99 protein-coding genes, 2 tRNA genes and 1 pseudogene (1 of these 102 only partly in view) are annotated in these 115,343 nt (G+C 45.3%); 48 read left to right on the top strand and 54 right to left on the bottom strand.

Translation table 11 applies throughout. The annotated features are described in order from the left end of the window. A protein-coding gene (locus B0I27_RS10720) for a bifunctional GNAT family N-acetyltransferase/carbon-nitrogen hydrolase family protein (protein ID WP_106293227.1) crosses the window boundary here: on the top strand, positions 1-1,304 show its 3' portion. The gene continues 235 nt to the left of window position 1, outside the view; the window shows 1,304 of its 1,539 coding nt (coding positions 236-1,539); the start codon falls outside the window, past its left edge; its stop codon occupies positions 1,302-1,304. 3 nt (positions 1,305-1,307) lie between these two features. Here the strand turns inward: B0I27_RS10720 and B0I27_RS10715 are convergent, their stop codons facing one another. Together B0I27_RS10715 and arr are read right to left on the bottom strand one after the other, a co-directional pair. Next, positions 1,308-2,108: an alpha/beta fold hydrolase gene (locus B0I27_RS10715; RefSeq protein ID WP_106293226.1), complete on the bottom strand. Its 801-nt coding sequence runs from the start codon at positions 2,106-2,108 to the stop codon at positions 1,308-1,310. A gap of 372 nt (positions 2,109-2,480) precedes the next feature. Next, positions 2,481-2,918 carry an NAD(+)--rifampin ADP-ribosyltransferase gene (arr, locus tag B0I27_RS10710; RefSeq protein WP_219905009.1) on the bottom strand — a complete coding sequence of 146 codons (438 nt, stop codon included), beginning with the start codon at positions 2,916-2,918 and terminating at the stop codon, positions 2,481-2,483. Positions 2,919-3,165: 247 nt separating this feature from the next. On the opposite strand from arr, the gene B0I27_RS10705 reads away from it, so the two are divergent. Then, on the top strand, positions 3,166-4,893 hold the full coding sequence (locus B0I27_RS10705; protein WP_106293225.1) for an acetylxylan esterase: 1,728 nt from the start codon (positions 3,166-3,168) through the stop codon (positions 4,891-4,893). 55 nt (positions 4,894-4,948) lie between these two features. On the opposite strand, the gene B0I27_RS10700 is transcribed toward B0I27_RS10705, so the two are convergent. The 6 genes from B0I27_RS10700 to B0I27_RS10675 form a co-directional block, all read right to left on the bottom strand. Next, positions 4,949-5,021, bottom strand: a tRNA-Lys gene (locus B0I27_RS10700). 106 nt (positions 5,022-5,127) lie between these two features. After that, positions 5,128-6,123, bottom strand: coding sequence for a YhdH/YhfP family quinone oxidoreductase (locus B0I27_RS10695; protein WP_106293224.1), 996 nt, complete (start codon positions 6,121-6,123; stop codon positions 5,128-5,130). A 100-nt stretch (positions 6,124-6,223) separates the two neighbouring features. Then, positions 6,224-7,702 (bottom strand): MDR family MFS transporter, encoded by a 1,479-nt coding sequence (locus B0I27_RS10690; RefSeq protein WP_106293223.1) that lies wholly within the window; start codon positions 7,700-7,702, stop codon positions 6,224-6,226. 353 nt (positions 7,703-8,055) lie between these two features. Beyond that, on the bottom strand, positions 8,056-12,612 hold the full coding sequence (locus B0I27_RS10685; protein ID WP_106293222.1) for an efflux RND transporter permease subunit: 4,557 nt from the start codon (positions 12,610-12,612) through the stop codon (positions 8,056-8,058). Positions 12,613-12,676: 64 nt separating this feature from the next. Continuing rightward, entirely contained in the window at positions 12,677-13,813 is a 1,137-nt protein-coding gene (locus B0I27_RS10680) for an efflux RND transporter periplasmic adaptor subunit (RefSeq protein ID WP_106293221.1), read from the bottom strand. A gap of 182 nt (positions 13,814-13,995) precedes the next feature. Continuing rightward, positions 13,996-14,364, bottom strand: coding sequence for a hypothetical protein (locus B0I27_RS10675; RefSeq protein WP_106293220.1), 369 nt, complete (start codon positions 14,362-14,364; stop codon positions 13,996-13,998). Positions 14,365-14,527: 163 nt separating this feature from the next. Between B0I27_RS10675 and dinB the strand changes: the two genes are divergently transcribed. Further along, a complete protein-coding gene (gene dinB, locus B0I27_RS10670; protein WP_106293219.1) occupies positions 14,528-15,640 on the top strand; it encodes a DNA polymerase IV in 1,113 nt (370 codons plus the stop codon). On the opposite strand, the gene B0I27_RS10665 is transcribed toward dinB, so the two are convergent. From B0I27_RS10665 to galB, 15 genes are all read right to left on the bottom strand, one after another. After that, a complete protein-coding gene (locus B0I27_RS10665; RefSeq protein ID WP_106293284.1) occupies positions 15,637-16,563 on the bottom strand; it encodes a serine hydrolase in 927 nt (308 codons plus the stop codon). The two genes, dinB and B0I27_RS10665, sit on opposite strands and share 4 nt — an antisense overlap. Positions 16,564-16,598: 35 nt before the next feature. Continuing rightward, on the bottom strand, positions 16,599-17,246 hold the full coding sequence (locus B0I27_RS10660) for a hypothetical protein (RefSeq protein WP_106293218.1): 648 nt from the start codon (positions 17,244-17,246) through the stop codon (positions 16,599-16,601). Further along, entirely contained in the window at positions 17,236-17,733 is a 498-nt protein-coding gene (locus B0I27_RS10655) for an RNA polymerase sigma factor (RefSeq protein WP_106293217.1), read from the bottom strand. Before B0I27_RS10655 ends, B0I27_RS10660 begins: the two co-directional genes overlap by 11 nt. A gap of 182 nt (positions 17,734-17,915) precedes the next feature. After that, the gene (gene efp / locus B0I27_RS10650; RefSeq protein WP_106293216.1) at positions 17,916-18,476 is read right to left on the bottom strand and encodes an elongation factor P; all 561 of its coding nucleotides are present in this window, start codon (positions 18,474-18,476) and stop codon (positions 17,916-17,918) included. Between the two features lie 71 nt (positions 18,477-18,547). Beyond that, the gene (gene mobA / locus B0I27_RS10645) at positions 18,548-19,120 is read right to left on the bottom strand and encodes a molybdenum cofactor guanylyltransferase (RefSeq protein WP_181276749.1); all 573 of its coding nucleotides are present in this window, start codon (positions 19,118-19,120) and stop codon (positions 18,548-18,550) included. Continuing rightward, positions 19,117-19,584 carry a molybdenum cofactor biosynthesis protein MoaE gene (locus B0I27_RS10640; protein ID WP_106293215.1) on the bottom strand — a complete coding sequence of 156 codons (468 nt, stop codon included), beginning with the start codon at positions 19,582-19,584 and terminating at the stop codon, positions 19,117-19,119. Before B0I27_RS10640 ends, mobA begins: the two co-directional genes overlap by 4 nt. Before the next feature lies 1 nt (position 19,585). Continuing rightward, positions 19,586-19,819 (bottom strand): MoaD/ThiS family protein, encoded by a 234-nt coding sequence (locus B0I27_RS10635; RefSeq protein ID WP_106293214.1) that lies wholly within the window; start codon positions 19,817-19,819, stop codon positions 19,586-19,588. Between the two features lie 6 nt (positions 19,820-19,825). After that, complete coding sequence (locus B0I27_RS10630) at positions 19,826-20,785, bottom strand: GTP 3',8-cyclase MoaA (protein ID WP_106293213.1); 960 nt, start codon at positions 20,783-20,785, stop codon at positions 19,826-19,828. Positions 20,786-20,843: 58 nt separating this feature from the next. Further along, entirely contained in the window at positions 20,844-22,310 is a 1,467-nt protein-coding gene (locus tag B0I27_RS10625) for a rubredoxin (RefSeq protein ID WP_106293212.1), read from the bottom strand. A gap of 10 nt (positions 22,311-22,320) precedes the next feature. Next, on the bottom strand, positions 22,321-25,833 hold the full coding sequence (locus B0I27_RS10620) for a nitrate reductase (RefSeq protein WP_245925485.1): 3,513 nt from the start codon (positions 25,831-25,833) through the stop codon (positions 22,321-22,323). 14 nt (positions 25,834-25,847) lie between these two features. Beyond that, positions 25,848-27,155, bottom strand: coding sequence for a NarK family nitrate/nitrite MFS transporter (locus tag B0I27_RS10615; protein WP_106293210.1), 1,308 nt, complete (start codon positions 27,153-27,155; stop codon positions 25,848-25,850). A gap of 660 nt (positions 27,156-27,815) precedes the next feature. Then, positions 27,816-29,009 carry a molybdopterin molybdotransferase MoeA gene (locus tag B0I27_RS10610; RefSeq protein WP_106293209.1) on the bottom strand — a complete coding sequence of 398 codons (1,194 nt, stop codon included), beginning with the start codon at positions 29,007-29,009 and terminating at the stop codon, positions 27,816-27,818. 2 nt (positions 29,010-29,011) lie between these two features. Further along, complete coding sequence (gene moaCB / locus B0I27_RS10605) at positions 29,012-29,962, bottom strand: bifunctional molybdenum cofactor biosynthesis protein MoaC/MoaB (RefSeq protein WP_106293208.1); 951 nt, start codon at positions 29,960-29,962, stop codon at positions 29,012-29,014. A 107-nt stretch (positions 29,963-30,069) separates the two neighbouring features. Then, positions 30,070-30,822: a TlpA disulfide reductase family protein gene (locus B0I27_RS10600; protein ID WP_181276748.1), complete on the bottom strand. Its 753-nt coding sequence runs from the start codon at positions 30,820-30,822 to the stop codon at positions 30,070-30,072. Between the two features lie 65 nt (positions 30,823-30,887). Continuing rightward, a complete protein-coding gene (galB, locus tag B0I27_RS10595; protein ID WP_106293206.1) occupies positions 30,888-33,623 on the bottom strand; it encodes a beta-galactosidase GalB in 2,736 nt (911 codons plus the stop codon). A 261-nt stretch (positions 33,624-33,884) separates the two neighbouring features. Between galB and B0I27_RS10590 the strand changes: the two genes are divergently transcribed. Beyond that, the gene (locus B0I27_RS10590) at positions 33,885-34,268 is read left to right on the top strand and encodes a hypothetical protein (protein WP_106293205.1); all 384 of its coding nucleotides are present in this window, start codon (positions 33,885-33,887) and stop codon (positions 34,266-34,268) included. Positions 34,269-34,353: 85 nt separating this feature from the next. Next, entirely contained in the window at positions 34,354-35,328 is a 975-nt protein-coding gene (locus B0I27_RS10585; RefSeq protein WP_106293204.1) for a helix-turn-helix transcriptional regulator, read from the top strand. A gap of 21 nt (positions 35,329-35,349) precedes the next feature. Here the strand turns inward: B0I27_RS10585 and B0I27_RS10580 are convergent, their stop codons facing one another. Continuing rightward, positions 35,350-35,850 carry a DinB family protein gene (locus tag B0I27_RS10580; RefSeq protein ID WP_106293203.1) on the bottom strand — a complete coding sequence of 167 codons (501 nt, stop codon included), beginning with the start codon at positions 35,848-35,850 and terminating at the stop codon, positions 35,350-35,352. A 150-nt stretch (positions 35,851-36,000) separates the two neighbouring features. On the opposite strand from B0I27_RS10580, the gene B0I27_RS10575 reads away from it, so the two are divergent. From B0I27_RS10575 to B0I27_RS10545, 7 genes are all read left to right on the top strand, one after another. After that, on the top strand, positions 36,001-36,678 hold the full coding sequence (locus B0I27_RS10575) for a response regulator transcription factor (RefSeq protein ID WP_106293202.1): 678 nt from the start codon (positions 36,001-36,003) through the stop codon (positions 36,676-36,678). Between the two features lie 4 nt (positions 36,679-36,682). After that, positions 36,683-38,038 carry a sensor histidine kinase gene (locus B0I27_RS10570; protein WP_106293201.1) on the top strand — a complete coding sequence of 452 codons (1,356 nt, stop codon included), beginning with the start codon at positions 36,683-36,685 and terminating at the stop codon, positions 38,036-38,038. 58 nt (positions 38,039-38,096) lie between these two features. Then, entirely contained in the window at positions 38,097-39,365 is a 1,269-nt protein-coding gene (locus B0I27_RS10565) for a TolC family protein (protein ID WP_181276747.1), read from the top strand. Positions 39,366-39,369: 4 nt separating this feature from the next. Beyond that, positions 39,370-40,458, top strand: a complete 1,089-nt coding sequence (locus tag B0I27_RS10560; RefSeq protein WP_106293200.1) for an efflux RND transporter periplasmic adaptor subunit — start codon at positions 39,370-39,372, stop codon at positions 40,456-40,458. A gap of 23 nt (positions 40,459-40,481) precedes the next feature. Beyond that, on the top strand, positions 40,482-43,601 hold the full coding sequence (locus tag B0I27_RS10555; protein ID WP_106293199.1) for an efflux RND transporter permease subunit: 3,120 nt from the start codon (positions 40,482-40,484) through the stop codon (positions 43,599-43,601). Between the two features lie 96 nt (positions 43,602-43,697). Beyond that, the gene (locus B0I27_RS10550; protein ID WP_146133119.1) at positions 43,698-44,453 is read left to right on the top strand and encodes a hypothetical protein; all 756 of its coding nucleotides are present in this window, start codon (positions 43,698-43,700) and stop codon (positions 44,451-44,453) included. Positions 44,454-44,543: 90 nt separating this feature from the next. After that, entirely contained in the window at positions 44,544-45,077 is a 534-nt protein-coding gene (locus B0I27_RS10545; protein WP_106293197.1) for a pyridoxamine 5'-phosphate oxidase family protein, read from the top strand. Between the two features lie 25 nt (positions 45,078-45,102). Here the strand turns inward: B0I27_RS10545 and B0I27_RS10540 are convergent, their stop codons facing one another. The 7 genes from B0I27_RS10540 to B0I27_RS10510 all read right to left on the bottom strand — a co-directional run bounded on the left by B0I27_RS10540 (position 45,103) and on the right by B0I27_RS10510 (position 52,102). After that, on the bottom strand, positions 45,103-45,789 hold the full coding sequence (locus tag B0I27_RS10540) for a PAS domain-containing protein (RefSeq protein ID WP_106293196.1): 687 nt from the start codon (positions 45,787-45,789) through the stop codon (positions 45,103-45,105). Continuing rightward, a complete protein-coding gene (locus B0I27_RS10535) occupies positions 45,755-47,842 on the bottom strand; it encodes an FUSC family membrane protein (RefSeq protein WP_106293195.1) in 2,088 nt (695 codons plus the stop codon). The genes B0I27_RS10540 and B0I27_RS10535 overlap by 35 nt, the downstream gene beginning before the upstream one ends. Positions 47,843-47,916: 74 nt before the next feature. Continuing rightward, on the bottom strand, positions 47,917-48,954 hold the full coding sequence (gene pelA / locus B0I27_RS10530) for a pectate lyase (protein ID WP_181276746.1): 1,038 nt from the start codon (positions 48,952-48,954) through the stop codon (positions 47,917-47,919). A gap of 22 nt (positions 48,955-48,976) precedes the next feature. Then, entirely contained in the window at positions 48,977-50,218 is a 1,242-nt protein-coding gene (locus tag B0I27_RS10525; RefSeq protein ID WP_245925484.1) for a nucleoside hydrolase-like domain-containing protein, read from the bottom strand. A 179-nt stretch (positions 50,219-50,397) separates the two neighbouring features. Continuing rightward, a complete protein-coding gene (locus B0I27_RS10520) occupies positions 50,398-50,853 on the bottom strand; it encodes a cold-shock protein (RefSeq protein ID WP_106293192.1) in 456 nt (151 codons plus the stop codon). 355 nt (positions 50,854-51,208) lie between these two features. Further along, complete coding sequence (locus B0I27_RS10515; protein ID WP_106293191.1) at positions 51,209-51,562, bottom strand: glycoside hydrolase; 354 nt, start codon at positions 51,560-51,562, stop codon at positions 51,209-51,211. Between the two features lie 84 nt (positions 51,563-51,646). After that, complete coding sequence (locus B0I27_RS10510) at positions 51,647-52,102, bottom strand: SRPBCC family protein (RefSeq protein ID WP_106293190.1); 456 nt, start codon at positions 52,100-52,102, stop codon at positions 51,647-51,649. A 51-nt stretch (positions 52,103-52,153) separates the two neighbouring features. On the opposite strand from B0I27_RS10510, the gene B0I27_RS17480 reads away from it, so the two are divergent. Continuing rightward, a complete protein-coding gene (locus B0I27_RS17480) occupies positions 52,154-52,312 on the top strand; it encodes a hypothetical protein (protein ID WP_181276745.1) in 159 nt (52 codons plus the stop codon). Positions 52,313-52,342: 30 nt separating this feature from the next. On the opposite strand, the gene B0I27_RS10505 is transcribed toward B0I27_RS17480, so the two are convergent. Both B0I27_RS10505 and B0I27_RS10500 read right to left on the bottom strand, forming a co-directional pair. Next, on the bottom strand, positions 52,343-52,567 hold the full coding sequence (locus B0I27_RS10505) for a CDGSH iron-sulfur domain-containing protein (RefSeq protein WP_106293189.1): 225 nt from the start codon (positions 52,565-52,567) through the stop codon (positions 52,343-52,345). Between the two features lie 119 nt (positions 52,568-52,686). Next, complete coding sequence (locus tag B0I27_RS10500; protein ID WP_106293188.1) at positions 52,687-53,808, bottom strand: TlpA family protein disulfide reductase; 1,122 nt, start codon at positions 53,806-53,808, stop codon at positions 52,687-52,689. A gap of 142 nt (positions 53,809-53,950) precedes the next feature. Between B0I27_RS10500 and B0I27_RS10495 the strand changes: the two genes are divergently transcribed. The 3 genes from B0I27_RS10495 to B0I27_RS10485 all read left to right on the top strand — a co-directional run bounded on the left by B0I27_RS10495 (position 53,951) and on the right by B0I27_RS10485 (position 56,162). Continuing rightward, positions 53,951-54,376 carry an SRPBCC family protein gene (locus B0I27_RS10495; protein WP_106293187.1) on the top strand — a complete coding sequence of 142 codons (426 nt, stop codon included), beginning with the start codon at positions 53,951-53,953 and terminating at the stop codon, positions 54,374-54,376. A 43-nt stretch (positions 54,377-54,419) separates the two neighbouring features. After that, positions 54,420-55,226 (top strand): 3-keto-disaccharide hydrolase, encoded by an 807-nt coding sequence (locus tag B0I27_RS10490; RefSeq protein ID WP_106293186.1) that lies wholly within the window; start codon positions 54,420-54,422, stop codon positions 55,224-55,226. A gap of 135 nt (positions 55,227-55,361) precedes the next feature. After that, positions 55,362-56,162: an aspartate dehydrogenase domain-containing protein gene (locus B0I27_RS10485; protein ID WP_245925483.1), complete on the top strand. Its 801-nt coding sequence runs from the start codon at positions 55,362-55,364 to the stop codon at positions 56,160-56,162. Here the strand turns inward: B0I27_RS10485 and B0I27_RS10480 are convergent. The 3 genes from B0I27_RS10480 to B0I27_RS10470 all read right to left on the bottom strand — a co-directional run bounded on the left by B0I27_RS10480 (position 56,149) and on the right by B0I27_RS10470 (position 58,684). Next, complete coding sequence (locus B0I27_RS10480) at positions 56,149-57,060, bottom strand: NAD(P)-dependent oxidoreductase (RefSeq protein WP_106293185.1); 912 nt, start codon at positions 57,058-57,060, stop codon at positions 56,149-56,151. The two genes, B0I27_RS10485 and B0I27_RS10480, sit on opposite strands and share 14 nt — an antisense overlap. Positions 57,061-57,312: 252 nt before the next feature. Continuing rightward, a complete protein-coding gene (locus tag B0I27_RS10475; protein WP_146133118.1) occupies positions 57,313-57,996 on the bottom strand; it encodes a hypothetical protein in 684 nt (227 codons plus the stop codon). Between the two features lie 4 nt (positions 57,997-58,000). Then, complete coding sequence (locus tag B0I27_RS10470) at positions 58,001-58,684, bottom strand: prealbumin-like fold domain-containing protein (protein WP_106293183.1); 684 nt, start codon at positions 58,682-58,684, stop codon at positions 58,001-58,003. A 258-nt stretch (positions 58,685-58,942) separates the two neighbouring features. Between B0I27_RS10470 and B0I27_RS10465 the strand changes: the two genes are divergently transcribed. Further along, entirely contained in the window at positions 58,943-59,506 is a 564-nt protein-coding gene (locus B0I27_RS10465) for a dihydrofolate reductase family protein (protein WP_106293182.1), read from the top strand. A 244-nt stretch (positions 59,507-59,750) separates the two neighbouring features. Then, entirely contained in the window at positions 59,751-62,630 is a 2,880-nt protein-coding gene (locus B0I27_RS10460) for a glycosyl hydrolase 115 family protein (protein ID WP_106293181.1), read from the top strand. 66 nt (positions 62,631-62,696) lie between these two features. Here the strand turns inward: B0I27_RS10460 and B0I27_RS10455 are convergent, their stop codons facing one another. After that, the gene (locus B0I27_RS10455; protein WP_106293180.1) at positions 62,697-63,827 is read right to left on the bottom strand and encodes a DEAD/DEAH box helicase; all 1,131 of its coding nucleotides are present in this window, start codon (positions 63,825-63,827) and stop codon (positions 62,697-62,699) included. A gap of 187 nt (positions 63,828-64,014) precedes the next feature. Between B0I27_RS10455 and B0I27_RS10450 the strand changes: the two genes are divergently transcribed. Together B0I27_RS10450 and B0I27_RS10445 are read left to right on the top strand one after the other, a co-directional pair. Then, complete coding sequence (locus B0I27_RS10450; protein ID WP_106293179.1) at positions 64,015-67,779, top strand: beta-galactosidase small subunit-related protein; 3,765 nt, start codon at positions 64,015-64,017, stop codon at positions 67,777-67,779. A gap of 270 nt (positions 67,780-68,049) precedes the next feature. Beyond that, complete coding sequence (locus B0I27_RS10445; protein WP_106293178.1) at positions 68,050-69,018, top strand: TolB-like translocation protein; 969 nt, start codon at positions 68,050-68,052, stop codon at positions 69,016-69,018. A 33-nt stretch (positions 69,019-69,051) separates the two neighbouring features. Here B0I27_RS10445 and B0I27_RS10440 read toward each other — a convergent pair whose 3' ends face one another. The 3 genes from B0I27_RS10440 to B0I27_RS10430 form a co-directional block, all read right to left on the bottom strand. Beyond that, positions 69,052-70,182, bottom strand: coding sequence for a glycoside hydrolase family 43 protein (locus tag B0I27_RS10440; protein ID WP_219905008.1), 1,131 nt, complete (start codon positions 70,180-70,182; stop codon positions 69,052-69,054). Between the two features lie 76 nt (positions 70,183-70,258). After that, positions 70,259-71,035, bottom strand: coding sequence for an alpha/beta fold hydrolase (locus B0I27_RS10435; RefSeq protein ID WP_106293177.1), 777 nt, complete (start codon positions 71,033-71,035; stop codon positions 70,259-70,261). 85 nt (positions 71,036-71,120) lie between these two features. Next, entirely contained in the window at positions 71,121-71,801 is a 681-nt protein-coding gene (locus B0I27_RS10430) for an NADPH-dependent F420 reductase (protein ID WP_106293176.1), read from the bottom strand. A gap of 149 nt (positions 71,802-71,950) precedes the next feature. On the opposite strand from B0I27_RS10430, the gene B0I27_RS10425 reads away from it, so the two are divergent. From B0I27_RS10425 to B0I27_RS10410, 5 genes are all read left to right on the top strand, one after another. Continuing rightward, positions 71,951-72,325, top strand: coding sequence for a TetR/AcrR family transcriptional regulator (locus tag B0I27_RS10425; protein WP_106293175.1), 375 nt, complete (start codon positions 71,951-71,953; stop codon positions 72,323-72,325). Positions 72,326-72,329: 4 nt separating this feature from the next. Then, positions 72,330-72,485 (top strand): hypothetical protein, encoded by a 156-nt coding sequence (locus tag B0I27_RS17395; protein WP_181276744.1) that lies wholly within the window; start codon positions 72,330-72,332, stop codon positions 72,483-72,485. Positions 72,486-72,585: 100 nt separating this feature from the next. After that, a complete protein-coding gene (locus tag B0I27_RS10420; protein ID WP_106293174.1) occupies positions 72,586-73,047 on the top strand; it encodes a hypothetical protein in 462 nt (153 codons plus the stop codon). Positions 73,048-73,083: 36 nt separating this feature from the next. Next, on the top strand, positions 73,084-73,422 hold the full coding sequence (locus B0I27_RS10415; protein WP_106293279.1) for a DUF3817 domain-containing protein: 339 nt from the start codon (positions 73,084-73,086) through the stop codon (positions 73,420-73,422). An 85-nt stretch (positions 73,423-73,507) separates the two neighbouring features. Next, positions 73,508-73,834, top strand: a complete 327-nt coding sequence (locus tag B0I27_RS10410; protein WP_106293173.1) for an MmcQ/YjbR family DNA-binding protein — start codon at positions 73,508-73,510, stop codon at positions 73,832-73,834. Positions 73,835-73,875: 41 nt separating this feature from the next. Here the strand turns inward: B0I27_RS10410 and B0I27_RS10405 are convergent, their stop codons facing one another. Then, positions 73,876-74,199, bottom strand: a complete 324-nt coding sequence (locus B0I27_RS10405) for a hypothetical protein (protein ID WP_106293172.1) — start codon at positions 74,197-74,199, stop codon at positions 73,876-73,878. A gap of 238 nt (positions 74,200-74,437) precedes the next feature. Beyond that, complete coding sequence (locus B0I27_RS10400; RefSeq protein WP_106293171.1) at positions 74,438-74,938, bottom strand: GNAT family N-acetyltransferase; 501 nt, start codon at positions 74,936-74,938, stop codon at positions 74,438-74,440. 345 nt (positions 74,939-75,283) lie between these two features. Between B0I27_RS10400 and B0I27_RS17390 the strand changes: the two genes are divergently transcribed. The 6 genes and pseudogenes from B0I27_RS17390 (at position 75,284) to B0I27_RS17905 (ending at position 77,766) form a co-directional block, all read left to right on the top strand. Continuing rightward, positions 75,284-75,721, top strand: a complete 438-nt coding sequence (locus B0I27_RS17390) for a nuclear transport factor 2 family protein (RefSeq protein WP_146133116.1) — start codon at positions 75,284-75,286, stop codon at positions 75,719-75,721. Between the two features lie 16 nt (positions 75,722-75,737). After that, positions 75,738-75,911 (top strand): annotated as a pseudogene (locus B0I27_RS17910) (nuclear transport factor 2 family protein); the annotation flags it as partial. A 93-nt stretch (positions 75,912-76,004) separates the two neighbouring features. Next, positions 76,005-76,235, top strand: coding sequence for a helix-turn-helix transcriptional regulator (locus B0I27_RS10390; RefSeq protein ID WP_219905007.1), 231 nt, complete (start codon positions 76,005-76,007; stop codon positions 76,233-76,235). Then, positions 76,219-76,554 carry a HipA N-terminal domain-containing protein gene (locus tag B0I27_RS10385; RefSeq protein WP_106293169.1) on the top strand — a complete coding sequence of 112 codons (336 nt, stop codon included), beginning with the start codon at positions 76,219-76,221 and terminating at the stop codon, positions 76,552-76,554. The genes B0I27_RS10390 and B0I27_RS10385 overlap by 17 nt, the downstream gene beginning before the upstream one ends. Before the next feature lie 162 nt (positions 76,555-76,716). Continuing rightward, the gene (locus B0I27_RS10380; RefSeq protein ID WP_245925482.1) at positions 76,717-77,475 is read left to right on the top strand and encodes a HipA domain-containing protein; all 759 of its coding nucleotides are present in this window, start codon (positions 76,717-76,719) and stop codon (positions 77,473-77,475) included. A 198-nt stretch (positions 77,476-77,673) separates the two neighbouring features. After that, entirely contained in the window at positions 77,674-77,766 is a 93-nt protein-coding gene (locus B0I27_RS17905; protein ID WP_219905011.1) for a transposase, read from the top strand. A gap of 159 nt (positions 77,767-77,925) precedes the next feature. Here B0I27_RS17905 and B0I27_RS10370 read toward each other — a convergent pair. Next, positions 77,926-77,998, bottom strand: a tRNA-Lys gene (locus tag B0I27_RS10370). A 237-nt stretch (positions 77,999-78,235) separates the two neighbouring features. On the opposite strand from B0I27_RS10370, the gene surE reads away from it, so the two are divergent. From surE to B0I27_RS10350, 4 genes are read left to right on the top strand one after another with little or no spacing between them, the layout of a single operon-like run. Continuing rightward, positions 78,236-79,012 (top strand): 5'/3'-nucleotidase SurE, encoded by a 777-nt coding sequence (gene surE / locus B0I27_RS10365; protein ID WP_106293168.1) that lies wholly within the window; start codon positions 78,236-78,238, stop codon positions 79,010-79,012. Beyond that, positions 79,005-79,265, top strand: coding sequence for a stationary phase survival protein SurE (locus B0I27_RS10360; protein ID WP_106293167.1), 261 nt, complete (start codon positions 79,005-79,007; stop codon positions 79,263-79,265). The genes surE and B0I27_RS10360 overlap by 8 nt, the downstream gene beginning before the upstream one ends. A gap of 10 nt (positions 79,266-79,275) precedes the next feature. Next, entirely contained in the window at positions 79,276-80,382 is a 1,107-nt protein-coding gene (gene lpxB / locus B0I27_RS10355; protein WP_106293166.1) for a lipid-A-disaccharide synthase, read from the top strand. Between the two features lie 26 nt (positions 80,383-80,408). Next, the gene (locus B0I27_RS10350; protein WP_106293165.1) at positions 80,409-81,059 is read left to right on the top strand and encodes an HAD family hydrolase; all 651 of its coding nucleotides are present in this window, start codon (positions 80,409-80,411) and stop codon (positions 81,057-81,059) included. Positions 81,060-81,148: 89 nt separating this feature from the next. Here B0I27_RS10350 and B0I27_RS10345 read toward each other — a convergent pair whose 3' ends face one another. From B0I27_RS10345 to B0I27_RS10320, 6 genes are all read right to left on the bottom strand, one after another. After that, positions 81,149-82,036 (bottom strand): helix-turn-helix domain-containing protein, encoded by an 888-nt coding sequence (locus tag B0I27_RS10345; RefSeq protein ID WP_106293164.1) that lies wholly within the window; start codon positions 82,034-82,036, stop codon positions 81,149-81,151. Positions 82,037-82,045: 9 nt separating this feature from the next. After that, on the bottom strand, positions 82,046-83,083 hold the full coding sequence (locus B0I27_RS10340; protein ID WP_245925481.1) for an aldo/keto reductase: 1,038 nt from the start codon (positions 83,081-83,083) through the stop codon (positions 82,046-82,048). Positions 83,084-83,203: 120 nt separating this feature from the next. Next, positions 83,204-84,694 carry an L-arabinose isomerase gene (araA, locus tag B0I27_RS10335; protein WP_106293163.1) on the bottom strand — a complete coding sequence of 497 codons (1,491 nt, stop codon included), beginning with the start codon at positions 84,692-84,694 and terminating at the stop codon, positions 83,204-83,206. Between the two features lie 20 nt (positions 84,695-84,714). Further along, entirely contained in the window at positions 84,715-85,413 is a 699-nt protein-coding gene (locus tag B0I27_RS10330; protein WP_106293276.1) for an L-ribulose-5-phosphate 4-epimerase, read from the bottom strand. A gap of 25 nt (positions 85,414-85,438) precedes the next feature. Continuing rightward, positions 85,439-87,127, bottom strand: coding sequence for a ribulokinase (locus B0I27_RS10325; protein ID WP_106293162.1), 1,689 nt, complete (start codon positions 87,125-87,127; stop codon positions 85,439-85,441). Between the two features lie 71 nt (positions 87,128-87,198). Continuing rightward, entirely contained in the window at positions 87,199-87,906 is a 708-nt protein-coding gene (locus B0I27_RS10320; RefSeq protein WP_106293161.1) for an NUDIX hydrolase, read from the bottom strand. Between the two features lie 430 nt (positions 87,907-88,336). Between B0I27_RS10320 and B0I27_RS10315 the strand changes: the two genes are divergently transcribed. From B0I27_RS10315 to B0I27_RS10285, 7 genes are read left to right on the top strand one after another with little or no spacing between them, the layout of a single operon-like run. Beyond that, positions 88,337-91,384 (top strand): SusC/RagA family TonB-linked outer membrane protein, encoded by a 3,048-nt coding sequence (locus B0I27_RS10315; RefSeq protein ID WP_106293160.1) that lies wholly within the window; start codon positions 88,337-88,339, stop codon positions 91,382-91,384. Positions 91,385-91,397: 13 nt separating this feature from the next. Next, positions 91,398-92,741 carry a RagB/SusD family nutrient uptake outer membrane protein gene (locus tag B0I27_RS10310; RefSeq protein ID WP_106293159.1) on the top strand — a complete coding sequence of 448 codons (1,344 nt, stop codon included), beginning with the start codon at positions 91,398-91,400 and terminating at the stop codon, positions 92,739-92,741. 15 nt (positions 92,742-92,756) lie between these two features. Then, on the top strand, positions 92,757-93,623 hold the full coding sequence (locus B0I27_RS10305; RefSeq protein ID WP_106293158.1) for a cyanophycinase: 867 nt from the start codon (positions 92,757-92,759) through the stop codon (positions 93,621-93,623). Between the two features lie 11 nt (positions 93,624-93,634). After that, positions 93,635-94,981, top strand: coding sequence for a hypothetical protein (locus B0I27_RS10300; RefSeq protein WP_106293157.1), 1,347 nt, complete (start codon positions 93,635-93,637; stop codon positions 94,979-94,981). A gap of 18 nt (positions 94,982-94,999) precedes the next feature. Continuing rightward, complete coding sequence (locus B0I27_RS10295) at positions 95,000-96,553, top strand: hypothetical protein (protein WP_245925480.1); 1,554 nt, start codon at positions 95,000-95,002, stop codon at positions 96,551-96,553. Positions 96,554-96,605: 52 nt separating this feature from the next. Next, positions 96,606-98,060, top strand: a complete 1,455-nt coding sequence (locus B0I27_RS10290; RefSeq protein WP_106293156.1) for a phytoene desaturase family protein — start codon at positions 96,606-96,608, stop codon at positions 98,058-98,060. A gap of 27 nt (positions 98,061-98,087) precedes the next feature. Then, complete coding sequence (locus B0I27_RS10285; RefSeq protein ID WP_106293155.1) at positions 98,088-99,350, top strand: YeiH family protein; 1,263 nt, start codon at positions 98,088-98,090, stop codon at positions 99,348-99,350. A 260-nt stretch (positions 99,351-99,610) separates the two neighbouring features. On the opposite strand, the gene B0I27_RS10280 is transcribed toward B0I27_RS10285, so the two are convergent. Continuing rightward, positions 99,611-99,919 carry a hypothetical protein gene (locus tag B0I27_RS10280; protein WP_106293154.1) on the bottom strand — a complete coding sequence of 103 codons (309 nt, stop codon included), beginning with the start codon at positions 99,917-99,919 and terminating at the stop codon, positions 99,611-99,613. A 135-nt stretch (positions 99,920-100,054) separates the two neighbouring features. Next, a complete protein-coding gene (locus B0I27_RS10275) occupies positions 100,055-100,246 on the bottom strand; it encodes a cold-shock protein (RefSeq protein ID WP_106293153.1) in 192 nt (63 codons plus the stop codon). A gap of 140 nt (positions 100,247-100,386) precedes the next feature. Between B0I27_RS10275 and B0I27_RS10270 the strand changes: the two genes are divergently transcribed. Next, positions 100,387-101,022: an MgtC/SapB family protein gene (locus B0I27_RS10270; protein WP_106293152.1), complete on the top strand. Its 636-nt coding sequence runs from the start codon at positions 100,387-100,389 to the stop codon at positions 101,020-101,022. Here B0I27_RS10270 and B0I27_RS10265 read toward each other — a convergent pair. After that, the gene (locus B0I27_RS10265; protein ID WP_106293151.1) at positions 101,019-101,228 is read right to left on the bottom strand and encodes a hypothetical protein; all 210 of its coding nucleotides are present in this window, start codon (positions 101,226-101,228) and stop codon (positions 101,019-101,021) included. The genes B0I27_RS10270 and B0I27_RS10265 overlap by 4 nt on opposite strands. 340 nt (positions 101,229-101,568) lie before the next feature. Between B0I27_RS10265 and B0I27_RS10260 the strand changes: the two genes are divergently transcribed. Further along, positions 101,569-101,928 (top strand): helix-turn-helix domain-containing protein, encoded by a 360-nt coding sequence (locus tag B0I27_RS10260; RefSeq protein WP_106293150.1) that lies wholly within the window; start codon positions 101,569-101,571, stop codon positions 101,926-101,928. Positions 101,929-102,007: 79 nt separating this feature from the next. On the opposite strand, the gene B0I27_RS10255 is transcribed toward B0I27_RS10260, so the two are convergent. After that, positions 102,008-102,841, bottom strand: coding sequence for an ion transporter (locus B0I27_RS10255; RefSeq protein WP_106293149.1), 834 nt, complete (start codon positions 102,839-102,841; stop codon positions 102,008-102,010). A gap of 223 nt (positions 102,842-103,064) precedes the next feature. On the opposite strand from B0I27_RS10255, the gene B0I27_RS10250 reads away from it, so the two are divergent. Continuing rightward, on the top strand, positions 103,065-105,221 hold the full coding sequence (locus B0I27_RS10250; protein WP_245925479.1) for a glycoside hydrolase family 97 protein: 2,157 nt from the start codon (positions 103,065-103,067) through the stop codon (positions 105,219-105,221). Positions 105,222-105,257: 36 nt separating this feature from the next. Here B0I27_RS10250 and B0I27_RS10245 read toward each other — a convergent pair whose 3' ends face one another. Beyond that, entirely contained in the window at positions 105,258-106,376 is a 1,119-nt protein-coding gene (locus B0I27_RS10245) for a DUF418 domain-containing protein (protein WP_106293147.1), read from the bottom strand. A gap of 219 nt (positions 106,377-106,595) precedes the next feature. Between B0I27_RS10245 and B0I27_RS10240 the strand changes: the two genes are divergently transcribed. The 3 genes from B0I27_RS10240 to B0I27_RS10230 all read left to right on the top strand — a co-directional run bounded on the left by B0I27_RS10240 (position 106,596) and on the right by B0I27_RS10230 (position 114,038). Next, positions 106,596-107,681 carry a glycoside hydrolase family 43 protein gene (locus tag B0I27_RS10240; protein ID WP_106293146.1) on the top strand — a complete coding sequence of 362 codons (1,086 nt, stop codon included), beginning with the start codon at positions 106,596-106,598 and terminating at the stop codon, positions 107,679-107,681. An 82-nt stretch (positions 107,682-107,763) separates the two neighbouring features. Next, a complete protein-coding gene (locus B0I27_RS10235) occupies positions 107,764-110,160 on the top strand; it encodes a glycoside hydrolase family 127 protein (RefSeq protein WP_106293145.1) in 2,397 nt (798 codons plus the stop codon). Positions 110,161-110,219: 59 nt separating this feature from the next. Further along, positions 110,220-114,038 (top strand): glycoside hydrolase family 3 C-terminal domain-containing protein, encoded by a 3,819-nt coding sequence (locus tag B0I27_RS10230; RefSeq protein ID WP_219905006.1) that lies wholly within the window; start codon positions 110,220-110,222, stop codon positions 114,036-114,038. The last annotated feature ends 1,305 nt before the right edge of the window (positions 114,039-115,343 follow it).

The following is a 115,343-nucleotide window of genomic DNA, read 5'->3' as shown; positions in this document are numbered from 1 at the left end:
AACAATTCGGCGATAACCATACGTACACTCAAATTACCGGAAATTATTCGTTCTCAACTCATAATCCTAAAGGGGATGTGTTGTATGGAATTGACTTCTTTGTGCATCCCGAGTTCCGGGGAATGCGTATTGGGAGAAGACTTTATGACGCCCGAAAAGAAATATGCGAAAGGCATAACCTCCGGGCGATAATAGCTGGTGGACGCATTCCGAAATACAAAGATTATGCAGACCAATTAACGCCCAAAGCTTACCTTGAAAAAGTGAAGGGGAAAGAAATTCATGATCCTACTTTGTCATTCCAGTTGGCGAACGATTTTCACGTCAGGAAAATATTGAAAGGTTATCTGCCAGGCGATACGCAGTCACTGGAATATGCATCGCTTTTAGAATGGAATAACATTTATTATAACGAGGAGGCTGCGCATATCAATTCCAAAAAATCAATAATCCGCTTAGGCCTGGTACAATGGCAGATGAGACCGTTCCCCAGCCTGGAGTCACTATGTGAGCAGATCGAGTTTTTTGTCGACGTAGTCAGTGACTATCAAAGCGATTTTATTTTGTTCCCTGAGCTGTTCAATGCACCCTTGATGACGGCTTATAATCATTTAACAGGAGCAGAGGCCATGCGTGAGATCTCCAACTTTACTATTCCGCTGAGGGATAAGTTTATGGAGTATGCGATCAGCTATAACATCAACATCATTACCGGGAGCATGCCATACCTGGAAAACGGCGTGCTGCAGAATGTGGGATATCTTTGTCGCCGCGATGGTTCTTATGAAATGTACCGAAAGATCCATTTGACGCCGTCTGAACAGAGTGCATGGGGTATGGTCGGTGGAGATGCGATTACCACCTATGATACGGACTGCGGTAAGATTGGTATTCTTATCTGTTATGACGTCGAGTTCCCCGAGTTGCCCCGGCTGCTGGCAGAAGAAGGCATGCAGATCCTTTTTGTTCCCTTTATGACGGATACGCAGAACGGTTACACCCGTGTACGGTGCTGTGCACAAGCTCGTGCTATAGAGAACGAATGTTACGTAGCTATTGCGGGAAGCGTGGGGAACCTGCCGAAGGTTCATAACATGGATATTCAGTATGCGCAATCTGCGGTCTTTACCCCCTCCGACTTTTCTTTTCCAAGCAATGGTATCAAGGCGGAGGCGACTCCTAACACAGAAACTACACTAATTGCTGATGTGGATGTCGATCTGTTAAAGGAGTTGCACAGCTTTGGTGCGGTCAGGAATCTCAAAGACAGGAGATTAGATATCTATAAGATCGTTAAGAAGTAAGGGTCAATTTTCCTTTGGTTCATCTAAGAATTTGTTGATCATCGAGACAGTCGCGGTAATGATCGCGCTGTCTTGTTGTGTTGCGAGCTCACCTATATAGTCACCGTGCCCACCCGGAATGATGGCCAGTCTTGAGTTTGGGATTAAATTGTGCATCTCAACAGCATGCTCCACTCTCACAACGTCGTTGTCGCCTATTATTATGAAGGAGGGAGCCGTAATCGATTTCATCTGCTGTTCCGGAATATCGGGGAATGACTGCATCCTTGCCACATCTCTCTCATACATCCTGTAGAGGGCACTGGTGTCTGGATTGACTTTTAAAAAAGCGTCTTTGTAAGGCTGGGGCATACCTTCAAAACTAGGTTTTGACATCATGTCCCAAAACCAGTCGGGAGCACCGGATTTTTTAAAGAACGTAGAGCCCACAATGATTTTGTTGGTCATTTGAGGATGCCGGATTGCGAATTGAAGTGTAGTGCTTGCTCCGTTACTGAAGCCAAAAACATTGGCCTTATTGATGTTTAAAGTCTTTAAAAGCATTGCAATATCATCCGCATCTTGCTGAAAACTCAAGGGTCTGTCAATATCTGATGTATGTCCATGTGCCTGCATCTCGACAGCAATGACTTTATGATTCTCTGAGAGCTTAGTAATTATTCGCCCGAAAGTTGTTTCGATGGTTGAGCCACCGCCGTGAATTAACACAAGAGGAGCACCCGCTCCATGAATCTCATAATACATCTTCAGTCCGTTTACCAAGGCATAGCCGTTTGAGCTTGTCAAGGAGGTGTGAGTCGTCATAGTTTGATATTTAGAGGTGTTGCAGTTCAAAAGTATTGCAGCTGTCATAGTACCTAGAACAATTACTACTCTCATTGCTCGTTCAATTTTTAGAATTCATCTTAGTTACTTACTGTCTCTTGAAGCCCCTGCAACATACTGTATCATCTTCGGAAGCCACCAGTTTCAGAGCATCTGCCGCAGCGATCGTTGATGGAAGGTACTTTTCGTTAAATTGGGGTTTGCGGGATATGTCTTCCTTAATTATGATGGTGTTAGCTAGTTTATTCGAGTAATTTCATTTACATAAATATACCTTTTTAGTAAGAATAGTTCAGATATTATGTAATTGAAATAGCCATTAAAAAGCCTTCGAAGTGCTACCTGTGAAAATTAATTGATAATCTCCGCTTTAGGATCTGCTTTAAGAATTGCCAACTTTTGACGCCATAGTTCCAGCTCTTCCGGTTTTTGTCTCACCCAATCAGAAACTTCACCAACGATTTTCAAGGGTGCTCGACTGCGATAAGAACATGTTGGATTGCCAGGAAATTTTTTGTCCGTGACATTCGGGTCATTTTCGAAGCTCCCAGTTGGCTCAACGATATAAACACGTTCGCGGCCCTCACCTTTGGCGAGGGCGGCTGCAAGTCCCGCTCCATTAACCAGCGCTGTAAAGTATATATGATTCATTGTTATTTCCGGTTTGTAATTCGATTGAAATCCGGCGGTTAGTAGATCACCAATCTGCAAATCTGCTTTGGTGCCATGGTAAAAGGGGCCTTCGTCTGGAATTTCTGGGATGTCTGACAGATTAGTTTTGCTTTTCATTTCGCCAAAATATGTACTATAAAGAACTATACTGAAGCTTTTTAACTATATTTTTTCGGAAGTAATACATCTATTTTTTTTGCGTTATCCCCACAACGTTGTGATGAAACAATAATTTAGGTCTGTAGGGCTTTTTCTACCGTCTTTATCCGCTTCATTAAGATAGGATAAGGAATATCTGAGATAATTTAATATTCTAACCTATATTTATTGTGTATAAAACGCAATAGCAATTCCTAATTCATTTATGAAACGGTCTCTACTTTCTTTGATATTAGTAGTGGTAAGTTCTTATGTATTCGCCTCAGATGGAGAATTTGCATTAAAAGGTTCGAATCTGATCCCTTATGTATGGAAGATTTCAAGGGTGCCAAATTTGCAACTATCTCAGGCCGACTTCGACATTCATAAATGGCCGTCCATAAATTTAGGAATAAGCTGGGAGAGACAAGGATATTTTTCTGCCGCTGATAAGGAGTTGGTACTGGCAACTTATTTCGAAGTTTCAAAAGCGCGGGGAGACAAAATGGGGATGCCATTTCAATTAGCGGTAAACCTGCAATGCAAGGTTCTTGAAATATATCTGAATGGTAAAAAGATTGCTGAAAACTTACAGTTTCAAAACCGACCGACGGTTATCAGCGTCCCCGATAATCAATTGTTGTTTGATAAAAGAAACTTGATTGTGCTTAAAATAACCAATGTCAAATGGACAGGCGGTATCTGTAAAAATACATTCAGGCTGACACATCCCAATTTTGCTTCGTCAGGTTCTATTAGTTTAAAAACTACAATGCCGGCAAATACTTATTATGACAAGGACAATTTAGATTTTTCTGTTCTTTATAAATCTAATGGCCGAATGCCGGATAAATTAAAGATGACGGTAATATCGGACTTTCATGATACTGTAGCCACTCGTAATTTTGGATTGATAAAGGAAGACAGGTCGTTTACTGTTTCCTTAAAAAGGCGATTGTTTAAGCCTGGATTTTATCATATAATAGTTTATACTGATGGCCCTTTTTACGAACAAGCAGATATGTGGATCGCAATTGAGCCAGAGAGAATATCGTGCAGTGATGACGGAGCTCCGAATCTAAAGGCCTGGTGGGATGAGACGAAACTTGAAATGGACTCTATAGACTTTCAGACAGAGATGACCAAATTGACCGATTTGGGAAATCCTTCTAAAGATGTATATAAGGTTGAATTTACCTCTCTTGAGAATATAAGGATTACCGGATTTATGTTCGTTCCTAAAAAAGAAGGAAGATTTCCGGCTATACTGCATGTGCCTGGATATGGACAGGCTTACACATCTGGAAGTTTCAGAAGTAATACGGAAGATGTTATTGAGTTTGCGGTTGCGATAAGAGGACAATCTCCAAGCAATAAAGTGATTAATCCCGGATTCGGCCTGGTAGGACTAGCGGCCTACAAAATTGATGATCCGCGTACTTATATCTACCGGGGTGCATATATGGACTGCTTGAGGGCTCTGGATATCCTGAGGTCTTTTTCGAAAACCGATTCTTCCCGGGTTGCTGTGATGGGAGGGAGCCAAGGTGGCGGTCTTTCACTGGCAACGGCGGCACTTGCCGGCAATAAGATTAAAGCATGCGTCACATTATGTCCTTTTCTTAGCGACTTAGCACATCATGGCATGGTGAGGGAAGTTTGGCAACGGGAAAAATTTTCTTTCTCTGAAGCATATCAATGTAAAATGGAAACGATAGATAGTACGCTTAGCTATGTTGATGTCAAGAATATGGCACCATGGATAACCGCAAAAGTTTTCTTAGCATCTGCACTTTTCGACGATGACTGCCCTTCTCATGTTGGATTTGCCGCATTTAATAAAATTAGGTCTGAAAAAAGGTATAAGATATATCCCAATGATGGCCATATGGTTCTGGCTAATGAAGCAAACGTTGATGGATATCATTTTTTAAAAGAAGTTTTAGGATATTAAAACACCTTAGAACAGGCATTTAACGCAAAAAAGGCGCCTTTTGAGCGCCTTTTTGTGATCCCGCTGGGATTCGAACCCAGGACCACTACATTAAAAGTGTAATGCTCTACCAGCTGAGCTACGGAATCATTCCCTTGGTTGGGAGTGCAAAGGTAGAAAAAGATGATAAAAATTCAACCTTTTCTCATTAATTACATTTAAGGCTTTGATTATTAGTGAGAAAAAATCTCAGTGTCATTGCCATACGTTTACTAACACCCGGCCAGTCATTTGCCCCTTCAAGATCTGCTCAATGTGCCGCGGTAATTCTTGTAGACCGACTTCAGTAACAAGCTGCGCCAAATCCGCAGGTTTCCAATCATTGGCAAGCGACTCCCACACCTGGGGTCGATGCTCAATAGGCAGGTTGACAGAATCTATTCCGGCCAGGTGAATACCCTTGATGATAAAAGGGAAGATAGTAAGCGGCAGGTCTGTTCCGTTTACTAACCCACATGCACTAAGAATACCACCGTAAGATAAGCTCTTCAGAATAGTAGTTAAAACCGTGCCCCCAACAGTGTCCACAGCGGCTGCGAAGCGACTCTTTAGCATGGGTCGTCCTGAAGTATCTTCCATCTCCGCCCGGCTGATGATTTCCGAAGCTCCTATATTGTAGAGAAAATCATGAGCGGAGTCCTTACTGCTGATTGCGGCAACCTGGTATCCAAGGCGGTTTAATATACTGACGGCCACAGAGCCGACCCCGCCCGTAGCACCCGAAACAGCGACCAATCCGTCCTCAGGTTTTATCCCATGTTTCAAGATCGCTTGAACCGAAAGAGCCGCCGTAAACCCTGCCGTGCCGTAGATCATGCTTTCGCGTAAGCTCAATCCTCCGGGAAGGCGGATTATCCAGGCGGCTGGAACGCGGACATAGCCGCCGAATCCACCGCTGGTGTTCATTCCCAAATCAAACCCCGTTACGATAACTTCGTCGCCAACTTTCCAGTCAGCGACAGATGATTCCTCTATAATTCCCGCCACATCTATTCCCGGAGTATGCGGATAATACTTAGTGATAGACTTATTTCCGCTCGCCGACATGGCGTCCTTGTAATTCAAGGAGGAGTAATGGACTTTGATCAGCACATCTCCCTCGGCTAATTCATTGGTGCTCCTCGTAACGACAGACATATCAAATCTACCGTTAGCCTCAACAGCCTGTAATGCCTTAAATATAATCGCCATAAATATTAATTCAACAATTCAAATTATTCAATCTTGCTCCACCTGTAATCATAGCCCTTAATCTTTCAATAACTCATGCACAGACCAGGGTATTTAGATCTCAGGACGCGTCCGGTTCCACAGGAGCCGGCACAAAACCATGTGTTTTTTTAAGAGGCTTCTGAGGAACAAACAGGGTAATTGCAAATGCAGCGATGGCTATGAATATGATGAGCGAATAGTTGTGTGTGATAGCATTTGCAAACTGGATTCTCGTCGGTGCGACTCCCGAAAGAGTAGCACTCATCAACGACCCCATTATCGCAATGCCAATGACGCTTCCCATCTGTCTGAAGAACTGGTTTGCACTGGTTGCCTGTCCCAAACTCTGGATCGGCACAGAATTCTGAATCGCCAGCGTAAACAACGGCGTGGTAGGCCCTAAGCCTAGACCACATATAAGTGTATAAAACAAGACATGATTAAAACCAGTGGAAGTCGTCATTCCAGAGAGAAGGTAAAGACCCACAAGTAAGATCGCTATCCCACCCAGCAGAAATACTTTGTAATTACCGAACCTGCTAACGAGCTGGCCGGAAACAATGGAACCAACGAACATTCCCATAGATAAGGGGACCATGCTTACTCCGGCTCGTGTAGCCGAAACACCCACAACATTTACCATGAAGAGGGGGAGAAATACAACGATTCCCATAAAACAAGCGCCCATCATAAAAGTCGCTGCGTTGGCACGACTAAACACTTTGTCGGAGAAAAGCTTCAGATTTAAAATCGGATTGTCAGATCGGAGAGAACGGAAGTAAAACAAGATCAGTGAAAGAGCCGCTGCGCCAAATAAGGCCAGGTTGATAGTGGATGTCCACGGATGCACTGTTTTGTCAAGTTGCAGGCCAATCATGAGTGGTACCAACCCCAGAAGCAAAAATACGGCTGATAGATAGTCGAGTTTCTGCTTTACCTGTACCTTTGGAAGAAGTGGCGGCATTTTCGCTACAATAAACCACAATGCTATCGCACCAAACGGAATGTTCACGTAAAAAACCCAGCGCCAACCCGCAATTCCCGGAATGATAGATCCTCCATGATCTGTAAGAAGACCGCCTATCCAGGGGCCCAGAACACTGGCCAGGCCAAACACAGCGCCTACATAGCCCTGATATTTTCCGCGAACAGAGGCAGGGAAAAGATCTGCAATGATGATAAATGCCATAGAAAAGAGGCCGGCGCCACCGAATCCCTGTATCGCCCTGAAAATGATCAGCTGACTCATCCCATCTCCCAGCAGCGGTAGCGATCCGAATTCGCCGGCTAAGCCGCATAAGAAGGAGCCGGTCAGAAAAATGCCTATAGAAATAAGCTCTATTTTCTTCCTGCTATACATGTCTGCCAGCTTGCCGTAAACCGGAACGAGGACTGTCGATGCAACAAGATAGGAGGAGGCCACCCAAGTGTAGCGTTCAAGGCCGTGTAAGTCCTGAACAATTCGTGGCAGGGCGGTTGTAACGATTGTCTGATCAATCGCGCCTAAAAATAAGGCCAGTAAAATTCCTACGAAGGTGAGTAATCTATTTTGATCCATTTTGAAATCCGCTCATGAATGTAGGACAAGCATAAGCTAATTTCATACCAGTTTGAACCACATATTGAAATTTCTGCCAAACATCCTTTACATTCCTTCAAATGAATGTTTATGTGTTCGTTGTTGACCTGAAAATAGACGCATGAAGAAATTGCCGATCATACATATACCTAAAAGGATGTATAGTAGACACAACCCTGAAAAATTCTGTTTCGTTTCCATAACCATCTTGTTTCTGCTAAGATAGGGTCAAGGCTGTGGGTAAATATTGACACCGGTCACCTTTAACCAGGAGATACGTCAAAAAAAAGGAGCTTCCTTTCAGAAGCCCCTCTCATATTGGCAGACAAAAATTATTTCCAGCCTCCGCCTAAAGCCTTATATAAGGAAATCTGGTTCAATGCTTGTTGTTTCTTCGCTTCGACTTCGTTCAGTTCTGCATCCAGAACTCCTCTTTGAGCAGTGATGATGTCCAGATAGGTCACCCTCCCTGCAAGGAAGAGGTCGTTGGCCGCAGACACCGAAGCAGACAGCGCTTTCACCTCGTCAGAAATGTATCCTCGCTTCTTATGGATGAACTCCCTTGTTTTCAAAGCATCCTGCACCTCGTTGTATGCTTTCAGAACGGTCTTTTCATAATCCTGAAATGCAACGCCGTATGCTGCCTTGTAAGTATTATATTCGGAACGGATGCGGTGCTGATTAAAGACCGGAGCGGTGATGCCGCCAAGCAAGCCGTAAGCAATGGACTTGTCTACCTGAAAGAACTTATCCAGACTGAACGAATGAAGTCCTACATAAGGTGCCAGTACCAATGCCGGGAGGAAGCTGGCATTTGCCGCCTTGATCTCCTTATTGGAAGCAATCAGCTCAAGACCCGCCCTGCGGATATCGGGTCTCAAAGAGATCATTTGCAAAGGAGTGCCGCTATTTAAAGCTTCCAGGGAGATAAACTGATCAAGGCCACCCTTTTCCAGGTTTAAAGGTGCATCAAATCGACCTGTCAGAAAGTTCAGGTGATTCTGCAACAGGCTGATTTGCTGTAGTACTTCCTGCTCTTTAGTTCTGGAGTTCGCCAGTACAGCCTTAAACTGCTGCACGCCTAACTCTGTGGCCATACCTGCTTCTTTCTGTACCTCAATGATCTGAAGACCTCTCTGTTGCAGCTTAATGTTTTTGCTCAGAATTTGGAGTCCCTCATTTAAAGTAAGCAGCTCATAATAGGTGCTGGCCACATTGCTGATTAACTCAGTCTGTACCAATTTTCGGCCCTCATAAGAAGCTAGGAATCTGTTTAATGCCGCCTTCTTCCTGTTCTTTAACTTACCCCAGAGATCGATTTCCCATGACGTTCTGATTCCCACGAAATAATCAGGAAGCGGATCGGGCAGACGCTCGTCCTCCTTTAGATTTTCGGAGAAGTTAGTATCATAGTTTCCGATACCGTCCATGGTATAAAATCCGTAACGTCTTAATCCGGCTTCAACAGCCAGGTCAACGTTCGGAAGACCAGCCGACTTTCTCATCCGCAGTGTTGCCTTCGCCATTTCGATGTTGTGCAAAGCTTGCTGCATATCTGTATTGTTAGCCAGTGCAGAATCAATCAGCGCTATCAGGTGCTTATCATTAAAGAATGTTCTCCATTCTGTATTGGCAACAGTGGTCGTGTCTGTGCTTTGACCGAAGCTGGCTGGAACATTCCTGTGCTCTTGCTTAGGCAGCTCGCGCTTGGCAGAACAGCCGCTAATGAACAGGGCAAGTGCCACAACCGCCAAAACTTCCGGTTTAACCGATTTCTTTCCTTTTTTCCTTTTTTGAAAGGAGGAGAAAAGAACGTACAAACCAGGGATCACTATTACGCCCACAATGGTACCAATCACCATTCCCCCAACTGCAGCAGTACCGATCGACCTGTTTCCGAGGGCGCCGGCCCCCGTCGCGATCATAAGTGGAACTAAACCTGCTGCGAAGGCAAATGAGGTCATCAGGATGGGACGCAGACGAACCACAGATCCTTCGATAGCCGCTTCCAGATAGCTCATTCCGCGTTGCTGCTTAATGATCGCATACTCCACAATCAGGATCGCATTCTTCCCGAGAAGCCCAATAAGCATGATGAGTGCCACCTGCGCATAAATATTGTTCTCCAGTCCGAACAGGCTCAGGAACAGGAATGCTCCAAACACACCCGATGGCAAGCATAGCAATACGGGCAAGGGCAGAAGGAAGCTCTCATATTGTGCAGCCAGGATGAGATAAACGAACAATAAACACAGCGCGAAAATGTAAAGTGCCTGATTCCCCGAAAGAATCTGTTCACGCGTCATACCCGACCACTCAATTTCGTATCCCTGCGGAAGGGTTTCTGCTACCTTTTCAACCGCCGCGATAACCTCGCCGCTGCTATATCCTTCGGCAGCGTCTCCATTCAGCATGGCTGAGGAGAACATATTGTAACGGGTAATCTGCTCCGGACCGTAAACCCGCTCCATCGTAATGAATGATGAGAAAGGAAGCATTTCCCCTTGTTCATTCTTGATGAACAGCTTCAGCACATCTTCCGGCTTTTCCCTGTAATTCGGTCCGGCCTGAACCATGACCTTGTACATCTGTCCGTACCGGATAAAGTTGGTCGCGTAGAAACTTCCCATCAGCGTCTGCAGCGTGTTCATTGCGTTCTCTACAGAAATACCCTTCTTCGCGGCCATATCGTAGTCCACATTCAAAAGGTACTGGGGGAAGCTGACGTCAAACGAGCTGAAAACATTTCCGACTTCTGGTGTCGCCCTCAGATCATCCATGAACTTCTCCAGTACTTCTGACGTCTTGTTCAGGTCGTCGTTCCCCGTCTTGTCGAGCAGTCGCATCTCAACCCCGGCAGAGTTACCGAAACCAGGTACCGTAGGAGGAGGGAAGAACTCTATTTCCGCGTCCATAATATGTGCGGTCGACTTCCGCAACTCGGCGATGACATCATTGACAGACTGCTCCCTGTCGCCCCAACCTACCAGGTTGATCATACCCATACCGTATGAAGCTCCCGAAACCTCGTTCACCAAACTATAGCCGGCCAAAGTAGACACCGTCTCGACAGACTGCATCTTTCTGCTTATGGCGTCGATTTCATTCAGAACTGTTTCCGTACGGTCAACCGTAGCTCCCGGTGGCGTAGTTACGTTCACATAGATCATTCCCTGATCCTCTGTAGGGATGAAACCGGATGGCAGGATGCTGCTCATTCCCCAGGTGGCGACGAAGAAAGCGATCAGCAATCCAAAGGTCAACACCCTGCGTCCTGCGATCCTGGTCAGTAACCGGTGGTAACCGCCCGACATTCTGTTATAGCCCATGTTGAACCGGGTGAAGAAGCGCGCCAACCATCCTTTTGAAGCGGGTTTATCGTGCGGAGAGCGCAAGATAATTGCACATAATGCCGGTGTCAGCGTAAGCGCGTTAATACCCGAAATGATAATCGCAGAGGCCAGCGTCAGCGAGAACTGCCTATAGAAGATGCCGACAGGTCCCGACAGAAAGGCTACAGGAATAAATACAGCCGACATAACAAGGGTTATCGCCACAACCGGTTTACCTACTTCTTTCATAGCTGCGATAGTAGCTTCCATCGGTTGAAGATGCTCTTCTTCCATCTTGGAATAGACGGCCTCGACGACGACTATCGCATTGTCGACAACGATACCGATCGCCAGAACCAATGCAAACAGGGTTAGTAAGTTAATAGAGAACCCAAGCATCTGCATAAAGAACAGTGCTCCGATCAAACATACAGGAACGGCGAGTGCCGGTACAAGCGTGGCACGGAAATCCTGAAGGAACAAAAATACCACAATGAACACGAGGATAAACGCCTCGAGCAAGGTTACGAGTACACTGGAAATAGACGCGTCCAGAAATCGCGATACGTCATATCCCATCGTGTATTTCATGCCCGGAGGGAAAGAGCCTTCCTTCAGCTCGGCCATCTTGTTCTTGACGTTCTCAATTACTTCCTGGGCATTGGATCCCGGAAGCTGTTTCATCATGATCGAGGCCGAAGGTCGTCCATCTGTTTTTGAAACCATCTCGTAATCCAGAGAACCGAATTCTACGTCGGCAATATCCTGAATACGGATAATTGATCCGTCGGCATTCGCCCGGATAGGGATGTTTCTATACTCTTCGTCACTGGAGAATTTCCCCGGATAACGTAGCACATACTGCTGCATATTCACAGACTTATCAGAACCGATGCCCGTCTGTCCCGGAGCTGCTTCTACGTTTTGTTTTCTGAGGGCGGTAATAACATCGTCACTGGATATCTCGTAAGCGGCCATCCGGTCGGGCTTCAGCCAGACACGCATCGCGTAATCCCGCAGTCCCATAATCTGAACAAATCCCACACCTTCAATTCGCTTCAACTCCTTTAAGATGTTGATATCGGTGAAGTTATAAATGAAGCGCTCATCTGCAGAGGTGTCGTCACTATAGATGTTCAGGTACATCAGCATACTGTTCACCTCTTTTTCGGTGGTTACCCCGGCCTTAATAACTTCCTCGGGAAGCTCATCCAGGACCGTGGTTACCCTGTTCTGCACGTTCACCGCCGCAATGTCCGGATCAGTACCTACCTTGAAGAATACCTGAATGAGTGTAGTACCATTATTAGTGGATACGGAGTTCATGTAGGTCATCCCCGCTACGCCATTGATTGCCCTCTCGAGTGGAATGGCTACAGCATTGGTACTTACTTCGGCATTTGCACCCGTATAGTTGGCCGTAACGACCACAGACGGAGGAACGATGTCAGGGAACTGGGTGACGGGCAACGTGAAGAGTGCCAACAGTCCGAGCAACGTTATAAAGAGAGAAATAACCAGCGATAACACCGGTCGTTTTATGAAGTTTTCAAACATAATTACGCATAGTTAGGCGGGGCGGCTGTGGCACCCGCACAATAAACATGTCTTTGTTTCAGATTTAGTTTTTTGCCAGATGGGCACCCGGTTTTGCGTCCATTGCCTTCGGATCGATCTGTATTCCGTCACGGAGACTTTGCGTTCCTTCAAATACGATCTTATCGCCTTTCGCTAACCCCGAGTTCACGGTGTAATAGTGACCTACGCGCTGCCCTGCAGAAAAGGGAGTCATCTTTACTCTATTCTTGGAATCTACCATGTACACATATGTCCGGTCCTGGATTTCAAAAACGGATTTTTGATGTACCGCTAATATCTCGCCGGTTTCTACCGGAACGCTGATCTTACCTGAAGCCCCGTGTTTCAGCAGCCGGTTAGGATTTTCGAATCGGGCTTTAAGCGAAATAGTACCGGTCTGGCTGGCAAACTCGCTCTCGGCAAATGCAGCCTCTCCGGGATATGGGTAGACCTGACCGTTGGCAAGACTTAGCTTAACCGTCTTTTTGAAACCATTACGCTTGTAACCTGAGTCGGCGGCTATTCCCAGATATTCCTTCTCCGAGATTGAAAAATAGACGTTTACCGCACTGAGGTCTGATACACTGGTCAGCAAGGATCCTTCTTCCAGCAAGCTTCCGGCTTTAAGGGGAATACGGTCGATCCGGCCGCTGAAAGGTGCTCTTACAAGGGTATAGCCTAGTCTGGATTTTGCGAATTGAAGTACTGATCTGGCTTCTGCAACCCGTGACTGCGCTGCCTTTAGCTTCGCGCCAGCCAGTTCGAGATCTGTTTTGGAAACGATGTTATTCTTCACAAGTGTCTGCGTGCGCTGTTTTTCCAGCTCTACAGTCTTTGCATCGGCAATTGCGTTGTTCAGCACAGCTTCCGCCTTGCTGAGGTCAGCCTTATATTCTTCGTCGTTAATTTTGAACAGTACCTGTCCGGCTTTTACCTCTGAGCCTTCTTCTACATATATTTTTTCCAAAAAGCCGCTCAGTCTTGCGCGTACTTCAACATTTTTGACCGCCTGTATATCGGCTACGTATTCGTTGTAAATAGTGGTGTCGAGTACTGTAACATGGGCCACCGGCACACTACGTGGCATGTCGCTGGCCGATTCGTTTTTACTTGTCTGGGTGCAAGATCCGAATGCCAGGGCAATAAAAGAGGCGCAATAAGCTAAGGCGTTTGCTTTCATGATGTCTTGAGGGGGTTTTTTTAAGGCGCGTCATACGCCCTGTTATCAATTTTATTGAGTGTGAGAGTGGATAACTTAAGCCGGATAGAGGATACAGCTTTTCCTGAGTCATGACGCAATACTCCATTCACCACTGAATAGTGCGGAGCCAGTACCATGACCAGTTAGGGTTTATTTTACGACTAAAACGGTTTTAACCTGAATAGATAGGAATAGTATCCAGGTAAGCAGAAGCTTTTGGTTCGATAGAACGGATGATTGATCTTTATAGTTCGGCAGATACTGCTAAACACAAAAATAAGGCTGAAAAAGTAGATCAATGGCGCTATAAAGCTAACCGACTGAAAGACCCGATACTTCTCGTTTGGAATTTCGATGTCGTTTCCATGGCTTTTCATGGGAATGTCCATAACGTCATCCAGGATAAACTCAATTATTGAATCACCCGCAAAAATATATTGCTTATCGAGAGTCGGATTGACTCCGGCCTCATAAACAATGATATTCAGGTACGCAAAAAGCGACAAGAAGTGAAATAATTTGATGATCATTCTGGCGCAAAGATATATTAATACAAATTTCAACAAAATGCCGGAGCAGGTTTGTGACAATATATTACCATAAGTAACATCTTTTTTATAATAGAAGACGCTTTCTGCTGATTTTATTGACGTAACATCAGTCAGGACCTTGTCTTTGTGCTATTTTTGTATAATGCATCCTGTTTCGACACCTACCGTTCGCAAGATCATCCATATCGACATGGATGCCTTTTATGCCTCTGTAGAGCAAAGGGACAATCCTGATCTGCGCGGAAAGGCACTTGTCGTGGGAGGGTCGCCTGAAGGGCGGGGAGGAGTCGTTGCCACCGCAAGTTATGAGGCCAGAAAGTTTGGAGTTCGCTCGGCTATGTCGAGCAAGCAGGCGATACAGCTTTGTCCCCATGCCATCTTCGTACGGCCGAGGTTTGAAGTGTATAAGGAGGTGTCCGGAAAAATCCGGGAAATTTTCCGGAGGTATACAGACCTGATCGAGCCTCTCTCTCTGGACGAGGCCTATCTGGATGTTACAGAGGACAAGCTGAACATTGGTTCTGCGCTGGAGATAGCTCAGCAGATCAAGCAGGCCATCAAAGATGAATTGCAGCTCACAGCCTCTGCAGGCGTTTCTATAAATAAGTTTGTTGCCAAAATTGCGTCTGACATCAACAAGCCCGACGGGTTGAAGTTTATCGGACCTTCGTCCATCGAAGTGTTTATGGAGAAGCTTCCGGTAGAAAAGTTTCACGGCGTAGGTAAGGTTACCGCAGCCAAAATGAAGAGTATAGGGCTCCATACTGGTGCAGACTTGAAAAAGCTCTCCGAACAAGAACTTATCCGCCATTTCGGTAAGACCGGTAGTTTTTACTATCAGATCGTTCGCGGGAAAGATGAGCGCGCCGTTCAGCCACACAGAGAAACAAAATCTCTCGCCGCCGAAGATACATTTGCTCAGGATCTCAAGACTCTCGATGAGATGGATGCTGAATTGTACAAGATTGCAGAGATTGTTCACTCCAGGCTTGAGCGCAAGAATTTAAAGGGACGTACGGTTACGTTGAAGGTCAAATACAGCGATTTCAGACAGATTACCCGGAGCCAGTCACTTTTTTCACCAATAGCCGATCAAGCTACCATCTTTAGTGTCGCCAGCAAACTCTTGTCATCGGCCATATCCGAAGATGAAAAAGTACGTTTGCTCGGAATTTCGATATCAAACTTCAACGAAGCTGAAAACCCCAGGGCCTTAAAACAGCAGCAAAGCGGACAACTGAGGCTCTTCCCTTAATGAGCAGGTCTACTTAAAGGAGCTTTCCATTTGCTGTGAGGTTCAAAGTAATTCCACAGGCAGGCAGAAACTTTGCGGATCAGTACCTGTCCCTCATTGTCCCTGCTCCAGCTTTGATCTGCATTGTCTTTCGTTCCCACATAAAACACATACTCACCCGAGGGTGCGTTCACCAGCACCACTTCAGAACGTGACGCATCTACGGCACCGCTTTTAGCAGCAGCCTGCACATAGGGAGGTATCTGAGCAAGCGCGTCCTCGTCATAATACCCTTTTGTCATCAATCTGTACATGCGATCACTTGCAGCCTTGCTTACTATTTCTCCGTTCCTTATTTTGACCAGCAACGAAGCCATTTCACGGGGCGTACTTTGTCCCCAGCCATACTTTTTCCAGATCTCTTCGCGGCCCTTTGTTCTCGAATTTACCCGGATATTGGGGAATCCGTATTTGTCCATCAGCTTGTTGATCTGCTCGCCCCCTCCGGCAAGCTGCTGATTCCAGAGCGATGTCGTATTATCACTGTAAGACATCATCAGATGTGCCAGGACACTCACTTCGGTGGCCGAGCTGTCCTTGAAATGCTGCATGATCCCTGAGCCCCCGTATTTTATCGAATCCCGGTAGATCATTGGCTGATGATAACTCAATTTGCCTTGCTCAATCTGATCAAACAGGCCGACAAGAATGGGTACCTTAACGATGCTGGCGGTGGGGAAGATGCTGTCCCCATTCAGAGAAGCATACTTTCCGGTTCTCAGGTTCATAACGTAGATCCCAACGGAACCTTTAAACGTATCCACAAGCCTGGACAGCGCTTTCTCAAGCTTATGATCCTGTTCAAGTCGTTGAGAGAACGTGAGAGCAGGTAATAACAGCAATAAAAGTAGCAGAGCGGGGGAGAGTCGTCTTGGTCTGTCCATCTTTTGATATAGTTCAGGATTGTCTTTCAATATAGCTATTCTTCGTTTAATTCTTCTGACAATGTTCTCAGCTCCTGCAACTCACGTTGATACTCATCAAACTTAGTACTGTTCTTCTCCCGGAATGCGCCGGCTTTGTGAGCGATAATGATCAAAACGCCTGATATGCTCATAGCCAGCAATGTTTCCAGTATTCCTCTGGTTAAGCCCTCATTTTCAATCTTTCGCTGTAAGAAGGATAAAGGAAACAGAACAGCAGTACTCAATAAGATCTTTAGCGTCAATCCCAGGAATTTGCCTGGCCTGTTATACTTTTTGAGAATTTCAGTGATGCTTAAAAGCGCTTCCTGAAGATTGGAGTCAGCGACCTTTACATTTCGAAGCTGAAAAGTAGTTTTTAACATCGCCCCGCCAAGTACAAACACACAAATGCAATAGACAGCGATAGGCAGGTATTCGGTGGTCCGCTTAAAATCGAAGGGGTTGCTGAAGATAACGATCAACCCAAGCACAAACCAGAAGAGCATATAGCCAACCCCCATCAGGTAGTTTCTTTTAACTCTGGTTAGACGGGACTGAGACTTTTCCCTGATCATGCTTACAATCAACCGGTCGCTTAACAAACGGCTGCGTTCAATTTTTTTATCGTAGGTTTTCCAGGCGGTTTTAAGTTCATCTAACATGGCAATTCTTATTTATGATTTTTTCCAGTTTAAGTTTAATTCTGTTCAGCTTGACTCCAACATTCGTTTTTGTGATGCCCGTGATGTCCGAAATTTCTTCGTAGCTTTTCTCTTCGAGATACAGCATAACGAGGGCTTTCTCAATCTCATTGAGCTGGTCTATAGCATTCCTGAGTAGTGCGAGTTCTTCGTGCTGATCAGGCCCCGGGTTAAAGTCCGGGATCTCGAAATCTGCATCCATAAGACTGCGTCGGCTGGGTTCCCTTTTTTCTTTTCGTAAACGGGTGATCGAGGTGTTCAACGCTATCCTGTACATCCATGTGGACTTTGACGACTGAGACCGGAAGCCTGGATACGATTTCCAGAGTTGTAGAACCATTTCCTGAAAAAGATCTTTTCGATCCTCTTCATCATCGCAGTACAAATTGCAAATCTTGTAGAGAATTCCCCGATGTTCGTTTATCATTACGATAAATTCATCTTTCATTTAATTGATTTTGAACAGTTAGTCGTAGGTACTTAAAGAAAATTACAGGTTTTCTAAAGAAAAATAACAAGACGAATGCAGGCATTAAAATGCTGGTAATTAAAAGTGGGAAGCAACTAAAAAAGATCATAAAAAAAGCGGCTTAAATTAATAAGCCGCTTTAAATTTTCGAAGGTAATGAATTATTTTACTCGTTCCACATAGTCACCTGTCCGGGTGTCTACCTTGATCTTATCGCCCTGGTTGACAAATAATGGAACTTTTACTTCAACGCCGTTCTCTGTAGTTGCATACTTCTGAGCGCCTGATGATGTATCGCCTTTAACAGCGGGCTCTGCATACGTAATCTCAAGCTCTACGAAGTTTGGAGCCTGCGCCATGATCGGTTCTTCACTTTCGAAGGAAACAACCACGTTCATGCCTTCTTTTAAGAATCTCGCAGATGGGCCGAATAACGCTTTTGGAATATTAAACTGGTCGAAACTTACATTGTCCATCACTACAAAATAGTCGCCCTCGTCATATAAGTATTGGTAGTCGTTTGTCTCAACGCGGCAGATCTCAACCTGCTCATCAGTACCCAAACGCGCTTCTACAATTTTCCCTGTTTTGATATTACGAAATTTTCCGAGATAAAAGGCACCGCCTTTTCCTGGTGTACGGTGTACATGTTCTTCAACCGTTACCAGTTCGCCGTTGTAACGTAAGATATTTCCTGTTTTTACTTCAGATGCCTTTGCCATTAAAATAAGTGTAAAGATTTGATGCCAAATATAGTTGGTTTTTCGATAATAATGGAAGTTGCCTTCAATCCTCAGACGAATGGATTGTTCGCGTTGTAGTTCGCGAATTTCTGATCATCTGGTATCGCAATGCTTTTGTAATTTGATCCGGGGATTAGTCGCTGCAGGGAGAAGGATGGGAGAGCTCCCGAGACAAGTATCGTGTGCAGCGACTGGAGTGTCCGCCCGGGGTAGATCGCACAGAGTGGCTCGATAAACTCATCCTTTTCATAAACATAGTAGTCAAAAGCCCCTTCTGTTGTCTCGTAAGCCTGTTTCAACACTTGCAGCGTACTGAAGTCAATATCAAGCATGTCGCAGGCAAGAACCAGAACATCTTTATCCGGATGAGCTTTGTGAACACTAAGTAAGCCCTTTAGCGGTCCCCTTGCATCCACCGTATCAACAACCAGTTCAGAGGGGGCAAAAACCGGACCGTAAGACTCAAGTTGTGCCGCATTGACCGACAGCACGACCGGAATGTTCAGCTTCGATAACTTAGAGGCGGCTCGTTCCGCCCAAGACTCACCATCCGCTGGAAGCAAACCTTTATCGCTCCCCATTCGCTTGCTTTCACCTCCGCAGAGCACTACACCCAGCATCATCCGTTCTCTGATTCGTATATATGCTTGTTCAGATCTCCCGTTTCCGTGTGGCAATTGCAGTTGCCTCCCCATACGCTCGTGCCATCTGCAAAATACTCACATTTCCAGATCGGAACCTCATGTTTTATACGGTCAATGATATAGCGGTTGCTGGCATAAGCCTCGCTTCTGTGCGCGGAGGCAGTAATAACGACCACCGCCGATTCTGAAATTTTCACCTTACCAATGCGGTGCTGGGCAACGGCAATCTGAAGGTCCCAACGCTGACGGGCGTCTTCCATAATCTGGTTCATCATCTTGGAGGCCATAGGAGCGTATGATTCGTACTCGATGTAATCCACTTTCTTCCCTACGTTGTTATCGCGCACTTCGCCGCTGAACAAAACTACCGCTCCTGCGCCAGGATGGTGAGACGCAGCCAGCAATCCTGGCAGGTCCAGCTGTTCTTCTGTTATATAGATCATCCTAACCTCCGCTGCTTGGTGGTAATACAACCACATGATCGTTGGACAGCAGGGGGTGAGCATCAGTGACCAGGTCCTCCTGCACTACAAAACGGCACATATTAATGAGCTGTGAAGATGATGGATTTATGTTCTTCAGGTGTTGCCTCAGATCAGCAACCGTTTCCAGTTGTTCTGTTATTTCAAATTCCTTACTGAAATAATTTTTCAAGGCGGCAAAGACTTCTATTTTCATGTGTTACTATCCCCCAATGTGTAGCATGCTAAGTGTGCTTCCTGTAAATTTAATGGATTGTTTTTGAGCAAGCGCCTCACGGAGACTGCTGTCCAGATTCTGGGATTCAGTCTCGAGAATACTGATAGGATTATTGCTGCTCAGACAGCCGTAAATATTGCCATAAGCATCGAGACGCAAGCGGTTGCAATCTGAACAAAAGGGCTCACTCTCATTCGCTACGATGCCGAAAATATTCCCGTCCCGGGTCTGCCAGTAGTTTGAAGTAGAAGAACGTTTACGAGGCAGAGGGAAGGCCGGGTAATTTGTGTCAATCCTGGCAAGTATTTCTTCCTGCGAAAAAAAGTGCTGATCGGCAGTATCGTGGAGGTGGCCCATAGCCATGATTTCCAGGAATCTGATCCTGATACTTCTCTCGAAGGCGTACTTCAGTAAGGGAAGGATCTGGCTATCGTTCAACCCTTTCATGACAACCGAGTTGATTTTAACCTCTATCCCCAGTCGCTGTGCTGCTTCAATGCCTCTCAGCGTTCGGCTGAGGTCATGCCGGCGACTCATCAGATGGTAAACTTCCGGGTCGATGGCGTCCAGTGAAACGTTGATGGAAGTAATCCCGGCATCCTGCAGTGCCGGAGCCATTTTTTCAAGAAGCAGTCCGTTTGTAGTCAGCTTCAGGTTATTAATGCCCAGATTGCGTATGCCTCTGACGAGCTCAGGAAGCTCTTTATATAACAGTGGCTCTCCACCTGTAAGTCGGACAACACTCAAATCAAGGCGCTCATGTAATTTTGCAATCAGCTTCAGCAATTCATCAGTCTGAAGCGCCTGGTTCTTCCCGCTTCGATAATTTTCTTTACTATCTTCATTACCGAAACAGCAGTACACGCAAGCGAGGTTACAGGTGTTCAGCAAGCTTACCCGAAGTGTCTTGAAGGTTCTGTTAAAACTATCCTTGATCTCTGTCATTGTTCTCGATTGCCAGGAAACGATCTAAAGTAACGCTTAAAAAGCAAAAGTGTTGTAATTATGCGTACAACTTATGCCGCTCTATCTCGATAAAGGCCGATATGTCGGCCTCACAAAGCGAACAACAAAAATCCTCCGGCAAATCCTCGAACAAGATACCTGATTTCACACCTTCCGCTTTATAGCCGGTCTTCCCGTCATAAATCGTCAAGCAGAGTTTACATTGCAAGACGGTGTCCAAAGTCTCCTGATGAATCAGATTTTCTGAGTCTATATCTTTTGGATGAATAGTTGAAGTACTTTGATCAGCATAATAATGGCAGAGCTCAGTCAATACCGTGGCTAAATCATCTTCAGGAACATCCGTGCTGTACCGAACTAATTTCCTGGAATTTGGATTAAAGTCGGCCGTATGCAGTATGTCAAAGCCTTGCCTTGATTCTCCCGGATCAGAATTCTGCACTTTTCTTATGATGACCGAACCAAAAAGCCCGGCTTTCGGATTCATCTTAATGGCGAAACAGAGATCGCCGGTCGACAGGTCTTCCTGGTCGAATTGTTTTGCCAGAGCGAGTTTTAAACTGAGACCAGACTCGCACAGATCTTCCGTTTGCCAGTTAAGCTCAGTGGCTGCATGCCTTGTACCGATTCCATGTTTGACAAGCAGAATTCTCCATGATTCAATATCTGCAGTGGATATACCTTTTATCAATATAGTCCTCCAGGGGGTAGTGTAGATCTGGCCAATTCTGCATTGAATACACATCGCGCAGAGATCTTTCAGAAAAGCGATCGAAAAAAGTTCAGTTCTCCTGTAAATGCCCAGCCAATACTTATCCCCATACCGTCCGAAGCCTTCATAGCAGGGAATTTGGAAGGATGGGAGTTGCAACGAAGAAGAGGGTAACTGTCTGATCGAACCGGCAGGTGGAGAAACTTTGTGCTCCAGAAAATGACCATCTGCAGCCTCTGTGTCATAAAAAGCTCGGGGGTGATCCAGAATTGTACTTTCGACCCGCTTGCTCATTGCGCAAATGTCTTCCGAATAGATAAGAGTAGACCAGCAGTAGATGACATTAGTTTTCGGAAAACGCACATACAAGTACCAGTAATTACTGATATCAGATGAAATGAAGTTAAGGTTGCCGGAAAAAAAAGGAACGAAGGTTTGGCTGCTGTCTACCAGGTTGATCTTCAGCGTAGGTGTGAAGGAAAAGGAATCCAGAATGTCTTTATAAACACCTTCACGGAGCCAGCCTGTGTTATCGAATAGATCTTCGCTGACATAAGAGCTGATGATATTGGGGTAATGGTTGGCGTTAACCTCGTAAATAGTATCAGATACAAAGAATTGATGTTCAAGGTCTTCCAGCTGTTCATTGTTGATTTCAAAATACAACTGTTGTCTGTTACCGAAGGATACAGACGAGGCGCCAGCCGATTCGGCTCCCCGAAGAATATTTTGAAGGTCTCCGGTCGATACAATTCCCCCCGGGAGGTTTATCTTGATGTTTACTCTGCTCATAAATACGATATTAAGAGGCCATGGTTTCTTCCGTTCTCAGCTGTTCAAGAATGCGTTTTACTTCAGGTCTGCAGGATCCGCAACCCATACCCGCACCCGTAAGGGAGCAAAGTTCTCCGAAATCGATGCAACCCGCGTCCATCTGTTTGGTGATGTTACCGCTGCCTACGTTGTTGCAGCTGCATATCAGTTTTCCGAGAACACGCTCCGAGGTTTTGCCGCTCCGTAACAGCGTCAGGCGTTTTTCACTGAGTTCTGTTTGATTGGCGATAAGTTCTCTGAATTCCTGGAATTCGCTTTTATCACCTATCAGAATCGTTCCGACAAGCCGGTCCTGATGAACGATGCATTTTTTATAATAGCGTTTCGCTTTGTCGATGAATACAATCTCTTCATATTGGGGGTCATCCGGACACTCAGGCATACCGATGCTGCATAGATCGAAACCATGAATTTTGATAATATTCATGAATATGCTCCCCTTGTAAAAGCTGCCTATATCACCGTTCAGATATCCGGATACCACTTCTGCCTGCTGTTCTGCTGCAGCTGTTATGCCGTAGAGGATGCCCTTGAACTCGGCGATCTCGCCAATCGCAAAAATATCCGGATCGCTGGTCTGCAGGCGCTCGTTTACAATGACACCGCGTTTGCAGTTCAGACCGCAGCTTCTCGCCAGCTCGATGTTCGGCGTGGTACCAATGGCGATAATCATCGCATCGCAATTGATCTTTCTGCCACTTTTTAATCCAATGCCGGTTAGTTTTGACCGCCCATAGTAGACCTGCACCTCGTCATTATAAAAAATATCGCATCCCTGCTCAGTAATCTCTTCGTGTAAAAGCTGACTACCCAGAGGATCGAGTTGTCTGTTTAAGAAGCGGGAGACACGCTGCACAATAGTAATATCCACACCAATTTCACGCAGGGACGCTGCCATTTCCAAACCCAGAAGTCCACCGCCAACGATGACCACATGAGCCTTTGCCGGCAGGTATTTCTTAAAGCTATCGGCATCAGTTCGGTTCCTCATGCTGAAGATGCCTGGCAATGAAGGTACATGCCGGGGCAGAGTCGCACGGCTCCCTGTTGCCATAATCAGTACATCGTAAGGGGTTTTATTTCCTCTGGAATCGGTGACGTATTTGGCCTCCCGATTGATATACTCCACACTAACACCTCTTAGCAAACGGATATTGTACTCCGGTTCTTCCTCGTCTGTCATTTTTACGAGCTGTTCCCAGCGCTGTTCGCCACTGATGTAGTCAGGCAGCATTACGCGGTTATAGAAAGGAGAATCTTCCTTGCTGAACACGGTAATATGATCGTTTTTGTTTATCTGGCGATGCGATTTTACAAAGCCAAAGGCGCCTGCACCTGCACCAATGATGACAATTCGTTGAGGTGCTTTGCTCCATTTTTCTACGCGCACCGCACAATATTTGAAGTCCGGTTCCTTAGATATAGGGTCTATCAGCGTGCTGGTGATATTATTCGTCCGGTTGAGATCATTCCCAAGTATTTTACCCCAGTGCATGGGCAGGAATACCACACCCCGCTTCATCGCTGTTGATATTCGCGCTTTAACCTGAACTTCTCCGCGACGGGATCTGACGACGCTTACTTGTCCGTTTTCGATGCCAAGCTCCAGCGCATCCGCAGGATGTATTTCCAGGTAAGCGTCTTTCGTGTGCTGCTTCAGCTTGCTTACCTTGCCTGTCTTGGTCATCGTGTGCCAGTGATCGCGAACCCTGCCCGTAGTCAGGATCAAAGGGTATTCCGTGTCGGGCATTTCGCTGCTTAAGTGGTCAGGTGGACTATGAATAATCGCTTTCCGGGAGGGCGTATAGAAGAGCTTATTGCCGAACAGGCGGGCAGTACCGGTATTACTCTTTTTGTTGAAAGGCCACTGAATCGTTTTATGTTCGTCTATCAGCGAATAGCTGAGTCCGTCGATGTTCAGGTTCGTTTGTTTTGTGAGGCGGGTATGCTCCTTGTAAATGTCTTCCATGCACGCATAGTCGAACCCCTTAAACCCCATTTTACTGGCGAAGCGACAAATGATTTCTGCGTCAGGCAAAGCTTCGCCGGGCGGATCCACTAATTTTTGAAGATGACTGATTCTTCTTTCGGAGTTCGTCATCGTGCCTTCTTTCTCCGTCCAGGCTGCCGCCGGCAGAATGACGTCGGCATAGGCGAGGCTTTCAGTCTGATCACTGATGTCCTGAACAACCACATATTTGGCTTTCTTCAGCGCTTGCTCCACAAATCGCGCGTTCGGAAGACTGGTTAAGGGGTTGGTGCAAATGATCCAGATGGCTTTCAGGCGCCCGTCGTGCAGTGCTTCAAACATTTCCGTCGCTGTTAAACCTGCTTTGTCGGATATAGCGGTTCCTCCCCAGAATTTCTGCACTTCGGCGCGGTGACCTCCGTTGTTGAGATCCCGGTGTGCGGGTAGCAAGTTAGCCAGACCGCCAACCTCCCGGCCACCCATGGCATTGGGCTGCCCCGTCAGCGAAAAGGGCCCTGAGCCGGGTTTGCCAATATGCCCTGTAATCAGGTTGAGGTTAATGAGGCTGAGATTTTTATTTACCCCAATAGCACTCTGGTTCAAGCCCATCGTCCACATGGTTAGGAAGCCCTTCGCCGATGCGATGTACGTGGCTGTGAGAAGAATATCGCTCTCTGCAACTCCGCATATTGCAGCCGATTCAGCAAGTGTTTTTTCAAATACAAGCTCGCGGTACCTGTCAAAACCTTCGGAATGCTGACGGATAAAATCCATATCAATATTGTCGCTTTCAATCAGGACCCTTCCAATCGCATAGTTAAGCGTAACATCCGTTCCCGGATTGATTTGAAGGTGCAGATCTGCGATGGAACAACTGTCAGTTGCCCTGGGGTCAACGATGATAATCTTAATATGAGGATTCGCTGCTTTGTGCGCTTCAATACGCCGCCATAATATGGGGTGGCACCAGGCCGGATTAGCGCCCGTCACGAAAAGGCAGTCCGATAGCTCGATATCATCGTAGCAGATCGGGACACTGTCTTCACCAAGCGCCATTTTGTAGGCGGTCACAGCACTGCTCATACAGAGCCGCGAGTTGGTGTCTATATTATTGCTGCCAATAAATCCCTTTATGAGCTTATTGATGACGTAGTATTCTTCTGTGAGGCACTGCCCGGAGGCATAAAAAGCGACCGAGTCAGGTCCATATTTTTCAATAAGGGTACTAAAAACCGCTGCAGTTCGGGTCAGCGCAGCATCCCAGCTCACCCTCTGCAGGGGCATATTTTTGTTATACCTCATTTGAGGATGAAGGAGGCGATCACTCTTGTCGTTGACCGTGTATTGCAGGTTCATTCCCTTGCTGCACAGCATGCCTTTGTTGACGGGATGTTCTTTGTCTCCTTCCACAGAAACGGTATTATTTCCTTCAACCCTAACTTTTACTCCGCAACCCACGCCGCAATAACAGCAGGTGCTGGTAAAACTTTTGCCTCTTTCACTTTGCATCATATTTGTTTTGACGGTTAAACCTGCTGAAGCTTCACATGTGGTACTTCGTGCGCTGTTGTTTGCGGGTTTCTGAACCTGGTAACGAACACCAGCAATCCGATGACGGCCACACCTATGCCGATATAATGAAAAGCGTCTGCGTAAGAAAGACTCTCCGACTTGAAAAGAAATCCAACAAGCATTGCCCCAAGATTTCCACCTGCGCCAACTATTCCGCTGACCGTGCCGATAGCGTCTTTATTTATAAAAGGCACGATGCCGTATGTGCTGCCGTTTGCCATTTTAAGAAATAATGCAAAAAGCAGCATCGCCAGAATAGCCATTCCCAACGTTTGCGATTGAGCGAAAAGGCTTATTCCGATGCCTTCCAGCAGTAGCAGACCTCCAAGTAACAAACCTTTTCCTCTTAAGCCATAACTCTCGCCAACCTTGTCGCTTACATAGCCGCCAAGCGCGCGCGCAAAGATGTTCATGCCACCGAATATGCCCGCCATTGCCCCGGCCATAATCATGGAGGCGCCGAACTTGTCGGTGAAGTACGTAGCTGCTACATTGTCTACTGTTATTTCTATGCCGAAACACGCTGCGTAAGCCAATGCGAGCACCCATGTACGATAATCTTTCAGTGCTATTAAAAACGTTCCTTTTTTGCTAACTCCGGCCGTTCGTTCGATGTCCTTGAAATTTCCGGCGGGAGTATCCTTTGTATATTTATAGTAGACAAAAGCCATGATTAATAAGATGACGCCCGGAACTACCATAGCCAGTCGCCAGGAGTCGGCCTGACTGACAAAGCCCAGCCCTGCAAAGCCGGCAGCAATCAGTGGCATAACGAGGTTCGTAACACCGCCTCCAAGATTTCCCCAGCCTCCGGTAACAGCGTTTGCCGTTCCGACGATTTTAGGCGCGAACATCATGGATGTGTGGAACTGAGTGATGACGAATGACGCTCCGATAATCCCAATCACAAATCTGAATATCAGAAAGCTTTCATAACTGTTGGCCAGGCCAATACACATTACCGGGATGGAGCCAACCGCAAGTAGTATCGTGTAGGATAAGCGGGGGCCGAGGGTATCGCACAACTTGCCAATAATTAATCTGGCGACGATCGTGGCAGAAACGGAAGCGATGATAATATTTCCGATCTGGTCCTTACTTAGATGCAATTGCTCTCTAATCAAAGGCATCAAAGGAGCTACTCCAAACCAACCAAAGAAGCAAAAGAAAAAGGTGAGCCAGGTGATATGAAAAGTTCTCATCTGAACGCCCCGGGTCTTGAAGATGTTTAGATGTTGTAGAGGTGTTAGGTTATCTGCCATATCGAATCATGTTTTTTTTAATATATGTGCCATTTTCTGTTGTGTCTCTCTTGTTTGTTATGTAAATATATTATTTATCATAAAAAAATGTGTTTATAGAGTATAAATAGTTGAATTTATATGAGAAATATAATTTTATCCCTTGTTTTTTCGTCTATTTTCCAAGTTTTTTTCAATTATGGTATGAAATAATATGATTTATTTAATGTTTTCGCAGATTTTGCAGCGTCATTCCTGCAATTAAGTGATTGTTTTGAAGTTGTTACTAGTTTTTTGCGGTTATTTTTTGGAAACTACAGAATCTGCATTTGATAAAATCGATGTAATTCTATCAGTGAAAAATCGAATCTGCCTTAAATAATCGACTGATCACTTTATATCACCTTTCTAAAGAGACAAGATTAGTCCGGTACGGCGCCGTATCCGCTTCGCATTTTGATTGGCTTTTATCGAAGCTGGTACGACGTTGGTACGACTTTGGTCCGAAGGTGAGAGGGCATTGAATAAAGGACGCTGAACACTTCTCGTCGCAGGAGAGCTTAATTCAGCAACGGCCAAATTTAGATTCAAGAAAGTTTGGAAATGATGTTTTTCTGGTATCTATCCCAGATTAAGGTTGAAAACCATAGATCTACAACATCGAATGGTAATTTGAGCGTATTAAAGGCTTCGAAAAGGATAGAAAGCGACTAAATCTCCGTTGAGTAGCGATGGGCAATCATCTGGCTGCACTGCGAGACCATCCGCGAAGAGACCTGCCGTAATATCGCCCGAGCCATTAAACGGTAAAATCTGAAGGCCCCCGGTTTTAGGATCAAGGCTTACAGGAAAGAATTCTGTTAGCGGGTGTTTTTTGGAGCGATCCTGAAGTATGGGCAGCTTGTACAACGGCCTGCTTTCAAAACCCATGCTTTTGAAGAGAAATGACTCCACGAAGATGCTGAAGGTCGTAAGGCAGGAGAGGGGATTTCCCGGTAAAGCAAAGACTACTTTACCCTCGGACGTTTGTCCTACCCATAACGGCTTGCCGGGACGAATGGCGACCTTATGAAAGATTTCCCTTACTCCCAGACTTTTTAATATTGCCGGCACATAGTCTGCGTCTCCCGCAGATACACCACCATTTATAATCGTTATATCAGATGTGATGGCCTGGGAGAGTGCTTCTGTCAAAGAATTAATTTCATCGGCGACATGACGCGAGAACCAGGCTGAGATTTGCCACTTCTTTAGTAAGGATTTCAGCAGGAATTGATTGCTGTTGCGTATCTGAAATGCTGTCACTTCAGCAGGAAGGGGGACGACCTCATCACCTGTGGTAATTACGGAGACAGAGGGTAAGGCATAAACGGACACCAGATGGTTTCCTGTAGCGGCAAGCAGGCTGATTATCTGCGAACTACAGCGTACCGGAGCCTTCACAAGTAAATCACCTTTTTTAGTGTCTTCGCCTTCTCTCGAAATGTTTTGATAGATCCTTAGATCATCTGCTCGCAGCTCAACTTCCTGGTCCAGTTCATTTGCGTCTTCTCTTCGGATAATGACGTCTGCTACCGGAGGAGTTGCTGCTCCCGTCATGATCTTATAACAATATCCTGAGCTAATCTGAGTCTGCGAAGCCTGACCGGCCAAAATAGTTTCTGCAACTTTATATTTTCGAATGCCTTTCTTCCAGTCGCTTTGCATAATGGCGTAGCCATCCATTGCTGCCCGGTTGAAGGGTGGGTAATTCCGGTCTGCGGTGATATCCTTTGACAGGATTCTGCCGTCAGCCTCTTCCAGCGCTACGAATTCATGGGCGAAACCTTTTACCAGTGACGAAATGAGGCTAAGGGCATTGTCAAGACTTTGCATTCCTAATGTCCTCCGCCTTTCATCATCTTTCGGGCATGGAAAATGGCAGGCAAGATCGCTTCCATCGATTCTTTCGCTCCTGCACTGCTGCCAGGGAGGGTAACCACGAGGGTTTGTGCGATTGAACCGGCAACGGCGCGACTCATCATTGCCAGGGGAGTACGCATCTGTCCGTAGTTTCGAATCGCTTCCGTGATACCGTCGGCATCACGTTCGAGCATCTCGCTAACAGCTTCGACGGTGTTGTCGCGCGGACCGAGTCCCGTGCCGCCAGTCGTAAACACGAAATGTACGTCGTCAGCTACCCACTTTTTTATCTGTTCCTGAATCTGATCTTTCTGATCGGCGACGATCTTATAATCGACCACGCTTGCGCTGATATCTTCCAGCATCTGTCGGATGAGCTTGCCGCTTTTATCCTCACGTTTACCTTCGGCAGTCGAATCTGAACATACCAGTATGGCGCAAGTAGGTGAGCTGGAGAAATATTTCTTACGGTCACTCTTGCCACCGGTCTTCTTTAACAGCTTGATATGGCCTATTTCCAGCATGGTGTCCACCGGCTTGAGCATGTCGTAAATTTCCAGGGCTGCCACGGAAACGGCTGTAAGCATCTCCATTTCAATGCCTGTCCGGCCTATCGACTTTGCTTCACCGAGGATGACGATACCATTTTTTTCAAATGCCGACTTTTCAAAAAACTCAGCGTGCGTTTCTTCCGAGAGAAAGCTGAACTGTATATCCATACCGTCTATACCTACGGGATGGCAATGTGGCAGCAACTGAGGCGTTAGTTTCGCTCCAATAAATCCAGCTGCCCGGGCTACATCAAAAAGGTTACCCTTAGGTAACTGCTCATTTTTAATAAGGCTGATCGTATCTGCAGAACAGAATATAACTGATATTGCCCTTGCGGACCGGAGTGTAATTTGCTTGCTGGTTATATCACGCATATACAAATATTATGATTTTTATCATACTGTGTTCGATCAATGTGAACAGCAGATCTGTTTGTGCGGTTTTACAGTAATATGAAGTGGATGATTCTATCCTGTTCAGATTACCTAATTAGTTCATTAATGATTTTGGTAAAGTAGTTGTCTTTATCGTCAATGTCTATAATTTCAATGACTTCAGACTTTCTCTGAAGTGGGTAGTTGCTCTGAATATATCTTAATACTCCCTTTCGGTCAAGAAAGAGATTTTTAGGGATCGCTCCAATCTTAAGTTCTTTTTCATACAATTCGCCAAGCTCCAGGACTTGAAAGTTGAAGTCCTTATCTTCAAGGAACTTTACCAAATTATTTCTTGTTTTGGAATCGTGTGTGATCGAAATAAAGTTCATCTTATCCTTATATCTTTCCTTGAGTCGGCTTAACTGCGGCATTTCTTCTATGCAAGGAGCACAATTAATTGCCCAAAAGTTGATAAGAGTTGGCTTACCCAAAAGGTCCTCTGAGGATATTTCCTTTCCGTTCAAATCATTCAACTTAAAGGCAGGAAGTGGCCGGTTCAGTAGTAAGTACAGCGAGTCCTGCTTATAGATGAATTCGGATGATGAAGACTGCTTGGTGGATGTTTTATTCGATACATTAAAGCTGAGGTAGTTTACAATTGAGTCCTTGATAATTGCTTTATGGTAAATGACCGGTAATAGCTCATGCGTAGGAGGCAGTTCTTTGTTTCCGGCAGATAAATAAGCATTTATTTGATCTTTAGAGAAGAACGTGCCGTTATTGAAGGTGTAAACGTTTTTCTGGCAGTAGCTGTTGAATGTCAAAAGTGTTAGAACGATAAGGAATAAGAATCTCATTGATTTACATGTGGTTAGTTCAGCTAAAATAACTTTTTTTTTACAGACTTTCCTAGCGCAGTCAATCATTGTCTGGAATTGATAGTAATCGTATGAGCCTTCAGCGTATCAGACTCAGCAGTGATCGTTAAAAGGCCCGGCTGCCCTTTCTTTCCGCGTACAATAACGAGGCACAAACCGTTAAATGTTTTGCGTTCGTGGCTTAGGAACGACACGAAGTTTGCGGGGTCGCCGTTGTCAGTAGCAACAATTTCTCCCGGCCCCTGAATGGAGAACCGGATGTTATCATTTGCTGTCGGAACCATCAGGCCTGCTTTATCGGTTACCTGGAGGGTGATAAATGAGAGGTCTGAGCCATCACAAAGGATGCTCTGCCTGTCTGCAGATAGCTGGAGCTGCGAAGCTCCCCCGGTAGTTTTTATTGTTTCCTCAGCCCATTTTTTGCCGTCTTTATATGAAACCACCTTGAGTTCTCCGGGTGCATATCTCACTTCATCCCAACGAAAGCGGTATTCATACCGGGCCATCTTCTTTCTGCCTTGCGATTTCCCGTTCAGGAAGAGCTCTGCCTCGTCACCGGATGTGAATACGTGCACCGGCGTCGTTAACCCAACACGGTCGGGCCAGTTCCAGTGTGGGAGAATATGAGCCATAGGCATTTCGGGCTTCCAACGAGACTGATAGAGGTAGAAGCGGTCTTTTTTGAAGCCGGCAAGATCAATAATGCCGAAGTAGGAACTTCGGGCCAGGTAATACGGGCTTGGCTCTCCGAGGTAATCCCAGCCGCTCCAGACAAAGCCTCCGGCTACAAAGGGATGTTTGTCCATGGTTGCGAATACTTTATCGGGTGATGCACCAAAATCAACGGTATATATTTCATAAGCGCTAACTTGCAATCTCAAAGAATCGCCACCCTGACCTCCCCTAACAGGTGAGCTGTTGCCTTTGAATATTGGGAACATATACTCCCCGCGACTGCTGAGCGTAGCGGCATTCTCACTGCTGACAATCACCTTGTCAGGATATTGAGAGTGGAATTCGGGGAAGACAGGTTGTGTATTAATGCCTTTAAGTCCGGCATATGCTGCACCGTTGCGAATGCCTTCGCCCTGATAATTCAAACTTATTATGTCTGCAACTCCCGGTAGCGGCATATGCGCTTTTGCGTAATTCATGGAAAGAGTGGTTGGGCGACTCATATCTTCTTCCTTCACTATCGTATTGAGCCTTCGTGCTAATTCCGCACCCTGCTCACCTGTGTACTGTTCACCCACTTCGTTGCCAAAACTCCACATGATAATGGAAGGGTGGTTCCGGTCGCGTCGTATAAAAGCACGAAGATCCTGTTCATGCCAGTCAGGGAAGATAAGATGAAAGTCGAGCGGTGTTTTTTTCAGCTCCCATCCGTCATAGATCTCATTAACAACGAGGAATCCCATACTGTCGGTTAACGCCAGTAATTCCGGAGCAGGCGGATTGTGTGCCATCCGAATGGCATTACATCCCATCTCCCGCAGCAGCTCGAGCTGACGCTCAGCGGCACGTTTGTTAAAAGCAGCACCCAGGGAACCAAGGTCATGGTGCTGGTTGACGCCTTTCAGTTCAATGCGCTGACCGTTTACAAAGACACCCTTCTTGGCATCAAAACGCAGCTCCCTGATGCCGAAAATGGTCTCATAGCTGTCGATTATTTTGCCGTTCATGGAGACGGTAGTCACGGCAGCGTAGCGGTTTGGGTTTTGCTCCGGTAAAGGTCCCCATAGCTTTGGATTGTTAATGGTCACTGATCCCGACGTCGTGAGTGTTCGTCCGCTGCCCAGGCTCAACTTAAGAGGTTTGTAGTTAGCGACCGGACGAGGAGCCCTTTCGCCTTTTAGATTTAAAGCGTAAATTTTCGTATTCACTTCCACATCGGCGACCGAGCGGTAAGTGTTTTCGAGCGTAACATCCAGGTCTATTACAGCTGAATTTTTAGATATTTCTCGTGGCTTGACGAATGTTCCCCAATGTGAGACATGTACCGGACTTGTTTTTGTTAGCCAGACATTGCGGTACAATCCGCCTCCAGGATACCATCTTGATGAGCTAGGTGGATTGTCGATCCTTATGGCTAGCTGGTTTGAGCTTCCCGGGACAAGGTAAGGCGTCAGGTTTACTCTAAAAGAATTATAACCGTATGGCCATCCGCCTGCGAGTTTTCCGTTTATCCATACCATAGCGTACGACATAGCACCGTCGACATCAAGATAAATGGACTTTCCGTCGTCTGATGATGGTATATCCAGCTCTTTCCTGTACCATGCCACTCCATGGCTGGGTAGTCTTCCCATACCTCCGCCGACTTCACTATTCCAGCCTTGCTGAAAGGGGCCTCTTATTGCCCAGTCGTGAGGGAGCTGGACCTGTTCCCATTTGCTATCATCAAAGTTGGTTTGAACAAAAGGAAAGTCAGCACCAGGGTTACCCGGAGGTCTGATATGGCGTTTTTTAGGGTCTTTGACAAATGGGTTTCCGGTCGGCATGATCCAGGGTTTCAAGACGCCGCCCGCGCGTTCAAGTTTTACCGCTTCTGTCGGCCTGGAATCTGCAGGCTTATCGTCTCTTTCGTCCTTTACCATAGGACGGACGTCGTATCTAAGACTGTCGGCCTCAGACAAGGTAGTATATTTAAAAAATCGCCAGCCATCGTTGATAAGTATTTTATCTCGAGGGGACTTCGTCTGCGCCGAGAGATGGAACAGGATGAAAAATGATGCTAAGAGCAAGAGGATGATTCGCTTGTCGAATGATGTAGTTCTCATATCTTTCTGAATAGTGCCTGCATGTGGGAAACCGCAGTTACTACGGTTTTGTGGTTTTTAATTGTGTTAAACGAAAGTACGTCTATCTAAGCTAATCTCATACAGATGAATATCGTTTGAAACATATGTAGTATCCTTTCAGTGATATGTACTGTTAGGTTGCGTAATTGCGAGCCCGCGTGATACTGTTTCAAGTTGGTTTGAACGGGAAGAATGTAGCTTAAATAAAACTTTTCTTGCTTTTTGAGACTTTATTAGTGTATGGAAAATAATGAAGAAAAAGCGAAAGCGCAACATACTACTGGCAAACATCCGGAGCCATCTGATAATGTGCAGTCGGATATTGAAACGGTAACTCCAGATACGGAGAACGGCGGACTGGAGGATGCCAACAAGCATGAAAGTCAGGATAAAAAGGATCAAGCATCAGGACCGGATGATAAAAACTCTGGTGCATCTGATAATACCGATGGCAAGGACAGCGAGCAACAAGTTAATGATGAGCAGGAAGATAGACAGCAAGGGAACGAGCAGCAAGATGATGCAGGTCAGGACCCGGAGCAGGAAGTGAGTGATGATCAGTCTGATACAGATCAATCTGCCGGAGATGATGCGCATGGTGATGTGGAAACGGTTAGTCCGTAGCAATTATAATGTGTTGTAGCTGATCTGTGCCGTCCAGACGCGCTACAAGAGATCAAATCGATATATTTGATCAAATAATTGTAAGATGGATGAGACGCCGAAACGTTTTGATCGGATCATAGCAATCCTTATTCAGCTCCAATCACGCAGAATCATAAAAGCGCAGGATCTGGCTGAGCGCTTTGAGGTCAGCCTGCGTACGATCTATCGTGATATCAGGACGCTGGAAGCATCCGGGGTGCCTATATATAGTGAGGCCGGCGTGGGTTATTCTCTAATGGAAGGGTATCGTCTGCCACCCGTTATGTTTACCAGAGAGGAAGCTGCAAGCTTTATTGCAGCGGAGAAGCTGATGCAAAAGTTCAGCGACAAGGAGATGGCGAAGCACTATGAATCAGCGGCGTTCAAGCTTAAGGCGGTGTTGAGGAGTTCCGATAAGGATTGGGTCTCGAATATTGAGTCGAGTGTGATGATGCAGCCGAAAGCGGCGCTTTTTAATGAAAACGCACCTAATGCACTCGCAGTCCTCTTTAAAAGTATTGCAGAGAAGAAGCAGACGAAGCTTCTTTACAGGGCCTTTGAGGCGGAGGCTGCCACCCAGCGAATTATTGAGCCTGTGGGGATATTTCACGATCATGACAACTGGTATGTCTTCGCATTCTGCCATCTTCGGGACGATTACAGGCAATTCAGAACAGACAGGATCCATAGTATTTGGACGACAGATGATCCCTTCACGAAGGAGCATCTCTCTTTGGAAGCCTATCTTAAACATGATGGAGAGAAGGTTCCTACCACAAGAGTCAGGATTGAAGCAGACCGGAAGATCAAGAAATATATGGACTTTGAAAAAAAGTACCATGGATTCGTCGAGGAGCGAATGGAAGGTGATTTTGTTCAGATGACTTTCCTCTGTCGCAATATAGACGAGGGGTTTGCCCGTTGGTATTTAACGTTTGGAGATCACGCCAGAATCATTGAACCTGAAAGTCTCAAAGAAAGGGTTCTGGCTTTGATGGAAAAGATGCAGACTAAAATATTAACAGACCATCAGAGGTAGTTCCTGATGGTCTGTTAATATTTATCTTTCCCAGAAGAAGGGAGGTTCGACGCCTAATGCTCTTAGGTAGACATAACCCTGCCCACGATGATGAACTTCATTGTCTATGAAATAAAGGATATTCTGGATGACCGGAAATTCATATTCCCCGAACAGATTAAACGTCTTACTGAAATCTTCTACTCTTAACTGACTCCAGTAGTCATTAATAACAGAAGTAGCCTTATCCCACTTCTCCAGATATTCCGCTTTTGTAGTAGCCTTCGTACTGTCTTCCTGATAAGGCTGAACCTCCTGAGTGACTATGCCTTTGATGCCAGGGGCGCCTATAGCAAGGAGTTCAGCTGTAAGCTCTGCAAATGTCCGCATACCTCCGATGGAGAATTCAAAAAATTCCTTTTCCGGAAACGCTTCGATCACGCGGCGGGTTAAGTTACGATGGCCTTGCCAATGATTAAGTAGCTCATCCTGGCTGATTACTTGCTTGGTTTCTTGAGTGATTTCTTGTGCTGTCGTGTTCATGACTTGTTGTTTTAAGTTTGTGATGTAAAGGTAGACTGGGGGTGTGACAACAGTTTGTCAGCAGTAAATACAAGCAATAAAAAAAATATGAACTATCTCCCTAATCGGGGTTTCGGTGAATTAATCGCTAAGTACTACCTTTGACAAACTATGGCTGTAATTGGATTAGCTGAAGACGACTTAAAAATAGCCGGACTTGTAAAAAAAGGTTTGGAAGAAAGTGGCTACACGGTGGTTGCTGTTTCCAATGGAGAAGACGCGCTGCAGATATTTCAGTCTCAGCAAATCGATCTCGTAATTCTCGACGTCATGATGCCGGGATTAAATGGCATTGAAGTCTGCAGGCATCTGCGGGAAAGTCAACGGGAACTTCCAATACTAATGCTGACAGCATTGGGCGCACTGGACGACAAGTTAGCCGGGTTTAATGGTGGTGCAGATGATTACCTTTTAAAGCCATTTCATTTCAAAGAGCTTCTTGTAAGGATTGAGGCGCTTCTAAGAAGGAGTTACGCTTTTCCCGTGACTGATGAGTCAGTCCTGCGCTTTGAAGACCTCAGCCTTAATACGGTGAGTAAAGAAGTTTGCAGAGCCGGAAAATTAATAAACCTCACGGCGAAAGAGCTTTCCTTGTTAGAGCTGTTTCTGAAAAATCCTAATCGGCTACTTTCAAGGCAGTTTATTGCTGAGCATGCGTGGGACATTAACTTCGACACCGGAACTAACGTCATTGACGTGTATGTTAATTTTCTTCGTAATAAAATAGAGAAAGGGTTCAGCAGGAAGCTGATTCACACAAGAATTAATATGGGCTACATCCTAAAGTGAAGTCATGAAAATCAAAAACCGGCTAGCACTTTATTTTACCCTTACCAGCACGTTGACACTATTAGTTGTTCTGTTTGCCATCTACTTTACGTTTCTGAAGTTTATGGAGTCTGACTTCTTCGACCGGCTGACGGATCGCACCATGGTAACGGCAAAGCTCTATCTTGAGGCTGATGAGATATCATCTACTGCATTAGCCAAGGCCAGAGGTCAGTATCTGGAGACGCTTAACGGTGAACGAATACGGATCTACAACTCAGAAAACAGACCTGTATTTATAGGCGATGGCGAAAGATATTGGAGCGCCCAGGTCATTGAGAGGGTACGTAAGGCGAAAAAGCTTAAGTTTAAAGATGGAGAGAACCAGGTTGTGGGAATTTTCTATAAGGATAACCAGGGCGACTTTGTGATTATAGCCTCGGCAACGGACAGGAGCACCTTTTACCGGCTCGGAAAGCTCAAAGATGTTATGATGTTCGTCTTCGTTATCATTTTTATCGGTTTATTGTTGTCTGCCCGGTGGATTGCGAACCGAATTTTAAAACCCCTTGATCTGTTTATAGATGAGGTTAAGCAAATTAAATCAAGCAATCTTCATTTCAGAGTTCAGGAGGGAAACAACAAAGATGAGATTAACCTCCTTGCATCCAACTTTAACAAGCTGATGGAGCACCTGGAACAGGCATTTGTACTACAGAAGACATTTATTGCAAATGCATCGCATGAGCTACGTACTCCAGTTACAAGTATGATGATAGGTGCGGAAATTGTGCTTTCGAAGGAAAGAAGCAATGGGGAGTATAAACAAGCTCTTGACTCCATTATGGAAGATGCCGAAAAAATGGATAGTATCATCAAGGAGTTAGTTAATCTTGCCCAGGCCGATGTTGAATACGGGTCGTCGAGGCTGCAGGATGTAAATTTGAAAGAAATGCTTATCTCCATTGCTGAAGAATGGAAAAACACTTCTTCATCAACGACCTTAGACGTTGTATTTGGTAATATTTCGGAATCAGGTGTGGTGCTATCTGCAAATCCGACTTTACTGAAGATAGCTATCAATAATATTATCTCGAACGCATTCAAGTTTTCGGATCATGGTAAGGTCGCATGTTCATTAACTTCGGACAGCGACAATGTCATCATCGAGGTGGATGATGACGGGCCAGGAATTGACGAGGTGGATCAGGCGCTTATTTTCGAGCCCTTCTACAGTTCAGCAAACAAGCCGGAACATGAGGGAACCGGCATGGGACTGTTTATGGCGCGAAAGATCGTTCAGTTATTTAAGGGTACAATCACCTTTCGGTCCTCTCATGACCATGGGAGCACCTTTATTATCCGGTTTCCCAAATTTTAATCCGGTTTTAATTTCGCTTTAATTCCCGTTTAATGCGCTGAGGATAGCTTTGGCGTAAATGAAAATACGATCATTAATCATCGGCATCCTTCTGACAAGCGTTGCAAATACCGCTTCTGCCCGGGATACTTTGAGCTTAAGTATGACGCAAGCGGAAACGATGTTTCTGCAGCAAAACGCACAGCTCATCGCTCAAAGGTATGAGACAGAACAGGCAAAGGCGGAGATAATCACGGCCAGGTTATTCGATAATCCTGAGCTGGACTACGAAAACTTGTTTTATAATCATGAGACGAGACGATTTTTGGAGACGTCCATGGCAACCGGACAGTATAACGCCTCTATAACGCAGATTATCAGGCTGGCAGGTAAACGTAATAAAAACATCCAGTTAGCCAAAACGGGAGTAAAACTCTCTGAGAGTGCTTACGCAGACCTTATGCGAACGCTCCGTTTTGAGCTCAGAAGTACCTTTTACAAAGCTTACTACACTCAGCTGTCTGTTTCAGTTTATGATCAACAGGTTAGATCGCTGCAAAAGCTTCTCAGTGCTTCTGAAAGTCAATTAGAATCAGGGAATATCGCTTTAAAAGATATTATCAGAATCAAATCGCGCCTGTATAGTCTGATGGGTGAGTACGCGACTGTTCAGAATGAGCTTCAAAGCCTAAAGAGCGAATTAATGTTGCTAATCCGTTCGGGTTCAAGCCGGGAGTTGGTTCTGAATGGTGATGGAGTCGACCCTGATACTTTCAGGCCTGAGGAGCGCTCGTTTCCTGGTCTTTTGGATTCAGCTAGAGCTAACCGGGCAGATTTGCAGTTGGCACGTACGGAGATGAAGCTCGCAGAAAATCTTTTATCCGTTCAAAAGGCAATGGCTATACCTGACATAGGGATATCATTGAGTTATGACCTTAAAGGAAACTATCCGGAAAAATACACAGGAGTAGGTATCAGTATGCCGATACCTCTCTTTAACAGGAATCAGGGAGAAATAAAGAAGGCTAAGGTTGGGATTGAGGCATCGAAATTAGGGCTGACCCGGCAGGAAGAGATTGTTGAAAATGAACTTTACAACAGTTATCAGACAGCGCTCAAAACAGCGAAGCTGTATAGCAGTCTTGACACCACCTTCAGTGAAAGCTTCGAGAAGCTGATGACTGGAGTGACGAATAGCTTTCAAACGCGAACTATAAGTCTAGTAGAATTTCTGGATTTCTATGATGCTTATAAGGAAACTGCTAGTCAGCTAAATGACTTGAAATATGAGCTAATGAACGCCAAAGAAACAATCAATTATCACACAGGCACGACAATTTTCAAATAATCCTATGAACATACGAATTGTAACACTTAGCTTTTTATGGTTTGCCACGGCGGCTGTGAGCGGCTGCAAGGAGCCAGTAGACGCCCCTGTGGTGGAAAAGTTTGCCATCACCGATTCCCTGATAAACCGGTTGCTTATTGACACGGTTCAACAGTCAAATAAAGTCAGCGATTTAATTTTCTCAGCAAGAATTACGGCGGAAGAGGAGCGGATGGCCGTAATCTTCCCCACAGTAAGCGGGCGGGTAAATAACGTGTCTGTTAAGCTGGGTGATTTGGTTTCTAAGGGACAGGTACTGGCAACCATAACCAGTGCAGAAATGGCGGAATTTGATAGACAGGTTATTACATCTTCTGCCGAGCTGAGAAACGCAGAGCGAAACCTTCAGCAAGCACAGGAATTGTTTAATAGCGGTCTTTCATCAGCAAGGGAGCTGGAGGAAGCGAAGAATGAGTTTCTGATAAAGCAAGCTGAAGATAAAAGTGCACGGGCGATATTGAAATTGCATGGAGGCAGCAGTAAAGGCACTTATTCAATTCCTTCGCCTTTGACTGGGTATGTCATTGAAAAGGATGTAAACTCAAATATGCAGCTCCGGGCCGATAATAACAGCAGCTTGTTTACTATTGCTGACTTGTCGCGTGTGTCGGCTATCGTTAATATTTACGAATCCGATATTCCGCGGATCAGCGAGGGGGACGAGGTTAGAATCGGTATCTTATCATATCCGGACAGAGAGTTTTCAGGTAAAATTGATAAGATCTACAATGTTCTGGACGGTGAAAGCAAAGTAATGAATGCCAGGGTAAGCATTGATAACCCTCAATTACTCCTGAAGCCTGGTATGTTGGCAACGGTAAGTATTTCTGCTAAATCAGGAATCGACCTCCCTGTAGTTAATTCAAGAGGGATAATTTTCGATGAGAACAGAAACTACGTTCTGACTTTGAGTGCGGCCAATAAGGTTGAGATCAAAGAAGTGCAAGTTAACCGCAAAGCAACCGGTAAGGCTTACATCAGCAAGGGTTTAATCGCAGGCGACCGGATTATCGCCTCCAGGCAGGTGTTTCTTTATGAGACACTCAAAGACTAAGCCCTCTCTCAATATCAACTACAATGAATAAACTCATAAAGGCCATTATTGGCTTCGCACTGAAAAACAAGTACTTTGTGTTTTTTGCCACGTTCATGATGATACTGGCAGGTTACCTGAGCTTCAGACAAACGCCTATTGAAGCATTCCCGGATGTGACGAATACCAACATTACAATCATCACGCAATGGCCCGGCAGAAGCGCAGAAGAAGTAGAGAAATTTGTCAGCAGACCATTGGAAATAGCGATGAATCCGACGGAGAAACGGACGAGTATCAGGTCGTCTTCTTTGTTTGGCTTGTCTATTGTGAAAGTGACGTTTGACGATGACGTTGATTATGCTTTTGCGCGGGTTCAGGTTAATAATCATCTGGACGAAGCGGATTTGCCGGAGGGTATCCAACCCGAGGTGCAACCTCCATACGGACCGACAGGTGAGATATTTCGGTATACATTGAGTAGTGATCAGAAGTCTGTAAGAGAGCTTAAGACATTACAGGACTGGGTTATCCAGAGAGAACTTTTGTCCGTTCCGGGTATTGCGGATGTAGTCAGTTTTGGAGGGGAGGTGAAGACGTACCAGATTACGGTCGACCCACAGAAAACTATTCAGTACGGTGTAAGCGCCACCGAGCTGTTCGATGCTGTGTCTAAAAGCAATATAAACGTGGGCGGTGATGTCATTGTTCAAAGCGGGCAGGCCTATGTGGTACGTGGTATCGGTATTTTAAATGATATTGATGAGATCAGGAATGTTGTCGTGAATAACTTCAACGGAACGCCTGTATATGTAAAGACGGTTGCTGATGTTGCGGAATCAGCTCTGCCGCGGCTCGGGCAAGTAGGTCGAGATCATGATCCAGATGTTGTGGAGGGAATAGTTGTCATGCGGAAGGGCGGCAACCCAAGTGAGGTTATCGAGCGGCTGAAGGATAAGATTTCAGAAATTAATACAACTATATTACCAGGAGATGTTCAGATAAACCCGTTTTACGATCGGGAAGATCTGGTGAACTACGCCACCCATACAGTTATGGGGAATATGCTCGAAGGGATCATATTTGTAACACTTATTGTGTTTCTCTTTATGGCAGACTGGCGCACCACGCTAATCGTATCGATCATAATCCCTCTGGCGTTACTATTCGCGTTTATTTGTTTGAAGCTGAAGGGGATGTCGGCCAACCTATTGTCGATGGGTGCTATAGATTTCGGAATCATCATCGATGGTGCAGTTGTTATGGTCGAAGGCATTTTTGTCGCGCTTGACCACAGGGCCCGGCAGGTGGGTATGCCGAAATTTAACGCCATGAGTAAGTTGGGTATTATAAAGAAAGCTTGTCTAGAGAACGGTAAAGGTATTTTCTTTGCCAAGCTGATTATCATAACCGGATTGCTGCCTATTTTCACCTTCGAAAAAGTAGAAGGTAAAATGTTCTCGCCCCTCGCATGGACCTTAAGTTTCGCTTTGCTAGGTGCGTTATTGCTGACCTTTACCCTTGTACCTGCTATGGCGAGTGTGCTCTTAAGGAAGAACGTCCGCGAAAAGCACAATGTATTTCTTGAATTTGTCATTCGGCATACCTTGAGGATCTATGATCGCTGTTTCCGGCTGAGAAAGCTTGTCTTCGGGTTCTCAATTTTTTGCCTGCTGGCGGGGATGCTGAGCTTTAAGCTTCTTGGAACTGAGTTCTTGCCCACACTGGATGAGGGTTCAATATACGTACGTGCTACAGGTCCGTTAAGCATTTCGCTGGACGAGACAAAAAAGCTCTCAAATGAAATGAGGAAGGTATTTTTGAGCTTTGACGAAGTAAAGCAGGTCTTATCACAGACCGGACGGCCAAATGATGGAACAGACGCTACGGGCTTCTATAATATGGAATTTCATGTCGACATCTTCCCAAGAAAGGAATGGAAGCGGAAACAGACGAAGGAACAGCTGATCGCGCGTATGCAGGAAAGCTTGAAAGATTTTCCCGGGATAAGCCTTAATTTTTCACAACCTATCTCGGACAACGTTGAAGAGGCTGTTTCGGGAGTCAAGGGATCTATAGTCGTTAAGATGTTTGGGAGTGACTTCAATATCATTGAGAGAGAAGAGGAGAAGATTTACGATATCCTTAAAGATATTGAGGGTATCGAAGATCTGGGTATATTGAGGAACCTTGGTCAGCCGGAGCTGCAGATCAACCTCAACCAAAAAAAGATGGCTCTTTATGGGATCACGACGGCGGATGCGAACGCAGTAATTGAAATGGCGATTGGGGGAAAGGCGGCTACGGAGATATATGAAGGAGAAAGGAAATTTGATCTTATCATCCGCTATCCGGAAGATTTCCGAAATGATGAGAACGCTATTGGTAACCTCATGATTCCTACGATCTCAGGTGGGAAGGTGCCGCTGGGCGAGATTTCAGAGATAATTAAGATTACCGGTCCTAGCATGATCTACAGGGATAAGCACGAGCGATACGGTGCTATAAAGTTCTCCATTCGTGGACGCGATATGGGAAGTGTTATTGGCGAAGCGCAGGCAAAAGTGAAAGAACATATTAAGTTGGACGATGGTTACAAGCTTGAGTGGGCCGGAGACTTTGAAAATCAGCAAAGGGCTTCCGCCAGATTAGCTCAGGCTGTCCCGGTCAGCCTCCTGCTTATCTTTTTAATCTTGTTTGTCCTATTTGGAAATATAAAAGATTCACTGCTTGTACTTAACAACGTTCCTTTCGCAATGGTAGGAGGGATTCTTGCCTTACTGGCAACGGGGATCAACTTCAACATATCAGCAGGAATTGGTTTTATTGCGCTATTCGGTATTTGCGTGCAGAATGGTGTGATACTCATCACCAGGTTCAAGACCAATATCGCAGACTTGAAACAGAAGCCTGAGTGGACTTTTATAGATGCTATCAGAGATGGACTGGAAACCAGGATACGCCCTGTTATGATGACCGCGCTTATGGCTGCGATAGGTTTATTACCTGCTGCCTTATCTACAGGTATCGGTTCTGAAGCATCTAAGCCGCTTGCTGTCGTGGTGATTGGGGGACTGATTACAAATACACTCTTTAATCTCTTTGTATATCCAACGGTTGTTTACTGGGCGTACCGCCCGGGAAAATTAAAAGAGGTTAAATAGAAAAACTGTCACTACCTCTTTACACAGACTCTTCACCTGTTTGCGCAGGCACGTGGATTTTTTCCTAAGTTAGTAATACACTTAATACACACTTAGATGAAAGCTTTATTAACCTCCATTGTCGCGTACGCGATGTGCAGTAGCCTTGCCTATGCCCAGCCCGACGAATCAAGAGAGTTTATCTATCTGTATTCCGATTCGATTATTTATGCGAAGCATATTGATCTCGAAAGGAATTTTACAGGCTCTCTCTACCTGTGGGCGGATTCCAAACGTATCCACCCCGAGCAGGTGAAATTTTTTAACAACAATCGAGGGTTCTTCGCAAATGTGAAAGATTTCGACTTGGTTGGCCGCACTCATTTTTCTGAGCGTATCAGACAGGGGAAAATAAATTTGTATGAGGCTAAAACCATTGATTGGGATAGTTACGATGATTTGGGCGGTTATCGCCAGCCAGCTGTCGTTGAAAGCAAAAATTATTATAACAAGGGGTATGGTTCCCTCAGAAAGGCCAATTACGTGAATCTGAGCATCGACTTGGCGGATAATCCTCAAAGTATGGCTTTCCTTGCTAAATACAGATCGACAAAAAGAACTCAGGTCGCTATGTATGTCGCAGCTGGTCTTTCTTTTATATCCGGCTTTGCTCTTATGCTGTCAGAGGGTAAGGAAGAATCCTGGGGGCCGAATAATCGTCCGGATTTTTCCTCGAAAAACTCTTCGTTCTCGCGATTAGTTCCCGGGTTGGTACTGTCTGGAGTCGGTATGGGGCTCGCTGGCGGTGGATATCTTATGGGTCCATCACGAACGCGGCATTTAAAACAGGCAGTTGATGCCTATAACGATTAGTTGAGGGTGGGACAGAGATTAAAACAGTAGGAGCAGTTTTGTGTTCTTAGCGTATTACATCTGCAGAACAAACCATCTAATCTGAAAGACATGGATAGCATTAATAAGCAACAAGAGGAGAAAAACCATGAAGACCTCCAGGGTGCCGAAGCGAAAGCCCGCGTAAAGGACATGGCAAAAGATAGCTCATGCTTTTTTTGTACTGATTTTAAAAGAGGTGACGCCTTTGTTACCAGACCGATGTCCGTGCAGGATATTGATGAGGAAGGAAACTTATGGTTTCTCAGCGCGAGTGATAGTAATAAAAATCAAGAGATTTCCGTTGATCCTTCTGTTCAGTTGTTGTTTCAGGGTTCATCGTATTCCGAGTTTTTAACGCTGTTCGGTTCTGCCCAAATAGTATTGGATAAACAAAGAATAAAGGAACTTTGGAATCCAATATTGAAAACATGGTTTACAGAGGGAGTTGACGACCCGAGAATCACTGCTATTAAGGTTCAGCCTTCTAAAGGGTATTACTGGGATACAAAGCATGGCGCTGCCGTGTCGATGATTAAACAGGCAGCTGGAGCCATTATGGGCAAAACACTTGATGATTCTATAGAAGGAAATATTGGAATTTAATCCCGCAATAAGTTATTGACTTTAATTACTTGCGCCCTTCTTTTCTAACGATACTACGAATGGCTTGATCTAGCTGTTCAGAACTTTCGATCAACATATCACAGATATTCTTAAGATTGCGATCTGTTTCCATTTTATTAAGGATATTGGCCAGTCCCATAATATTTGCAAGCGGCCTACGTAGGACATGTGACTGCTCCCAGACGATTTGATTTAAAAGATCATTTTTCTCTGCAATTTCGGTCTTTACTACTTCCAGCTCTTGTGTCGCAACCACAACTTCAGTGATGTCATGGCCCATGCAGAAAATTCCGGAACGCGCCCCCTCTTCATCAAACATGGCTGTATATTCCCACTGCGTTACTATATAGCCACCTTTTCCGTCGTGTTTACGGATGGTAGCCGGAAAGGATTGATCGGGAAACCTGAAGCACATGGAAGCGACCTGTTGACAAACTTTTACGTCGTCCCGATGCATGGTCATGAAATAGGGTTTACCAACAATATCATCGCTTATGTGCTTGAACGCATTCGCATAATTCTTATTTACGTAATCGTAATCGCCGTCTATTCCGGCTATAATGACATAAAAGAAATGTGAGTTTTCAAGGAGCTTAATCGTATTGTCAAAGTTATGCATGTAGATGGAGCGTTGTTTTTTATTTGTCGGAATCTGCTTATGAGAATAGTTTGCAGCATTCTTTAATTTCATTAGCTAATTTCAGCAGCGGAATTGCTTCGGTCCGTATACTCATATCTGCCAGTGAAGGAGATGAAGGCTCGGTACTTTCTGGTGAAGGGTGATTACTCATATTAAGTAAGCTTTTTTTGAGCATCGCCAGGGTAATCTCTATTTGTAACATTTCTTCCCTGGGATTATGAAGCATATCGTCTTTCAATCGGAACACCGAAAATAGCGAAGTTATCATGGAGCTAAGCCTCAGATTGAGCACTTGAAAGTGATATATGCCGCTTTCTCTTTCGATGCTGCGTCGTGGTTCACTTTGCATACTGGCAAATACGCTGGAAAGACTCGCCAGGCTGGTATAGACGCTTTTACGGGAGAGCTTGTAAGACGTTACATCCGAAGGTGTACCGGTAGCCTCGTCGTACAGCCTTTCCAAATATCTGATATTAGACTCGAGCACTTGTTTGATGTGGAAATCTAATCTTTTTCCTTCCCAAACAGGGAAGAGATAGGCGGCGGCAAATGCGATAACACAGCCCAGCAGGGTGTCATACATCCGCTCTAAAATAATAGAGGTGTCCTGACCGGTATAAACATTGAAAGACAGAACAACCATTGCGGTAATGAAGGCGGCGGCAATCAGGTAATTGGTACGTAAGAAGGCGAGAAAGCCAACCAGGAATATGACAGCGAACGAGATCTGAACCTCCGCCTGAGAGAGTAACAGAATGGCAAAGCCCCCGACGAGACCTGTAAGACTTCCAATAAGTCGCTGTTTGTTTCGCTTTTGTGTGATGTTAAACGACGGGCGGATAACCATCAAGATGGTCAGTACTATCCAATAGTTGTAAGTGCCAAGCTTGAAGACGTAAGATAGACCTAAACCAACCATACAAGCGATGGTCAGCCTTAACGCAAACCTGAATACGGGCGATTTTAGACTCAGATTGCTTTTAACCGGAGCAAAGCTGAAGTCTTGCACGGATACAAAATGGGCATATTGCACTTGGACATCACCAGTACCGGCGCCTGTCTTGATCGCTTTGATGTAGCCATCTATCTGCCTGATGTTATGCTTAAGTCGGGAAAGTAAAACGGCATTGCTTCCGCTTTCCCGATCGATGATGTACTGAAGTCTGTCTTCCAGCAACCTTGTTTCTTTAAGATATTTATTTATCCGTGGCCGCCTGTTTGTTTGCAGAGCACCGCTGATGATCTGAAGCTCTTTTACCTGCAATTTGATAATCTTGTTTACCAACTCCAAAACGCCGCTGACTTGGAAATGCTCACGTACGAAGGCATAGTCATAGTGTATGGCGGTGATCTGATCGTAGAGATCTATCGACCAGGAGGCAATTCGGATAAGCCTTTGACCTTCATTGTTATCTGGACTCATAGCCTGTCTGTCGCGTATCAGCAGATTACGGACAAGCTCCTGTTTGTCATTAATACGGATATGCAGGGACAATAATTTTTTGTACGAGAGGTCGAGAGGCACATCCGTATCATAGAAAAGTGCTTTAGCACTGAGGAACTCAGAGGTAGAGGTCAGGCATTCTGCGATGGCATGCTTCAATGATCGTAGCGGCCACAGCCGGATATACAGATAGCTCATGAAATAGTACCACACACTACCCGCAAGAACCCAGAGACTGAATTCTAAACCGTCGGCGGGCTTCAAACCCCAACTGAAAATGGCTTGTCCAATTAGTGAAATTCCGAGTATGCTGTACCTGAGTCCATACACTGTTAGCATAGAGCAACAAAAGACGACAGCAGAAAAAACGATTGCCAGGAGCAATGGATAGGGCCATACAGAGGCTACAAGCAGCGATATGAGGAATAAAAGCGGAACACTGATTAGCAGACTTATTTTCTTGTCGGCAGCTGTGCCTGCACCTTCTGTAACACCGATATTTAGTGCGCCCAGGGCAGCTGTTATCGCCGCTTCGGGGTAGCCGAGACTGAACAAAACGGTAACAGGTGTTAATACACTCAGGGTAATTCTGAAGGCGTCGGTAAAGTACTCAGAAAGGAAAAAACGCTTTAAGCGCAGAAAGGAGTGAGATGTAATCATTCAAGCGGGTAACGGGAGTAAAGTTACGATTCCTTGTTCTTAATTTGCAATGTAACGCTGAATGGATTGAGCTCCTATCCCTCAGCTTTAACCCAGGCCGGATAATCCCGTTCCAAAAGGCTGGCCGCCCAGCTTCCGAACCATGCGTAGCCGACCCGACGCTCGTACCCGATCTCTTCTATGGAGTACTTCTTGATGCCATCCCTGTCGCAGAAGAAAGGCTTGTTGGTGTCTATCTCGTAATACCTGGCCCAGATACCGGGCGCTGAGGAGTCAGCAACCAATTTTCTGTCAATACCTTTGGGAGTGCCTGGTGCAGAAACAGTAGTGACTTTGTATCCGGAAATCCTGCTCTTTTTTAACCAGTTAACGGCTCCATGAATGGCATCTTTTATTTCTTTGTTAGGATTGGGCTGGCTCATCAGTAATTTAACGAGAGGAACGGTCTCTGATCCGCTTATCGAAGGTAGCTCATAAGCTCTTGCTTTCGCCGGCTGCATCGTTACTTCGTCATATTGCTGACACCAGCCGGCCAATTGTCCGTTTACCCGGATCTGAGTTTGAAGAATACACTGAAGACCTCTTTGCACTGCATCACTACTGGGTGCCACCAAGGCAGGATCTGTGACGTCCATTCCATTTCTGCGTAGAGCGACGTCTTGAAGGAGGTTCATTACGTTAGCCATTGCATTGTCGTTAAACGTAATTTGACCCCTATATCCGCTGTGATCAGGATAATATTGAGGCCATCCTCCGTTCCTATACTGCGCCTTCAACAGGAAGCGAATTCCGTTGTCTGCTGCTGCGAGGTATTTTGGGTTCTTAAATTTATGATATGCTTTTATCAGGTGAGCTATCTCTTTTGTAGTGGAGTGGTTGTCAATATTCGCATCGTCGCGACGAGCTTCGATCGCAATATCCGCCTTTAATGAGTCAGAAAACTGAACGTTATAACTGAACGCCTTGCCATGATATTGCTTAGACCAACCACCAGACTTCCGCTGAAAGAGCAACATATTGTCTGCTTGAAGATCCTGTGCGGCGACCTGGGCAATAAACAGGGTAAAGGTCAGAACAAACGTGGTGCCTGACAAGAATTTTGGTAGGTTCATCCAATTCATAAAAGTTTCTTAACTATTTTTTTAACCAGTTCCAACGTTTCCCCCAGTCGGCTAAAATCTCATGCGTCCATTTTGATACCGTTTTTCCGCCCTGTATCTTCCCCTCATACAAGTGTGCTCCTCCTCTGTCTGTGTACCAGTTTTTACCCAATATGTAATCAGTAGAGTTGACTTTCCCCGGCCAAAGGTTAGTGACAACTAGTTTACCTTCGCCAAAGTTAAGATCCGGAATTGCCGATGTGAATCGGTAAGCTAGCGTTTCTGCTTGTTTGGGAGAATATTTAAGACCGTATTTCCCGTCGCCCAGATAATATCCCGGCCATCTTTGTACCGAATTTCCATAAGCTGTCTCCATTATAAAACAAACGCTGTCTGTGGGGATATTTAATTTAGGTCCTTTCAGATTGAATTCAACAAGAGTACAAAAAGCAACCGAGTCTGTGATATTACTCACTCTGTTGAACACTATCCTCGAGCTGCGCGTAAAATTCTCAAAGCTGCCACCCCAGCTTTCGCGGGTAGGATCGTCGGGATTTCCATCCATCATATACAAGAGTGATGGAGTATCGCCCATCTTAACTTCTCCCTGATAATAACTAATAAAGTCCTTGCCCAGATATCCGGCACCCTCAATGTGTTTACTATAGTAATTAGTTGGTTTTATACTATCCAGAGCTTCTTTTTTTGAGAAAAATCCATAATACGAAGAGTTTACTTCTATGAACCAGAGGTCTGGAAAGTTGTCGGCTATATAGGCATAACTATTGGCACTCCACTTTTTATTAGGCCCCCCAATCCAGTAAATGCGAATGCGATCCTGAATTTCTGGTGCATCGTGCAGTGCCTGAGCCAAGTCCTCAAGACCACCCCAACCTAGTATCCAAAGGGGTTGATCACTCGTTTTTTTTGCACATTGGATAATCCAGTTTGATCCTTCCGTTGCGCTGCGGTAACCGCGGTAGGGAGCGTTACCACGAACGCCTTGTTTTGTTACCGACCTTAGATGTTCGGGCGACAGTAAATCTTTTTGATGCTTTTTCAAGTGAGGCAGATCTTTCTCGTAAAGATCGATCATACGAAGAATTTCTTCTTTGCTGCCGTTTCCATAAGAAGGGGAGGAAACAAGACCCTCAATATTAAATTTATCGCTGTACATCAGCAAATGTGCCATTGACTGATTGTCGTCAGGATCTGTCCCTCCGATATCTGTGCTGATCAAAATTCTGGGTTTAGCAGGAACTTTTTGTTGTGCCATGACGGCGGCAACTTGGAGGCACAATAGAAAAATCGGGATATGCTTATACATGGTTAGTTACAAGTAAAGGCAGGTTTGTTATTGGTGCTTCTCATCGAAACGTAAAAAGCACCAGGGAAATGAGGTGCTTTTACGTCTGAAGCTTTTAGTAAGCGAATTGCGCATCGGCAAGTCAGCGATTACTTAACTGTTTTTTTAACCTTTGTTGCGGTCGGTCCCTTGGGGCCTTGTTCCACCTCGAAGGTAACTTTATCGTTTTCCTGGATCTGTTCAGTAACGGCACTCATGTGAACGAAGATACTTTCCTGCGTCTGCGAGTCTCTTATAAAACCGAAACCCTTTTGGTCATTAAAAAAGGCTACAGTCCCAGTTCTGACAATTTCCATTTCAATCTCCTCTTGCTTAGGAACATTGATCTGTATGTTTTCTGCCAGTACTTCTCTTCTCATCTTGGGATCCTGGGGTACAGACGTGATATTGCCGTCAGCGTCAACGTACGCCATCATATCGTCCAAGCTTTGGCCTTTAACGGCATTCGATTTCCTGTCGTCAGACTTTTCTCTCTTTTCTTGTTGCTTTTTGAGTTTTTTCTTCTCTCGTTCCTTTTTACTAAATGTTTCTGTTGATCTACCCATATTCTAATTAAAGTGTGACATCGAGCTGATTATATTATATAAGCTCTGATGGTAAAAATGTTTGCAATAAATGTTTTTAGGCCTGAATGATGATAAAAGGTCGTCGGACATTATTCTGCAAAAGTATCACTATATTATTTAATAAATCTGTTACAACAGTATTTATTAAGTAGACTATTGTATTTAAAATGTTAAAAAGTAAAAGGGGAGGGTCGGATTGTTGATATCTGAGGAGTTATTCATCACAAGAATCGCTTGATTTAAGCGGTAGCTCAAGAATGTCCTGAAAGCCTTACCAGGCTGTTTAATTGGTGAATACAGTGCCTGGACAGCTGCCTCAGACACTGTAAAATGATTATTGAGCGCGCGTCAACTTAAGATGTGTCTTCATGCCGTTAAACTCCGACGTAATAATAGTTGAATCACCATAGAACTTGCCTGCGTGAGGCATCACATTTCCACCAATATCTAGTGAGAAGGTAAAGTCGCTCCCTTTTATTTTGCCATCAGCGATTGGCAGATCTCCCTGGTCGCTTGTCACGACACCGCTTAAGCTTTCTCCTTCAACCTGGAAGGTGTACGTTAGGGGGAGCTCCATATCTCCGAATTTCAAAATGCCTTTCCACTTTCCGTTAAGATCAGTAGATGCAGCGAGGCAAATAGCAAAGCAGCTTACAAAAAGCGCAATAATCGAGACTCTTTTTTTCATATGGGTTTATTTTTTAGGTCCACTAAATCTAATAATATTTTTTAAAAGAATCTATTGTTACGATGTTATCTACAGTCTTGATTTTCAATCGGTCTCTGCTAATGTAAATGGTGTACCAACACCCGTATGGATGAACTTGTCTAAGCTGTAAAGAAAACTTTGCCATCCGCTGGAGCATAAGTCGTAACACTCTGCTTTTGGGGTTAGCCCTATATGCGTTAGCCTCAATAAAGTGCCTTCCGGGTGTATGGAAAGCTCCCAAACGATCCGGGTGTTTATCCATTCTTTTTTGTTGTCGAGTTCCGGAAGGTCTATAAACGCGTCTTGTACCCGCCAGACTACCTTTTTGTTCCCGATCAATTCTTCGACAACCATCGTTTTGAAAATCTGTGGTCCAAATCGGATAGTAAAGGTCTGGCCCACAGTCTGCGCAGAACCCTCGAACATCTCGGTCCACCACTCATTGATCTGGGACGTTAGGCCTTCGTAAATTTTATCCTCTCTCTCCTGAAAAATAAGGCTCATTGAAAAGTTGTCCATATGTTTAAGATTGATTTAAACTTTCGACTTCAGCTATGCGAATGATTAAAGATGGCTAAAATATATCGGGTTGCACTTGTCCTATGGCAAGTATTCAAGAAAGGGGAGGTAGAAATAACGGCCTGGAAAGCTGCTAAAAAGATTGGGCATACGAACCTGACCCTTAAGGCCTCAGGTTGGTATGCCCGTTTCTGGAAATTCGGTAGTTGAACTTCAATATGAAAAATTCATTCAGCGCGGTTATGCCTTTTTTGGAGGAAGGTCAAATGCTATGGCCTCATGCTCAAAATGACCTTTGTGAGCACCGTCGCAGAAAGGCTTGTTTTTAGACATCCCGCATCTGCAGAGACTTAAAACGGTACGTCCCTGAAGACCATACTCATTGCCATCTTTATCAAAGATTTCAAAATCGCCTTCTATTTTCACTGAACCGTTATTGTTGATTGTAAGCTTTGTTTTTGCCATTTGAGGTTGTTGTAAGCCTCAAAAGTAGGACATTGCATACAGCCTCTGCAATCTGATTCTAATTTAGAAACGTTCAAATCTGAGTTTAAACATATTGTGAAAGGATGGGGGAACATCTTTTAATGGTTTTCTAGGTACGTTCTTAATTCGGACGGAAGCATGTTCACGCCAACAATTTCACCACTGTTGTTGATCAGGAAATTACTCGGAAATACACTAATTCCCAACTTCAAGCTTTCCACCCCGTTGACATCTAACAGCTGAGGCCATTGAAGATTTTGATCACTGATGACTTTTTGCCAGTTCTCCTTCCTCGATAGTTTGTCAGTAGAAATGCCGATAATCTCCAGTCCTTTAAGGCGAAAATCTTCATATATTTTGGCCAGGTCAGGAAACTTGGCTATACAAGGAGCACAGTTGCTGTACCAAAAATCTAACAAAGTGTACTTATTGGCTTTGTAATTTATATGAGTGTTTTTGTTTGCTGTAACATCTGTCGCCGAAAAACTTTTCAGTTTGCTATTCAAAGCGGTTAAGTTAAACTCGCTCAAATGGTTTCCTACCTTCAATCCAATTTTGCTGTTCTTCAGAGAATCTGAAAAGTGATCGTATATCGTGCTAAAGATTTCTTCATAACCGAATTTCGTCAGCGCAATTAGCTTCCAGAGAGCATAATACGACGTTGGGTTTTCTCTCACATATTTTAATAAGGCAGCGTCATGTTCTCTATAATTCAGTTTTAATTCCTGATCTAATTGCGTGCGTATCTCAGTAGGAATATTATTCGAATACACTACTGATAGACTATCCCGCTTACGATCAAAAAGCTGATTATTAAGCCTCACCTTTTCAAAGCTTTTTAAATACGATTCGTAGTCACTGACCATTATTTTGTTGGTAACTTGAGGAATAGCTTTTCGGGCCTTGCTGTGGATGCGTATAGTTTGTTTGCCTGTATCAATTACAAAAACACCACTGGGGGCGCCGTCACTTACGGAGATTTCGTACGCTAATGGCTCTTCGATAAAAGCCTCTATATGAAATTTTCCGCCTAAAACCCTGGCTTTTAAATCTCTCATCTTGTCTGGATAATAGCCACTGTCACTTACGAGCACGAAGCTGACGCTCCCGGTATCGATATCTACATATCCGTCTAACACGAAATTAATTTTGCTCTCCTGGGAAAAGCTTGCAAGTGAATTAAAAAGTAAGAAACATCCGACGATTAAGGCTTTGATCATTTATATATGGCGTGGTTCTAAGATAGGAAAAATACCAGCAAACTTATTGCTATCTTGTTACCTCGGTGAGTTCTTAGAAACGAAACCTTTTAGACAATGAAGTGATTGTTTAAGAGATAACCAATAACTAAATACCACTAACATGAAAAAACAAACCATTAACCAAAAGATTGAAATTCACGCGTCCGCTGAGAAAGTTTGGCAAGTAATGTGGAATAACGACAGCTACAAGAAATGGGCGGCAGCTTTTATGCCGGGCTCTCATTATGTCGGAGATCTGAAGCCCGGTGGTAGAATCCAGTTCCTCGATCCCAGCAATAACGGGATGGAAAGCGATGTGGAATCCGTTACAAAGAATCAGGAGGTAACCTTTCGCCATCTTTTTGAGTTGGAAGCCGGAAACGCGGGTAAAACCCTCGGAGATATGCGGGAAAAATTCGAACTTGTAGAAAAGGATGATGTTACTACCTTGTTTGTAAGCTCAGATATGCCTGAAGAATATTTCGAAGAAATGAATACTGCAACCACTAGTGCCCTGCAAATCATCAAAGAAATGTCCGAGCAGTGAGGTACGCTCGCGATCAAAAAATAAAGACTCCTAACCAACTTATATGAAACTTCCCCACTTAATTTACGCCCTTATTATCCTAACCGTGATCAGCAGCTGTACAGCGAAAAAACCAAATGCGGACAACAACGAGTCATGGATATCCTTGTTCAATGGTAAAGATCTCGACGATTGGTTCGTTAAGATTCAGCATCATGACGTAGGTGAGAATTTTGGCAGTACTTTTCGCGTAGAAGACGGTGTGATTAAGGTTCGGTATGACCAGTACCAGGATTTCAATGAACAGTTTGGGCACCTCTATTACAAAGTGCCGTTCTCCCGATACCATCTGGTACTTGAATACCGATTTACTGGCGAGCTGCATAAAGGCGCACCGGAGTATACCCTCCGCAACAGTGGCGTCATGTTTCATTCGCAGGACCCACGAACGATGCCTAAAGAGCAGGACTGGCCTATTTCAATAGAGATGCAATTTCTTGGTGGCTTAGGTGATGGGAAACCGCGTCCGACCGGTAACATGTGCTCCCCTGGGACCAAGGTGGTTTACAACGGTCAGCTCGCGGAGGATCACTGTATCAATTCCACATCTAAGACCTATGATGGTGATCAATGGGTAAAGGCAGAGTTAATCGTTTTGGGCGACTCATTGATCAAACACATCATTAATGGAGACACTGTTCTGCAGTATTCCAAACCGCAAATAGGAGGGGGCGTAGTCAATCGATACGATCCTTCTGTAAAGCAGGATGGGAAGTTATTGAAGGAGGGTTATATCGCCTTGCAAAGTGAGGGCCAGCCAGTAGAGTTTCGGAATATAAAGTTAAAGAACCTGGCACAGAAAGGCGACTAAGTCTAACTATTGCTGCCCGTCAACATGACATCCTGCTCATATTGACGGGTATCGGTAGTTAGGCGGAATGCGGGCTTAGCAGTCCAGTACAGGCTTATATTTGCTTAAGGTGGAAAAAAGCATTATGTTGGGCACATGACAATAAAAACACTTGCTATCGTAGGCTGTGGTAAACTTGCCACCATTATCACCGATGCGTTAATCGAAGGTTTTCTGCCAGACTATCAGCTTATAGGCGCCTTTTCGCGCACAGTTGAAAAAGCTAAACATATCGCCGACAAAGTGCAAAACGCAGAGTCGGGATATACTTGTGCGACATGCAATTCCCTTGATGAACTGCTGGCGCTTAAACCCGACTACATCATCGAAACCGCTTCGCCTGATTCAATGAAAGCGCTGGCGCTTCCCGCTCTGAGAAATGGCTCGTCAATAGTTACCTTGTCTATCGGGGCGTTTGCCGATACGGAATTTTATGCGGAGGTGAAAGCAACAGCGAGGGAGAATAACACACGCGTACACCTTGTATCCGGTGCTATTGGAGGATTTGATGTATTACGCACGGTGTCTCTAATGGGTGATTGCACAGCTACATTTCATACAGAAAAAGGGCCGAATTCACTCAAGAACACTGCTGTCTATGAAGAATCGTTGCAGACGGAGAAACGAAAAGTCTTTGAGGGGAACGCTCAGGAGGCGATTGCGTTGTTTCCAACCAGGGTAAACGTTGCTGTTGCAGCGTCGCTGGCATCTGTAGGACCCGAGAATATGAAAGTTTCCATGACGTCGACACCTGGCTTTACAGGCGATGAACACCGCATAGAAGTCAAGAGTGACCAGGTCCATGCGGTGATCGATGTGTATAGTGCGACGGCACAAATTGCCGGTTGGAGCGTGGTGAATACACTCCGAAATATCACATCGCCTATTGTGTTTTGATGTATGATGTAATATTGGCCAGAACCTTCTCGCTCAGGCGGTCAAACGCCTGGCGGGTGCGGCCTACAGAAACGCCCATGCAGCGCACGTTAGGATGATTCAAAAATCGCTCGTCGCCCAGCGCAGGCGCGGTATCACAATAACATCGATTATCGCCCTCTATCCATTTCGCGAAAGGGGCTTCGTCCCAGGCAGGAGAAAGTCCGGTATTGAACAGTATTTTATGGTTTCCTAAATGTTCGAACTCTTTCTCATGCAAAAGAACCGTATTTCTATTGAGGCAGGTAATGACTACTTCACTCTGTGAAAGCAGATCTGCCAAAGGTAAAAAGCGGTATCCTTTTTCTTTAGCTTCCGCTTTTTCGCTACGTGAGAAATAGGCGATGTCCGCGCCAAAAAACTTAAGCGCGTCGGCTACCATGCCACCAGATTTTCCCAGGCCCACAATACCAGTTTTCAGTCTGGTAATTTCCCTGGGCACACCGTCCCAGGGCTGCGCCTGAGTACCATCCTTATTCTCGCCGAAACCGTGGAGGCAACGAACCAGCTCGCTGATCACGTATTCCACAACACCTTCGTCGCCATAATCCCGAACGCCGGTAACGACAATTTCCCTGGAATTGGCGTAAACGATATCGACATTCGCGCTTTCCGGCGAATATAATGAACAGCACATCCCGATATATTTGATATCAGGGCATTTTTCAAGTGCATCTTTGCGAAGTTGTGATGTATAGCTGAGCAACACGGCGTCTGCGTCCCCAATACGCAAAGCCATCTCTTCGGCATTGGAAGGGATATCCTGATACATGATCACCTCTCGCGCAAAGGCGTGCAGCTTTTCTTCGGCCGAGGGAATCAAATTCAATGGTTCGATGGCCACTAATTTTCTAAACATGCTTCTTGTCTTAAATATGAACGATCAATCTACAAATCTCGTCAAAATAAGTTAGGCGTCAAGCGCGGGGAGGGAGGGATTTCGGTCTCGGGGTTTCAATGCAGCGGCAAAGATTGAGCTGAACAAATCTCAAAACAGCAGTTTAAATTTCTTTCAGGAAGAGCGCTCTGGATAAGGGTAGAAAGCTATGCCTGGCATTCCATCATCAACTGGTTTGGCATCACGGAACAGTTTCCGACTCCAATAACGGTTCTAATAATAAACCGTGGTATTGGTTTGACCGCCTTGGTCAACTCTATAATTTCCAGATCGGTCTGCTACGGCGTCATTTTGTGGATTATATATTATTACGCCATACTGGAAATTACATGGAACTTTTATCTCAGCCAGTCCATTCTCATCGGTTATGCCTTTGAGACGAGCGCTTTCTACAAGACTTCTCGGGTTGCTCCATTCGGGACCCACATGCGGGTAGGCTATGAGTACCATGTTTTTTAGAGGGTATTTGGGCTCGCTATTTGAAAGTAGCTTGATTTTTAAAGTTCCTGAGAAGTCAGAAGCTTTTACAGTTTTTTTCTTTTCAAGATTTGAAATAACCTGAACGTATTCGCTGGTGGGATAGATTATCCCATTTACCATAGCAGAATCCGAAACTACTCGATAATTCCCGGGTAAAAGATTAGCAAAATTTACAAATCCTTCCCGGTCTGTCCTGCTAAGCTCAATGGGCGTAATAAAAGCTCCGGCATCTCCCCCTTTGATCATCGCAGAATAAAGGGAGATTTTAACACCCGACAGACCCCTCCCTAAGTCGTCAATTAGCTGATAACTCAGCGTTCCAGGCTTAGAAGGTTCAACTAGTGTTACATGAGTAATCTTCTTACATGAGATCATCAAAGTAGACAGCCCGAGAAGTATTATAAATTTAACTTTCATATTTTTATGGTGATATTCTCATAATGGAATTGGCTTTTTCGTCTTTCTCAAGGAAAAAATCAAAAACATCATGAATTCTGTACCCTGAATTAGTTACCAAGTCGTATAGATATATTTTATACTGTTTGTAGCAAGGAATCTTGATTTTGATTAAACCGGAAGAATTAGTAACACCCTTATAATCCGCTATCTTTGAATTACTGGCCGTAGTATACTCATTGTAAATCTTATTCGTGGGGACTACCATTACGCCTACACTTTTCATGGGCTTCTCATCGTTATAAGAGCGAACTGTTATCGTCAATTGGGCTGAAAAGTCAGTGGCTTTCACCTCTCTTCGTGTAGTGGCAGCTACCGAAACCTCCACATATTCATGAACAACATAAGTTAAATCATTAACCTTCACAGAGTCTGCACGAATAAGGTACTTGTCAGGATTAAGATCCCCGAAGTCGATTTGGCCGTTGACATCCGTCACTTGCTTGTCCAAAAGGATTTGGTAGTCGGAATAAACACCTTCATAGGCAAATAAGGAAATCGCAACACCAGGCAGACCTTTTCCGGCATCATCGGTCAGTTTATAGATAAGCTTTCCGCTATTTGAGGGCGCCACATCAACGATGGTTGTTTTTTTGCAGGAAATAATCACTACAGAAAGCAGAAGTAAGAAAACTAGCTTAGGCTTCAAGATAATAAGGTTTAGTACAAAGCTACATCAAATATATAGATATGTCTTCATAATAAATTTTGTGCGTTCAACAGACCTTTTTGATTCATATTGACTAAATTATATGAGCTTTATATAGAAACATCTTATCATGATCAAAAGGGTCGTGGAATCGTTAGTTACAGGAGATATGGACTGGAGATTCTTGCCATATGACAATCGGCAATAAAATATTCATCATTAACTTGAATTCAATTTATTCAGACAAAAAGAGGCGGAATGAGAAAAGTAATAGCGGCAATCAACACGACACTTGACGGAATCTGCGACCATACAGCAGGTATCCCTGACGATGAATTACATGAGCATTATACTGACCTGTTAAATAACGCAGACACCATTTTGTATGGAAGGATCACATACCACCTGATGGAATATTGGCGAACGGTGTTAGAAAGCCCTTCCGATGAAAAATCCATGAATGATTTTGCTGTTGCTATAGACGCAATTCCGAAGATTGTGTTTTCTCAAACGCTGAAAGATGTCGATTGGAGCAGTGCAAGATTGGCTATCGATGCCCTTGAAGCTGTGGTTTCAGCTCTCAAACAACAGCCAGGTAAAGATATTTTAGTTGGAAGCCGTAGTTTGATCATACAGCTAATGAAATTGAATATGATTGATGAGTACCAGCTTTGTATTCACCCTGTTGTAGCGGGTATCGGTTCGCCCTTGTTTGGCGAGATAAATGACCGGAAGATTTTCAAGTTAACAAATAGCAAAATATTCGATAGTGGCGCGATAACGCTTTACTATAAACCTATAACGAAATACAAGAATCATTAGCCGGGAGTGCATCGAACCCAAGCGCGAATGTATTTTTTGATACCTATCAAACCTTAGGCCTCGCTACCGAATAATGGTAACGACACCGGAGGGCTGGCAAGCTGTCGAACGCAAGAAAAACGTTGAATGAACGCAGTTAGCCCGCAAACAAAACATATGTTGCATTATCCCGACTAGTTGTAGCATTACCAACGTTTATTTAATCAGATCTTTGATCCGATTAACCATGCCCTAAGATTACAATATGAAGGTACTCCACATCCTTTTGCTGCTGCTTCCATGCTTAGCATTTTCTCAAATAAGCGTCAGACATACGCTAAATAAAAACAACAGTTCCTATCCCATCGTTGGGAAAAACGACGTCGCCACAATCGTGTACAGCTCTTCAGAGAATATCCTGGTAAAGAAATCAGTCGACTTTCTCGCCGGGGATATTGAAAGCGTCTCCGGTAAACGGCCATCTGTCTCTACGGCAACAAAGACACAAGAGAAGTATCCCATCATTGTGGCAACTGTGGGGAACAATGATCTGATAGCTGAGTTAGTAGCGAAAAAGAAAATCAATGTCGACGTCCTGAAAGGTCAGTGGGAGAGGTTTATTATACAAACTGTAGACGATCCATTTCCAGGTGTTAAAAAAGCCCTGGTTATAGTAGGAAGTGACCGACGGGGAGCTGCCTATGGCGTTTTCACGCTTTCAGAGAAGATCGGCGTATCACCATGGTATTGGTGGGCTGATGCTGTAATTGAAAAAAACAAGGAGATCTATCTGGAGAAGTGTCATTATATTTCTAAAGGTCCGGCAGTAAAATATCGGGGTATCTTTATTAACGACGAATCCCCGGCATTCAGAAACTGGGCAACCGAAAAGTTCGGAGGTATAAATCATCAATGCTATGAAAAGATCTTCGAGGTGATGTTACGAAACAAAGCGAACTTCCTTTGGCCGTCCATGTGGCTTCCCACTATGTTCAATGTCGATGATCCACTAAATCCGAAGGTCGCGGATGAATATGGTATCGTGGTTTCAACCAGTCATCACGAACCTATGATGCGTGCGCATAACGAATGGTCGGTCTTTAATGGAGGGGCATGGGACTATGAAAAGAATAAAGAACAACTCAGACGTTTTTGGCGTGGCGGTATCGAACGCATGGGTAACTACGAAAGTGTTGTTACAGTAGGAATGCGCGGCGATGGCGATGAAGGAATGTCAGAGGAGACGTCTGTAGGCCTCCTGAAAACCATTATCAAAGATCAACGGCAGATCATATCAGACGTGACCGGTAAACCGGCAGAAAAAACTCCGCAGGTATGGGCTATCTATAAAGAAGTTCAGGATTATTACGATAAAGGTTTGCGGGTTGATGATGACATCACGATTCTGTTTAGTGACGATAATTGGGGGAATCTGCGCTACCTGCCGAAAAAGGCAGATCTTAATCACAAAGGTGGATACGGTATGTACTATCACTTCGACTATGTAGGCGCGCCGGTGTCATACAGGTGGCTGAACGTGACACAAATTGAAAGAGTATGGGAGCAGATGAGGCTCAGCTATGAGCACGGCGTTAAAAATCTCTGGATAGCCAATGTTGGTGACATAAAACCAATGGAGTTACCCATCAATTTTTTCCTGGATTACGCCTGGGACCCTGCTTCGATACAGGCAACTGATCTGCCACAATATTACGTGAATTGGGCAGGTCAGCAGTTTGGCAATCAGTACCCAAGAGAAATCGCCGAGCTCCTTTCGCTTTACACGAAATATAATGCCAGGCGCGTTCCTGAAATGCTAACCTCCGCTACCTATAGTGTGGAGAATTACAGGGAAGCTGATAGAATTGTCGAAGAATATAATGGACTGGCAGCGAGGAGTCGGAAACTTTATAACCAGCTGTCGGACGAATATAAACCCGCATTCTTTCAGCTAGTCTTATCACCTATTGAATTAAGTGCGAACGTGAACGAAATGTATGTTGCTGCGGGGAAGAATAAATATTACGGCGAGCGGGGAGCTGCAGCTGCCAACTACTATGCAGATCGGGTCAGACACCTGTTTCAGAAAGACGAAGAACTCACCAAGGCCTTCCACGAACTAAAAGACGGCAAATGGAACCATATAATGTCGCAAACGCACATTGGATATACATCATGGAACCATCCACCATTGAACATGATGCCCGCAGTGTCATATGTACAAGTTCCGAAACCCGCCGAACTCGGTTACCTGCTGGAATATGGCAGGAGGCCGCAGTGGGGTTGGCTGGATGTAGAGGCCGACTGGGCTTTTAGTGAGTCATTACCAGCGTTTGATAACCTCAATCAACAAAATTATTACGTGGATATCCTCAATAGAGGACAAGAAGAATTAAGCTATTCTATTACGCCCCAACAGAATTGGATAAAAGTCTCTAAGCCGAAAGGTGTTACGCAGTATATTGAAAGAGTTTACATAAGCATCGATTGGGGCAAAGCTCCCAAAGAAGGCGCTACCGGAAAAATCCTCATTTCAGGAGCCGGAAAGGAGTATACTGTCAACGTCCCTGTTCGCGAGAGTATTTCCTCTGCGTCAGGTTACATAGAAAATAACGGCGTTGTAGCGTTTGAAGCGGCGAGCTTTATCAGAAAGATTGACAACAAAGATGTTTACTGGACGGTAGTGCCTAACCTTGGCAGGACAAGTTCATCCGTAATCGTTGAGCCCGTCACAGCTGAAAGGCAAACATTGACATCCAAATCGCCTCGTCTGGAGTACGAATTTACTGTTGTGAAGCCTGGCGATCTGACCGTACATGCCTTTTTATCACCTACTCAAGATTTTAAGAAATCAGGAGGTTTGAAGTTTGCCATGTCGATTGACAATGAAGAACCGCAGCTGGTAAATATGAACGAAGGCGAGATTAAACCGGATTACGAATATGCTGAATGGTGGTCCAAATCGGTCGCTGACCACATAAAGATTCGAAGAACCAAACATAAGGTCGATAAGCCAGGTAAGCATACGCTGAAGATATGGATGGTTGACCCCGGAATCGTGTTTCAAAAGTTCGTGATTGATGCAGGAGGACTGAAGCCAAGTTATCTGGGACCGACCGAAAGTAAATATGTAGGGTCCAAATAGACTTTATTAGGAGCAAGAGCGTCATGATTCATCTCACGCTCTTGCTCTCTTTAGAATTGAAACGTGTTATACAACAGGGAGATCCCTAATCAACTCAACCTGTCTTCCCATCTTCTTCTGAATCACTTCAAAATGATGCAGCTCGTTTATACTCACCAGGGAGATAGCATCGCCAGCAGCATCTGCACGGCCCGTTCTGCCAATCCGGTGGATATAATCTTTCGGCGATCTGGGCAAGTCATAGTTAATGACAAAAGGAAGAGAGTCAATGTCGATTCCCCTGGCCATAAGATCTGTTGCTACTAATACCCTTAACTTTCCCGATTTAAACTGCGCTAAAGCTTCGGTTCTGGCTCCCTGACTTTTTTTGCTATGGATTGCCCTTGCATCGATATTATTCTTCCGGAGTTTGTTGACAATGGCGTCGACATGGTGCACGGAAGACGCGAAAACCAGTACTTGTTTCATTTCGTGATGATTGATCAGGTAACGCAAGAAAGGACCTTTCTTATCTTCCGAAATAAGGTAAGCAACCTGTCTGATCAAATCCAATGAAGTCTCTTCTGCCGCGATCTTAACCACTACAGGGTCACGAAGCATGATCTGGTGGATATGCTCGATATCGTCGCTCAGCGTAGCTGATAATAGTATATTCTGACGTTTCTCCGGCAAAAGTGCTATAATCTTATCCAGTTCATCTTTGAACCCTAGATTTAGCATTTTGTCAGCCTCATCTAACACAAGTGTTTGAATACCTGATAAGTGCACCGAATTAGAACCAGCTAATTCCAATAATCTCCCAGGCGTGGCAACCAGCACATTAACGCCTTGTAGAGCCATCATTTGTGGATTGATGGACACACCGCCATACACGGCCACTACTTTAACAGGCTGGGGAAGTGCCGCGGTAAAGACTTTGAAAACATCTTTCACCTGTTCAGCTAATTCACGTGTGGGAACTAAAACCAATACATCCGCATGTCGGTTTTTTAACCCTGTTGATCCTTGTAAATTCGTTAGCAGGGGCAATACATAGCTGGCGGTTTTTCCGGAGCCTGTCTTTGCGATACCTAAAACGTCTTTTTTGCTTAAAATAGCTGGTATGGCAAGCTCCTGAATAGGAGTGGGGGCTGTGAAACCTTCCTGTTCCAGTGTTTTTAACAAAGCAGGGGATAAACCGAGAGAATTAAATGGCATAAAGTTGTTTCCTTTTAGTGCACGAAGATACGATTTAAAGGCTTGTTGCAGAGGAGTCGTTAAACTGGGTACTACCAGTTTAAGGAATTTAGTAACTTACGATCGATATATGACTCGATGACAGCACTATCGTAGTCAAAATTCGAAAATAGATTTTAGTCTTCTCCACATAATAACCTAATCAAGCATGAAAATAATCGTTGGTTTATTGATCACTCTGGTAAGTTTTACAGTGTCAGCACAGCAATCGAATTTTGCAAACGTTTATCCTTTCATTGAAAATATAGGGGTATTTGAGATCAACCAGACTGAAGGCCACACGGTTTGTATCCCTATAAAATCGGTTGATGAAGCGTTAAATCTTCAGAAATGGAAGTCAGAAAATGTGCTTTCGTTGAATGGAAGCTGGAAATTCCATTTTGCTAATACTCCGGAAGCTACACCCAGGAACTTTTTTACATCAAATTTTAATGATCAGAAATGGTCTGAAATTAAAGTTCCGTCCAACTGGGAAATGCAGGGTTTTGGCGATCCTTTTTTCCGAAATGTTGCACATCCGTTTCGCTCAAATCCGCCTTTTGTCCCTCGCGAATACAACCCGACAGGCTCGTATCGGAAAACATTCAACCTACCTGCAAATTGGAAAAGCAAGCGTATTTTATTACGCATGGAGAAAACCGCTTCGGCATCGTTCGTCTGGATCAACGGACAGGAAGTTGGCTATAATGAAGGAGCGCACGAGCCTGCTGAATATGATGTTACCAGGTTCCTTAAACCAGGAAAAAATACCATTGCCGTCAACGTGATTAAATATTCAGATGGTGTGTATCTTGAAAGTCAGGACTATTGGCGCCTGGCAGGTATTTTTGATGATGTCTGGCTGTATGCAAAATCGGATGTACATATCTTCGACTGGCATGCCAGTACCGATCTGGACAATAATTATCAGAACGCAAAACTGAATCTGCAGATTACGGTAAATAACCAATCGAAAACTGACAAGAAGAATTACAAGGTTCGAGCTTCGCTATTTAATTCAGACAATGTGTTGGTTAAGAATTTTACCTCTGATGCAGTTCAAATAACTGCTGATAATAAGCAAATTATTAATATTTCATCAGATGTAATTGATCCTAAAAAGTGGACTGCTGAAACGCCCAATCTTTACCGGTTAACATTGGAATTAATCAACAGCGAGGGTAAAACCGAAGAGATAGTTGCCGGTCGCATTGGCTTTAAAGAGACTGAAATTCGTCATCAGGTTTTCTATCTGAATGGAAAAGCCATCAAACTTAACGGCATCAATACACACATGCAGCACCCCGATTTAGGGCATACGATGGACGAAGCGACCATCCGAAAAGACTTTGAGATACTGAAGCAATTCAATATCAATTGTATACGCATATCACACTATCCACCTGTAAGACGCTATTTAGAATTGGCAGACGAATATGGGTTTTACATCATCGATGAAACCGGAAATGAGGCACATGCTACTGAATATTTGAGCGATAAGGCCGAGTGGGAACCCATGTACCGCGAGCGGGTGCGCAAGATGGTGTTGAACGACCGAAATCATCCATCCATTCTGTTTTGGAGTGCTGGGAACGAAAGTGGCGAAGGGAAAAATATTTGTGCCGTAATTGATGAAGGACGGAAATTTGATACTACCCGATATTGGATGTATGGAGGAAATGCTTTTTCGCATTCTTGCGAAGAAATCATCGGCCCGCGATACCCATCACCTTTTGATCTTAAAAATCAGGTAGGCATGGTTCCTGAGAGTGTTGATCCGCGACCATCATTCATGGACGAATACCTTTCGGTGGCTGGAAATGCCGGTGGCGGACTTGACGAATATTGGGATGTGATTTACCAGTATCCACGCATTATGGGCGGGGCAATCTGGGATTTCGTGAGTCCGGGGTTGCGCGAGCCAGTTCGCAAATTAACTGATTCTTCACCAAGCAAGATCGCAACCCATATCATGGGACGCGGCAAACTGGTTGCCGGACACCATGGAAAAGGTATTGATCTGAATGGTCACGATCAGTGGGTGGAAGTTTTTCAGGATAGAAAAATTGAAATCTCCGGTAATGAACTAGCCCTTTCCTTCTGGATCTTTCCACGCGATTTAATGAAAATGGGTGGAACACTTCTAACCAAAGGAAACAATCAATTTGGTTTGCAGCAGATTGGTGCAGACTCGCTTGATTTCTATATCTACACTTCTAAAAAAACAGTTGTACGTGGTGAATTACCCAAAGACTGGACACAAAACTGGCATCATGTGGCAGGTATTTATAACGGGAAGTCAATATCATTATATATCGACAACAAAAAGGTGGCTGAAACCCCGGTCACCGGGAACATCACGAATTTCCCTTTTCCTCTTAACGTGGGCAAGAATGCCGAGACACATGGCCAGCATACCTCGGTGTATTTGTGCGATGCCATTATCGATCAGGTGGGCATTTTCCCAAAAGCGATTGAAATTAATGACTTATTTGCAGCGAAACCTGACTTAAAAAACCGGGCAGCTTTGTGGCTTGATTTTGAGCAGGAGGAAAACAAAGGCGAGTTTTTCAGCTATGGAATCGGCGCACGCACCTATGGAAGTATTTGGCCCGACCGGGTTCCTGAGCCCGAAATGTGGCAAATGAAAAAATCGGCTCAACCCATATCTGTAAAGTGGATCGACGCCGAGAAATTGGAAATTGAAGTGCAGAACCGACACTTTTTTACCAATACAAATGCCTTCGAGGCACGTTGGAATCTGGAAGAAAACGGGATATCAATAGCTTCAGGAAAATTGGAAATCGATGTCGAACCTGAAGCAAAAAAAATCTACGTTCTTCCTATCCAAAAGCCGCAAATGAAGGCTGGTGCAACCTATTTGGCAACAGTTAGTTTTCATTCGAAAGAAGCGACAGCACTGGTGCCGAAGGGTTTTGAAATGTGTTGGGATCAATTGGAATTACCATGGATTGTACCAGTCGGTAAGAAGTTGGTACAGCATCAGACCAGTCCTTTAAAAGTGACAGATAGTGAGCAACATTTGATTGTATCCGGAGTGAATTTCGATTATTCCTTTAATAAAGCCGATGGCCAGTTGTACTCCATGAAATTTATGGGTAAAGAATTGCTGAAGCAGGGAGCGCAGCTCAATGTCTGGCGTGCCCCTCTGGCGAACGAACAGGACGACTGGACCTATCCTTCCGTAAATGTATTCCCAAGAGGAGAGGGCTATGGAAGGATGGTTGCCACTTCATGGTATTCCATCGGTCTGGATAAAATGAAGTCAAAGCTTGAATCATTTAAGGTCGCAAATAAGGCTGGAAGCACAATTGTCAGTATTCGTCAGATTGCTCTTTTTGGAAATGCAAGCGGGGCAGGCTTCGAAAATGAGATGATTTATACCATTTCGCCCGACGGCGAAATTAGGCTGCAGCACACAATAAATCCGAATGGAAAAATGCCCAGTTCGTTGCCGCGCATAGGAACAAAATGGGTATTCGACGAGCAAATGCAAAATGTACAATGGTTTGGACGTGGGCCACAGGAGAATTATCCAGACCGCAAAACAGGCTACCGGATAGGGAATTACCAGTCGACAGTTGATGCGATGTTTGTACCGTATTTGCTACCTCAGGATTGTGGATTGCGCACGGACAACCGCAATGTGCGACTGACAAATGCGGAAGGAATAGGAATTGAGTTTTCGGCAAGCGAACCATTTAATTTCAATTGCTACAATTACAGCACCGAAAATTTGTCAAAGGCGAAATACACCTATCAGCTGGTCAAATCGGATGGAGTAACCTTCAATTTCGACTATCAAACTACCGGAGTAGGATGCACGGCAATTGGGGTGCTCGACAAATATCAAACCATTCCCCAAACCATACAGTTCACAAGTTCGATAAAACCATTTAAAACTAATAAGTAAGCCTGATAGCTATTAAAATAATAGGAGCGATATGATGCTTAACTAAATGACATCTAAGGATATAAGACTAAAATTCCTATGTAACAACCTTCGCTAGGTAAATGCCCCGCGGCGCTGCCAACGCATTCTGCTACGGATGTGGAAATTGGAGAGGATAGAACAAAAAAATCCCTGTTTTCGTGGATTGTAGACCAACTTTCTTGTCTTTAGGTTTGTGAGATCATCTTTTAGAGATTGAAAATAATGTAGACAAACTCCTAAATCAAAACGATGAAAAAGACAAACATATCGCTGATTGTGGTGTTTTTTATGCTATTATCAGCCTGTTCAAAAGAAAATAACGGGCCAGATGGCGGTCAAAACGGATATCCATCCTCGTTACACGGCGCGATCTATTACGACTGGGCATCCGAGGGAATTCTTAAAGTAAGTTTACCGGATGGTGTGGGGTCTGCCTTTATTCCCGATAATTCGAAACTTAATAATTTCGACATCTCTCGTGATGGTAAATACAAACTTACTGTGGTAAATGAGCAAACTTTGGGAAAGTACCCCATACGCTTCACCCTCAGTGACATTGCAACTGGTAGCATAATAGAGGAGTTTGTGTACAATAGTCCGGGACTGAATGCCTACTGCAGGGGCTATCTGTCGTTTGATAGCAGTCATATTCTGGTGCTTTCGAACGAAAAGGAAGACGGTATCACGATTCTAAAGCGAAATGGTGATTTTGTAGGAAGGATCCACGATATCAACGGCCAAGAACTGGGTTTTAACGATCAACGCTTATGGCTTCCCGGCAATGCGCTGTTGATCGTGCATCACAACAATATCATACGTTTAGACCCACCTTACACCTCGGGTAGTTTGCTTAAAGAAATGAGTTATCAAGACTGGGGTGACTTAGCCGTCAATCCAGCTGGCAATCAACTCGCCGTTCGTATTGCAAACCATGTGTATACCATGGGTATGGATGGATCAAAGCTGACACAGGTTACCACCAGCAATTTTAAAGAAGCTGTACCCGAGTTTTCTCCAGATGGAAAATACTTGCTTGTAGGCACCGAGTACAAACAGACTGGACCATTCGGCTGGATGTGGACGCTGAAAATTATCCCCAACGACGGCAAGAACTATAATGTGGATCCGATTGCGCAAAACACTCCTGGTGTAATCCCCGTTTTCGTGAAAGGTAAAAATAAGATTGAAACTTCAGGTGGACAAATGATCTGGCGGTAAATATAATTATAGCCAAAAAAGAAATAGATACCATTAGTCACCTTCTGTTTCGACTTTCCAGTGGGCCATAATTGCTTTTAACTCATCTTCGGAAAGATAAGTAACTGCACCATGCTTCGGACTGGTAAAATTAGTGGTTTTCATAACACCCTTGTTAAAATGCCCGAGGTTTGTATAATTAACAAAATCAGTTGTTTCGCTAAAACCCATATTACTTGGCCGTAGTCCATAAACATCATACATAAGTACCCATTTACCCGTTCCCAGGCGTTTAAACACATTAGGGGCTTCTGTGTTGACTGATTCAGGGTCGATCCTCTTGTCGCCGGACACATAGCCTTGGTTTATCTTGTCAGAAACAGCATGAAATAATTGTGCTTGGGAGACATAGAACATCTGATACTTGTTGCCAACCTTGGTAATATCGGCATCAATTCCACCGATGTTATTGATTTTTTGTGGTACTGTCTCCAGCTTGGTAAAGTCGTCGTTTGCATACGAATAGTAAATATTGGCGTCTTTGTTATTATACCGGATCGTGAAATACACCATCATCTTCTTTCTATCAGCATCATAAATAGTTTCGGGAGCCCAGGAGCAATCAATATCGCCCAACTCCGGAAAAGCTTTATCAACCCTGAAATTTGAATGCGTCCAATGTATCAAATCATACGATTTCATCAATACCAAAGCACGGTTGTTGCCCCAGCCATACTTTTCGGCCGGACGTTCCCATTCCGTATCCCTGAAACCGGCGCGTTTGCCAGCGATATGCAGGTCGGTCATCGCTAAATAAAAGGCACCATCAGGCCCCCTGGTAATGTGCGGATCCCGAACGCCCTTCTGTTCCGCAAGCTGAGACCCTATAAAAACAGGTTTTCCGTTGTTGATGTCAGTAAAAGTATATCCATCTTTACTGATAGCCAGATAAGCCGATTGATCCTGATCTTTAAAATATACCAGAAGGTAGCCGCTTAGCTTCTTTTCGTTGTAAGCAGATGACTTCTTCGGTTTCTGTACTTTGGGTACAATCTCAATGCCCGTTGGACCTGTGGAAACATTGCTGTTCGAGTGTTGCGCGAAACCAGGGACTGAAAATAAAAGTAAAGAAGCTCCTGCTATAAATGTTTTGACCCTCGTGGTTAAGTTGTTGGAGTGTTGCATAGAAAGCTTAGGTCTTGTTAGTTGGATATAAATATAGCAATAAGGAGTTACGTTTATAGGGCTGGGAGAAGCTGATTTAATCCCACTGATCAGCCAACTGCCGCACTAGTAAACGGGCATCTATGGAATGTGCTGCACCAGGAATCACTGTTAGTTTCGAATTCTTAAATTTCGCCAAAAATGATTGCGCACTTTTTAATGCGACATTTTTATCATTTTCCCCATGGATCCAGTTAACTTTCATTTGGTCATAAGTGTGATTACTGAAAGTAGTGCCCCTAAGTATAAAGTGAAGATCATCAAAGCATGCTCGAATGGCTATAGGAGCAGGGCTATCTGCTTGTTTTAATATTTCATTGACGTTGGGAAATTCTTCAATAGTTTTCTTGAAATCATCAAAACCTCTCAGAACGCTAATCATTAGTGGCTTAGTAAATGTTGAATCCGCAAAAGGAAAATAATCTTTCGACGGGACCATACCAGAAATCACTCCACAATACTTCAGCTTAAACCTTTGGGCTATAAGAATCGCTAGTGGCCCACCTCCGCTTACGCCGATAACTCCAAAATCTCCACTCTTTAAACCAGCTTTGGACGCGAGGTCAAAGAGGTCTTCTTCATTCCAGGTCTTGTTAGGCGTATCGCCAAAGCCAGGCCTGTTAAAAGATATAAAATTGTATTTTGCTTTTAAATCTTCAGGTATTTCATCAACGATCTTTGCAGAGGACGGTGTTCCACCCAGTAGGCAAATTGTAGGTTTGATATCCGGGCTAACCTGAGAAAATGCATTTAAAAAGCCGAATAAGGAAATAGTAGTAATGAGCGTCTTCGCGATATTTTTGAATCCGAACATATTAGAATATTTAATTCATGTACGTTTTGAATAACTCCTCAGAACCCGGCAAAAGCGCTATTACCTTGTTCTGCACGCCGACTTTTTAAAAATACGGCCGGGCTTGTTCGTCCGCCTGTGCAAGATTGGCAGCTCTCTCGTTAAGATCCGCTCTTTGCAAAGCTGAAGCCAAGGCATCTCTATCAAAATCCTGACAATATGCAGGCGTACCCGGTTGCTGTCTCCATGATTCAGACAGCGATCCACCATCGATTGCGTCGAAGCCGATCTGATCAATGAGATCCATGACCATCTGCTTTGCGCGCTCTTCGTCGCCGGCGACGGACAAAGCAATCCGATTTGGGCTACCGGCAGGAGCAGCCTTCGAAGCCAGACTCGCCGAATAGATATTGTTAAAAGCCTTTATTACCGGGTGGCCGATCACTCGCGCTACCCATTCACTATCGGTTAAGCCACCATCAAGATCCGCGTTCTTACCGTCGCGCGACGGATAGTAGTTGCCAGTGTCAACAATCACGGCCTCGGAAGAGGAGAGTAGATTTTCCGGTAGATCTACAATCGCTTTCTCCGGAATCGAAATGATGATCAGATCTTTCGCGCCTGCAGCCTCGTCGACTGTGGCTGGTGTGGCGCCCGTTTCTGCTGCAACCTCACTCAAAGTCTCCGGACCTCGTGAGTTCGCAATCATTACCTCATGACCGAGGTTGACGAGATATAGTGCGAGTGCGCTTCCAATGTTACCTGAGCCAATAATTCCGACTTTCATAATATCTAGTTTTATTGATAAGACAATATTGATCAGTTTGTTTCAATAAGTTCTACTACAAATACTCGAGCTTTACCTTGTAATGACTAAATAAACTAGCGTAGCTGGATATTTTACTTTTTTTTGTGAAAAATACTAACTGGTATCTTATGTCTAAGGCCGAAACAACACGAAGCTCCATAATACAGAAGTCGTTTGACCTGATCTACCAAAAAGGTTATCAGGCCACCAGCGTTGACGAAATTATTGCAACTACGCAAGTGACAAAAGGTGCATTCTTCTATCATTTTAAAAACAAAGAAGAAATGGGTCTTGCTGTTATAAGTGAGATTATGTCGCCGAGGATGAGCAAATTTTCAACAGCTTATTTAAGAAAAGGAGGAGATGTGCGTACCAATATATACAAGATGCTGGAAGCGCTGTTGCTCAAAAATGACTTCTTTAAAGTTGAGTATGGATGCCCTCTGGTAAATTTGATTGAAGAAATGTCCGCTCATAACCAAGCGTTTAAAAAAACTGCTTAGACGTGTGCTCGTTGCCTGGCAAACGGAAATCGAGTCCGCACTGTCATTGGCTCAGGACGAAGGGCAAATTGCAAAGGAGCATGATCCCAAGCAGATTTCGCAATATGTTATCGCTAACTATGGTGGTGTTCGTTACCTCGGTAAGGTCTTGGGGAAATAGTCCTACAAAACATTTCTTCAAGAGTTCAAGAAATATTTAGACTGTCTTAACTGAACTTTTTTTAATAAATAACATACTATGTATACAACCCTCAATTGTCATGTATATATTCTTACTATCTCTCCATTCGCTATTCAGATGGTTACTACTAGGCAGTCTTCTTTGTTCAATCATTTTTTCCTATAGGAGCTTGTTACGACAGAGCGTTTTTACACCGATAGCAGATCGTTTGCGTCACTGGACCGCAACTATTGCGCATATCCAACTGCTCATTGGTATGACTCTTTATTTCCAGAGTCCCATCGTTATGTTCGAGATGTTTGAATCCAACGGTAGACTCTGGACTGAGCATAACTTTTATCGTTATGTGCATATATCCCTAATGATCTCGGCAGTTGTGATGATCACCATCGGATCAGCTAAAGCCAAGCGCCGAGCAGATGATCAGGCCAAATACCGGACCATATTACGATGGTTTATCCTGGCATTGCTTATTATTTTTTTCGCTATCCCATGGCCTTTCTCCCCATTCGCAAGCAGGCCATTGTTCAGACATTTTTAAATCCCTGCTAAACATTTCGATAATCAGATGAATAAAATGAAACAACTATTTACAACACCATTGGGGCGCTTAAGGCTGGTGAGCTACCTGGAAGGCATATCCCTTCTCGTACTGCTCGGAATTGCCGTTCCACTTAAGTATTTCGCCTCAGATCCAACCATGGTTAAAACTATTGGGCCGGTGCATGGCATGTTATTCCTGTGGTTTATTCTCAGCACGCTAAGCGTTGGAGTAGAAAGGCAGTGGAGATGGCAGACGACTTCCAAGATTTTAGTGGCCTGTATTATTCCATTTGGCACATTTTACATAGACCGTTACATATTACGACAAGCTTCAAAAGAGGCTCAGACCGGTGAGGGGTTCCATGAAAATTAAATAAATAAACGTCGCGTTGATCAACGTATATTAGTATCTCGGTCTAGAATTAACTAATGTCCATGTAATTAATAAGATTGAAAATATGGTCACTATCGACACCATGCGGAAACTGGCGCTCTCATTCCCTCAAGCTACGGAAGAACCTCATTTTGAAAAGACTTCTTTCAGAGTGAAAAAGAAAATATTTGCAACGTACGATGAAAAGAACAAGAGAGCCTGTATCAAGCTCTCTGAAATAGACCGGGACGTCTTTGCGTCAGCAGACAGAACAATCATCTATCCCGTAGATAATAAATGGGGAAAGCAGGGATGGACAATAATAGAAATGGAAAAAGTACATAAAGGTTTATTTGCCGACGCTTTAACAACGGCATATAGAGAGGTTGCACCTAAAAATATTCGCGAATAAGTTTCAGCAATTATAGCACGCCAGGATTTTTTCTGATCAATTCAATAGGCTATCTGGCCAAACTTTGTGCGGATACTTGTAGCGGTCATGAAAAGATAATCCTTCCAAAGCCAAAACTTCAAGGGATTGATGGCGAAGCTTCGGTAAATACTGGAATCCGCCGGTCGCTGCTCTAGCCTGTATTGCGCCCATTCGCGTTCCATTATTTTAAGATTTAGCCCTTTCTCAGGGAACTCTCCAAAAGTAAAATTACCATCTGCAGAGCTATAGTAGTACCACTTCCAACTTCTAAAAGGTGAGTAATTGCTAGCAACCAAAATGACAAGCATGAAAATAATCAATCTACTTTTTTGCTTCTTGTTCATATAACTGTTGGTTTGACGTTGGTAAGAGAAATTTCTTCGGAGACGGAGCTTGCGCTTTTTTACAAAACTGCGGGACGAACTCATAGAGTTCAGCTATGCCCATCGCTCCGACAGCGAACATGTGGCGACTATCTGAACCAGAACTGGTAATCCCATAAGCAAAACCGGATGGTTTAGCCAAAATAAGTTCATAATACGGCTATAAGGTTAGATCTCAAATATAACAAACAGAATGTATCTACTTCGAAATTTTACTATGGATAAGTTTCTCGGTAGCCAACCCATTCTCTACTCCAATGAAAAAGCTCCTGAACCCACATTTTTTAAGTAGCTTCTTTGAAGCCGTGTTCTCCGGATCAATAATGGCGACCACATCCAGGGTGGGAGCTACCTGGTGAGCCAGGGCTAGTAAGCGTGTGCAGATTTCCGTTCCATAACCCTGGCCCCAGAAATCCTTTTTAAGAATGTAGCCAATTTCAAGAGCAGGACAGGAGTCTTTTGATCTTTCTAATTTACAGTCGCCGATGAACGTATTTTGGTGGTTATAAACTTTAAAATATCCAAGTGATCCTTGCTGAGCATTGATGCTCAAGATAGAGTTGAATTTGGCTTGCGCATCTTCTTCGGACAGCCCTGTTCCGGAAATGTATCTCATAACATCGTCATCCATCACCAAAGAATGGTAAGCGTGAAAATCATTAGGAGTGTACTTCGATATGAAAAGAGAATTGTCGGCCATAAAGGATAGCAATTGCAAATATCAAATATAGAGATTACACTGTTCTCGCTGTTATACGGATACTTTAGCGGTCATGAAAAAATAATAGCTCCATAGCCAAAACTTCAAGAATTGATGGCGAGCTGCGGTAGATATGAGTATCCGCGGTTGACGCTTCGGCTTGTATTGTGCCCATTGACGTTCCATTATCTTTAGATCTAGCCTTTCGCAGGGAACTCTTCAAAGAGACCGGTTCTTGAGCTACGGACATCTCCAGAATTTCATTAATATTACTTCCAATTTCAAATTAACCCTTACGCCTTGAAAATACTAACCTTATCTGTGGCTGTATTATTAAGTTTCTGCATGAGACAAACTGCGTCGCTGTCAGAAAAAGCTGATTCTATTGCAGCTGCCCAGTCGAAGGAACGCTCCTGTGGTTTTAACCGGTTTCTGCAACACCCCTCCAAGGGTTTGAAACGTCCTTCACCTGTTCTGCCAATTCATCGCTGGAGCTGGTGTTCGAAGATACAATTCATACGAGGATCGGCTGCCCAAAGATCCGGTCATTGTTGTATGTGTTTTAAGAATTCATTTTTATATCTTTACAAGATTGAATGCTGGACACAAACAGCTATGGAGAGCCAAATTCTAGACCTTGAAGCAAAACTAATTGCAGCCATCTTAAACAGTGATATAAAACTACTGGATCAGTTGCTTCACGATGAGCTGATATTTGTTAATCACACGGGAATGGTGCTTTCCAAAAGGAAGATTTGGCCCCTTATATCAGCGGTGATTTAAAGATGACGAACTAGTTACCTCAGAGCAGCAGTTGCACATAGTTGGGGATACCTGCGTGGTCGTGGTCACCAAAGCGATCAGCGGCAATTATCTGAACCAACCATTTGAAAGCCGCGTTAAATTTACCAGAGTCTGGAAGCTATTCAACAGCGACTGGAGAGTCATAAGCGCAAGCAGCGTACCTTGTTGAGTGCTATACCCTATCGGGTATATTTACCTGATACATCTTTGTCTTGTACCCGTTAGGGTATGAAATGCAAAAATTTATTATATTTATACCCGAATGGGTACAAATATTAATCCGTTGGCGGCATATGTTCGCGCGAAGAGAAAAAGTCTAAAGTTCTCTCAGGAAGAGCTCGCATTTAAGTCTGGTGTAGGTCTTCGTTTCCTTAGGGAGCTCGAAAGGGGCAAAACAACCCTGCGTCTCGATAAAGTAAACCAGGTGCTGGAACTTTTTGGAAAGCAGGTGGGCATAACTGATCTTGAACAAAATTATGACACAGAAAGCTAAGATCTTTTATCGAAACCGCCTGGCGGGATATCTGGAGAGATATGAGGCCGGATACCGGTTTTCATATGAGAAAGCTTATCTGCGAGAAGCAGAAGCCAGACCGGTGAGCCTGACACTACCGCTTTTAGAATATTCTTATACCAGCCGGATCTTGTTCCCTTTTTTTGATGGCCTCATACCAAAAGGATGGTTGTTGAATATTGCAAGGCAAAACCTGAATCTCAAAGAAACAGATCGTTTCGAACTGCTGGTCACCCTTTGCAGGGATACGCTCGGGGCAGTAACAGTTGTGCCAGATGGGGAGGATGCAGATGAATAGATGCTACTTCTGCTATCGACAGGTACCTCAAGGGCAGCATTATCACAAAAGTTGCTGTAAGAAATTCTTTGGTACAGACAGCCTTCCCGTTCTTGAGCTGAATAAGGAGTTATTGGAGGAACTTGCAAAAGAGACTATCAATAACGTATCTCCATAACTGGAGTGCAGCCCAAACTTTCGGTTAATTTAGACAGGGTTCCGGGGCAAAGCGAACGTTTAACCATTGTAGGCCTATGGGGTGCCTACATCTTAAAGCCCCAGCATGCCGAGATTCCTCAGATGCCTGAAACGGAAGATCTCACCATGCATCTGGCTTCAGTATTCAAAATACATACAAGCGCACATTGTCTCATCCCTACGACAGCAGGTCAGCTGGTATATCTCGTAAAACGTTTTGACCGTCAAGGTGATCTGAAGATACACATGGAAGATCTTTGTCAGCTCGGAGAGTTCCAGACGGAGCAGAAATACATGAGCACTTATGAGCGCTGTGGAAAGCTGATCCTCAAATACTGTACTAATAAAGGCCTGGACGTCCTGAGTTACTTTGAACTTCTGGTGTTTTCATTTTTAAGCGGTAATAACGATATGCATATGAAAAACTTTGCCGTGCTGCATCAAGACGGTCAAATTGTACTTAGCCCTGCATATGATCTCATTAATAGCAATCTGATAAACCCGGCCGATAAAGAGGATATGGCTTTGTTGTTGAATGGGAGGAAGAAGAATATCAATCGCGATGACTTTCAGAAACTCTCAGAGGTGTTGGGTATACGCGAGATAGTTTTTGAGCGCATAATGCAGAAATACACAGTTAGTACTGAAAAGGTGAAAGATTTGATTGACAGATCCTTCCTGTCGGATCCCTATAAGGAAGAGTACAAGAGAATATGGCAGCAAAAGCTTACAAAGCTGATTTAAATCAGATCTCTTGTTTGAAAATGCCCTAATCTTAAACAGGCTTACAGCTTAAGTCTTGGCCTGAGCAACATCTTTGAGAAAACCCACGACAAGCTTTATGGTCTGGCAAGGCTTGCCAAATTGCATGAGTCTGTAAGACAATCAGGCTTTAAGTCCTTCAATATGATCTCAAGATCCATTCAATACCACTAACAAACAATCCTAAACTACTTCAATACTAGATCTACCAATGCCTCAGCAGAGTCGTTCAATGCCAAAATAAAAGCATTCAGAACCAGTTTAGAAGAGTAGGATGCACCGAGTTTTTCTTGTACCGCCTTACACAACTTTATGCTTGAAAAGAATCTTAGTCCACAAGTTTTTGACTTGATCCAAAATATACGCTTAGTCCACAACTTTACGGATTGATCCGAACAAAACGCAAAAAGGCGCCTTTTGAGCGCCTTTTTGTGATCCCGCTGGGATTCGAACCCAGGACCACTACATTAAAAGTGTAATGCTCTACCAGCTGAGCTACGGAATCTTACTTTTTCTTCTTCGTTTCAGCATTTCTGCCTACCTCGTTTCCGTTAAAGTGACGCAAAGATACGCCTACAAGCCTTTCAGTGCAACTATTTACAACTCTTTTTTCGTCACTTTAGTATAAGCTCTTCAAAATCAGTCCCAAAAAATCACACTGCCAAGCCAGTAAACCCATCAATCAGTCATCTACAACTACATCCGCTCTTTACTTTATAATCCATTTCGTAATTTCGCAAGGATGACAAAGAAAGCAACTCCAACCATATTGGTGGTCAATGACGACGGTATCGATGCTCCAGGCATAAAAGTACTGATTGACGCCATGAAAGGACTCGGTAGGGTAGTGGTCGTAGCTCCTGATAGCCCTCAGTCGGCAACCGGACACGCCATAACTATAGCAAAACCCCTTCGTTTAGACCGCACGCACATCTATCCTGATGTAGAAATGTATAAATGCTCCGGAACTCCCGTAGACTGCGTAAAACTCGCTGTAAACAAAGTTTTCCAGGGTAAGAAACCAGACCTCTGCGTTTCCGGTATCAACCACGGACTAAATCACTCCATCAACGTGATCTATTCAGGAACCATGTCAGCAGCCATGGAAGGTGCTATCGAAAGCATCCCTTCAGTCGGCTTCTCTTATGATGACTTCTCTTACGACGCAGACTTCTCCAAATGCGTTCCCTTTATCAAGGTAGTCGCACAGCAAGTCCTCGAACACGGATTGCCTTTAGGCACCCTGCTGAACGTCAACTTCCCGAGAGTAGAAAAGATCAAAGGTCTGAAGATATGCCGTCAGGCGAACGCGAAATGGGCCGAAGAATTCGATGAACGTAAAGATCCGCATAAACGTAACTACTACTGGTTAACGGGCGTCTTCCAGCTAAACGATAAGGGTGAAGACACCGATGTCTGGGCATTAAACAACGATTATGCATCGATAGTCCCTGTACAGTTCGATTTCACGGCTCACCATGCGATCCCTATTTTAAATAACTGGCAGCTTGATGTTTAAGAAAGACAACATCTGGCTGGGACTTGCCGTAGGACTTATTTTCCCCGGCATTGCCTATGTAATCGTAGAGGTGCTGAAAAAGAACATCAGAATTCTGGAAAAGGATGACCTGCTCTACATCGGTTGTGTGGCGATCAACCTTTTCCTGGTCCGCTACTTCTTCAAAAGCAATAGCGAGAACACTGCCAGAGGAATCGTTGCTTCAACATTTATCTGTGCCTTTGTGTTCTTTATGTACAAGGTACGCCAATAACAGCATTCCAATGAACTACTATCTTATTTCAGGAGAGGCCTCGGGCGACCTGCACGGAGCTAATCTGATGAAGGCGATCAAACAGAGCGATCCTCAGGCAAACTTCCGTTTCCTGGGCGGTGATCTGATGCTGGCTGAAGGCGGACATATCGTGAAGCATTACAGCGACATGGCCTTTATGGGCTTTGTTGAAGTGGTGATGAACCTGCGGACCGTCCTGCGCAATATCAAAATGGTGAAGCAGGATCTGCTAAAGAACAGACCGGATGCCCTCATCCTGATCGATTTCCCCGGCTTTAACCTGAAGATCGCCGAGTTCGCCAAAGCGAACGGCATCAAGGTGTTCTACTATATTTCTCCCAAAGTCTGGGCATGGAACCAGAAGCGCGTGCTTAAGATCAAAAAGGTAGTGGATCATCTCTACTGTATCCTGCCCTTCGAAGTCGAGTTCTTCCGCTCCTGGGGAATGGAGGTCGACTACGTCGGAAATCCACTCCTGGATGAAATTGCGTCCAGCATACCGAACGACAACTTCCGTGGTCACAACCAACTTGGCGATAAAAAGATCGTTGCCCTGCTACCGGGAAGCCGCCGCCAGGAGGTTTCTTCTATCTTACGGGATATGCTGGATGTGGTGGAACATTTCCCCGATTACGAGTTTGTCATCGCCGGTGCTCCAACCTTCAAGCAGGAATATTACGACAACCTGATGGGCAGCCAGAAACTGAAGGTGGTATTCGGCCAAACGTATGATCTGCTCAGAAACGCTGAAGCGGCAATCGTTACCTCCGGTACGGCTACTCTCGAAACGGCCTTGTTCCATGTTCCGCAGATTGTGGTCTACAAGGGAAACAAGATTTCCATCGCCATAGCCAGGTTGGTCATCAAGATCCGCTTCATCTCTCTGGTGAACCTGATCATGGATCGTGAGGTGGTGAAAGAGCTGATCCAGGAGGATTGTCACCCCACGAAGATCATGAAAGAGTTAAACGCTCTTCTCCACGACAAAACCTACCGTGGCAAAATGCTGCAGGATTACCAGGAACTGTCTGACAAGATGGGAGAGCCCGGCGCTTCGAAGAGAACCGCCGAACTGATACAAAAGGAGCTTCAATAAAGCTTCCCAAAAAACAAAATAAGAATATGAAAGCATTTTTGTTCGACCTGAACGGTACGATGATAGATGATATGGACTTCCACAACAGAGCCTGGCACGGCATCCTCACGGAGGACCTGGGCAAGGAGATCTCCATGGAAGAAACCAAACTTCAGATGTATGGTAAAAACTCCGAACTCTTAGAGCGGGTGTTTGGCAAAGGCCACTTTACTCAGGAAAGAATGGATGAACTGTCCAGGGAAAAGGAGAGACGCTACCAGTCTGCCTTCAAGCCTCATTTAAAGCTCATCGACGGACTCCGAAACCTATTGGAAAAAGCCCATCAGCAAGGCATCAAAATGGCCATCGGCTCTGCGGCTATCCCTTTTAATATCGACTTTGTATTGGATAATCTCAACCTCCGTCACTATTTCCCGGTTACGGTCAGTGCTGATGATGTCGTTTACAGCAAACCCGATCCGGAAACCTTCGTAAAGGCTGCACAGCTGCTCAACGTAAAGCCTGAAGACTGCATCGTTTTCGAAGATAACCCCAAGGGTGTCGAAGCGGCGCTAAAGGGAGGGATGAAAGCCATCGTCATCACCACCATGCATGAAGAGCATGAATTTGAAGGCTTACCCAACATCCTGAAGTTTATCGAAGACTTTAACGACCCCTACATTCTGGAGCTGATATAAACAGAGGCCGTTCGTCGCTGGCTGATAGGCGGTCGCTCATTTAAGGGGCGGTATCGGCCTTGATCTCCTCTAAAGGTCTGTTTCTCCTATCAGTTAAAAGACTGACGAAACTCCAATGGTGATAAATTCGTCTTCTTTTTAAACAGTGTGCTGAAGGACTGCGTGTGCTCGAAGCCCAGGGCATAGGCAATCTCACTGACCGAAAGACTGGTCGTGGAAAGTTTCTCTTTGGCTTTTGCGATTAGTTTTTCATGAATATGCTGCTGGGTGTTTTGTCCGGTATGCACGCGAAGCAGGTCACTTAGGTAGTTTGGAGACAAGTTCATCTTCTCAGCAAGATATTGCACCGTGAGTAAACCTGGTACGTCGTTTTTGAAATAGTCGTCCACCAGCTGCTCGAACCGGCTTAGCAGTGCCGAGTTGTTGTTCTTTCTAGTCAAAAACTGGCGCTCATAAAATCGGTTGGAGTATTTGAGCAGGCTTTCTATTTGCGTGAGAATGATCTCTTGGGTATGCTTGTCGATATGCTGGCACTCCTTGTCAACTCTATGGAGAATCGTGATCAGGTCTTCTTCTTCTTCGGCAGATAGGTGTAATGCTTCGTTAACGGCGTAGTCGAAGAAGCCGTATTGGTGAATGCTGTTCGCCAGATTATGCTGCAAAAGGAAGTCCGGGTGGAAAATCAGGAGATAGCCCGATCCGCATTCCATATTCTGCAGATCCAGTTGTTGCACTTGATTAGGGGCGGTAAAACTCAAGACTCCTTTATCATAATCATAATGCTGCTGTCCGTACTTGATCTTGCCCTTGGCATCGCGTTTTAGCGCCACGCAATAGAAACGGTTAACGAAACCTTTCCAGATCTCATCTTCTAAAAAAACACTTTCTGCCAGATTGATCACACTCACCAGCGGGTGGCGCGGTTCGGCTAAAGACAGCAGACGGTGAAATTCCGATATGGAGTTAATGGCGTTCATAGAGCTAATTTAATCAATTAAGCCCATACTAAATTCATCATAAGGCGCGCCCGTATCGGTACCTAATGGCACAATGCTTTCAAGTTGTGATAGATCCCTCTCTGTGAGTACAATAGTGGTAGCCGCAATGTTTTGCTCCAGATACTTCCGGCGCTTCGTTCCCGGGATCGGCAGAATGCCTTTGCTTATTATCCATGCCAAAGCCAGCTGCGATGAGGTGACTTGCTTCGCTTCAGCCATAGCTTCTATAGCTTTTACCAGTTCCATATTCTTCTCGAACTGTTCTCCTTGGAAACGCGGTATTCCTCGGCGGAAATCGTTCTCAGGCAGATCATCAATGCTTTTAATCTGTCCGGAAAGAAATCCACGCCCTAACGGTGAGTAGGCAACGAAGCCAATACCTAATTCTTTTAAGGTGGCTAGAACCCCACGTTCTTCCACTGTCCGCTCGAATAACGAATATTCGCTTTGCACAGCTGTGATCGGGTGCACAGCATGTGCTCGTTTAACCGTTTCAGACGAAACTTCCGACAAACCGATATAACCCACTTTGCCTTCTTGAACCAGCTCAGCCATTGCCTCAACGGTTTCGTCTATCGGCGTGTTTTTATCCAGGCGATGCAGGTAATAGAGATCAATGTAATCGGTATTCAAATTTTTGAGTGAACGCTCTAAAGATTTTTTTACATAATCTTTCTTCCCATTAATGGCCCAGGTAACCTTATTCTGATCATTGATCTCCCAACCAAACTTGGTCGCTAAAATATACTGATCGCGTTTACCTTTGATGGCTTTAGCGATCAATTGCTCGTTCTTCAGCGGTCCGTACAGATCGGCTGTGTCTAGAAAGTTACCACCTAGCTCGAGCGAGCGCTGAATCGTCGCGATGGCTTCCTGCTCATCCGCCGGACCATACATATGTCCTTCTTCAAAACCGGTCATGCCCATACAGCCCAGACCAATTACCGGCACAATCAAACCTTGACTGCCCAATGCGATTTGTTTTATTTCCATATTCCAAAGGTCGGTAAGCCAGAGCGCGAGCATGTATGCAAACCCCTGAAGCTTGTAAGCAAATCAAGGAAAATAGAAAAGGGCTTTATCATGATTGGTTCACACCGAATCACAATAAAGCCCTTTCTTTATTAAACTAAGCTAAATATCAGCCTATTTGTAAGCAACCTCACTCCAACGCAGTTCGTTCTTGAACTGGTACAAGTTAGTCTCCTTACCAATCTTCACAAACTCGATATCCGCCATTTCAGCGAAATCCTGCATGTGCTCAGAAGTTAAGTTCTGGCTGTATCCGGTATGGTGTGCACCACCTGCAAGGATCCATGCCGCTAGGCCTGTCTTCATGTCCGGATATGGCTTCCACAATACTCGTGCTACCGGAAGCTTCGGAAGGTCATGCTCTGGAGCTACTGCCTCTACTTCGTTCACCAACATACGGAAACGGTTACCCATATCAACGATAGATGCATTAAGAGCTGGTCCTGCTGCAACGTTGAATACCAAACGAACCGGGTCTTCTTTACCACCAATTCCTAATGGGTGGATCTCACAAGATGGCTTGCCGTCAGCGATAGACTCGCAGATCTCCAGCATGTGTGAACCCAATACCAATGGATTAGACGGATCAAAGTGGTAAGTATAGTCTTCCATGAACGCGTTTCCGCCTTTCAGTCCGCTACCCATAACCTTCATCGCACGTACCAAAGCTGCTGTCTTCCAGTCGCCTTCTCCTGCGAATCCAAATCCGTCAGCCATCAGACGCTGTGAAGCGATTCCTGGAAGTTGTTTCATTCCATGAAGATCTTCGAATGTATCAGAGAATCCTTTGAAACCTCCGTCTGTAAGGAACTGACGCATACCGATCTCGATCTTCGCTGCATCACGCAGTGATGAATGCTGTGCTCCGCCTTTTCTCAAAGCTTCTACCACGGCATAACGCTCTGCGTATTCTGCAGTTAATTTATCTACTTCTCCGTCGCTCACCTGGTTGATCACGGCAACTAAGTCACCGATACCATAGGTGTTCACAGAGAAACCAAATTTTAACTCTGCTTCAACTTTATCTCCGTCGGTTACCGCTACAAAACGCATGTTATCACCGAAACGGCAGAACTTCGCACCTTGCCAGTCGTACCAACCTGCAGCCGCACGGCTCCACGCATTGATCTGATCCAGTACTTCTTCGTCTTTCCAATGGCCTACAACCACTTTGCGCTCCATGCGTAAACGGGACACGATGAATCCAAACTCACGGTCTCCGTGTGCACTCTGGTTCAGGTTCATGAAATCCATGTCGATGGTGCTCCATGGAATGTCACGGTTGAACTGGGTGTGCAGGTGCAATAATGGCTTGCGAAGGATCTTCAATCCGTTGATCCACATCTTGGCAGGGGAGAAGGTATGCATCCAGGTGATGATACCAATACAGTTCTCTGCTACGTTGGCCTGCTGACAGATCTGATAGATCTCGTCTGTACTTTTTACAGTAGGTTTGAATACCACCTGCACAGGAATCTGTGAAGCGCCGTTCAATGATTTGGCAATCTCTTCAGAGTGTGCCGCTACTTGCTTTAGGGTATCTTCTCCGTAGAGATCCTGGCTGCCGGTTACAAACCAGACTTCGAATTTTTTTAAATCTAACATAATGTTTTATCGGGATATTGTTATTGTCCGTAATAGGCGTTTGCTCCGTGCTTGCGGTCGTAATGCTTCTTAATGATGGAATCTTTCAGTCGGGGGGCAACGGGACTGATCTGCTCTGTTAAATAAGCCATCTGTGCTACTGTTTCCAGAACCGCACTGTTGTAAACGGCTTTTGCAGCGTCTTTTCCCCAGGTGAAAGGGGCATGGTTACCCACCAATACCATTTCTACTTCTTTGTAGTCAAGTCCCTTGTCTTTAAAGCAGTTCATGATCTGGAAACCGGTCTCATACTCGTAGTTTCCTTCAATCATCGCATCTTCCATCGGTGGTGCGCAAGGGATATCTACGGTATTATGATCTGCATGCGTGGTTCCGAAAATCGGGATGTCGCGCTGGCTCTGTGCCCAGGCGGTTCCGTAAGTGGAATGGGTATGTACGATTCCGCCTATTTCCGTCCAGTGCTTGTATAACACCGCGTGGGTCAGCGTATCAGAAGAGGGGCGAAGGTCGCCTTCTACTGTATTACCGTCCAGGTCAACGATGACCATTTTTTCTGGTGTCAGATCTTCGTAAGGAACGCCGCTGGGTTTAATGGCGAATACGCCTAATTCCCTGTCTACGGCACTTACATTCCCGAAGGTAAAGAGTACCAGTCCCAGTTTGGGTAACTGCATATTGGCTTCGTATGCAGCTTGTTTGATGTGATCGTATTTACTCATCTTGTATATCTGTGCTAAAACAGGTTTAAGCGTGTACTTCTTCGGATAATAAACCTTCAATCGCGTGTCCGGCTTCTGAATAATGTGCGTAGCGTTTCGCGTAGATAGCTACCCGCTCCGGGTTCGGATGGTATTCCGCGTCGAAACCCTGACCCATTGCTGCCATGGCGTCTTCCACACGTGGGTAGATGCCTGCTGCCGTAGCGGCGAACATGGCTGCACCTATTGCGCAGGTTTGCTCTGACTTATGGATACGGATAGGCATGTTCATCACGTCGGCCATCATCTGCATGATAAATGGTGATTTCTTTGCAACGCCGCCTAAACCGATAAGTCCTTTTACTGGGACGCCCTGCTCATTGAAACGGTCTACGATCTTCTTGGCACCGAAACAGGTCGACTCTACCAGGGAACGGAACATCTTCACGGCGTCACTTCCCAGGTCAAGTCCAAGGAACGCACCTTTTAAAGCCTGGTTCGCGTCTGGGGTACGTCTGCCGTTTAACCACTCGATAGCATACTCGCCGAATTCTTCTACTGGTAGCAATGCTGCCTGCTTGCTAAGTTCAGGGATAATCTTTCCTTCAACTTCTTCTACAAGGCGTGCTGCAGTTTCTGCGTCAATGACAGAAGACTGAGCTGCCAGTTGTTTAAACGGACCAATAAGTACGTTCTTAAACCATGCGTAAGCATCTCCGAAAGCAGATTGTCCGGCTTCCATACCGATCATTCCCGGGATGATAGATCCGTCTACTTGTCCGCATATTCCGTCTACCAGAATGCCTTCTACTTCGTTAGCAGGGGCAACGAGCATATCACAGGTTGATGTTCCCATTACCTTGCTCAGGTAGTAGGGCTCAATCTGTCCGCCTACCGCACCCATATGCGCGTCAAACGCACCGATCCCGATTACAACGTCGTTATTCAGTCCAAGGCGCTCTGCCCATTCGGCACTGATAACACCGGCCTTCTCTGCTGATGTATATGTTTTGCTGGAGAGTCTGGAAGGGAATCCTTTTAATAATGGATCAAGGGAAACGAAGAACTCTTCCGGCGGGAATCCACCGAACTCTGCATTCCACAGTGATTTATGTCCTGCTGAACATACGCTGCGCTTGATCTCATCGACATTGTTTCCGCCTGTTAACAGGAACGGAATCCAGTCGCAATGCTCAACCCAGGTATAGCAAGCTTCACGGACGGTTTCATCCGCACGAAGGATGCGCAGCAACTTCGACCAGAACCACTCTGACGAATAGATTCCACCTACATATTTCAGGTAGTTGATATCAAACTTCGTCGCATGCTCATTGATCTCCGCAGCTTCTTTTACAGCCGTGTGGTCTTTCCAAAGCACGAACATCGCGTTCGGGTTGTCCTTGAATTCAGGCAACAGGGCTAAGGGAGTTCCTTCTTTGTTTACTGCAACGGGTGTTGATCCTGTTGTGTCCACAGAGATGGCTTTCACTTGCGCAGCAACTTCTGGACCTGCCTTCTCCAGACATTCCTTGATCGTGCTTTCCAAACCTGCAACGTAATCTTCGGGATGCTGGCGGAACTGATTCTTCTCAGGATCGCAGAATGCACCTTTTTTCCATTGAGGATAATAAAATACTGAGGCAGCTAATTCCTCTCCGCTGTTCGCGTTTACGATTACTGAGCGTACCGAGTCCGTCCCGTAATCTACTCCAATAACAAATTTTTCTGAAGACATAATTGGTATTCGTGTCTAATTAACACTTAATAGCATCAAAAATAGAAATTACTCTTCAATAAGTACGACTTTTATAAAAGAAAATTATCGGGTGTCGGTACAAAGTTTACAAAGGTCTGCAGTTTGTCCTTGTACTGCGTTTTATCGAGCATATAATAAAAGGCGCCCTTCTTCGAGCCTTCTTTGTCTTTTTCCGTCTGTTTTACTAAAAGCTCTGCGGATAAGACTTTCCTGCTGAAATTCCGCTTGTCGAACTGGGCATCGTAAACAGCCGTGTAGAGCGCCTGCAATTGCGGTAATGTGAATTTCTCCGGCAGCAACTCAAACAGCACAGGATGCAGCGCGGCTTTATAACGCAGTTTCTTCAGCGCCGCTTCTACCATTTCATTATGGTCGAAGATCAGCTCCGGCCGCTCTTTTAATAAAAACCACTCGGGGCGGTATTCTTCGCTTAGCTGCTCGGTATATTTATTGATGTCAATAAGGGCGAAGTAGGTGAGGCTGATGACCCGCTCGATAGGATCCCTGGAGGGGTTCCCAAATGCTTCCAGCTGCTCCATGTAGACGCCTTCCAGTCCGGTCAGCTGCTTCAGGATGCGGGCTGCGGCGTTTTCCGGACTCTCGTCCGGCTGAAGAAATCCTCCCACTACGCTCCATTTTCCCATCTCTGGCTCAAAGGCGCGGTGGATCAGCAGCAGTTTCAGATTCTCTCCGTCGAATCCAAATATAATGCAGTCAATAGCGATAAGGAGACGGGCTTGCTTGGAATACCTGTTCATGTATAGGTTTTTTCGATAAATCTGTTATTGGTTAAATAGGAGCGAAAGATAAGAGATTTTACTGCTGCGGATGCAATTAATGTCAAATTAACATTTCCCGTTAAAAAATAAGTCTACTAAATCTATAGATTAATTATGTACTTATATATTTTCCCCTATATTTGTCGTAACAAAAATCAAACACTTCTCAACTCAAACTACTGAAAAGAAAATGAAGACGCAGAATTCTCAGTCTCATCAGACCACGAAAAATCAAAATGTACGCCATGCAGGGAATGCGCGAATGTGTTGTTGAGGGTAGGAAATAAATAAAGCCAGGAGAGTAGATCTCCCGGCTTCATGCAGATAAAACCAGAAAGTAACGCCAATTGCCACTGATTTTATCCTGTTCTTATCAATCGATTTCTCATTAATAAAAACATTCAAAGGTATGAAATTTAATACCCGAAGTCCCTATTCGGTCAGGTTTCTATGCGCATTGTTACTCGCCCTGTCCACACCCGTACTGCTAAAATCTCAGGATAACCCAAAACCCCTCATCAACTCGACCCTGGAAGGTACCATACTGGACGCGAAGACCAGGGAACCGCTTATCGGGGTGTCCATTCAGTTAAAAGGTACGACCCACTCGTCGTACACTGATTCAAAAGGGCGCTTTCAGTTTATAACGGGACAGAAATTTCCCTATAATATCATCGTCAGCTATATCGGATACGAGAAGAGGGAGATCACCGCTAACGGCAGCCCCATCGAAGTGCTCCTGAAGGAGGATATCAAAACCCTCAACGAAGTGGTCGTAGTCGGCTACGGCACGCAGAGCAAGCGTTCTGTTATCGGTGCTGTATCTACTATCAAGACTTCTGAAATCGCTAACCAGCCTTCTGCGAGCTTTGATCAGCAGATCCAGGGCAGGGCGGCGGGTGTGCAGGTCGGCTCTAATACCGGTGTTCCGGGCGACGGACTGTTCTTCCGAATCCGCGGAACGACGTCTATCAACGCGAGCAGCGACCCGCTCTATATCATAGACGGGGTGTTTATCAATAACCAGTCGCTTCAAAAGATCACGACCCAGGGACAGGCTAACAATCCTCTCGCGGATATCAATCCTGCTGATATCGAATCGATTTCGATCCTGAAGGATGCAGAAGCGACTGCGATCTACGGAGCCAGGGCAGCGAATGGTGTGGTACTCATCACAACAAAGAGGGGTACTTATAATTCAAGGCCGAAGATCTCCCTGAACACATACCAGGGTGCCTCATGGGCGCCTGAACTTTGGGATCTGCTGACTGGTCCGGAACATGCGACCATTATCAACGAAACCTGGACAAATGACGGAAAGCCTTTCGCTACCCGTCCCTTTCGTCCGGTTTCTGAAGGGGGACGCGGTCTTCCGGAGGAGCAGCAGACCTACGATCGCCTGAATGATGTCTTCCGCACAGGTCGCCTGCAGAACTATGATCTTTCCGTATCGGGTGGTAATGATAAAACCCGCTATTATATCGGTGGGGGATATGCCTCCCAGGACGCGACGCTCAAGACCAACGACTACAGTCGTGCCAGTTTTAAGATCAACCTGGACCAGACCATCAATTCTTTTCTGAAGGTCGGAACCAGCAATACCCTGGCCAGATCTCAACGCGCAAATGCCCGTGTAGGGGATGGCCCTCAGGGGGGAATCCTTCAGGCGGGTCTTCATACGCCCACTTACCTCCCTAAGTTTAATGCCGATGGCACGTATGCGAAATGGGCTGGTTTTGATAACCTCGATGTCCTGATTGATAACACGGATATGCAGTCGGTCAGCAGCCGTTATATGGGTAATATATACGGAGAGGCAGAGATTGCAAAAGGCCTGAAATTACGCAGCAGCTGGAGTCTCGATTACAATAACTACGATGAGTTTGAATACTGGAATTCCCTCACCAACCGAGGTAGCGCCAACAAGGGTCTGGCTGCCTCCAGCATTAGCCAGAACCTGATCTGGAGCAGTGAGCAGACTTTGACCTATCGCAATACCTTCAACGAGAATCATACCATTGGTGTACTACTCGGAAATTCTATTCAGGGAAATACGGCCAGGCAGACTTTTGCGCAGGGTACCAACTTCCCGTCTGACGATCTGAAGCAGATTGCCTCAGCTGCGACTACCACCTCTTCCTCTAACCTGGCGGAAAACAAGCTTTCCTCATTTTTTTCTAGAATAGACTACAACTATGCAGGGAAATACTTCCTGGAGGCGAGCCTTCGTGCCGACGGCTCATCCCGCTTCGGTGCGGATAAGAAATGGGGATATTTCCCTTCCGCAGGTCTGTCCTGGCGTGTAAAGGAGGAGTCTTTCCTGCTCAACTCTCAGACCATCAGCGATCTGAAGATCCGCGCCAGTATAGGCTTGACCGGTAACCAGAACGGTATCGATAATTATGCTGCCCTTGGTCTTTGGCAGGGTGGGTATAACTACCTCGACAATCCGGGATCTATCCCGGTTCAGCTGGCTAATGCCAACCTGGGTTGGGAGTCTACCCGTCAGACGAACCTGGGTATCGACCTGGGTCTCTTTAAAGACCGACTGGGTATCGAATTCAACGTTTACCACAAGTACACGGAAGACCTTCTCCTGAACGATCCCCTGGCACCGAGTACCGGATTTTCTTCCATCACTAAAAATACCGGTGAGATCAGCAACAAGGGAATTGAGTTGAGCATCAACAGCACCAACATCGCTGCTGAGCATTTCAAATGGCAAACCAACCTGAATCTGGGCCGAAATGTCAATAAGATTGAAAAGCTGCCAACCCCTATCGATGCATCGTACAACACCATCCGCATGATCGAAGGCTATCCCCTGTATTCGTTCTTTGTCTACAAGCAACTGTATGTCGATCCTCAGACGGGTGATGCGGTATATGAAGACCTGAACCAGGATGGTCAGCTTACCGTTGCGGATAAGCAGGTGATTGGTAATGCCTCTCCTAAATTGTTTGGAGGGTTGAATAACGCTTTCTCCTTTAAGGGCATTGATTTGTCTGTCTTTTTCAACTTCTCCTACGGAAATAAGATCTATAACAACAACCGCTTCTTCCTGGAATCGGGTGGTACCCGCGACGACCGCCGCGCCATTAATAAGAACCAGCTCAACCGCTGGCAGAAGCCGGGCGATATTACAGACGTGCCCCGCCTAACAACCCAGGGAACAAACTACACGCTAAGTCCGAGCAGCCGCTTTGTAGAGGATGGATCTTTCCTGCGCCTGAGTATTGTCAATCTGGGTTATACCTTGCCAAAGGATTTAAGCCGCAAGGTTAAGGCATCCACCATCCGTGTCTATGTAACGGGAACGAATCTGGCACTGTGGACGAAGTATAGCGGTCCGGATCCGGAGATCAATGTGACTTCCAACCCGCTGGTTCAGGGTTATGATCTCGGTACCCCGCCTGTTCCGCGTACTGTTCAACTGGGTCTTAATGTCACACTTTAAATTAATAGCTACAATGAAACGCTTAGCCTATATATTTCCTTTCTTGCTTCTGTTTACGTCCTGCGAGAATTTTCTGGAAGTCGACCCGCAACTGCAGGTCGATGAGTCCAAGGCGATCACCAACGCCTCCTCTGCTACTACGGCGCTTAACGGTCTTTATAACCGCCTGAGTGCGAACAGCTATTATGGTTCTAACTTTCCTGCGCTCTCTTACCTTTCCGGCGGAGATGTTCAGTGGTCGGGCTCCCAGTCGGCTCCTCAGGAGGTCGTCCTTCATCGCCTTACTGCGGATAACGGCTATGTAGGTTCAGCCTGGACGGCCATCTATCAGACGATCCTCTCTGCAAATTACATCATCCAGGCAGTGCCCCAGGTTGTGGACCCTCTGTTTACCGAGACGCAGAGGAATGAGGTCCTGGGGCAGGCCTACTTTATTCGTTCTTTGGCGTATTTCGATCTGGCGCGCGGCTGGGGCGGAGTGCCCATCATCCTGACGCCTACTCGTGAGTCGAGCGAGAACGCGAACGTCGAAAAGAGTACCCTGGCGGAGACTTATGCTCAGGTACTAAAAGACCTGGAGCTGGCGGAAAGCCTGCTGCCGGAGACGACCAATCGCCAGAGGGCCACCCGCAAAACCGTTTGGGCGCTGCGCTCGCGCTATCACCTGTACCGCTCGGAGTGGGAGCAGGCGGAATCGTATGCCACCAAAGTGATCAATGATAAGGCTAACTATTCGCTTTTGAAACCCTATGCTGCCTTCTTTGCCAGCAATGCGGTTGGTACTTCGGAATCTGTTTTTGAGCTTTCTTATACAATTTCTGCTACGAATAACCACAGTAACTGGTGGCTGCCTCCTGCTCTTGGTGGCCGGAGGGAATGGTCGCCTACTCCTCAGCTGGTAACGCTCTTAACGAGTGCGGAAACGGGTGGTGGACGTAAGGAACTCCTCGGACAAACTGCTGCCCCCGGCAACCTCTGGTACGGCAAGCTCTACTACCGTTCTCCAACGGGCACCGATCCTGCATACCTTATCCGTACTGCGGAGCTCTACCTGATCCGTGCGGAAGCACGGGCGCAGCAGAATAACCTCGGTGCTGCGCTGAGCGACCTCAATGCGGTGCGCGACCGCGCTGGTCTGGCTGCTCTCATCACAACAGATAAAACGGCGATTCTGAATGCTCTGGCACAGGAAAGGCGGCTGGAGTTCGCATTTGAGGCGGACCGCTGGTTTGACCTGGTGCGGACCGGCAAGGCTGGCGAGGTTCTCGGAATTACCAATCCGAACAAGTATCTCTTTCCAATTCCTACCGCGGAGATTGTAGCAAACAACGCCATTATTCAAAACAACGACTACTAATAAGAAATAACGACAATGAAGACTACGAAAAGATTATTGCTCGCAACGCTCCTGTTGCTTGCTGCCCAAACGGGCTTTAGTCAGAAGACCCCGGCTGTACAGACAGTCGGCCCGGAAAAGGGCGCTCTCCTGATCGTCGGTGGTGGAAAAGTCGGACCGGAGATCTGGTCCAGGTTCATTGAGCTGGCCGGGGGCGAGTCTGCCAATATCATTATTATCCCCACGGCGGGCGACGATTCCACCATCAACCGGGGCATCTTCAAAGAGAAGGAACTGCTGGAGTCGCTGGGCGTCCAGACCGTATCCATCCTTCATACCCGGGATCCAAAAGTGGCTGAAACGGAGCAATTCGCCGCGCCGATCAAAAAGGCAACCGGCATCTGGTTTGTCGGCGGCCGTCAGTGGAAGATCGCAGACGCGATACTCAACACCCGTACACACCGCGAGCTGAAGAACTTATTGAACCGCGGTGGCGTTATCGCCGGAACTTCTGCCGGGGCCACCATTCAGGGTTCCTTCCTGTTGCGTGGCGACACGAAGGGGAACTCCATCCTGGTAGGTGATCATCTGCAAGGCCTGGATTTCATTCATAATGTGGCCATCGACCAGCATATCCTTAAAAGGAACCGCCAGTTTGACCTGATTGAAGTCATCCGCAGCAAACCTGAACTTTTGGGGATCGGTATAGACGAAAGCACCGCAATTATGGTGCAGAAAGATAGCTTCGAAGTGCTCGGAACGTCTTACGCCGCTGTTTATGAACGCAGTAAACTGGATAGTCCCGCACCCTTCATTTTTCTGGGCCGGGGACAAAAGTACGACCTGAAAAACCGCAAGGTAATCGCCACCGAGACAAAAACAAACACCCTGGTAAGCAAATAAATCTTAAAGAGATGACGACTCTAAAATCCGCCGAAGCGCTATCGCCCTGGAAGTCTTACGAAAAAGTACTCTTTCGTTTCTTTTTCATTTACTTCCTCCTACAGGTCCTGCCTCTCGATCCGGGGTTCTATGCTGAGCTGTTAAACGCTGAAGACGATTATCCGCTCTATGGATATATCTTCAACATCTCACGCTACGCACCGCACTTTTACACCGGGCAAGAATCGTTTTTGAACTGGGCAGTTATTGCGGTGATAGCGCTGTCGGGGACGGCAATATGGAGCGCGCTGGACAAGAGCCGCAAGGAATACCACGCCCTGTATTACTGGCTGCGGGTGATCCTGCGCTACCGGCTTGCTCTTGCGGTAATCGGTTACGGCTTTATCAAGGTCTACCCGATGCAGTCACCTTTCCCATCGCTCAGCAATCTCAATACCAACTACGGCGACCTGAGTGCCTGGAAAATCTTCTCCATGACCCTGGGGATCGTACCGGGCTACGAATCCTTCCTGGGCTGGGTGGAAATCCTCGCGGGACTGCTGCTGTTATACAGGCAGACGGCCACCATCGGTGCATTCCTGGTGATTGTTTATACCGGGAATGTATTCCTGGCAAACCTGGCGTACGAAGGGGGCGAGTACGTGTACGCGTTTTACCTGATTGCTATCGCGCTTTTTATCCTTGCTTATGATGCGCTCAGACTTTACACCTTGTTTGGGCTCGAAAGACCAACTGCTCCAAATGTATTCAAGCCTCGTTTTCAAGGAAATCAGAAGAGCATCCGCCTGGCATTGAAATCTGCGTTCGTGTTGATTTTTCTGTTGATTTATGGTTTCGCTACTCAAAGGGGATTCCGGACAGATCCCTATCAATACCCCAAGACGGCTGGGTTGCCTGATGCAAGTGGGATCTATGAAGTTGCGGAGTTTCGGCTCAATGACAGCGTGATTCCTTATTCGGCTGTCGATAGCCTCCGATGGAAAGACGTGGTCTTTGAAAAATGGGCTACCCTCAGCATTCGTTCCAACCGTCCCGTAATCCTCGACTCGACAAACATAGAGACGATCCGTGTAGCCGACAACGAACGGCTTTATGAGATTTCCGGAGCCGCAGGAAGGCATTACTATTCGTACGAGATTGACGCTGTCCGCAACGTCCTTCGCCTGCAAAACAAAAATAAAAATTACCCCGACGACAAAATCGAGATGAATTTTACCCGCCCCAATGATCGCCAGATTATTCTTTCTGGTCGCAACAGCCGGACGGAAGCGATTTATGTAGTCCTGAATAAGAAAGACAAGAAGTACCTCTTTGAAGAGGCTGCCAAGCAGGGTAGAGGTAAAGCACTCGAATTATAGGTCCAAATCAACAAGAAGATGCAAACAAACACAGACATCAGCACACCGGAACAGCGAAAGCCGGTTCTTGCAACTGAGAAGGCCTGGAAGCCGTATCAGATCTTTCTCTTCCGGGTAGCCTTTATCTTTTTTATCATCATGTCCATCCCCGGATCAGCCAGCTGGTACAAAGGCTTTTTCGGCATCGACTGGACGAGTGTGCATTACCGCGACCTCTACGATATCGCCCGCTTTCAGCCTGCTTTTCTGCGTGGAGCGGGAAGAATCCTCTATGGATATGGGGAATGGTTGGTTATCCTGGGTGTTTCTATTATCGGTTCCGTTATTTGGTATCTGTTTGATAAACAACGTAAAGAATACACCAAGTTAAATTACTGGTTAAGAGTGATCGTGAGGTATCGGGCAGGCATCGGGATCATCGGCTTTGGTTTTACCAAGCTGCTTCCTGTGCAGATGCCTTACCCTTCGGTCGGATTGCTCAATACCGATTTCAGCGACCTGACCCTGCAAAAAATCTATTGGCTTTCCATCGGTATTGTTCCCTGGTATCAAGTGTTCGCCGGCGTCGTTGAAGTCGCCGCCGGAATGATGCTGTTCTTTCGGAAGACCACCCTGCTGGGTGCTATTCTGCTTTTCGGCGCCCTGGGCGATATCGTCTACGTGAACTTCGCCTATGATGGCGGCGTGCATGTCTACAGTTCGTACTTTGCGCTTTACGGCGCCTTCCTGATCATCCACGATATACCGAAGCTTTACAATCTGCTGATCCTCGAGCGCCTTACTATTCCGCGAAACTACTATCCTTATTTCGCACAGCCCTGGCAGAAGTATCTGCGCATCGGACTGAAGACGCTGGTTATTGCTGTCTTCCTGGGCTTGCTGTTCTATGTGCAAACGCTCAACTTCCTCTACGATCCCTACAAGCAACCGGCCATGAGCGGGCTGAAGGAGCTTCGTGGTCTTTACCATGTGGCAGAGTTCAGGATCAATGACAGGCTTATTCCAGAGTCGCCGAATGATTCTTTAAGATGGCAGCAGGTGACTTTTGAAAAGTGGTCGACCTTAACCTACAACGTTAACAAACCCGTGAAGCTGGACCTTTCCAATGGCGGCGGTTCCCCGATGCGGGATATCAACCGGACTTTCGAACTGACCGGTGTAGCAGGGGGCAGGCGGGTCTTCTATTACGAAGCCGACACAGAAAACAAGGTACTTTATCTGCAGGATAAGAATGTTCCCAGGGTGCGGCAGGAACCTGCCGCTGCTTCCGAAGCTAAGAAGCCGAAACAAGTGGATAACTGGATCCCGAAGGAGGCACTCGCTAATATAGGCGACGAAAACCTGAAGATTGAGCCACTGGCGTTGACAAGCAGACGAACCCGCGGAATTCCAGCCGAAAAAGCTAAGGATCCCAAAAGAAACCGGATGATCCTACGCTATTCTACTACCGACGGCGCTAAGGTTATCCTCGAAGGAGCTGATGAGAACAAAAATAAAATCCACATGGTTCTGAACCGGATCGACCGCAAATACGCCTTATCGGAAGGCAAACTCGAAGCAGGTAAATATTAGCACAAAATCAATAATTTAGCAAACGAGATGAAGCTCGAATTTATTCAAAAGTATGACAGAAAAAGCGAGTAGCCGGGATTATGATGCAGTAGTGGTAGGCGCCGGTCCCAATGGCCTGGCAGCAGCGATTACACTCAGGCAATCGGGCTTATCTGTCCTTTTAATTGAAGGGAAATCAGAGATAGGAGGAGGGATGCGCTCCGCTGAACTCACCTTACCCGGATTCTTACACGATATCTGCTCTGCCGTTCATCCGATGGCTGCCCGTTCTCCCTTCTTCAGGTCGATCCCGCTGGCTGATCACGGGCTTAGCTTCGTTACTCCCGAAGTGGCGGCGGCTCATCCCTTTGATGAGGGACACGCGGCAGCGCTTCACACGTCTATTGAAAAGACCGCCGCTACCCTGGGAAAAGACGGACCGGCCTATACCCGATTGATGAACTCGGTCTGCGAAGCCTGGCCGCTGATTGCCAAAGACGCGCTGGGTCCGCTTCATTTCCCCTCCAGGCCTTTTACCATGGCCGGCTTTGGGATCAAGGCACTGCCCTCTGCATGGAGCCTGGCGAAGATGTTCTCGCAAAAGGAGGCGCGGGGACTTTGGGGCGGCATGGCGGCACACAGTATCCAGCCTCTTACAAACCTCAGCACTTCCGCGATCGGACTGGTTCTGATGGCTAACGGGCATCTCGGCGGGTGGCCTATTCCTGTGGGTGGTTCTGTTGCCATCGCAAATGCCATGACTTCCTACTACCTTTCGCTGGGTGGAGAGATCCAGACCGATTTTCAGGTAAGCTCGCTGGAACAACTCCCCAGCGCCCGTACGGTTCTCTTTGATGTTACCCCCAGGCAGCTTTTGAAGATCGCCGGTCACAAATTCTCCTCCATTTACAAATGGCAGATGGAGCGCTATCGCTATGGCATGGGCGTATTTAAGATCGACTGGGCCCTGGATGGTCCGGTTCCTTTCACAGCGGAGGAATGCCGTCGTGCCGGAACGATTCATCTTGGCAATACCATCGAAGAGATAGCGGCAGGAGAGAAGCGAAGCCATGAAGGTAAAATTGTAGACAAACCCTTCGTACTGATGGCCCAGCAAAGTCTTTTCGACCCCAGCAGGGCACCCGAAGGCAAGCATACGGTCTGGGCGTATTGCCACGTACCGCATGGTTCCAACGTCGATATGACTGCCGCGATCGAGAATCAGGTGGAGCGTTTTGCTCCAGGCTTCAAAGATCGCATCCTGGCAAAACACACCATGAATGCTTCGGAAATGGAAGCCTATAATCCCAACTATATTGGCGGGGACATTAACGGCGGTATCCAGGATGTGAGGCAGCTGTTTACGCGGCCGGTCCTTCGGCGATCGCCCTATACCACCTCGGCCAGGGGTATCTATATCTGCTCTTCATCGACGCCTCCTGGTGGTGGCGTACACGGTATGTGCGGCTACCACGCCGCCAAAAAAGCCTTGAAAGACATGTTTAACCTCGAAGCTCCAACTATTTAAAACACTTCACTTTATAAAACCTGCTTTATGTCATCGATTAATACCCGCTTTTCTCTTCACGAGGACTGGACCGTGGTCGTACTTGGAATTCTGATCATCATTTTGGCAATACTTGGAATCGTTGTTCCAGCGCCAGCCTTCAGCTGGAGCAATTCCGCAGAGCTCAGCAACGCGGTCTTGTCGTCCTCGAATCTACAATCCATAGCGCTGCAATTTCTTGCCGTTTTGATAGTTGCTATAATGGGAGCTTTCTTAACCTCCAAGCCTCTCAAAAATCTGTTGATCACCTTTCCCTCCGTCTATTTCCTCACCCTGATAGCTCTTATTCTGGCAGGCAATCAGCAGGTTAAGAACCTGAATCTGGAAGCGGTGATCTTTAGTTTGTCCATAGGTCTGATCATCAGTAACTTTTTTCGTCTGCCGCAATGGTTCAAAGACACACTATCCACGGAACTTTATGTGAAAATAGGCCTCGTTCTGCTGGGTACTACAATTATTTTCGGGGACATTCTGAAGGCCGGTTCGCTGGGACTGATACAGGCACTGGTAGTCGTCCTCTCCGTATGGTACTTCGCTTTCTGGCTTTGCCGGAAGTTAAAAATCGACAACGAGCTGACCATGATGATTTCCAGTGCGGTCTCCATCTGTGGAGTGTCGGCTGCCATCGCTACCTCGGGTGCCATTAAGGGAGATTCAAAGAAACTCTCTTACGTGATTTCGATGGTGCTGATCACGGCGATCCCCATGATGATCATCATGCCTTATATCGCCAGTTACTTCAATTTTCCCGACGAAGTTACAGGTGCCTGGCTGGGCGGCAGTATAGACACTACAGGTGCTGTAGTTGCTTCCGGAAGCCTGGTAGGCGATAGGGCGCTGGAAATCAGTACGATCGTTAAATTCTCACAGAACGTATTGCTGGGTGTCGCAGCTTTTGCTATCTCCATTTACTGGACTTATACCAACAATCCGCTCGCTACCAGGGAGGATACCAAACCTACCCTGGGTGTCATTTGGGAACGCTTCCCGAAGTTTGTGCTCGGCTTTATAGGTGCCTCCCTGATCTTCTCGTTTTTCGTTCCAACGGAAGTCAATGCGGAAATTAAAGGCAGCCTGAAAAGTCTGCAAGGCCTCTGGTTCGCGCTCGCTTTCACCAGCATCGGGCTCGAAACACGTTTCGCTGATTTGTTTAATAAGGACAGCAGGAAGCCGCTCTATGCTTTCCTCATCGCGCAGCTGTTTAATATCCTGGTTACCCTTGTGATTGCCTTTATGCTGTTTGGTTCCTAGTGGCCGTTGCGACATTCGTCGAGCTTGATTCCCGGGACGAAATAAATCCTGATTCACCAAGATTATAGCGAAAGTTTCCTGAAGTATCGGCTTTATACGGCTTCTGTTTCGGATCCATGTCCTTTGCTATGTACCCCCGTTTTTTCCGTGTTGAGGGCGTGTTAAGTCCGACTTCTGCTAGCTAAAGTCGGACTTAACACGCCCTCAACACCGGTTTAATAGGGCTTCATATAAAGGAGTTACCAGAACGAGGGAAGAGATTATAGCAGCCTGATCTGGGTCGAGCGGATCATAATTTCATCCTGTTCGAGATCGTTCTGAAGCTGCTTCTTCCAGCGTTGCCAGTCATCCTCGTCAATATTGTCCGTCATGATTTCATAGATGACGATGGTATCTTTAACGGGCTTATCGTTCGCCGGTTTCCACAGTCCGGTAGCGGGGGCCTTGCTGTGAATAGTTAGCCCGCCAAACTTTTCGGTCAGCTCATTCTTAAGATCTGCGAATATTTTTTCAGGAAATCTGTTCCCCTGGGAATCGTAAAGGGGTAGGAATAGTTCAATAAGATGCATAGGATAATGTCTTTCTTCGGAAGATGAACCGGAGAAAGTGCTTCAGGTTTTGCGTGAGCGACAAAAAAATCCTGTTAAACAAAAAAAGCATCCTGTGAGAGGATGCTTTTTATCAATATATAAAATGAGTTTTAATTAACCGATCTTAACATTAATAGCGTTTAGGCCTTTTCTGCCTTGTTCAACGTCGTAAGTTACTGAATCATTCTCACGAATGTTATCTAACAAACCTGAAGAATGAACGAAGATTTCGCTGTCACCATTCGCTGGTACGATAAATCCAAAACCTTTTGTCTCGTTGAAAAATTTTACTGTTCCTTGTTGCATTGTATTTTAATTAATTATCCAAATGTACAATAATTTATTGATTATTAGGCAGTATCGAAAATTATATTTTGTCACATGACGCTCATGTGTTAATCGGCAAGTGGATTCAAACCATGGCGAGGAGGTTTTGTTTAATCTGAATGGAGTTTAATATTAGTATATCTGACATCGTGAGTATGTGTATGTCTGTTCTTTGCGGAGGCATAATCGGGTTCGAACGAGAATATAAAAGTAAGTCTGCAGGTTTTCGAACGATCGTCCTGATTTCCCTGGGTTCCACAATATTTACTATAGTATCCGGATATGGAGCAGGCTCGGACGATCGTATTTCAGCAAATATCATTACGGGAATTGGCTTTATCGGTGCGGGTGTGATCTTTAAGGATCAGGTTTCGATAAGAGGGCTGACTACAGCAGCAGTGATCTGGACCTCGGCAGCTATAGGAATGACAACAGGGATTGGATATCACGCGCTGGCATTTCTCTTTACTATTATTACCCTTATTATATTATTAATGGTATCTAAGGTGGAAAAGCTCATTGGAGCGCTGCAGAAACAGAAGATTGTGAGCGTAACCTTTAATCACTCCGATCTCAACCGGATTCAGGCACTGGAGCGATCGTTCAATAATGCCGAACTGAATATCGAGCGACTGGAGTTGAGCAAGGATAACGGGAGTCTTAGCGTCCTGTGGCAGGTGACGGCTACCAAGAGGTCGTTCACTGAACTCAATGAGCGGCTTGCAGGTGTGGCGGAGATAATTAGCTTTAGTTAAAGCAAGTTACGTTTCGTGGCGCGGTATCCACAGATATCGAATTGGGGCTTAATTCCCCAATGTAGTCTGAGATATGTCCCCAGTTCGGGGTGTCGACTGCCCATGTTCAGACGATTGCTTGCTTCGTTTTTCAGCCGCTCCATCTGAACTGCCGATTTTACCGCCGGACTGATATTTATTTCCTGGTGGAATAACGGTTTAGCCATTTTATAGTCGGCTGAACAATAACTGGGTGAGAGAAAAGATACAACTTATTTACAGTTGCTTGATTATCTGATTATTATTCATGTGTGGTTGTATGTTATATTTAATATAGTAGTTCTAATGGCCATATTTGCAGGTTGTTAATGATTGAAACATATTTTAAAAAGTGAAGTATTGTTACTCATACTGAACCTTAAATCGTTCAGTATCTTATGAAAATGTGTTGAAATACCATCTCATAGGAAATTTTATTGTGAGATCGGTACAGTACTTGTCTTAGATATTTCAACGCGTTAACAAACAAACCTTATCGATTTTTAAATTAACAAACTCTCAAAAACTATGGAAATTCATTACGGTCAAATCCTTGAAAAAGTTGTACGAAGAAACGGTCATTCAATCAGTGATGTCGCCAGGTTGACAAATGTCAACAGACGTTCCGTTTATAACTGGTTTAATCAGCAACAGCTGAAGGCTGACATCATCTTCAGAGTAGGTTGTGTCATCAATCACGACTTTTCAATTGAACTGCCTCATTTATTTACTTCAGAAGACTTCGAAAGAGGATTTAAAAAAGCATCTTTCTCCATGAGTATCGAAGATTCGACAGAAGACGAGGCTCAGCATTGGAAAGATAAATATATCAGCCTGTTGGAACAATACAACGAGCAATTGGCACACCAGCTATCAATAGCGGTTTAAACGATACCTATACACCAATCTTATCAAAAGCCTGATTCTCATGGAGAGTCGGGTTTTTTTGTTTCGGCGCATTTCTGAATTATGAGAATACTTGTTTTTCCCCGGGGCGCTCTTTACCACAGTTAGAGCAAAATTTCGCAGTTCTCGGGTAAATAGGAGCCTGGCAATACTCGCATTTCTCCTTCGCTTCTTCAGTAGCTCTGGCCATTTCGACCGATACAATGCCTGTTGGTACTGCTATAATCCCATAGCCGATAATCATTAATATGCTCGCCAGAAGTTGTCCCATCGGAGTTTGGGGCGATATATCTCCGTATCCCACCGTTGTTATAGTCACAATTGCCCAATATATGGAAACAGGTATGCTCGTGAAACCGCTTTTATCCCCTTCGATAATGTACATCAGCGTGCCGATGATCGTTACCAGTGTGATCACACTCAGGATGAAAACGATGATTTTGTGCATACTGGACTTCAGCGCCGTGCTCAGGATATTGCCTTCATAGAGAAATCGGCTGAGTTTAAGAATCCTAAAGACCCGCAGCAGGCGGAAGGCGCGCACTACCACAAGATATTGTCCGCCTGTAAGAAACAAACTCAGGTAACCGGGAAGAAAAGCGATGAGATCGATTAAGCCTAAAAAGCTGAAAATGTATTTCAGAGGCTTGCGCGAGCTATAGATCCGCAGGATATACTCGATGGTAAATATAATGGTGAAGAACCATTCGGCCGCACGGATATAGGAAAGGTAATTCTGCCTGATACTGGCGACGCTTTCCAGAAAGACCGATAGTATGCTGAACAAGATAAGCCAGAGGAGTACCAGGTCGAAAAGCTTTCCGGCAGGTGTGTCTGACCGGAACACGACCATGTATATTTTTCTGCGTAAGAGTTCGTTCGACCTAAGCTTCATGTTCGGTTATTCATTTGCTGGAGAAGCAAATTTACAATAATGTGGCTACAGAATGTTGATGATTGAAAGATGCTTGAGATAAAGTAATATTTCAAAAATGCATTGAATATTGGTTGATTAGAGCTATTTTAGCGTTTCGGGAACGTTACCGTAAAAAACTGCTATTTATTATAATCTATAAAGTATGAGAACATTTCTCTTTTTAGTTTGCTTATGCTTGGCTATGTCTCACAGTACTCAAGCACAGGATATGAAGTCTCCTAACGGCAAATTTTCGCTCAGATTTTCACTGCAAAGCGACGGCACCCCTGTGTACAACCTGCAGTATAAAGGCAAGGAGGTGATTAAGCCAAGTAAGCTTGGTTTTGAGCTGAAACGACTGAAAAAGGATGCTGCTTCAGGTGGTGATATGAACCAGAAGGTTGCTAACGATGAATCTTCGCTGCATGATAATTTTACGCTGGTGGACACAAAGACTTCGACGTTTGACGAGACCTGGACGCCCGTTTGGGGAGAGGTAAAAACGATCCGCAACCACTACAACGAGATGGCGGTGACGCTGAGTCAGAAAGGCACCAACCGGCAGATGCTGATCCGTTTCAGGCTGTTCGATGAGGGTCTTGGCTTTCGCTATGAGTTCCCGCATCAGAAAGATCTGACTTATTTTGTAATCAAGGAAGAAAAAACGCAGTTTGCGATGACGGGTGATCATACAGCATTCTGGATTCCTGGAGATTACGATACACAGGAATACGATTTCACTACTTCCAGGCTATCTGAGATCAGGGGATTAATGCCAAAAGCCATCACGGCTAACGTCTCTCAGGCGTCGTTTTCGCCCACCGGGGTGCAGACCTCATTGATGATGAAGACAGACCAGGGTATCTATATCAATTTGCATGAGGCTGCCCTGATCGACTATGCTTGTATGCATCTTAACCTGGATGACAAGAATATGGTGTTTGAATCATGGTTAACTCCCGATGTAAAGGGTGATAAGGGATACATTCAGGCGCCCTTTAATACGCCATGGAGAACGGTAATCGTTAGCGACGATGCACGAGATATCCTGGCTTCAAAGATGACATATAACCTGAATGAGCCTTCCAAGATCGAGGATACCTCATGGATCAAGCCGACGAAATATGTAGGGGTATGGTGGGAGATGATCACCGGCAAGAGCTCATGGGCTTATACGGATGAGTATCCTTCCGTTCAACTGGGTGTTACCGACTATACCAAGGCTAAGCCGAATGGTAAGCATGGTGCTACGACCGAGAATGTGAAGAAGCATATTGACTTCGCCGCCGAGCATGGCTTTGATGCCGTACTGGTAGAAGGCTGGAATCAGGGATGGGAAGATTGGTTCGGTAATTCTAAAGATTATGTATTCGACTTTGTAACGCCCTATCCGGATTTTAATGTTGCAGAGATCAGGGATTACGCGAAATCGAAGAATGTGAAGATGATGATGCATCATGAGACATCCAGCTCCGTACGTAACTACGAGCGTCAGATGGATAAGGCGTATCAGTTTATGAAGGATAATGGTTACGATGCCGTGAAGAGCGGTTATGTGGGGAATATTTTGCCAAGAGGAGAAAATCATTATAGCCAGTGGATCGTGAACCATTATCAGTATGCGCTGGAAAAGGCGGCTGAATATAAAATTATGATCAACGCGCATGAGGCTGTGCGCCCTACAGGAATCGCGAGAACTTATCCGAACCTGATAGGAAACGAATCAGCCCGCGGTACGGAGTATCAGGCGTTTGGAGGCTCGAAGCCCAACCATGTAACGCTACTTCCTTTTACCAGACAGCTGGGCGGTCCGATGGATTACACTCCGGGGATCTTTGAAATGGACGTCAGTAAGTTGAATCCGGACAATAATTCGCATGTGAACAGCACAATTGCCAATCAGCTGGCGCTTTATCTGACGATGTACAGTCCGCTGCAGATGGCGGCTGATCTTCCGGAAAACTATATGAAATTCCCCGACGCGTTTCAGTTTATCAAGGATGTAGCGGTTGACTGGGATGACAGCAAATATCTGGAAGCAGAGCCCGGAGCGTATATCACCGTAGCACGGAAGGCGAAGAAGACAGGAAAGTGGTTTGTTGGAAGTGTTGGCGGAAACGAGCCGAGAACGTCGAAAATAGGCTTTGGATTTTTGGAGCCGGGTAAAAAGTATATCGCTACGCTTTATACAGATGCAAAAGATGCGCATTACAAAACAAACCCTCAGGCCTATACGATTCGCAAAGTTGTGGTGGACAGTAAGTCTAAGCTTTCGCAGTTTGTTGCTGCGGGGGGTGGATACGCGATCAGTTTAGAGGAAGCGAACAAGGCACAACTAAAGGGAGTGGCTAAACTATAAAAGTACATTTAAGCCAGGGTTTAGCAATGTTTTTGATTAGGAGAGCGGTTCCACTTTTTGTGGGCCGCTTTCTTGTTTAATTGCGGTAACCTTAACAGCGACGTCTGTGGATTTTTTCCAGATCCATTCTAAAGGACCGGATTTAAACTTCGACATCCAGATAGCGCATATTGGGCTCAGGAGTATGAAGCTGCCGATGCCGACGGTAAGTGCCCACAATAATCCATTTGCGGCCAGCCAATCGTGGATCATATAGATGTAGAGCGATTGCAATATGTAGAAGGTAAGTCCCATTTTCCCGATGGGAATAAGGAAGTTCAGGAACCGCTGTGAACTGAATTTATGTAGCATCACGATAATCGCGATATAAGTAAATGTGAGGGAGATCTGCTGAAACCGGGTTGCAATCGTAATAAAAAGATCGATGTTACTCAGTTCAGGATTTCTTCTTGCACCCGTAAGATAAATAGTAGCCAGAACACCGGTGCTGATCGTGGCCAATGTGATACTGATGAGAAGCAGTCTCTTCAGGTCTCTGAGCTTCACGTCCAGGAAGTAGTTTATCTTCCCGACATAAAACCCGAGATAGAAGAAAGTTGCAATGACGTAGAGTCGTCCGTCGGTAAACAAATACCAGTTGTATTTATCGACGATCTTTGCATTGAAGATCCTGGTAAGGATGCTCGTTTCTATATCGAAGTCTCGGGTAATACCGAGTGCCGGAATAACGATACTGAGCAAAAAGAAAAGCAAGCTTAAAAGGAGAAGGGTTTTTTCTTTTAGATTCCTGCTGCTGAGTAGCAGTAGACCCAGTAAAGCATATGCCTGCAGGATATCGCCTACGTAGAAAAGAAAATGGAGGCTACCGATAACAAATAAGATTGCGAGGCGCCAGATGTAGGGTTGGACAAAGTTGGATCTCCGCCCCAGGGAATTTTGAAATTGTATATGAAAGCTGAGCCCGAACAAGAATGAAAAGATGGTAAAGAACTTGTTGGACAGCAGATTCAGATAGGTGATGTTGATCATGGCGTTGACCTTTGGCGGGTAACCTTCATGTTCATATAGTACGACTGAGAACAGATGGGTTATAAAAATTCCCAAAAGCGCAAATCCTCTGAGCACGTCGAGTGTTTCGAGTCTGGGTATTTTCATGTCTTCAAATTAAGAAAACCAAGACTGAAAATAGCCCCTTAATCACGTAATGCTCTCTGTTGTACTGCTTCTGTTAGGTTATTGTGCAGTTTGTGGTAAGCCCATTTAACTTGAAGGCAAGTTTCCGTGCAACAAAAGTTATATCATCTGACACATTCTTGTTAGCCTGTTGACGTTCCGAATCTTAACTTTGTGTTGCACTAACCCAAATTGCCTGTTATGAAAAAAATTTTAATGACCCTGCTCGTTGTATCATGTATGACAGCGAATACTGCCAGGGCACAACAGGGCGCTGCTGTCGGAGCGGGGTCGACCTACTCAAATCCTCTTTCCATTGCCTTTGGTGACCCCTTTGTTTTGAAAGACGGGGACATGTATTTTATGTACGGTACGGGCGGCGGAGCAAAGGACGGTTTCTCGGTGTACTCTTCTCCGGATCTCAAGAGCTGGAAGGACGAAGGTCAGGTATACTTTGGTAATAACAAAAACGGCTGGGGAACCGGGGCCTATTGGGCGCCCGAGGTTTACAAGCGGAATGGTAAGTATTACATGTTCTATAGTGCGCAGTGGCGTCATAATCCCACCAAGGAAGAAGAGAACTTCAAGATTGGTGTAGCTGTGGCCGACAAGCCGACAGGGCCTTTTGTCGACATGCAGGATAAACCCATATTTGATCCCGGCTATCCGATCATTGATGCGAACGTTTGGTTTGAGAACGGGAAGACGTATCTATACTATTCGAGATGCTGTTACAAGCATCCGGTAAAGAGCGAAGTTTCGGAATGGGCGCGAAAAAAAGGATGGTATAAAGAAATCGAAGAGAGCTGGGTTTACGGGGTGGAGATGAAGAATGATTTCAGCGGTGTTATCGGCGAGCCCGTATTGCTGTTGCGCCCACCGGTGAAAATGGATATCGCGGAGTGGGAGAGCAGATCTGTCACCTCCAGGGAGGTGAACCGCCGCTGGACGGAGGGATCATTCATTTTCAAAAAGGAGGATACCTATTATATGATGTACTCGGCCAATAACTTTGACGGACAGAATTATGCGGTGGGTTATGCGACGTCGAAGTCGCCGCTGGGTCCCTTCGTTAAAGCTGCCAATAATCCGGTACTGCAGAAGAACGGAAGGGTTACGGGCACCGGCCATAACAGCATTACGATGTCGCCTGACGGAAAGGACATGTTATGTGTGTATCACGGAAGAACAAAGGCTACCGGACATGAGAGACTTGTATTTATCGATAAAATGGAGGTACGTAAAGATGGGAAGCTGGTGGTTTATGGACCGACAATGAAGGACTAACCTTTCTAGTTGATCGCAGTATTCAGTAGTAAATTTCAAACCTGAATTTGTATGTTTACGGTCAAACTGCATAAGACCAATTATGAAGACGATAAACCTTAGGAGTTTAATACTAACGGTATTAATGGGAGGCCTGATTCCATTTACAGGCAATTCTCAAGAGAAGCTATACCAGGATCAGTTCCCTTTACGTGATATAAGCCTTCTGGATGGCCCGTTTAAACGGGCCAGAGACCTGAACCTGAAAGTGTTATTGCAATACGATGTAGACCGTTTATTGGCACCTTACCGCAAAGAGGCTGGTTTACCCAAAAAAGCTGAAACGTATCCCAATTGGGATGGTCTGGATGGTCACGTCGGAGGTCATTATCTGTCGGCCCTGGCGATGAATTATGCCGCTACCGGAAATGCCGAGTGTAAAAGGCGCATGGAGTATATGATCAAGGAGCTCAGGGAATGTCAGGAAGCTAATGCGAAAAACAATACACAATGGGGGCGGGGTTATGTTGGCGGTTTCCCGAACAGTGCCAGGTTATGGTCGGCCTTTAAGAAGGGCGACTTAAGTATCTATAATTCCGCATGGGCTCCTTTCTATAATTTACATAAGATGTATGCCGGTTTGCGAGATGCCTGGTTATACGCTGATAATAAGGAAGCGAAAGATATGTTCCTTAAGTTTTGCGACTGGGGTATCGACATTACCGCGGGCCTGTCTGATGAGCAGATGGAAAGGATGCTGAACATGGAGCATGGCGGAATGAATGAAATGTTTGCCGATGCTTATCAGATGACAAAGGACAACAAATATCTGATGGCTGCAAAAAGATATTCGCACAGGCAATTCCTTGACCCCTTGTCGAAGGGAGTTGATAATCTGGACAATAGACACGCCAACACGCAGATTCCTAAATTTATTGGTTTTGGCCGGGTAGGTGAACTAAGCGGTGACGAACAGTATGCGAAGGCGGCGAGCTTTTCATGGGAGACCATTACACAAAACCGTTCGCTTGCATTTGGTGGAAACAGCCGCAGGGAACATTTCCCCAGTGAAACATCGGCTTTCGACTATCTGCTGGTTACCGATGGACCGGAGACCTGCAATACCTATAACATGCTGAAGTTAACGGAAGACTTGTTCCGCGAGCAACCGGAGGCGAAATACATGGATTATTATGAGCGGGCTACGTTCAATCACATCCGTTCCACTCAACATCCGGAGCATGGCGGCTATGTTTATTTCACGTCTGCCCGGCCACGTCAGCACCGCAAATACTCGGCACCGAATAAGGCCATGTGGTGCTGCGTAGGTACCGGAATGGAGAATCATGGGAAGTACAACCAGATGGTTTTTTCGCATTCAGGCGACAAGCTCTTCTTAAACCTTTTTATGGCTTCACAGCTTAGCTGGAAAGAAAAAGGTGTGGAGATTAAGCAGGAAACTGCTTTTCCATTAGAAGAGCAAACCAAGCTGACGGTTACAAAAGGTAAAGCAAAATTCAATCTGCTGGTCAGGTATCCCGGATGGGTAAAAGAAGGTGCGCTTAAAATATTGATTAACGGGAAAGCCTTTAACTATTCTGCCCAACCCTCTTCTTATGTGAGTATTAACAGAGAGTGGAAAAAGGGAGACAGGGTTGAGCTTGTCTTGCCCATGAGAAATACCATCGAACGTATGCCTGACGTGCCGGACTATGTCGCGATCATGCACGGTCCGATATTGCTTGGTGCTAAAGCAGGGACAGAAGATATGGGAAGCCTGGTTGCCGGAGAGGGACGCTTCGATCAATATACCGGAGGTAAAATGCTACCCATAGACAAAGCCCCGATCATTATTGACGACAATATTGAAAATATCGGCGACAAACTGGTGCCAGTAGAAGGAAAGCCCTTGCATTTTAAGTTAAATGTGGCTACGAAAAACCCTCTGGAGAACATGGTACTGGAACCTTTTCATCAGATACACGATTCACGGTATATGATCTACTGGCTGGCCCTAAACGAGAGAAGGTATGAGCGATACAGTGATTCTCTTTCAAAGACTGAAGAAAAAAGATTGGCGCTCGACAGACGCACCGTTGATAAGGTGAACACTGGTGAACAACAGCCGGAAACCGACCATAAGATGCAAAGTAAAAACTCGCGGACCGGCAATAATTTCGATGAAATGTATCGCGAGGCTGGCAACGAGGGTTATTTTAGTTATGATTTGGTAACTAACTCTGAAACAGATTTGAAACTATACGTACGGTATTGGGGTGCTGAATGGGGAACAAGGAAGTTTGACATCTATATTGACGATAAGAAGTTAATAACAGAAAACAATACTGACCGATGGAACCAGTCGCAGTTTCAGGACGTTGAATATTCCATCCCCAATGCTATGCTTCAAGGGAAGGAAAACGTCCGGGTTAAATTCCAGGCTCTTCCCAACAGTACAGCGGGAGCGGTTTATTATGTCCGCCTGGTCAGGGAAAAGTGATAAGTTATTTATTTCCTATTTGTAGTCTAAACGCCTTTTATAAACTAAACCATCACGCAATGAAAATTTTTTTTGCCAAGATCCTCGCTGTAATGCTTTGTCTAACGGCCATTATGGCTTTTATTCCATATGAGCAGCGTTCCGAAAAGCCAATTTACCTCAATACCGCTTACAGTTTCAAGGAAAGGGCGGCAGACCTGGTATCCAGAATGACGCTGGAAGAAAAAATGAGTCAGCTGGGCAATACCATGCCGGCTATTCCGCGTCTCGGTGTCAATAAATATGACGTCTGGGGCGAGGCACTTCATGGCGTGATGGGGCGGAATAATAATAGTGGGATGACGGCTACATCTTTTCCGAACAGTGTGGCTGTCGGCTGTACCTGGGACCCGGAGTTGATTAAACGTGAAACTAAAGTCATCGCCGACGAGGCACGCGGCTTTAATCACGAACGAATTTTTACGTTAACATATTGGTCGCCGGTGATCGAACCAGCCCGCGATCCTCGTTGGGGTCGTACCGCAGAAACCTTTGGAGAGGACCCCTTCCTGGTATCGGAAATTTCCAGAGGCTTCATTCAAGGATTAATGGGGGACGATCCAATATACCTCAAAACGGTTCCTTGCGGTAAGCACTTTGTGGCCAACAATACCGAATATAACCGCCATACGGGCTCGTCTGATATGGACGACCGGGACTTGCGGGAGTTCTATCTGCCACCTTACAAGGCGTTGATTGAAAAAGATAAGCTGCCTTCTGTGATGACTGCCTACGGAGCCGTAAATGGCACACCTATGTCGGCACATGAGTTTCTGGTGGATTCTGTCATCCGCCGCACCTACGGGATGGACGGCTATATAACAGGCGATTGTGGTGCGATATCCGATATGATAGGAGGGCACAAGTATGCAAAAGATGGCGCGGAGGCCACCGCTATGGGTCTTACTGTGGGTGTGGATAGTGACTGTGGTGATGTGTACCAGGTAAGCGCGATTGAGGCTTTAAAAAGAGGGCTGATCGATGAGGCTCATATCGACAGGGCACTTGTCAATATGTTTACTATTCGCATGAGGTTGGGGGAGTTTGATCCTCAGAATATAGTTCCCTTCGCCGGTATCCGGCCCGATATTATCAATGATCCTTCTCACAATGACCTGGCACTGGAAATTGCTACTAAAACTCCTGTGCTGTTGAAGAACAATCAGCTTGCCAAGACAGGGCAAAAAGCTTTGCCCCTTAAGCCGGCGAACATCAGGAAAATCGCAGTATTCGGTCCAATGGCTAATAAGATCGAACTGGGGGATTACTCCGGTCCGGTAGAACCCGCTTTGCAAAGTACACCATTGGCAGGAATCCGGAACTATGTTAAGGAAAAGGGCCTCAATATCGAGGTGATGCACGCTGAAGGGGGAAATACAGAAAGAAGAAATGATTTTTTTACTCTAAATAGCTTTTCCACGGTCACCAAAAGTGGCACAGTAAAAGACTACGACGCCACTAAATTTGATAATGCGGCCAAAGGGCTCATCACGGAGCCGAGGTTCGGACGCGTGTCTGTAAGAGGTATTAAAAATGGCGATTGGACATCTTACGGCAACATCAACGTAGGCGAACTGGATTCCATGAGATTTAACTTAAGTGTGGCCTACGATGGCGGCGTTATTGAAGCAAGGGTAGGATCGCCAACAGGTAATATTATCGCCTCACAAACAGTAGCGGCTAAAGCGCCGGCGGGCGGTGGAAGTCCTTTCGGCGGCAGGAACATTACGGTGGCTGCAAAAGTAAATACCCTGGGCATAAATGGTCCACAAGAGGTGTATTTGGTTTTTAAAGAGCCCGAGGCACCTGCTACGGATAAGCAGACCCTTCAACTGGCGGCCTCTGCCGATGTGGCGATTATTTTTGTGGGTACAGATCAGAGCACCGGACGTGAAGAGTCAGACCGTTTTTCTCTGGCCTTACCAGGGAACCAGATGGCGCTTATTAAGGCTATATCGGCTGCAAATCGGAATACCATTGTCGTTATGCAAACCATGGGGATGGTAGAAGTGGAAGCTATTAAAAACAACGCGAATATCCCAGGGGTCATTTTTACGGGGTATAACGGTCAGGCGCAGGGTGCCGCAATGGCGAAAATCCTGTTTGGCGAAGTTAACCCCGGCGGAAAGTCAACGCTAACCTGGTATAAATCGGTTAACGATCTTCCTGATTTCAATGACTATACACTGAGGGGTGGAGCAGGCAAAAATGGCCGTACCTATTTGTATTTCAACAAAGATGTTTCGTATGAATTTGGTTACGGACTTTCGTATACAACCTTTGATTACAGCAATTTTAAGATCAATAAAAATACGATGACGCCTAAGGAAAAAGTAACCGTTTCGGTCGATGTTAAAAATTCAGGCAAGGTAGACGGGGATGAAATTGTGCAACTGTATGTGAAAACACCTGAAAGTCCGGCGGCCCTACAACGCCCCATTAAGAGGTTGAAAGGTTTTAAACGGGTTACCATCCCAGCAGGGCAGACCAAAACGGTGCACATTGAGGTAGATGCTTCCGACCTTTGGTTCTGGGATGCAGAGAACGATAAAATCACCTTTGACCAGGGTAAGTATGTATTCGAAATAGGGGCATCATCCAAAGATATACGGGGGGAGGTTGCGGCCACCATGACCGGTACCTACAAGGCAGTATTGAAGACCGTGGTAGCAAGCTCGGATAAGATCGTTTTGACGCCTGGAAACACTGCTCTTTCCCGCCTTACTGCAAGCTTGTCTGACGATAGCTTTTTAGATCTCAGCCGGGCAAAAATTACTTATAAAAGTAACAATCCAGCGGTGGTTTCAGTTGACGCAACCGGGAAGGTAAGTGCAGTGCGTCCGGGGGTTGCCACCATTTTTGCAGAAGTAAGTTATGATGGCAAAAAATTGTCGGGCAGTTATCCTGTCAAGGTAATGCCGAACCTCAAGCCCGGATCTGTTACGGTAAACGGAAAGGCAATTCCCGGATTTAGTGCCGATGTGCGTGCATACAGCTATTTGATGAGTAAAAAGTCTGCTATCCCGGTAATTAAAGCTACGGCTGCCGATAAGAACATTTCCGTAGATATAGAGCAGGCGAAGGGGATACCGGGAACCGCGGTAGTCAATTTCATCGATCACCTTACTTTCGAGAAAAACTCTTACTATATTAATTTTGATGTGGCGTCGGTGAGCGACGAGTTTAACGCTTCTTCGGTAGGGAAACAATGGCAATGGTTAAGAGAGAATCCCGCTACTCGCAACTTGTCAGCCAAGCCCGGAGCACTGACCATCACTACAGAACCGGGAGACGTTTCTGAAGCAAGTAATAACGCCAAAAACATCCTGTTACAAAGTGCCAATAACGATTGGATGATAGAAACAAAGCTTGTAGCTTCAAGAACGCCTGCCCAGCCGGAAAATGCGGGACTGCTGGTTTACCAGGATGACGATAATTTCCTGAAATTGATGTTCCGGGCAGTTATCAAAACGACCAGGCAAACGGGTGTGCAGCCAGGATCAATAGATCTGTTGATTGAGGAAAACGGGATCGCTAAATCGATGAAGTGGGTCGATCTGAAGGAAGAGATCACGGGCAATAAAGATTTAAGTCTCAGGTTGGAGAAAAAGGGCAGTGTCTATACCGCTTATTATTCTTTAGATGGTGTTAAATTTAACCAGCTGGCTACTGCCGATATCATGTTGAAGGATATTAAGGCCGGATTGATTGCTGCTGATGGAGTGGTGACGCAAAGCATGACCAGCACCTTTTATTTCGATAAGAGCACCACCAAGCCAGGTACTCCATTTAACGTGTCGTTTGATTATTTCAGAATCAGCAATACGGGTTTAAAATAGCCTTTAGAGAATAGTCAAATTTGGTTCAGCCCTCTGATCAGGAATACCTGATCAGAGGGCTTTTTTAGTCGAACTCATGTAGGATGTTAAAACGGACTTTCAGAAACTTGTACGAGTAACTTTTCGAGCTGCTACAAGAGTCTTTGGTGTTCAAAGATAAAAAAGGGGGCAAAAGAAAAGCCCTTCTTGATATCAAAAAGGGCTTTTTCTACAAGTGACCTGGGAGAGGCTCGAACTCTCGACCCACTGATTAAGAGTCAACGACTTCGAATGTTTTTATTTGAAAAAAACCGCGTTTCTGATTTACTGGAGGCTAATTTAAGGATTTTTTGGATTAATGCAAATAGGGTTCTGACGTATTTGTGACGCTCTTAAACTACGGTATACACATGTTCTTCTTCTGAATTGAAAGCAACCTTCGCGGTTTACTAATGAGCGGGTGATAAAATAACTTTTGAAGCCTAAGTTCAACAGCTTAGGTAGATATTATATAGAAAGAACAATTGTTTTTAACTTTTAAAAATTCGGCGCCAAACAATTCAAACAATACAATTAGTTTGTATGTATGATACTTTTCGGCGATCATCGCCGAAAAGTTCAGTTTTTGTAAATAGGAATATTATAAACTATCAGTCTGACATCAACATCATCCGTCTTGTTGCCTGCCATCATTATTCTAGCAAGGTGCTTGATCTGCTTGGGGTTGACAAGTCTGACTGACATACCTGGGAGATGCCCGAACTCTCGACCCATTCATCAAGCTTGTCTGGCCGGAAACTTTGTTTTAAATGGTCTTGCTACCTGGAGGACGTCACAAAATGACTAATGTATTAGACAAATATTTCTAAAATTCATAATCTTCTTTCATTTTCAAATTATAATTCCAATTATTGCTTAAGAATTCACTACTTCGCAATTTCAGAATTCCTGGTCTTAAGTAAGCAAGTAATATCGGTGTCAACCAATTGTCAATCTGTAATAGCGTAGTATCTACTCCTTCTATTGAGACTATTAATTTTTATATACTGTGGACTATCTTAATTTTGTTACACTTGGGAGTGACATGCCGGACCCAGAACTTACTTTTTAAATGACCTAAAAGACAGATTCGATGCCGACACATCAGATCCTCAAATTGTATTGAAGACACTTCAATTTGTTAATTCCCCTGAGTATTCTCAGAAACTGGTGGATATTACGGTTCGAAAGGTGCCAGCCAATTCGGTCAGATAATGCCAGTTCTTTCGGTTCAAATGGTGCCAACTTAGTTTGATGTGACCATTTCCATTATGGTTCAAATGGTGC

This window comes from Arcticibacter pallidicorallinus, assembly GCF_003002875.1.
GTDB classification, from domain to species: Bacteria; Bacteroidota; Bacteroidia; order Sphingobacteriales; family Sphingobacteriaceae; genus Arcticibacter; species Arcticibacter pallidicorallinus.
The sequence above is the reverse complement of the archived record's forward strand: the minus strand, read 5'-3'. Positions and strand labels throughout refer to the sequence as shown.

Coding starts and splice junctions, on each gene's coding strand:
- B0I27_RS10450 (WP_106293179.1), top strand. CDS start 64,015: ATGAAAATAATCGTTGGTTTATTGATCACTCTGGTAAGTTTTACAGTG.
- B0I27_RS10495 (WP_106293187.1), top strand. CDS start 53,951: ATGAAAAAACAAACCATTAACCAAAAGATTGAAATTCACGCGTCCGCT.
- B0I27_RS10490 (WP_106293186.1), top strand. CDS start 54,420: ATGAAACTTCCCCACTTAATTTACGCCCTTATTATCCTAACCGTGATC.
- B0I27_RS10680 (WP_106293221.1), bottom strand. CDS start 13,813: ATGAAAGCAAACGCCTTAGCTTATTGCGCCTCTTTTATTGCCCTGGCA.
- B0I27_RS10280 (WP_106293154.1), bottom strand. CDS start 99,919: ATGCATCTTATTGAACTATTCCTACCCCTTTACGATTCCCAGGGGAAC.
- B0I27_RS10555 (WP_106293199.1), top strand. CDS start 40,482: ATGAATAAACTCATAAAGGCCATTATTGGCTTCGCACTGAAAAACAAG.
- B0I27_RS10250 (WP_245925479.1), top strand. CDS start 103,065: ATGTCTCACAGTACTCAAGCACAGGATATGAAGTCTCCTAACGGCAAA.
- B0I27_RS10460 (WP_106293181.1), top strand. CDS start 59,751: ATGAAGGTACTCCACATCCTTTTGCTGCTGCTTCCATGCTTAGCATTT.
- B0I27_RS10270 (WP_106293152.1), top strand. CDS start 100,387: ATGGAGTTTAATATTAGTATATCTGACATCGTGAGTATGTGTATGTCT.
- B0I27_RS10415 (WP_106293279.1), top strand. CDS start 73,084: ATGAAACAACTATTTACAACACCATTGGGGCGCTTAAGGCTGGTGAGC.
- B0I27_RS10625 (WP_106293212.1), bottom strand. CDS start 22,310: ATGAGCAGAGTAAACATCAAGATAAACCTCCCGGGGGGAATTGTATCG.
- B0I27_RS10445 (WP_106293178.1), top strand. CDS start 68,050: ATGAAAAAGACAAACATATCGCTGATTGTGGTGTTTTTTATGCTATTA.
- B0I27_RS10715 (WP_106293226.1), bottom strand. CDS start 2,108: ATGACGACTCACACCTCCTTGACAAGCTCAAACGGCTATGCCTTGGTA.
- B0I27_RS10230 (WP_219905006.1), top strand. CDS start 110,220: ATGAAAATTTTTTTTGCCAAGATCCTCGCTGTAATGCTTTGTCTAACG.
- B0I27_RS10520 (WP_106293192.1), bottom strand. CDS start 50,853: ATGGGTAGATCAACAGAAACATTTAGTAAAAAGGAACGAGAGAAGAAA.
- B0I27_RS10440 (WP_219905008.1), bottom strand. CDS start 70,182: ATGCAACACTCCAACAACTTAACCACGAGGGTCAAAACATTTATAGCA.
- B0I27_RS10635 (WP_106293214.1), bottom strand. CDS start 19,819: ATGAAAATAGAAGTCTTTGCCGCCTTGAAAAATTATTTCAGTAAGGAA.
- B0I27_RS10260 (WP_106293150.1), top strand. CDS start 101,569: ATGGAAATTCATTACGGTCAAATCCTTGAAAAAGTTGTACGAAGAAAC.
- B0I27_RS10400 (WP_106293171.1), bottom strand. CDS start 74,938: ATGGCCGACAATTCTCTTTTCATATCGAAGTACACTCCTAATGATTTT.
- B0I27_RS10570 (WP_106293201.1), top strand. CDS start 36,683: ATGAAAATCAAAAACCGGCTAGCACTTTATTTTACCCTTACCAGCACG.
- B0I27_RS10330 (WP_106293276.1), bottom strand. CDS start 85,413: ATGAGTAAATACGATCACATCAAACAAGCTGCATACGAAGCCAATATG.
- B0I27_RS10425 (WP_106293175.1), top strand. CDS start 71,951: ATGTCTAAGGCCGAAACAACACGAAGCTCCATAATACAGAAGTCGTTT.
- B0I27_RS10475 (WP_146133118.1), bottom strand. CDS start 57,996: ATGAAAGTTAAATTTATAATACTTCTCGGGCTGTCTACTTTGATGATC.
- B0I27_RS10675 (WP_106293220.1), bottom strand. CDS start 14,364: ATGATCATCAAATTATTTCACTTCTTGTCGCTTTTTGCGTACCTGAAT.
- B0I27_RS10580 (WP_106293203.1), bottom strand. CDS start 35,850: ATGAACACGACAGCACAAGAAATCACTCAAGAAACCAAGCAAGTAATC.
- araA (WP_106293163.1), bottom strand. CDS start 84,694: ATGTTAGATTTAAAAAAATTCGAAGTCTGGTTTGTAACCGGCAGCCAG.
- B0I27_RS10695 (WP_106293224.1), bottom strand. CDS start 6,123: ATGGCGATTATATTTAAGGCATTACAGGCTGTTGAGGCTAACGGTAGA.
- B0I27_RS10515 (WP_106293191.1), bottom strand. CDS start 51,562: ATGAAAAAAAGAGTCTCGATTATTGCGCTTTTTGTAAGCTGCTTTGCT.
- B0I27_RS10435 (WP_106293177.1), bottom strand. CDS start 71,035: ATGTTCGGATTCAAAAATATCGCGAAGACGCTCATTACTACTATTTCC.
- B0I27_RS10305 (WP_106293158.1), top strand. CDS start 92,757: ATGAAGACTACGAAAAGATTATTGCTCGCAACGCTCCTGTTGCTTGCT.
- efp (WP_106293216.1), bottom strand. CDS start 18,476: ATGGCAAAGGCATCTGAAGTAAAAACAGGAAATATCTTACGTTACAAC.
- surE (WP_106293168.1), top strand. CDS start 78,236: ATGACAAAGAAAGCAACTCCAACCATATTGGTGGTCAATGACGACGGT.
- B0I27_RS10430 (WP_106293176.1), bottom strand. CDS start 71,801: ATGAAAGTCGGAATTATTGGCTCAGGTAACATTGGAAGCGCACTCGCA.
- B0I27_RS10590 (WP_106293205.1), top strand. CDS start 33,885: ATGGAAAATAATGAAGAAAAAGCGAAAGCGCAACATACTACTGGCAAA.
- mobA (WP_181276749.1), bottom strand. CDS start 19,120: ATGATGCTGGGTGTAGTGCTCTGCGGAGGTGAAAGCAAGCGAATGGGG.
- B0I27_RS10315 (WP_106293160.1), top strand. CDS start 88,337: ATGAAATTTAATACCCGAAGTCCCTATTCGGTCAGGTTTCTATGCGCA.
- B0I27_RS10620 (WP_245925485.1), bottom strand. CDS start 25,833: ATGATGCAAAGTGAAAGAGGCAAAAGTTTTACCAGCACCTGCTGTTAT.
- B0I27_RS10255 (WP_106293149.1), bottom strand. CDS start 102,841: ATGAAGCTTAGGTCGAACGAACTCTTACGCAGAAAAATATACATGGTC.
- B0I27_RS10665 (WP_106293284.1), bottom strand. CDS start 16,563: ATGGACAGACCAAGACGACTCTCCCCCGCTCTGCTACTTTTATTGCTG.
- B0I27_RS10565 (WP_181276747.1), top strand. CDS start 38,097: ATGAAAATACGATCATTAATCATCGGCATCCTTCTGACAAGCGTTGCA.
- moaCB (WP_106293208.1), bottom strand. CDS start 29,962: ATGCGTGATATAACCAGCAAGCAAATTACACTCCGGTCCGCAAGGGCA.
- B0I27_RS10510 (WP_106293190.1), bottom strand. CDS start 52,102: ATGGACAACTTTTCAATGAGCCTTATTTTTCAGGAGAGAGAGGATAAA.
- B0I27_RS10240 (WP_106293146.1), top strand. CDS start 106,596: ATGAAAAAAATTTTAATGACCCTGCTCGTTGTATCATGTATGACAGCG.
- galB (WP_106293206.1), bottom strand. CDS start 33,623: ATGAGAACTACATCATTCGACAAGCGAATCATCCTCTTGCTCTTAGCA.
- B0I27_RS10385 (WP_106293169.1), top strand. CDS start 76,219: ATGACACAGAAAGCTAAGATCTTTTATCGAAACCGCCTGGCGGGATAT.
- B0I27_RS10640 (WP_106293215.1), bottom strand. CDS start 19,584: ATGATCTATATAACAGAAGAACAGCTGGACCTGCCAGGATTGCTGGCT.
- B0I27_RS10690 (WP_106293223.1), bottom strand. CDS start 7,702: ATGGATCAAAATAGATTACTCACCTTCGTAGGAATTTTACTGGCCTTA.
- B0I27_RS17480 (WP_181276745.1), top strand. CDS start 52,154: ATGGCTAAAATATATCGGGTTGCACTTGTCCTATGGCAAGTATTCAAG.
- B0I27_RS10585 (WP_106293204.1), top strand. CDS start 34,354: ATGGATGAGACGCCGAAACGTTTTGATCGGATCATAGCAATCCTTATT.
- B0I27_RS10505 (WP_106293189.1), bottom strand. CDS start 52,567: ATGGCAAAAACAAAGCTTACAATCAACAATAACGGTTCAGTGAAAATA.
- B0I27_RS10540 (WP_106293196.1), bottom strand. CDS start 45,789: ATGAAATTAAAGAATGCTGCAAACTATTCTCATAAGCAGATTCCGACA.
- B0I27_RS10545 (WP_106293197.1), top strand. CDS start 44,544: ATGGATAGCATTAATAAGCAACAAGAGGAGAAAAACCATGAAGACCTC.
- B0I27_RS10705 (WP_106293225.1), top strand. CDS start 3,166: ATGAAACGGTCTCTACTTTCTTTGATATTAGTAGTGGTAAGTTCTTAT.
- B0I27_RS10550 (WP_146133119.1), top strand. CDS start 43,698: ATGAAAGCTTTATTAACCTCCATTGTCGCGTACGCGATGTGCAGTAGC.
- B0I27_RS10535 (WP_106293195.1), bottom strand. CDS start 47,842: ATGATTACATCTCACTCCTTTCTGCGCTTAAAGCGTTTTTTCCTTTCT.
- B0I27_RS10295 (WP_245925480.1), top strand. CDS start 95,000: ATGCAAACAAACACAGACATCAGCACACCGGAACAGCGAAAGCCGGTT.
- B0I27_RS10420 (WP_106293174.1), top strand. CDS start 72,586: ATGTATATATTCTTACTATCTCTCCATTCGCTATTCAGATGGTTACTA.
- B0I27_RS10320 (WP_106293161.1), bottom strand. CDS start 87,906: ATGAACAGGTATTCCAAGCAAGCCCGTCTCCTTATCGCTATTGACTGC.
- B0I27_RS10235 (WP_106293145.1), top strand. CDS start 107,764: ATGAAGACGATAAACCTTAGGAGTTTAATACTAACGGTATTAATGGGA.
- B0I27_RS10360 (WP_106293167.1), top strand. CDS start 79,005: ATGTTTAAGAAAGACAACATCTGGCTGGGACTTGCCGTAGGACTTATT.
- B0I27_RS10600 (WP_181276748.1), bottom strand. CDS start 30,822: ATGAGATTCTTATTCCTTATCGTTCTAACACTTTTGACATTCAACAGC.
- B0I27_RS10390 (WP_219905007.1), top strand. CDS start 76,005: ATGGGTACAAATATTAATCCGTTGGCGGCATATGTTCGCGCGAAGAGA.
- B0I27_RS10575 (WP_106293202.1), top strand. CDS start 36,001: ATGGCTGTAATTGGATTAGCTGAAGACGACTTAAAAATAGCCGGACTT.
- pelA (WP_181276746.1), bottom strand. CDS start 48,954: ATGAACCTACCAAAATTCTTGTCAGGCACCACGTTTGTTCTGACCTTT.
- B0I27_RS10560 (WP_106293200.1), top strand. CDS start 39,370: ATGAACATACGAATTGTAACACTTAGCTTTTTATGGTTTGCCACGGCG.
- B0I27_RS10300 (WP_106293157.1), top strand. CDS start 93,635: ATGACGACTCTAAAATCCGCCGAAGCGCTATCGCCCTGGAAGTCTTAC.
- B0I27_RS10630 (WP_106293213.1), bottom strand. CDS start 20,785: ATGACAGAGATCAAGGATAGTTTTAACAGAACCTTCAAGACACTTCGG.
- B0I27_RS10525 (WP_245925484.1), bottom strand. CDS start 50,218: ATGGCACAACAAAAAGTTCCTGCTAAACCCAGAATTTTGATCAGCACA.
- B0I27_RS17390 (WP_146133116.1), top strand. CDS start 75,284: ATGAGACAAACTGCGTCGCTGTCAGAAAAAGCTGATTCTATTGCAGCT.
- B0I27_RS10655 (WP_106293217.1), bottom strand. CDS start 17,733: ATGAAAGATGAATTTATCGTAATGATAAACGAACATCGGGGAATTCTC.
- B0I27_RS10350 (WP_106293165.1), top strand. CDS start 80,409: ATGAAAGCATTTTTGTTCGACCTGAACGGTACGATGATAGATGATATG.
- B0I27_RS10500 (WP_106293188.1), bottom strand. CDS start 53,808: ATGATCAAAGCCTTAATCGTCGGATGTTTCTTACTTTTTAATTCACTT.
- B0I27_RS10485 (WP_245925483.1), top strand. CDS start 55,362: ATGACAATAAAAACACTTGCTATCGTAGGCTGTGGTAAACTTGCCACC.
- B0I27_RS10610 (WP_106293209.1), bottom strand. CDS start 29,009: ATGCAAAGTCTTGACAATGCCCTTAGCCTCATTTCGTCACTGGTAAAA.
- B0I27_RS10310 (WP_106293159.1), top strand. CDS start 91,398: ATGAAACGCTTAGCCTATATATTTCCTTTCTTGCTTCTGTTTACGTCC.
- B0I27_RS10410 (WP_106293173.1), top strand. CDS start 73,508: ATGGTCACTATCGACACCATGCGGAAACTGGCGCTCTCATTCCCTCAA.
- B0I27_RS10455 (WP_106293180.1), bottom strand. CDS start 63,827: ATGCCATTTAATTCTCTCGGTTTATCCCCTGCTTTGTTAAAAACACTG.
- B0I27_RS10480 (WP_106293185.1), bottom strand. CDS start 57,060: ATGTTTAGAAAATTAGTGGCCATCGAACCATTGAATTTGATTCCCTCG.
- arr (WP_219905009.1), bottom strand. CDS start 2,918: ATGAAAAGCAAAACTAATCTGTCAGACATCCCAGAAATTCCAGACGAA.
- B0I27_RS10345 (WP_106293164.1), bottom strand. CDS start 82,036: ATGAACGCCATTAACTCCATATCGGAATTTCACCGTCTGCTGTCTTTA.
- B0I27_RS10245 (WP_106293147.1), bottom strand. CDS start 106,376: ATGAAAATACCCAGACTCGAAACACTCGACGTGCTCAGAGGATTTGCG.
- B0I27_RS10660 (WP_106293218.1), bottom strand. CDS start 17,246: ATGTTAGATGAACTTAAAACCGCCTGGAAAACCTACGATAAAAAAATT.
- B0I27_RS10465 (WP_106293182.1), top strand. CDS start 58,943: ATGAGAAAAGTAATAGCGGCAATCAACACGACACTTGACGGAATCTGC.
- B0I27_RS10685 (WP_106293222.1), bottom strand. CDS start 12,612: ATGTTTGAAAACTTCATAAAACGACCGGTGTTATCGCTGGTTATTTCT.
- B0I27_RS10290 (WP_106293156.1), top strand. CDS start 96,606: ATGACAGAAAAAGCGAGTAGCCGGGATTATGATGCAGTAGTGGTAGGC.
- lpxB (WP_106293166.1), top strand. CDS start 79,276: ATGAACTACTATCTTATTTCAGGAGAGGCCTCGGGCGACCTGCACGGA.
- dinB (WP_106293219.1), top strand. CDS start 14,528: ATGCATCCTGTTTCGACACCTACCGTTCGCAAGATCATCCATATCGAC.
- B0I27_RS10340 (WP_245925481.1), bottom strand. CDS start 83,083: ATGCTCGCGCTCTGGCTTACCGACCTTTGGAATATGGAAATAAAACAA.
- B0I27_RS10615 (WP_106293210.1), bottom strand. CDS start 27,155: ATGGCAGATAACCTAACACCTCTACAACATCTAAACATCTTCAAGACC.
- B0I27_RS10325 (WP_106293162.1), bottom strand. CDS start 87,127: ATGTCTTCAGAAAAATTTGTTATTGGAGTAGATTACGGGACGGACTCG.
- B0I27_RS10275 (WP_106293153.1), bottom strand. CDS start 100,246: ATGCAACAAGGAACAGTAAAATTTTTCAACGAGACAAAAGGTTTTGGA.
- B0I27_RS10405 (WP_106293172.1), bottom strand. CDS start 74,199: ATGAACAAGAAGCAAAAAAGTAGATTGATTATTTTCATGCTTGTCATT.
- B0I27_RS10285 (WP_106293155.1), top strand. CDS start 98,088: ATGTCATCGATTAATACCCGCTTTTCTCTTCACGAGGACTGGACCGTG.
- B0I27_RS10265 (WP_106293151.1), bottom strand. CDS start 101,228: ATGGCTAAACCGTTATTCCACCAGGAAATAAATATCAGTCCGGCGGTA.